Here is a 97,322-nt window from a genome sequence, read left to right as displayed (position 1 = left end):
AAAGGTAGGGCGCTTTTTGGCCCCTGTCAAGCCCTGGCGGAAAAATAGTTGAGGGCCCCGGCCCCACCCATCGGATAAGTGGCCCACCCTCAGCCACTTATCCGACGAAAAAAGTTTAAACTTTTTTCAAGCTTTTTAGATGCCTTCGCAAGACTACAATTTATTCTCCCCTGTGTCCTACGGTTAGCTCTCTTTTCGGGCTCTATATCCGTATCACATGCCGTATATTGCATCTTTCTTTTTACCTGTATAGTGCTTATCCAGCCTTATTCCATGAAAATTTTACATACAGCGGACTGGCATTTGGGGAAGCGGTTGCAGGATTTCAGCCGGCTTACCGAGCAAAAAGGGGTGTTAAATGAACTGGTCGAGCTTGTCGAAGCCGAAGACGTTGATCTGGTGCTGGTGGCTGGCGACCTGTTTGACACCTTTAATCCATCTGCCGAAGCCGAAGATTTATTATATAGTACGCTGAAACGATTGACGGGGGGCGGTCGTCGGCCGGTTGTCGTGATTGCCGGCAACCACGACAACCCGGATCGGATTGAAGCGCAGGATCACTTCGGCCGCGAGTGCGGTATCATATTCGTCGGCTTCCCAAAAACGGAAGTTCGATCACACCTGCTCACCTGTGAGACGAAACTACTTCAGGTTGCGCCCGGCTTCGTTGAACTGAAGCTGCCCCGGCACGATTTCCCGGTTCGTATTATTTTGACTCCCTATGCCAACGAGGCCCGGATGCGTACGTATTATGGGATGACCAACGCTACGGATCAGTTTCGGGAACATATTCAACAGCACTGGAGCGACCTGGCCAGCACCTACATGGATGACCAGGGGGTTAATCTGCTCGTTGCGCATCTGTTTGTCATGAAACGCGGGGGCGAACAACCCGAAGAGTCGGATGATGAACGCAGCATTCTACAGGTAGGGGGCGCTTCGGTAGTGTATACCGATATGATTCCCGCACCGGTACAATACGTGGCGCTGGGGCATTTGCATCGGCAGCAGGAGATTGGGGGCGGCCCGTGTCCGGTAGTGTACAGCAGCAGTCCGCTGGCCTACAGCTTTGCCGAAGCGGATCAGCAAAAATATGCGATGCTCATCGATGCCGAGCCAGGCCGGGCGGTCGACGTTCGGGCGGTTCCACTGAAAACGGGAAAGCGGCTTCTCCGAAAACGATTTACCCGTGTCGATGATGCCATCGAATGGCTGGAGGCTAACCCAGAATGTTATCCCGAGATTACCCTTCAGACCCCTACTTACCTGACAGCCGAAGACCGCCGGCGACTGGCAAAGGCGCACGAAGCCCTGTCATCGGCCAGTATCATTCCGGATATCCGTGATATTGAAACGACCGACGCCCAGCGCAGTCCGGTGATCGACCTGACGCAAAGTATGGATGTGCTTTTTACGGAGTACTTCAAGAACAAGAACAAAGGGCAGGAGCCCAATCAGCGACTCCGGCAGCTGTTCAACGAGATTTTAGCAACCGAGTTAGAATGATACCCATTAAGCTGCGCATTCAGGGGCTGTATTCCTACCAGGACGTTCAGGAAGTAGATTTCAGGCCACTGGCTGGCGCGAGCGTGTTCGGCATTTTCGGTAAAGTGGGAAGCGGCAAGACGTCGCTGCTCGAAGCCATCAGTTTTGCCCTCTACGGCGAGACCGAACGACTGAACGGCCGTGATAATCGCCAGTACAATATGATGAACCTGAAGTCGAAGCAGCTCATGATCGACTTCGAGTTCCAGGCGGGCCCGGATCAGGCGGTATACAAGTTCACGTACGAAGCCCGGCGGCATCCGAAGAAACATCACGAAATCGGGGCGGGTGAACGGCGGATGTTCATCCGAAAAGACGACGAATGGACGCCCATCGGTACAGAAAAAGATGATGTTGCCGTACTGACGCGGAATATTCTGGGGATCGACTACGACAACTTCAAGCGGATCATCATTATTCCGCAGAACCAGTTTCGCGAGTTTCTGGAACTGGGCGCTGCCGAACGGACCAAAATGATGAATCAGCTGTTCAAGCTGGATCAGTACGACCTGGCTGGTCGGGTTACCAAATTGAGCAAAGCAAACGATGAGCAACTGTCCGAACTGCGGGGGTTACTGTCTCCCCTGGAAGCGGTTACGCCCGAAGCTATCGATGGGGCCCGGTCGGTCATTGTGGCCATTACGGAAACCCTGACCCGGAAAGATACCGACATCAACGAACTACTCCCCACCGAGCAGCGCCTGCTCGATCGGCAGAAGCAGCGCAAAACCCTGTCATCACTCCAGCAGGAACTGAGCCTGCTACTGGGGCAGGAAGCGAGCTACCGGGAGCGCGGGCAGACACTGGCTTTGTACGAAAGCTGCCTGCTGCTGTTTCAGGCCGATCTGGCGGGTCTTGAAAAAGCAAGCGCCCGAAAAAGTCGGCTGGCCGAGAGCGAACGGACCGCCCAGCAGCAACTACAGTCTGTTACGAAGCGGCTTGCGGGGCTGGAGCAGCTCTACGAAGCGGCCCGGCAGGCTTATGAAAGCCGGGATGAGCTACAGCAGAAAATTGACGAGCTGGATACGGTGCAGCAGATCAGAACCCTGCAACAGACCATTGGCGAGCAGACGCATTATCAGACGACCTTATCGGGGCAGCTCGACCGGCAGGCTGCTCAGCTCGAAGGTCACAAGGCTGCCCGCGCTCAACAGCAGCGGGTGCTGGATCAGGGGCTCGGACGGGCGTCTGACCTGGAGCGTCTGTACCAGGTCAAGCACTGGTTTGCGGTCTATACGCCCTTGAAAAAGCAAGCCAACGATCTTCAGGCAGCAGTTGAACGATATGACCAGGCCATAAATGATCTCAAGCAGGAAAAGAACCAGGTACTGGCCGGTTTTCCGGCCGAATGGACCGACCTGACGCTTAAGGTCCTGCCCGATTATATCGACAACGCCCTGACCAACCTTAAAACAATTCGGCAGGAGCGCGAGCAGAAACACCGGCAGCTACTGATTCAGGACGAACTGCGAAAATACGCCGATGCACTCAGCGAAGGGCAGCCCTGTCCCCTGTGTGGATCGGCTCACCACCCTGACCGCCACCGGGGCGACGCCAATCCGGCCGATGTGCAACGCAGCGAAGCCGCTCTGGAGAAAGTTATACAGCGTATTGAAGACACCTCAACGCTTCAGTTAACGATTAAAGAACTGGTTACGAAACTGCGGGCCGAGCTGGAAAACGGTAAACGACTTATTCAGGAACGCACGCATATCGTCAAACAGCTGACTGAACATGAAGACCGTTTTGTCTGGCCCGAATTCTCGAAAGAGCGGGAAGGGGAGGTAACCGAGGCCATACGCCGGGAAAGCGATGCGCAACAGCAGATTCAGGACGCCCAGCAGGCTATCCGAAACCTCGACCAACTGATTACCGACGCCGAAAAAGCACACAACGATCTGTCAAAAAAGGTCATCGAGACCGGTCAGGCTATTGCGGGGCTGAGTGGCCAGCTGAAAACGGCTGCCGAATCACTGGCGCATTTCCGACTCGATGAGGTCACCAACTGGCGGCTCGATCAGATTGACGCATTGCGGGCGTCGCTGAGTGAGGTGTACAACCAGGCCCGGCTCAACTTCGATGCTACCTCGAAACAGAAAAGCGAGGCCGAGAAAGAGCTGGCAACCGTTGAAGAACAGATTCAGCAGCTTCACAACCAGTTAAGCGAGGTAACTACCGAACTGGACGCGCTCGACACGACCATTGCCCGGAATCTGGAAGCGCAGCGCCTGACGCGCGATCAGGTAATCCGTATTGTGCGGTCGGAGCTGAACGTTGGGCGGGAGAAGCAGCAGCTCAACGAATACAATGAGAAGCGGAGCGGGCTTCAGCGCCAGGTCGACCTCCTGGAGGCTGAACTAACCCAGCATCCCTTCGACCCGGACGAGTTGGCATCCGTTCAGCAGCAACTGGCGATTTTACAGGCCGAAAAAGACGAGCTGAACAAAGAGCACGGCCGCGCTACGAGCGTACTGGTCGCGCTCGAAACCCAATGGCAACAGAAACTGAGCCACCAGAAGCGGCACGACGAGCTGGAACTCCGGCGCCAGGATCTGAAAAAGATGGACGAGATGTTCCGGGCGCAGGGGTTCGTCAACTACGTATCGTCCGTTTATCTGAAAAGCCTCTGCGAATCGGCTAATGAGCGATTCTTCAAGCTGACTAACAATCAGCTCAAGCTGGAACTGGACGAGAAAAATAACTTCCAGATTCGCGACTACATGAACGGGGGCGAACTGCGAAGCGTGAAAACCCTGTCGGGCGGCCAGACCTTTCAGGCCGCCCTGTCCATGGCACTGGCGCTGTCAGATAACATCCAGCACCTCACCAAAGCGCGGCAGAATCTGTTTTTTCTGGACGAGGGCTTCGGTACGCTCGACAAGGACGCCCTACAAACGGTGTTCAAAACGCTGAAAGCCTTGCGTACGGAAAACCGGGTGGTCGGTATTATTTCGCACGTTGACGACCTGCAGCATGAAGTCGACACTTACATCCGCACGATAGCCACCGAGACCGGTAGCCGGATTGAGACCAGCTGGGGTTAAACAAAAGCGGGCTGTGCATCAGCACGGAATCGTAGATACCGTCTCTGACACACAGCCCGCTTTTTTATACTGTAGTACTATTGCTGCTTGTTGATCATATCCATTACTTCTTCCGAAATACCGGTCATGCTGAAGCCGCCGTCGTGGAAGAGGTTCTGCATGGTAACCATGCGGGTCATGTCCGAGAAAAGCGTAATGCAATAGTCGGCGCACTGATCGGCGGTGGCGTTGCCCAGCGGAGCCGTTTTTTCAGCAAATTCAAAGAACCGGTCAAAACCACCGATACCGCTGCCCGCCGTGGTTGGCGTAGGCGACTGCGACACCGTGTTGATCCGCACTTTGCGGTGCTGGCCGTAGCGGTAGCCGAAGCTCCGGGCAATAGATTCGAGCAGGGCTTTGGCATCGGCCATATCGGTATAGAACGGGAAGGTACGCTGGGCCGCCATATAGGTCAGCGCCACTACCGAACCCCACTCACTGATGGCGTCGAGTTTATAGGCAGACTGGAGCATTTTATGAAACGACACCGCCGAAATATCGAGCGTCTGTTTCAGCCAGTCGTAGTTCAGATCGGTATAGGCGCGACCTTTGCGGATGTTGGGGCTCATGCCGATACTGTGCAGCACGAAATCAACTTTTCCGCCCAGCACTTCCTGCGATTTGGTAAACAGATTGTCAAGATCGTCGGATGAGGTAGCATCGGCCGGAATAATTTCGGCATTCGTTTGCTCAGCCAGGTCGCGGATAGCTCCCATACGCATGGCGATGGGCGCGTTGGTCAATGTAAACGTAGCCCCTTCTTCTTTGGCCTTGAGGGCAATTTTCCAGGCAATTGATTGTTCATTCAGGGCACCCGAAATGATGCCTCGCTTTCCATTCAGTAATCCGTAAGCCATTTTTTCTCTGTTTTGCCGGGTTCGCGGCTCGATGGTCAAATCACAGGTTGCGGTCAAACACCACACGACTGTATTGCTTTTATTCCAGTCGGAACAACAAAAGTAGACTATTTTTTCAGGTTAAGGGCTACCGTTGTGCCCGAAGCGCCCGCAACGGGCATCTTCAGCACGTTCCGCATAAACGCTTCGGTTGTCTTGTACACCCCGTCCAGATCGCCCGACGTGAAGTGCGATGCAATAACGTGCTCCCCCGCTTCGGGAAAAGCCAGCTTCTGTTTTTTATCGGCCGGTGTGCCCAGTTCGTCATACATTGCCAGCATGGCCGCTACCGACACCACCTTATCCTGATTGTCTTCATCCTTGTAATAATAGCCCATGAACACCGGCTGCTTCACCTGCCGAAACTGCTCGGGGGTCATATACTGATCGAGCATGGTTTGCAGCGTAATGAGTCCGTTGGTGTGATACTGCGTAAACCAGTATTGGGCCCGGTCGGGTTTGTAGTGGGTCATGACGGCATGTTCGCCCCCAAAAGCCCGGTCTAGAATCTGTTTGCCCCAGGGCCGCGTAGCCAGCTTCAGCGCCGGATTGGCCACCGCAATACAGGGCGAATACAGCACCAGCCCTTCCAGTTCAGGATGGCGCGCGGCCAGGTACAGCGCCAGCATGCCCCCCGCCGAAGTGCCGATAACCACAACTTTTTCGCCCAGTGCTTTCCCGATGGCCAGCGCCCGCTCGGCCGACGCTGCGTAACTGGCAGGCGTCATCTCTTTGAGCGCATCGGGCGACTTAACGCCGTGGCCGTCGGTGCGGGCCAGATACAGGTTGCAGCCGAACCGCCGGGCCAGCTGCTTATGAACGGGATCGCCCTCGGCCCAGCTCGCCGAGAACCCGTGAATATAGACCAGACTGTAGGGCGTCTTTACCTTGCGCGAGCTATCGGCCCAGATGATCCGGGCTTCGTTGTCGGGCTTCAGCCCCGCTTTGCCTTCTGACTCGGCAATCTGTTGTTCAAGGTTAACCAAATCAGAATCGAGGATAATGGGCTCGTCTTTGATGGGATCGTAATGCGACGATGGCCCGAGTACATAGCCGCCGACCAATACAGCCAGCAGCAAACCCGTGATGGTGAATAGTCGTTTCATGCGTACTCTTTGATTTCCATTCGGATACGCCAGTCTTTTGGCAGGTAGTTGTTGACGCGGTTGCCTACGCCCTTCATCCAGCCCAGATTCAGGCCTTTATACCGGGCTAGCAACCAGCCTTTGACGAGCCGATCGAATACCAGGTTTTCTTTCTTAAAGTACCGAAGTGCCTCTTCTTTACTGAGTTCGATAGCCGGCCGGTCGGCATGAACTACTGTACTCAACGCCAGCGCATGCGACGGAATAAAGTCGGTTCCTTTGAACTGCCCGATCTCCAGGCCAAAGCCTTTGTTGTGGACAGCCACGTCCAGAAATAGAAACTGCTTTTCCAGCGCTTTGGGCAGTATCATCACGTCGCCGTTGGGTTTTTCCCAGAACGAAAAGTCGGCCGGGTGCTGGAGCCATTGCGAAGCCGAAGCCGTTTCGCGCGGACGCAACGCCCGGATGCTCCGGAACGTTCGGGCGTCGAGCCTGACCGTGGGGGAGAACGCTGTTTTCCGGAAAACGCTGATAAAAAACCCCTCGCCCCGGACCCGATGTGGATAACACTGGTACCCAACCGCATCGCCCACGTGTTTTTCAACGATATTCCACTCGGCAGGCAGTACCAGCGGCCGGCTGTCGAAACCGTTATCCACCAGATACTGCATGTTATCCACATTTTCGGCGTCGTTGTAGGTGCAGGTCGAGTAAATCAGGATACCGCCCTGATCGAGCAGGGGTGCAGCAGCGGCCAGAATCCGTTTCTGCCGGGCCGAACAGAGCTGTACGCTATCGACCGACCACTCGCCAACCGCATCAGGATCTTTCCGGAACAACCCTTCCCCCGAACAGGGTGCATCGACCAGAACCACATCAAAAAATCCCGATAGTTTACCAAGGTCTTCGGGATCGTGATTGCTGACCACCACGTTCGGGTAACCCCATTTTTCGATATTCTCGCGCAGCACCGACACCCGACTCCGGATCACTTCATTGCAGATCAGCAGACTATCGGGATGAAGGGCCGACGCAAGCAGTGTACTTTTTCCGCCCGGGGCCGCACACAGGTCCAGCACCCGAAGGGCCCTATCGGACCGGACCGACTGCCGCAGGGCCTCGGCTAAAAGCATAGACGAGGCCTCCTGTACGTAATAAGCGCCCGCCTGAAACAGCGGATCGAGGGTAAAATTAGGGCGCTGGGGCAGGTAAAACCCATCCGCACACCACGGCACCCGCTCCAGTTCCGTCGTGTCGACGGCCGGTTTGCGCGGATTTAGCCGGATGCTCACGGGAGCGGGCATCCCTAACGCAGCTTCGAAAGCCGGAAATTCATCACCCAGCAGCGTCTGCATCTGATGCTGAAACGCCAGCGGAAGCTGGTCCTTCGGGAGCCCTGTTTTTGGAAGAGTATTCATTACTCAAAGGTACGAAACCAGCACGCGGATTGATTCATTACCTTTGCCGGATGCTACTTACGCCTGACTTACTCAACCGTTTCGCTACCATCCGAACCTTTATTTTTGACATTGACGGGGTTCTGACCACCGGCGATGTGCATCTGCTGGCTTCCGGCGAACAATTCAGAACCTTCGACATCAAAGACAGCTACGCCATTGAGCACGCGCTTCGGGCGGGTTTCCGGGTCGGTATCGTTTCGGCCGCCACGGCCGATGGCGTTCGGAACTGGTTCGAGATCCTGGGAGTAACCGATCTGTTCATGGGCAACCCCTCAGATCAGAAGCTCAACACCTTCCTGACCTACGTTTCCCGCGATAGCCTGAACGAATCGGAAATCCTGTACATGGGCGACGACCTGCCCGACTGCCCGATACTTAGCCGGCCTGACGTACTGGGGGCCTGCCCCGCCGATGCCGTTGACGAAGTCAAAGCCCTCTGTTCTTATGTGTCGCAGAAAGCGGGTGGTCAGGGGGCCGTTCGCGATGTGATCGAACGCGTGTTGAAAGCACAGGCGAAGTGGCATTCCTAACTAGTCAACAACCTATGCTCAATTTAGCTACCCGTGATCAGGCTGTCGTCTGGCATCCGTTCACCCAAATGCAGACGGCTCCGCTACCCACTCCCATTGTTCGGGGAGCCGGCTCTGTTCTCTATGGCGCCGATGGCCGCGAATACCTGGACATGATTGCGTCGTGGTGGGTTAACCTGCACGGCCACGCCAACCCATACATTGCGCAACGTGTGTCGGAGCAGCTGAGTACCCTCGAACACGTCATCTTTGCCGACTTCACCCACCAGCCGGCTGTTGAACTGGCAGAGCGGCTACTGGCTATACTACCAGCTGGCCAGGCCAAAGTTTTTTACTCCGACAACGGCTCTACGGCGGTTGAGGTGGCGCTCAAGATGGCTTTCCAGTACTGGTATAACCTGGGCCAACCCCGCCAGAAAGTCATTGCACTGGAAGGCGCCTACCACGGCGATACGTTCGGTGCGATGGCCGTAAGCGGGCGCAGTGCATTTACGGCCCCGTTTACTCCCTTCCTGTTCGATGTGGAGTACCTGCCGGTACCGGTACCGGGTCAGGAGGAAGCCGTATTACAACAGGCCCAAGCGCTGTTTACGACCGATGTGGCCGCTTTCATTGCTGAACCGCTGGTGCAGGGCGCTGGTGGCATGGTCATGTACGAACCCGCCGTACTCGACGAACTGTTTCGGATGGCCCGGCAACAGGGCTCGCTCCTGATTGCCGACGAAGTAATGACGGGGTTTGGCCGTACGGGCCGACTGTTTGCTTCGGACTATCTGACCGAAAAGCCGGACCTGATGTGTCTGTCGAAGGGGATAACCGGCGGCACGATGGCCATGGGCGTCACTACCTGCACGCAACCGATATACGAAGCGTTTCTATCGACCGAAAAAATAAAGACGCTTTTTCACGGACACTCCTATACCGCCAACCCACTGGCCTGCTCAGCGGCACTAGCCAGCATGGACCTGACGCTCTCTGACGATACGCGGGACAATATTGACCGTATCTGTCAGCAGCACGCCGGTTTCGTCAGTCGATTGACAGCCCATTCGGGCGTGGGTAACGTTCGGCAGCGGGGCACGCTGCTGGCCTTCGATCTGCTAAGCGAGGGCGGCACGTCTTATTTCAACGGCATTCGGGATCGGGCGTATGCGTTTCTGCTGGACCGGGGTGTGCTAATGCGGCCGCTGGGGAATGTGCTTTACCTGATGCCGCCCTACTGCACCACCAATGAGCAGCTGCAATACACCTATACTCAGATCGAAGCGCTGCTGACCCACCTGGCTGAAACCCGCACTGACCGATAACCGCTACGATACTGGTCGGGTCGTATACTGATCAACTACCTCGTTGGGATGAATTTCGAGCACGTTGGCCAGCACCAGCAGCACGAGCGTTCGGGAGGCTATTTTGCGCGATATACCCGCAATGGACGCAAACAGATCGACCGTGATGCTGTTGTGCTCGCCAAGGTGCTGCATCAGCTTACGTTCCTTCTCGCCGTAGTTGAACCGGATATCGCGGGCGGCCTGCTCGCCTTTCAGGATCTCGCGCACTTCGCGACTGGCCTGCACGGATTTGTCGGCCACGCGTACGTAAGCCTTCTTGTTGTCGGGCTCCTGGGGGTCGGGAATGATGTAGTGCGGCTTGTTGAGGCTGGGCGGCACCCGGATAACGAGAACTTCGCGCTCGTCGTAGAGCTGAACCCGTTCGATGGTGTAGGAAATGCGCGGAAAACAGTATTTGTGAATAGCCCGAACGAGCAGGTACTCGTCTTCGTCGGCGTATTTCAGTCCCGGAATCGTTTTGTCGTCGCCGACGCCGATGAGCATGGTTCCGCCGTTGGTGTTGGCGAAGGCTACCACGCCCCGAATAATTTTTTCGGGATGGTTTGTTTTCAGCTTGAACTCTAAATGGGAACCCTCTCCCCGTTTAACCAGGTTCTTGAGCGCCTGATGGTCCATAACAGATGGGGTCATCTGGTTGAGCACTGAATCGCGATAAATATACGACTTTTCCACAACCTTGCAACTATTATTCCTGTATCTCTATTTTGCAGAAAAGTGGGTTATCTACGGCCAACTTTTTGGTCGTACACACCGTTACAAATTGGCAGAGATGATTAACTCAATCGTATAAATAACATAAAAATGCTGCTAAACGTTGCGCTCGTTATTGGTACATTCCTGTTTATGGAGGGGGTAGCGTGGTTTACCCATAAGTACGTGATGCACGGTTTTTTATGGAGCTGGCACCGCGATCACCACAATCATCACAAAGGTTTTTTTGAGCGAAACGACCTGTTTGCGGTTGTTTTTGCCGGTACTGCCATCTCGCTGATCGTAGCGGGCGTGGAGCTGCCCGACTATCGGTTCCTCGCCTGGATTGGCGCGGGCGTTACGCTCTACGGGGTATTTTATTTTGTATTCCACGATGTAATCGTACACCGGCGAGCCAGGCTGAACGTCAACACCAACGGGCGTTACATGCAGCGCATCATGCGGGCGCACTATATTCACCATAAGGTACATACTAAAGAGGGCGCCGAAGCATTCGGCTTTCTGTATGCCCCCAAGAAATACGACCGTCCGGTTAAGGAAAGAGCAAAATCAGAAACGGCCTGACCAACGGCCCTATCCGGTTGCTTCCGGGCATAAAAAAGGTGTATCCGCTTCGCGCAGGTACACCTTTTTTGTACTGTCTTTTTAAGCTGGCTCAGTATTCGTCTTCGTTGAAGAAGAAATCATCTTTGGTTGGATAGTCGGGCCAGATTTCTTCAATACTTTCGTAAGGTTGTCCGTCGTCTTCGAGTTCCTGGAGGTTTTCAACCACTTCGAGCGGAGCGCCGGAGCGAATCGAATAATCAATCAGTTCATCTTTGGTAGCGGGCCAGGGGGCATCTTCCAGATAGGAGGCCAGTTCAAGTGTCCAGTACATAGTGTGTTCGTAGTTAATGTCGATTTTTCAATGAGGGTGCAAAAGTAAAAAAAACTTGATTTCCAAGACTAATTCCTCAAAAATGTTGCAGAACGGCCTGTATGGGGATTTAGGCCAATAACGCAATAGCTTTTGTTTTGTTTTGGGTTCCTACTCAATGTCGCTCTTCGGCGGCCGAACCCTTATCCATATAGGTTGATTTTGAAACCAATGATTGTTGAAGTATGTGCTTACTCGCTGGCCTCCTGCCTGACAGCCCAACAGGCCGGCGCCGGTCGTATCGAACTGTGTGGGGGTATGCCCGAAGGCGGCACTACGCCCAGTGCGGGCCTGATCAGGCAGGCCCGGCAACACCTGCATATTCCCCTCTACGTGATGATTCGTCCGCGTGGGGGCGACTTCCTCTATAACGAGTCAGAGCTGGCGGTGATGGAAGACGACATTAAACTGGCTCAGGCCTACGGCGCCGATGGCATCGTACTGGGGCTGCTGAACAGCGACGGTACGGTTGATGAAGCAACGACCCAACGACTGATTCGACTGGCCCACCCCCTGCCGGTCACCTTTCATCGGGCTTTCGATATGACCCGCGACCCTGCCGAAGCCCTGGAGGCCGTCATTCGCACCGGTGCGGTTCGGATTCTTACGTCAGGGCAGCAACCTACAGCCGACCGTGGAGCAACGCTTCTGCAGCAGCTAACCCGGCAGGCTGCGGGCCGGATCGAGATCATGGCCGGATCGGGAGTCAACGCGCAGAATGCTCAGGTACTGATCAACGCCAACGTAGATGCGCTGCACCTCAGTGGTGGTATCCGGCACGACAGTACGATGCACTATCGGCAGCCCGCCCTGTCAATGGCCTCGTCGGTGCCCGGCGAGTATGACCTTGTCGAAGCCAACACCGATAAGATACAGGCAGTGGTGACGATTACAGCACAATTGCGCGGTTCCCGGCAATAAACACCCGGTCGTTGAAGACCAGCTTCAGTGCCTGAGACAGCACAATTTTTTCGACATCGCGCCCTTCGGTAGCCATATCCGCTGCCGAATGGCGGTGATCTACCTCTTTTACATTCTGAGCAATGATGGGCCCTTCGTCGAGGTCGTTGTTGACAAAATGGGCCGTGGCACCGATGATCTTGACGCCCCGCTCGTAAGCCTGCCGGTAGGGATTGGCACCCACGAAGGCGGGCAGAAACGAGTGATGGATGTTGATGATCCGGTTCGGGAACAGGCCAACGAATCCGGCCGTCAGCACGCGCATGTATTTGGCCAGCACCAGGTATTCCGGCTCGTAGATAGACAGCGTTCTTCGAATGGCGTCTTCATGCTCTTCGCGGCTCCGGCCCTCGTGGGAGACGTAATGAAAAGGAATTCCGAACTTACTGACCAGCGGCTGCAGGTGATTGTAGTTGCTGATCACGGCCAGTATATCGGCGTCCAGTTCGTCGAAGGCGTAACGGATGAGCAGATCGCCCAGGCAATGGTGCTCCTTGGTAACGAAGACAACAATGTTCTTTTTTCGCTTCGGGTTGAGCCGGAAGGTAATGCCGTCGGCGTTGGGTAGGGTATTATATAACTCGTTTAGCAGGGCCTCACTATCAAATGTTCCCTCAAACTCGGTGCGCATGAAAAACTGGCCGGCCGGACTTACATACTCGTCGTTATGAATGATGTTGAGGCCGTGACGATACAATACGCCCGTAACGTGGTAGATCAGTCCCTTACTGTCGGGACCATCCATGAGCAGGATGTGTTTGCTGGTGTCGGGAGTCATAGAAACCAAGAAATTGGGCAAAAGTAGTACGGCGTCCCGGTTAATGCTTTATTTTTAGCCAAATCCCAACACTCATGGTAAATCGTCGACGCTTTCTTACGCTCAGCTCCCTCTCCGGCCTGTTTCCTTCCCTGGCCTTCACGACTCAATCGAAACCCCTGTCTTACGCATCCGGTCCGCTGGTTGTATCGACCTGGAACCAGCCCAAGGCCAACGCAGCCGCCGAGGCCGTACTAAGCCGGGGCGGGCGGGCGCTTGATGCCGTAGAAGCCGGAGCCCGCGTTCCCGAAGCCGACCCGAATGATACGAGCGTAGGATACGGTGGCCTGCCCGACCGCGACGGGCGGGTTACGCTGGATGCCTGCATCATGGACGAGCGCGGCAACTGCGGCTCGGTCACCTACCTCGAGCATATTATGCACGCCATTTCTGTAGCGCGGGCCGTCATGGAGAAAACGCCCCACGTCATGATATCGGGCGAGGGCGCGCTGAAGTTCGCGCTGTCTCAGGGTTTCAAAAAAGAAAACCTGCTCACCAAATCATCGGAAGCCGCCTGGCGCGAGTGGATGAAAACGGCCAAATACAAACCCCAGGTTAACATTGAACGCCACGATACTATCGGTATGCTGGCGATGGATACCAAAGGTGACTTCTCGGGCGCCTGCACCACCAGCGGTCTGGCTTATAAAATGAACGGCCGCGTCGGCGATTCGCCCATCATCGGCTCCGGCCTGTTTGTTGACAATACAATCGGGGCAGCCTGCGCTACCGGGCTGGGCGAGCTGGTCATGCGCACCTGCGGTTCCTTTCTGGCGGTTGAGCTAATGCGGCAGGGTAAAACACCGCAGCAGGCCTGCGAGGAAGTCATCAACCGAATCGTGAAAGGGCCTTCTATTAAAGATGGCAAATACGTTGACGGGCAGGGCAATCTGAACGATGTACAGGTGGGCGTACTGGCCGTAAACCGACAGGGCGAAATTGGGGCCTACAGTATCCAGACCGGATTCAACTATACCGTTTCGCAAAATGGACGAACGGAGGTTCGGGAAGCTAAATCATTTCTGAGTAAATAGTTTGGGGTTTGTAGTTTGGCATACGTAGTTTGGGCCGTTTTTGAACCCTTGCTACTTAGTCAGGTTATGGAATCTGTTGACGCTGTCGTTTCCATTGGTCAGGTTTATCACGCAACGAACCGACCCGATAAACAGGCCGCTGCAACACCACTATAGTTCTCAACCCAAAACCACAAATAAGCTCTTGGAATCGGTATTCTCCACGTCGAAGCGCAAACTTCTGCTCGAAATTGCCTGGGAAGTTTGCAATCAGGTCGGCGGCATCTATACAGTAATCCGGTCTAAAGTACCGGCTATGGTCGAGAAGTGGGACGATAACTACGTAGCGCTGGGCCCCTACTTCCCGCAGCGGGCAGCCGCCGAGTTTGAACCCATTACCGAATCTGACGCAACCGAAATTGGTCAGACCGTTCGTAAGATGCGGCAGATGGGGTATAGCGTCGAGTATGGGTACTGGCTCGTAACAGGTCGGCCGCGCGTTGTCCTTTTCGATATTACCTGCATCAGCGTTGACCAGCTCAACGCCATCAAAGGCCAGCTCTGGCAAAACCACCAGCTATCAACGCTGAACGTTGAAGACCTGGTGAACCAGACCATTGCGTTCGGCGAGATGGTTCGGGTCTTTATCACCCTGCTGGCAGAGGATCATGCCCGGCGGGTCGATTTCGTAGCTCATTTCCACGAGTGGATGGCCAGCAGCGGCCTGCCCGACCTGCGCCGGGATAACGTAAAGGTAGCTACTGTTTTCACCACCCACGCTACCATGCTGGGCCGGTATCTGGCCCAGAACGAACCCGGCTTTTACGGCAAGCTACCGTTTTTCGACTGGCTCCGCGAAGCCCGCCACTACGGTATCGAAACCCAGGCAACCATCGAGCGGCTGGCGGCTCAGCAGGCCCACGTGTTCACCACCGTCAGCGATGTGACGTCGCGCGAGTGCGAGGTGTTCCTGGGTCGGCAAACGGATCTCATTTTACCAAACGGACTGAACATCACCCGTTTTGCGGCTGTTCACGAGTTCCAGAACCTTCACGTCAAGTACAAGGATAAGATTCACGAGTTCGTGATGGGCCATTTCTTCCAGAACTACTCATTCGATCTGGAAAAGACCCTGTATTTCTTTACCTCCGGCCGTTTCGAGTTCACCAACAAAGGATACGACATTACGCTGGAGGCTCTGGCCCGGCTTAACTACCGCATGCGCGAGGCCAACATGGACATGACGGTGGTAATGTTTATGGTTACCAAGCAGCCCTTTACGTCCATTAATCCCGACGTGCTTCACTCCCGCGCTTTACTCGACGAGATTCAGGAAACTTGCGAGAGCATCGAAAAACAGGTGGGTGAACGACTCTTTCATGCAGCCGCTTCGGGGCAGAGTGCCAACGCCCTCCCCGACCTCAACACCTTTGTTGATGAGTACTGGCGGCTCCGGCTCCGGCGAACGGTTCAGAGCTGGAAGAATAAGCAGCTGCCGCCTTTCGTGACGCACAACCTCGTGCAGGAAGACGACATGACGCGGTTTATCCAGCAGGCCAACCTTGTCAACAATGAGTACGACCGGGTCAAGATCGTTTACCACCCCGACTTCATTGCCTCTACCAATCCGCTGTTCGGACTGGATTACAGTCAGTTTGTGCGTGGTTGCCACCTGGGGGTGTTCCCGAGCTACTACGAACCCTGGGGCTATACTCCGCTGGAGTGCGTCGTGCGCGGCATTCCGACGGTTACGAGTGACCAATCGGGCTTCGGGGACTTTATCATGCAGATCATGCGGGACTACGAAAACCGTGGTATCTATGTCATCAATCGCCGTACGCAGAACTTCAACGAAGCCGCCGACCAACTGACCAACGTCCTGTTCCGATTCGTAAAAATGGCCCAGCGTGACCGTATTCAGCAGCGGAACCGGGTCGAGAGCATCGCGGAGGTCTTCGACTGGACCAACCTCCGTTCGTATTACGATACGGCCCACGATCTGGCCCTAAAGCGTAAGAAACCTTAATTTTAGTTGATGACGGTCGGTTTACGCGGCCGGTGTTCAGCAGCCCGGTTTCCGGGTAGTCGAACACCAACCGCGTAAACCGACTCACTGTTTTTACCAGTCTATGATACGTATTGGTGTAATAAATATTTCGGACCGGGCCAGCGCGGGCGTGTACGAGGATATTCCGGGCAAGGCCGTTGTGGCGCTACTGACCGACTGGCTTACCTGCGACTGGGAACCGGTATACCGCGTTATTCCCGACGAGCAGGACCAGATCGAAACGACCCTTATCGAGCTAGCCGATAGCGAGGGCTGCTGTCTGGTCGTTACCACGGGCGGCACCGGCCCCTCGCCCCGCGACGTAACCCCCGAAGCGACCGAAGCTGTTTGTCAGAAGATGATGCCCGGCTTCGGCGAACTGATGCGGCAGGAAAGTCTAAACTACGTACCCACGGCCATTCTGTCGCGGCAAACGGCGGGCATCCGCAATCAGACGCTGATACTCAACCTGCCGGGCAAGCCAAAGGCCATCGGCCAGTGCCTGTCGGTCGTTTTTCCGGCTATTCCGTATTGTATCGATCTGATTGGCGGGCCGTTTCTGACCACCAACGAAGAGCAGATGAAGGTGTTTCGCCCGAAGGCGTAGGGGGATGATCAGGCCGGTAAACTAATTTTTCCCATAGTGATACTCGGCACGCCCTGCCGATTTCCGAAGGAGGTCGTACCACCCGCCACGCATTCGTTGGCCAGAACGGCGAACAAAACCGCTTCTTTGGCGTCTCCACTGATACCCAGGTCGTCGGTATATCCGAAGCTACAGCTGGGCAGGCGCTGCCTGATGGCGCTGGTCAGCACCGGGTTATGCATACCGCCCCCACTCATATATACCATGTATGATTCGCCAGCGCGCAGAACGCGGCCGATGGCATCGGTAATGGTATCTGCACTGAACTGAACCAGCGTAGCCATCAGATCGGCGGGTGCCAGGCCGGTGGTACGGCTACGCGCCTGAGCTGCGTCTACATACTGGGTATTGAAGACTTCGGGGCCGGTCGTTTTGGGAAACGGAGCCTCGAAGAACGGGTTATCTTTCAGGGCCGCCAGCAATTCATCGTTTACCAGGCCACTGGCTGCCAGCGCGCCGTCTTTGTCGTACGGCTGGTTCAGCAGTCGGCGGGCGTAGGCATCCAGGAGCGTATTACCGGGTCCGGTATCAGTCGTAAAAACGGCGCTGGCATCTTCAGTAGCTGGCAGGTCGGTGAAGTTAGCGATACCGCCCATGTTCAGTAAGATTCGATTTTCACCGGCTTTGGAGAACATAAAATAATCGCCGTATACGGCCAACGGTGCCCCTTCGCCCCCGTGAGCCACGTGTTTTTGCCGGAAGTCGCTCAGCGTGATAATACCCGTTACAGCCGCTACATGATCGCCGTCGCCAATCTGCAGGGTTGCGTTCGGAAAGCCTGCCCGCCGATGCTGACTTTTGGGCGCGTGGTATACGGTCTGACCATGGCTGGCCACCAGATCAACCGACCCAGGATCGATATTCCAGGTACGCAGCGCATCCAGAATCATCTGGCCGTGTAGCTGCCCTATGTATGGATTTAGTAAACAAAGTTGCTCGAAGTCGATTTGTGTCTTAGCAAAGATAGCACGAATCTCGTCTTTCAGACCTTCGTCGTACGGTACTGTCATAAACTGTTCAAGCTTCACCCGGGTAGCCGGACCGCTCGCAGAAATCAGGCATAAGGCAATATCGAGGCCATCGAGGGAGGTTCCTGACATGAGTCCGATAATCCGGCGATCGGCCTGCTGAGCCGCTGAATAAAGACGTTGTAGTTGTGCGTTCATGCCCTTGGGTTGTCTCTTTTTAGTCTGCCAGCCGCCTGTTCATCCGAAACAGCGTTTGTCGGTCTGGGACGCCCGAAGATACTTTCTTGCAGCCAAAGTGTATGAATTTTTGGGGAGACGAACAATTTTCCTTTTTCGAGAGCATTCTGTTTCAGACGCTGGGCCGCACTGTCGATGTCATCGAGACCCAGTTTTTATCGGGGGGCGACATCAACATGGCGGCTCAGGTCTTCTCGTCGGAAGGCGTTTTTTTTGTAAAATGGAATCATGCCGACAGCCAGAGTACGCTGGGCTCGTTCAATCCGTTCGAAACGGAAGCGCGGGGACTAAACCTGCTCCGGCAAACCGATACGCTGGCGATTCCGGAAATTATGGGGTGCGGGCAGCACCAGGGTAAGTCGTACCTGATCCTGGAGTTTATTTCGTCGGGTAAGCCGAATCAGCTGTATTGGGAGATGCTGGGGCAGTCGCTGGCCGAAATGCACTCGCACACCCAGCCCCGGTTCGGACTTCATTTCGATAATTTCATCGGCTCGCTTCCGCAAACCAACACGCTCACCAGCAGCGGTTTCGACTTTTTCTTCGATCAGCGGCTATTACCCCAGGCCGGTATGGCGCTGTATAAGGGGCTACTGACTAAACCGTATTATGAAGCCCTCTTCCGGCTGCGCGAGCAACTCCCCAACCTGCTTCCCAACGAACGGCCGGCCCTGCTCCACGGCGATTTATGGTCTGGCAACGTGATGGTTACCGAACAAGGCGCCCCCGCCCTGATTGACCCGGCCGTTTATTACGGGTTTCGGGAAGCTGAGCTGGCGTTCAGCAAATTATTTGGCGGATTCGATCAGCGTTTCTACGATGCCTACAACGAAGCGTTTCCCCTCGACCGGGGGTTCGACGAGCGAGTGGGCATTTATAATCTGTATCCTTTACTGGTACATGTGAATCTGTTTGGGTCAGGTTACGTTAGTGGCGTAGAGCGAATTTTAAAGCGCTACCTGTAGGCGTCAGTGCGTTTTGGCTGTTGTACGTATGCAGTCAGTTCAGCGCGTGGCCCACCATTATTGATTTGCATCATGGAGATTACATCGTTCGATCAGTTTGAGATCAACCGGCAGTTGTTGAATGCAGTAGCCGATTTAGGCTATACCGAGCCGACCCCTATTCAGCAAAAGACCATTCCGCTGAGTCTGGGCAATCACGACGTGCTGGGCATTGCGCAGACAGGTACCGGCAAAACGGCCGCTTATCTGCTGCCGCTGCTGATGAAAGTGAAATACGCCCAGGGCACCCATCCACGGGCGCTGATTCTGGCTCCTACCCGCGAGCTGGTGCTGCAAATCAACGAAGCCATTGGCCAGCTGGCCAAATATACCGACCTGCGTCATCTGGCTCTGTATGGCGGCTTGGGCCCTAAAAAACAGATCGAAACGCTGAGCCAGGGTGTAGATATCCTGGTGGCCACTCCTGGTCGCTTCATCGACCTGTACCGACTCGGGCATATCGTTACTAAAGATATCCGGACCATGATCCTGGATGAGGCCGACAAGATGATGGATATGGGATTCATGCCCCAGATCCGGGCTGTTCTGGAGGTTATTCCGTCGAAGCGGCAGAACCTGCTCTTCTCGGCAACGTTCGGCGGGCGCGTTGAGCGTCTGTCGTCAGAGTTTCTCGAAGCGCCGATCAAGGTGGAGGTTACCCCACAGGCTTCAACGGCTGCAATGGTGAACCAGGTTCTTTATCAGGTGCCAAACTTCCGGACTAAAATCAACCTGCTCGACTACCTCGTTACCCGCGATGATTTCACGCGGGGTATCATATTTGCCCGAACCAAAGGCACCGCCGATAATATTTACAAGTTTCTGGCCCGTAAAGTGATTGAGTCCGATCAGATTCGGGTCATTCATGCCAACAAAGGCCAGAATACGCGTATCAACTCGATGGAGGCTTTCAAGGAAGGCAATATCCGGGTGCTGGTATCGACCGATGTGGCAGCCCGTGGTATCGACGTCGTTGAAGTGAGTCACGTCATTAATTTCGATGTCCCGCTCATCTACGAAGACTACGTACACCGCATTGGCCGCACGGGCCGCGCCAATCATACCGGCGAGGCTATCACCTTTATGACCATAGCCGAAGAGTATCACGTTCAGAAAATCGAAAAGATTATCCGGATGACGATACCGCGCGTTCCTATTCCGAGGGTCGTTGAGATTACCGAAACGCCATTTGACGAGCAGCAGGCCCTATTGCGCGAGGTCGACGAACAACGCCGGAAAGAAGATCCAACGTTTCTGGGCGCTTTCCACGAGAAGAAAGCGAAAAACATGGCGCCGACCCGAGCCAGAACCGGCACGAGCCGCCCTGGCAGCAGCGCCAAACCAGCGTCGCGTCCCACCGGCCCGCGCCCCCGAACCGGCGCAGCAGCGGGTTCCAAATCAGGCGGATCGAAACGACCGGGAGGCCGCGGTAATCGGCGTTAATTCCGTAAAAATGTACTAACTTGGTTGCCTTCTTCGTTCTACCGGAACATACTACTCCTCTGGTGTGCTGACCGTTATGCGTGTTCGAATGAATCTGATGCAGCTAAGTCTCGTTGTTCTGCCCCTGATTTCGGCAGCTCAACCCAAACAGCTCATTACATCAGTCCGCAATAACAGTACGTCGGGTGTTTCGCAGTCGTCAGCAACCACGCAGACGGAAACGGGCGCTCATGCCACCGAAGCTACTACAGAGACTTCGGGCGGGGCAACCAATACGCTTCCGCTCTTTGGCGAACGGCCTAAAACAGCCGAGCAGATCGATCAAGAAGTCCATTTTCTGAATGATTGCGACCAGAATTTCGCCAGCCGTCCGGAGGCCAGCGATTTTTTTGCCGCGCGGGGATGGGATTATGTGGCCGATGGCCAACTCGATACCGCGGCTCACCGCTTCAATCTGGCCTGGCTGCTGAACGACAAAAATGCCGATGCGTACTGGGGCCTGGGGGTTGTCTGCTACCAAAAAAATCAGTTGCCTGACGCGATCAGAATGCTGAAACGAGGGCTCAGCGTTGCCGACAGCAATGCCGTACTGATGACGGACCTGGCCACGGTGCAGATTAAATACCACCAGGAACATACCTCTCCCGAGATGCTCGACGAGGCCGAAACCGCCCTGCAGCGGGCCGTAGCACTAACCCCTGCCAATGCCACTTCTTTTCAGAAACTGTCGCTGGTTAGCTACCTGAAATCAGATTATGCCAAAGCCTGGGATTATTTTCACCAGGCCCGCAACCTCGACCTCTCGCAGCTGGATTTGAATTACCTCAACGATCTGCTGGCCAAACATCCTGATCCGAAGGGCATTTTTAAGTAGGTATCAGCTTAGTTTTCGGTTTCGTCTTCCTGAATCGTTTTTTCTTTGGCCCGCTCGAAGGTCACTTTCCCTTTCTCGTCCCACTCCGTCAGTACGATCGGCTCAAAGTCGGCATCCCACTGGCTGCTACCGTGCTGAACGATCTTCCGGCGCATTCGGCGACCGCCCGGCGTACTGGGATAGAATTCTGTCCAGCGGCCTATTTTTACGCCATTGTCGTATTTACCCTCTTCGGCCAGAGCGCCGTTTTCGTGGAAGGCCATGTAGGTGCCGGTAATTTTACCGTACTCGACCGGTACGATTTCTTTGATTTTCTGATGGGTCGAGTCGTAATAGGTCAATTTTGAGTCGGCTGGCACACCTCGATGCCAGTAGGTTTTATCGACCAGCATGAATTTGCTGTCGTATTTTTCCCAGCGGCCGTCTCTCATGCCGGCATAGTAGAATCCTTCCTCGACCAGTTCGCCATTCTGGTATCGTTTATAGGGTCCGTGCAGAAGCAGTCCCGTGCCTTCGTCGCGGATGATGGAACTCGATACCCGGGCGCTTCGCTGATAATAGCGGTAGACATCGCGGACATAGGGTAGTGGCCTGGCTGCGTCGTTACTGCGCAGAATTGAAAACTCTTCTACAATGGTTCGATCGCCACTTCCCATCTTCGTATAGGCCTTCACGATCGAAAGACCCTCGTATTCGGTCTTTAATAGTTTTTTCTTGCTTTTCCGGTCAGCCTTCAATTTCTTGAGCTGTTTCACCTTGAGACCCAGATCGGCCGGGATAATTGTTGACAGGTAAGCATCTTTCTGTTCTTTCAACGAAGAAGTGGTGGGGACGCCCAGCGTTGTCATGGTCGATGATACCGACGAAAATGAGGAAAAAGGCGACGGAGCGGCCCCCGACGGCTCAAGGACTGGCTTAGAAGCAGTTGTCAGCGAGGCTGGCGCGGTTGTTTGTGCCAGCGATTTATTTACAATTATTATATTCAGTAAACTTATTATATAATAATATTTGAAATTTTTGGCGAACATAGGTCTGGCAAACGATTGATAAACGATGTTTGTTAGCTTTGTGTAAAAGCAGGCGCTGGTCTTTACAAAACGCTCTGTTAGGTCTTACTATTTTGTATATACTCAGCCGGATGGTCCGGTATTTCATTCATAATCAACCGTCGTGGAAAAACAGGCTCGCATTTACGTGGCCGGACACCGGGGCATGGTCGGTTCGGCCCTTGTCCGGAAGCTTCAGGCCGAAGGCTACTCCCAAATCATTACCCGTACTTCGTCCGAACTGGACCTGCGAAATCAGGCGGCCGTCGCCGATTTTTTTGCGGATGAACGCCCTGATTACGTATTCCTGGCTGCTGCCAAAGTTGGCGGTATTCTGGCTAACAACACCTATCGTGCCGAATTTCTGTACGATAACCTGATGATCGAGTCGAACATCATTCACAGCGCCTATAAAACGGGGGTAAAGAAGCTGCTGTTCCTGGGCTCATCGTGTATTTATCCGAAGCTGGCCCCACAGCCGCTCAAGGAAGAGTACCTGCTCAGCGGGTATCTTGAACCAACCAACGAGCCGTACGCTATCGCCAAGATTACGGGTATCAAGTTGTGCGAAGCGTATCGGAGTCAGTATGGCTGCAATTTTATCTCAGCCATGCCTACCAACCTCTACGGCCCGAACGACAATTACGACCTGAACGGCTCGCACGTACTGCCGGCGCTGATCCGCAAATTTCACGAAGCCAAGGTAAATAACCTGCCTACCGTAGAAGTATGGGGAACCGGCTCACCCCGGCGCGAATTTCTGCACGCCGACGATCTGGCCGATGCCTGTTTCTTCCTGATGGAGAATTACGACGATGAGTTGTTTGTCAACATCGGAACTGGCGAAGACGTTACGATCCGGGAAGTGGCCGAACTGATCAAAGAGATCGTTGGCTTCGAAGGCGAACTCCGCTGGAACACCGACAAGCCCGATGGTACGCCCCGCAAGCTGATGGACGTTTCCCGGCTGCACTCGTTCGGCTGGAAACACGCCACCGAACTGAAAGACGGCCTCGAGAAAACCTATCAGGATTTCCTGACCAACGAGGTCATGTATGTCGAGTAGAGACGCGACCACTCGCGTCTCATACGCGTCAGCAATAAAGTCACTCGCGTCTCATACACCTCAGCACTTTTAGTGTTTTATACAAGAACGGCCTGCGTATCAACGAATCGTTGACGCGCAGGCCGTTCTTGTGTGGTCATAATTTCGACTACGTTTATTATGGCTGACGCACCGGAGACCCGATGGCCGGGACGCCGGGGCGATCGCGTCTCTACAGTTTGCGGGCTGGGTTGCCGAATACAGTGGCGTTGGCGTCGATGTTTTCGATCACGACCGACCCGGCGCCGATACGGGCGTTTTTACCGATTGTTACCCCGGCAACAATCGTAACTCCGGCACCAATAAAGGCACCTTCTTCTATGATGGCCCCACTGCTGATTATGCTGCCAGTTCCTACCTGCACATAATCGCCGAGCTTCGCCTGGCTTTCGATAACAGCGCCCGACTGAATGATGCAGTGCTGACCCACTTCGGCAAACGCGTTCACAACGGCGCGGGCCGCAATCAGGTTACCGTGGCCTATCGTAGCTAACGCCGACACAACCGCTGTATCGTGAATGGCGTTGACGGGCTGTACTCTCCGCCGTTCGTTCAGCATTTTCACGATTCGCTTCCGCACCCGGCTGTCGCCGATCGCAACGAACGCTTCGCATTTTTGCCCAATCAGCTTCAGATACCCATCGTCGTCCGTTTCGCCCAGCACTGAAACGTCGCCAAACTCTTTTCCGTGCAGGTCTTTATTGTCATCCAGCAGGCCGTATACAACAACGGTATTACGCTGAAACAGGTCTAACACAGTCAGTCCCAGGCTGCCTGCCCCAAAAATCAATACGGGGTTTTCCATTAATTATCTTATTAAGTCAATGTGAATTACCATCTGTTAATGGCTATATATTTACCAATTTGGTAACAATGTGGTAAATACTACTTCATGTATGAACGGTAGCTTCGTCCATGAAATCAAGTACACAGTTCCGAACCATTGTGCTTTCTGATATTCATCTCGGTACCGCCGGGTCGAAAGCCAAAGAAGCGACCGAGTTTCTGCGCAATTACTCCTGCCAGAAATTGATTCTGAACGGCGACATCATTGATGGCTGGCAACTGAAACAGTACAGCACCTGGAAGAAAAAACATACTGCCTTTTTTAAAACGGTTTTAAAGCAAATCGTTCACTACGATACCAAAGTTGTCTATCTACGGGGTAACCACGACGACTTTCTGGACCAGGTCATGCCGCTGAAGGTAGGCAAGAATTTCTCGATCCGTAAAGATTATACGCTCAGCTCGGGCACCCGCAAATTTTACGTTACCCACGGCGACGTCTTTGATTCGATAACCTCGCAGATGAAGTGGCTGGCGTACCTGGGCGACATCGGCTATACATTCCTTCTTTGGGTCAACAAGTTTTATAATCAATACCGTACCTGGCGTGGTCTGCCCTATTATTCGCTCTCGCAGCAGATAAAAGGACGAATCAAGCAGGCCGTCAACTACATATCGGATTATGAGCAGAAGCTGACCGAGCTGGCTCGCGCCCGAAACTGCGACGGCATTATTTGCGGCCATATTCACCAACCCGCCATTCATAATTTCGATGGTATCATCTATATGAACTCGGGCGATTGGGTTGAGTCATTGAGCGCGCTGGTCGAAGACCACGACGGCAACTGGAGTCTGCTCTACTACACATCTGACCTATCTGACGAGGACGACGAAGAAGCCAGAGCAAAAAAAGCCGCCCGTAAAGCGCAGACGGCCTTATCTGAACCGGCTGTCTAGCCATAAACCCGGCCTAACCGGCTTCTTATGTTGGTTAAGCCTCATCTCCCCAACCAGTATGCGAGTTCTTTTTCTAGTCCAGGGTGAAGGTCGTGGGCATCTGACACAGGCATTATCTCTGGCGCAGATACTTAAAACGGCCGGGCATGAGGTAGTGGGTGCCTTAGTTGGCGTGACAGAAAACCGGAGCGTTCCTGATTTTTTCAGCTCGGCTTTCGCGGCTCCCATAACCCCCGTCTTTAGCCCGGGTCTGGTTTACAACGCAGGTACCAACGCGCTGGAGCCAACTAAAACAACCCTGCGGGCCATCCGATCTATCAGGCCCTTCTGGCGCAGTCTGAAACAGGTACGGAAAGCAATCGAGACGCTGCGGCCCGATGTAGTCGTCAATTTTTACGAGATGCTGGGCGGCCTCACCTATGCGTTGATGAAACCATCGGCCCCTATGGTTTGTATAGCCCATCAATACCTGGCGTTCCACCCTAACTTTCAGCGGCCCCGACACCAGTGGTTATACGAACAGGCGTTCAAGCTTAATACCCGACTCACGTGCCTTGGCGCTCAGGAGCTGTTAGCCTTATCGTTCGACAAGCAGGCCGATGCCCCCGAACGGCGCGTGCGTGTTGTTCCTCCTTTGCTCCGGCGCGAAGTTACCGAACTGAAGCCCGTTGCCGGCGATTTCCTGCTGGCCTACGTCACCCAGCCTGGCCTGCGTAGCGAGCTGGAGAAAGCGCACCAGAAAAACCCGACTATTTCGATGCATGGCTTTCATAGCGGTATTCAGGAAGCGGATCAGGCTGTTGATGAGACGCTGACCTATCACGCTATTGATGGCCAGCGCTTCCTGGATTACATGGCCCGTTGTAAAGCCATTGTCACCACGGCTGGCTTCGAGTCTGTTTGCGAAGCCGCCTACCTCGGTAAGCCCGCGCTGATGATTCCTCAGCCCAACCATTTTGAGCAGGCCGGTAACGCCCTCGACGGGCAACGGGCTGGTGTAGGCGTAGCCGCTGACCGCTTTGACCTGGATACTCTGCTCGCCTATCTGCCTCAGCATGATCCGCAGGTTAGCGAGCGGTTCAGAGCCTGGTATGGCCAGGGCTATTTCCTCTTCCTGGCTGCCCTGAACCGAGCCATTGCATCGAGGCCTACGTCTTCAGGTGGGTTCTTCGTGAGCCGGATGCGGCAGCTACTGCGGTCATAACGGGCGACGTTATTCTACGCGCCGTAGGGGAACTGAAGCGGGTCAGGAAACCGGAATGTATACGGTATCTGCTGATGCAGTTTGCTCGTACCGATCAGCTTGTACGGGATGGGCTCTTGAGGGGTAACGAAGGTTGGCAGCGCGTAGCCAAAATCAGCGCAGCTCTTTCGGTAGATAGCCTCACGCGTCGGGTGTTCAGGTGCAACGCCGTTGAAAACGCCTATAATGGTCTGATTTATCACAACCGTAAGTAAACCTACGGCATCGTCGCGGTGCAGGTAATTGACCGGTACAGCCCCGCTATCAACGGTTTTGCCAGCTACGTATTTACCGGGTATTCGATCATAACCCATCAGCCCCCCAAACCGGAGGATGGTTACCTTACAACCAGGTTGCAGGTTCTGCACCAGTTTTTCGGCCCGTACCAGCGCGGGAGCGGCAGACTGGTCTTCGGTTGTTACATCGGCTTCATCTACGGTGCGGCTCAGTTCGGGGTACACGGATGTCGAGCTGACGTAAATGACATGCGCTACATTCGACGACCGGATTGCATCGGTTAGATAAGCCACCTGCTGCGGATGAAAATCGTCGCCGAGTTTGCCTGCCTTGGGTGGTACATTGATAACAACCGTATCAACATTCAGCAGGGCCTCCAGATTACCGACCGGCCCGGGACCCAGTTGCAGTTTATAGGCATCGATGCCTCGCAGACGGAGTATGTCAACTTTCTCATCAGAGGTTGTACTGCCCAGAACCTGGTATCCTTCGGCCAGGAGCTGATCGGCCAAGGGGGCGCCGAGCCAGCCACAACCGATAATTGAAATGACGTTACGCATCAATCAGAAGCTTATTCCAAAGCTGATGGCTCTCAGATCGGGACCAAGGCCTTCTTCAAATAAGGGGCTCAGGTCATATTTTACGAAAAATTCGGTGTTCCGTATGCCCAGTTGCGTCATGACTCCATAGCGGAAGTCTGACAGATTGAAGTTCGAGTGACGCCGATCTCTACTCCCGTCGGCCTCTTTGATCTTGCGGTAGCTGTCGAGCCGGTAATTTCCATACATCCCGATTCCGATATGACCTGCCCGACGATTACGACTGTCGTAGAAGGTGAGCCTCGGAACGACCGGTATACCGATGGTACATACGGTCAGTTTGCTTTTTCGCAGGTCGCGCTGGGCATCGGGAAAGGCAACACCGGTAGTTGTTTTCTCCGCATAGTTGTTACCTTCAAACATGAAGTTATTCCAGGCCAGTTCCAGGCCGTAGTACAGCTTCAGCGACGCCCGCTTGCCCCGGATCAGGGTAGGTGTTGAGCTAACCGACAAAGCAAAATAACGGGATCCGATGGGTCTCAGGTCATAACTATCTTCCGGATAAGCCGGAACATCGCTCTGTACAATGTAATTGTTAAGCCCGATGCTACCACCAAAATTCAGGCGTCCGAAGTCGCCCCGATTGCGCCGGCGGGTCTCCTTGTAATCCCGATCGGTCCGGTCACTCTCTGATTTTTTTTGGGTCGAGTCGGCCTTGGCTCCGTCGGTATCACCCACTACAATTCTGACCCCGTCTTTTGTTTTAGTAACCACCAGCACCGTATCCTTCAGGTACTGATCACCATCACGTTTGATAGCAGCCGGCCCACCGGGAACCGAATCGAGCTGCATGCTCATTTCCCGGACAATCTTGTTTAGATCATAATTTGACAGGGCCTGAATACCGGCTTTATCGGGCGCATAGATAACCATCCGGGTCCGGTTCGCAAATCGGATCACCAGCGAGTCGGCGGGGCTGGCCGGTTTCGCCTGCGCGCTCATGCTGAGCAATAAGACCAGGACAACGAAAGTCCCGTACAAGAGTCGGCTCATTGTTTGGTAGGTTTGTCTTTATCGATAGAGTGCTTGAGGCCATTGTAAGCCCGGCTGAGCAGGCTCCGCTCTTCGGTGCCAGCATCTTGTCTGGCGAAGATTTCGCCCTGCTTCACGCGCCGTACCTGCTGCCAGAAATTACCTCCTTTGGCTTCTTTTGAAGGGGTTTCTTCCCCCTCCGGTTGAATATCGTCAGCCGAATTTTTCACCACCTGCCGTGCCGCCACCAGCCGCTCAGGTTCGGCAATCGTCACGGTCAGCACACGCTCAGCCGGTTTAACCGGGCCTACGGTCGGTTCGAGAGCAGTGGCCAACCGGGATTCAGCCGGAGTCGTTTCCAGCCGGTCGGGCCCGCTGGTAGTAGCCGGTTTGTTCTGCGCCACCATAGGTTCGCTGATCGCTTCAACTGGCTGTTTAGCCTGCGGCATAGCCACTGGCTGTTGTTGGAGTTGCCTGGCCTGGCCAGCGTCGGGCAGGGCATTATTACCCGCCACTTTATTTGCTGTCGGCTCAACCGAATCGGCAGTAGCCGGACCGGTTTCGGGCTGTGTAGTTGTTTCGGTTCTGGCCAGATCGATTCCACTGTCGGGTACGGTAGCCGGTGCGCTGCTTTCGGGTTGGCTCTTCCTGGCGATTTTGGCCGCAGCAACCTGCCCATTGGTTTGGCTAGTTCCGGGCTGGTCCGCTGACAAATACAACCAGCCGAATAAACATACCAGCAGCGTACAGGCCGCAACCGCCATGTAACGCTGTAGGGCCGGGTTGCTCCAGATCGGCACTACCGGTGTTTTCTGGTGTTGAGCGTTCATACGGGCCTGTAACCGCTCAAAGCCGCCTTCAGCAGGTGGCAGGGCTGTATCCCGCAATCGACGCGCAAACAAGTCGTCGATCGGTGATTTATCGGCCAAGTGTTCGTTGTGTTTTTTCATAAGTGTCTTTCCTGGTTTGTGCCTGCTCCGATGCACCCATTTCCGCTTTTTTAACGAGCGTCTGTAACATCATCCGGGCCCGGCTCAACTGTGATTTTGAAGTACCCTCCGAAATGCCGAGCGTATCGGCTATTTCGGCATGAGAATAGCCTTCAATAGCATACAGGTTGAAGACCGTTCGGTAGCCATCGGGCAACTGAGCGATCATCCGCAATAAATCTGTTTCATTCAGCGACGCATCGGCCCATTCATAATCCGGCTCGACTGTTACATCGTCGAGTGGGAGTTCCTGCCGCCATTGCTTCGATTTTCGCAGGAACATCAGTGATTCGGTGACCATGATGCGTCGGATCCAGCCTTCAAAGCTGCCATCTTCCCGGAACTGATCAATTTTTTCGAACACACGCATGAACCCATCGATCATAACCTCTTCGGCATCGGCCCGGTTGGCGCAGTAGCGCGTGCATACCGCCAGCATTTTGCCCGCATACCGTTCATAAACAACCTTATGCGCCCGACCTTCGGCCCGTCTTAGGGCCGCAATCAGTTGCGTTTCAGTCGAGAAAAACGGTATAAGTCGTAGCATACGTGTTCAGGTTCATTGGCAAGATGCATAATAGACACACTTGGGTTGCATGAACCTCAAAAAAAATAAAGCCCGAAACCCATTTTGTTTTCAAAATGGATTTCGGGCTTACTGTTCCCCGGCAAAAATGACTTACAATTCGGGCTGGTACTTAATCCCTGCTACATAATGCAGCCACAGTACCCGCGAAAACCTAAAATTGACAGGCGCAATCAGCACCATGGCTGGTGCAATAACGGCCACGTATACCCAACCGCCGGGATCTCCTGCCAGATAAAACAGGATAAAGCCCAGCACCAGCGCCACACCACCCGATATGGCGTAACTGACGAACATAGCGCCGTAAAAATAACCCGGCTCTACCTCATACTTCAGCCCACAGTGTGGACAAAATTCATACATATCGTCGAAACCGCGCAGTGAATAGAAGGGCCTGCTGAAGATTTTCCCTCTCCTACATCTAGGACAACGCCCTTCTGACACGGCCTGCAATTTCGAGACGTTTTCCATGCTCCAGTCTACTATTCCTATACCATAAATAACCAATGCTGGCAACCAGTAGGTACGGAACAACCAACAGATACAAAATGCCGACGTTCAGTTCTGACGCCACAACGCTTCGTCCATTACTGACGGTACTTTCTACCGTTCCACGACACATAGCACACTGGGCCATCAGGTCAGACCCTACAGCCAGAAGAATAACAAGTACAAACCAGGTTTTCCAGTTTTTCACGGCTTACGGTGATTTAATGGAGATAATACGGCTTGATCAGCAGGTATACGATCACACCCGTTGTGCTCACGTATAACCAAATGGGGTACGCCCACTTTACCGTTTGCTTATGCTTATTGATTTGGTTGGTAACCGCAAAGTAAACAGCCCTTAACACGAACCAGACAACTACAACCGACAAGACAATATGTGACACCAGCAGAAAGTAGTATACTGGCCTAATCCAGCCTTGTCCGCCAAAGGGCGTTGACTCATTGGTCAGATGATATAACACATAGCTCACCAGAAACAACGAACCAAGGGTGAAAGCGGTTAGCATTGTCCGCCTGTGTGCGGCAATATTTTTCTGCCGGATGAAGTACAGCCCCATAATCAGGAGCAACGACGTGGCTGAATTTATGACAGCGTTGATATGGGGCAGGTAGGTTGTCCAGCTTCCCAAATCTACTTTCTGCCGTATCCCCAGCAGCACCGCCACCGCCACCGGAATGGCGATTGACAATATATTGATGATCCGATTAGCCTTCTGCTCCTGCACCGGCGGTTGTAGCGTTTCCATGTGTGTATAGTGGGGAATCAGATGGAATCATCACTTAATTAGCGTTCCTGTCAGCGTCAGGCGTCTTTGCTGTAGATGTCTAGTAGCACCCGGATTTCGAGTACCAGCCGATCTACATCTTCTTTATCTGTTCCGTCATAGAACCCTCTGACAATGCCCTCTTTATCTACTAATACCAACTTTTCGCTGTGAATAAAAGTTTCGTCCGGCTTGCCCTCTTTGACCCCGGCGTCGACTACTGGTAGGTAATAACCGTGCAGCGCCAGATCATAGATATCAGCCTTCGATCCTGTCAGAAAATACCACTTGCCCGGTATAGCTCTGTAGCGCTCTGCGTAGGCCTTCAGCTGGGCTGGCCGGTCATGTTCGGGATCGACCGAATGAGACAGGAAGACCAGATCAGAGCGGTTCACAAATATATCCTGCACCCGGGTCAGCTGCGATGAGATCTTGGGACATATTGTTCCGCAGCGGGTGAAGAAAAAACTGGCAACGTAGATTTTCCCTTTCACGACCGACTGATCGATCGTTTTCCCATCCTGGTCGATGAGTTTGAAAGGCGGAATATGATTGTATATGGTATCGGTTACCTGGCTACCATCTGGCTGAGTAACTTTACCTATCAGGGGTTCGCCCCGGGCCGAGTCAATTTTCGGCAGATATCGTGGTAAAACGTAGTGATTCTGGGTGCCAAACCGCAAAAATAGATACAGCAAAGCCGGGACCAGCAGCGTAGCGAGCAGGATCCCGGCTTTTCGTGTAGTCGTCATGACTTACCTGAGTTCAAAAATGGACCCGCCTTCTGTGAGTAAGGCTGCCAATAACCAGACGATAAAGATTATTGGAACAACAATAGCCCAGATCAGGCTTTTGACTTCATGGCGAAGGTGCATAAATTCACCTACAATATAGAACGCTTTGACCAGCGTCATGATGATGAAAAGCGAAGTACGGAACCCGCCAGCATGCATCAGAAAGGCCAGTGTAAATTCAACAGCCGTAATAGCTGCCAGAATCCAGAATGTGCGCCAGATAACCCCCGTGTTGGCCGGTTGAATCTCGGTACCGCCGTGACCGTGGTCGTCGTGATAGTGTGTATTTTCAGTCATTGCTGTAGTGGTGCTTACACCAGATAGAAGAACGTAAAGACAAATACCCAAACCAGGTCGACAAAGTGCCAGTACAGACCTACCTTTTCAACCATTTCGTAGTGGCCGCGACGATCGTATAAGCCCGTGGCCGCCCGGTAAAAAATCAGGATATTCAGCACAACGCCACTCAATACGTGTGTCCCGTGGAAACCCGTAATGAAGAAGAACAGATCGGCAAAAGCCGGAGGACCATACTGGTTCTCGGTCAGGTTAGCCCCGAAGATTGTCCGTTGTACGGTTTGTCCATTTACCAGTTCACTGATTATAGTACCGGTCTCGGTGCCATGGATAAAGTGAGACCATTCCCATGCCTGACTTCCGAGGAAGGTAATACCACCCAGAATTGTCCAGAGCATGTATTTCTCCACATCCTTACGGTCCATCCGGTGACCAGCCTCAACGGCCAATACCATGGTCACGCTGCTGAAGATCAGGATAAAAGTCATGATACCCACGAAAATCAGTGGCGCATCAATCCCATGCAGGAACGGCACTGCATTGTATACCTTCTCGGGTGTTGGCCAATATAAGTTCGAGAACTTGAATACTTCGCCGTAGATGGCTGGGTCCCAGGCTGGGTAACTGTAACGAATCAGACCGTAGGTTACCAGCAGGGCTGAGAACGTGAACGTATCTGAAATCAGGAAAAACCACATCATCAACTTGCCATAACTGGCATTCATCGGCTCGACACCACCCATCCAGGCTTTTTTGTCGAACGTTTGTGCTGAGTCAGTTGCTACGGTATTTGTCGTCGCAGTAGCCGCCATCGTTTAAGAGATTATCAATGAAAATAGACTAAAAAGAAAAACAAGTACAGCCACAGAATGTCTAAAAAATGCCAGTACGTGGCGGCAATTTCGATCTGGTTTAAGCTTTTTGCATGAATACGAAGCCGAAAAGCGGCTACCAGCGCAAACACCAGCACAATCAGGCCAGAGATGAGGTGGAAACCGTGAAGCCCCGTAAATATATACATGAACGAACCGGCCGGATTACCAACAAAAAACACCTTTTGTTCAACTAGCTCGACCCAGCCCTGGAACTGCATGTACAGAAAAGCCATTCCAAGTGCAAAAGTAATAGTTATCGCTGTCCTCAGGCTGTTGAAGTTATCTTTTTTTGCAGACACGTAGGCCCAATGCATAGTCAGACTGCTTAACACCAATACTACCGAGCTATACGAAAATATAGGCGGAATCGTATACTCCAGCCAGTTACCCTCAGCTCTGCGTACCAGGTAAGCACTTGTCATAGCCGCAAACAACATAATAATACTTACGATGAATAACCACAGAATGAACTTCCGGGGATTCATCGAGAGGGTTTCTTCGGGCTCTTCCAGAACCGCTATATCCTTTACGATCTCACTCATGGGGCCTTATAGTTTGTCTAACAGATAAACAATCTGCACAATGGGCAGGTACAGTAATGATCCAAACATCATCTGTAACGCTGCTTTATCGGTGCAGGTCCTCATTAAATGAAACGTTTGTGCCAGAAACAAGATTCCGCCGATCATGGCTATAAAGGCTGAATTAATTCCGGTCATTCCCAGGGCATATGGCAGCCAGCCAACCGGAATCAGGAACAGCGTATAGATCATGATCCGGAAGGCTGTATTTTCATCTTTAGCTTTACCGGGCATCATTTGAATGCCGGCTTTCTTGTATTCGTCGAAGGCCAGCCAGCCAATGGCCCAGAAATGCGGAAACTGCCAGAAGAACTGTATAGCAAATAGAATTCCGGGCGCCCAGCCGAAATGATTGGTAGCGGCTACCCAGCCAATCATGGGAGGAAAAGCGCCGGGCAAAGCGCCAATGTATACGGCAATCTGGCCTTTCCGTTTAAGGGGTGTGTACACAAACCCATACAGCAGCAAAGACAGAACCGCCAGGGCAGCCGCCCGCAGATTAAATACTTCAACGTACAGCAGGCAGGCAGCCGAAAAAAGGATGAATGCGAATCCAGCGGCTTCGTTCACTGACAATCGACCGGTTGGCAACGGGCGACCAGCCGTACGCTTCATAAGCTTGTCCGAATCTTTCTCTATAATCTGGTTGATGATGTTAGCGGCCCCCGTGATGGCAATAGAAGCAATTACCAACACCGCCACTTTCCACCATACAATTACATCAGCTGCCAAACAATATCCGAACACACCTGAGAATACAACAGCTAGTGTCAGCTTCAATTTTAACAACTCTATATAGGCTTTCGCTTTCTCGTTGATGAGACGAAGAGCAATCACTTTTTCCATGTTAAGTAGTCTGTAAACTGAGCCTACGAATAGCCAGTTTCGATGAACTTAAAGCGGGGTTTATAAGCAGCCAAATCATAAACTGCACCCCAATCATGATAATTGCCAGAAACAGATGAACGGGTTGAGCTGACGCGGGCACTTCAAAGTACCCCATGATAGCGCCGGTACCTATTTCGGCCAGTACGGTAAGGATCAATAATATGGACAACGAGGACAAAACCCCTCCTTTACTGATGGACCTCACCTTTCTAATCACAGCAACGTGTAGTCCAAAAACGATGAGCGAGAAAGACCGGTGTACATAAAATCGCCAGTCAAGGTTGTCGATCCATTCGGCTCGCTGACTATAGCCAAGCTGCTTTACGACTTCATCCAGTGCTTCACGCACCTGAGTTCCTAAAAGCACCTGACCTAGTGACAAGATAATTGTCAGGACCACTAACCCATTCAGTGATTTTCTACCAATGCTTTGAAACGGGATCTGCCAATTAGCAGCACTAGCACGCACGTACACAAACAACAAGGCAAAAACAACAAGCACTGCCAAAAACAGATGCAACGTAATCATGTAGTGTGCTAACTCAGTGGCTACAACGCGGGAACCCAGCCATCCATTGAGGCCAATGAGTACAAAAGCAGCTAAACTACCCCAGAAAACGGGCTTGTCTTTTCGTAAGTAGGGGAAAGAGGCCACCAGCGTGGCAAAAACAAACAGACCGGAGAGTACACCCAGTAAACGGTTTACGTATTCGATCCAGGTCTTGACGGCGTTGAACTCAACCTCTCCCTTTAGCTTAGCGCCGTATAGCTGTTGATAGTTTGAGGGGAGTTGAGAAGCGTCTGTAGGGGGAATCCATTGGCCAAAGCACTTCGGCCAGTCAGGGCAGCCCATTCCGGAGCCGGTCCCTCTGACAATCCCACCCGCTAATACCAGCAGGTATACGATGATGACTGTCAGAAGAGCCAGGCTCCGGAACTGCCGCTCACGATTATTAGTGAGGTTGCTTGAACTGGTCATTCAGGTTTTGTGCCTCAATCTCTTTCTCCAAACCAATCAACTCATTCTCATGCGGAAGATTTGATTCTGGAGTTTGCGAATACGGCACGTTTTGAGGAATGAAGTCGTCCTTCGCGCCAGGCTTGCTGTAATCATATGGCCAGCGGTAAACAGCTGGGATCTCACCGGGCCAGTTGCCGTGTCCAGGATTGATCGGCGTAGTCCATTCGAGCGTGTTCGACTTCCACGGGTTCTGGGGTGCTTTTTTGCCTTTGAACAGGCTATACACAAAGTTCCAGATGAATACCCACTGAGCTGTGAAGGTGAAAATAGCCGCCAGACTGATGAAGCTATTCATATCTGTGAAGATATTCTTCGTGAAATCATAGCTCGTGAAAGCGTAGTAACGGCGTGGGAACCCGGCAATACCGATGTAGTGCATCGGGAAGAACACCAGGTAGATACCAATGAACGTCAGCCAAAAGTGGATATAACCCAGCTTCTCATCCATCATACGACCAAACATCTTCGGGAACCAGTGGTACACACCCGCCAGCAGACCGAATGCCGAAGCGGCACCCATCACCAAGTGGAAGTGAGCTACCACGAAGTAGGTATCGTGCAACTGAATGTCCAGCGCTGAGTTACCCAGAATCAGTCCTGTCAGACCACCTGATATAAAGAACGATACCAGACCGATCGAGAACAGCATGGCCGGGGTGAACCGGATATTACCACGCCACAGCGTTGTTATGTAGTTAAACGCTTTTACCGCCGATGGTACAGCGATGATCAGCGTCAGGAACATAAAGATCGAGCCCAGGAATGGGTTCATCCCCGTTACGAACATATGGTGCGCCCATACGATAAATGCCAGGAAGGCGATACCCATCATGGAGGCAATCATGGCACGGTAACCAAAGATCGGCTTACGGGCGTTCGTGGCAATAATCTCCGACGTCATACCAAGCGCCGGTAGCAGTACAATGTATACCTCAGGGTGACCCAGGAACCAGAACAGGTGCTGGAACAGAATCGGGCTACCACCGACGTTTGGCAATGCCTCACCGGTCTGGCCAATGTAAATTTCAGACAAGTAGAAGCTTGTTCCAAAGCTCCGGTCAAAAATCAGTAACAGAGCAGCCGATAACAGCACTGGAAATGAAATAAGACCCAGAACCGCTGTCAGGAAAAAAGCCCAGATCGTCAGCGGCAGTTTGCTGAATGACATACCCCGTGTGCGCAGGTTGATTACCGTGGTGATGTAGTTAATACCACCCAGCAACTGCGATACAATAAACAGAGCCATACTGACCAGCCAGAGCGTCATACCCAGCTGTGAGCCGGGGTGCGCCTGTGGCAGAGCACTCAAAGGCGGATAAACCACCCAACCACCAGCAGCAGGACCTGTTTCAATGAAAAGCGACACGAGCATAACCGCGCTGGCCAGGAAGAAGAACCAGTACGATAACATATTCAGGAATCCTGATGCCATGTCACGTGCTCCGACCTGTAGAGGGATCAGGAAGTTAGAGAACGTACCGCTCAAACCGGCAGTCAATACAAAGAATACCATGATGGTACCGTGCATCGTCACCAGAGCCAGGTAAAAGTCGGGATCAAGCTTACCGCTTTCATTAATCCAGTTACCCAGAATCGGCCGCAGAAACTCCAGCTTCATGTCAGGGAAGCCTAACTGAAGACGGAACATAACCGATAAGCTAATACCAATAACAGACCAGATAATACCAGAAATCAGGTACTGCTTAGCGATTGTCTTGTGATCTTCTGAAAAAACGTACTTGCGCCAAAAACTTTGCGGCTCGTGGTGCTCATGTTCTGCTACATGCGCCACGGTTGCCGTGTTAGCTGCTACAGTCGCCATAGTATTTTGGTTTGTTGTCTAAAGATTAACGGATTGTGGTCCGGGCTATTGAAACACCACCGCCCTGTTGAGTGGAGGCTGTTGTGCTGTCTGCGGGAGCAGCAGGCGCATCAGCCGGCAAATATTTGGCCGCTTTTGCTTTCAGATTAGCAGGTATACGGGCTGCCAGTTCAGGCGTTGATGACAGCAAAGGCTTCTGCTCTTTACACCATGCCTGCCAGGAAGCTTCATCTTCTACTACTAACCGGATACGCATCGAAAAGTGGCCGCGTCCGCAAACTTCAGTACAGGCAATCTCGTAACCGAAATCCTGATTACCTGTTATATTCCGCATCTCGTCGGTGGTTTTGTCCGCCACAAACCAGAAGCGTGTTGGCATACCTGGCACAGCATCCATTTTTACCCGCAGATGCGGAATAAACACGCTGTGCAATACGTCCCGTGCCCGGATCTTCAGCAATACAGGTTTATTTACAGGGATGTGCAACTCCGTTGTCGATGTAAAGTCGTCAAAAGAGGCCTGGTCTGTATAATCGATACCTGTATCGTTACTATTATCAATCAGTTTATAGTTGTAAGCACCCAGCTTGTTATCATCAACGCCCGGGTAACGAACAATCCAGTTAAACTGCTTTCCTACAATTTCAAACACTTGAGCATCGGCAGGAGCCTCGGACATGATGTCCCGCCATGCACGCCAGCCTGTAAACACCAGAATTGCCATCACAACCGCCGGAATAACGGTCCAGATCAGTTCGAGCTTATGGTTTTCCGGATAATATGCCGCCTTGTATCCTTCGCGGTGCTGATAGCGCCAGGCGAAGAAAAACAACAGAGCATTGGTAACTAAGAACGCGACCGTAATAATGGCCATAGAGAGCCAGAACAGAAAGTCAGTCCGGCGACCATGTGGAGACGAAGCTTCAGGCAGGAAGAAGTCCGATGCATACCAGAACGACCAGACTGCCCCAACTAATCCTACAACGAAGAAGACCATGAACAGAGCAGCGTTGACGCGATTGCTCATTCCTATGCGTCCTTCTTCAACTGGCCCTCTGGTGCTTTTAACAACAGCTGCCATTCTGGATATAACCAATACGGCCAGCCCCAGGAATATAACCGATAACAGAGCGACTATATAAACCATGATCAGAAAGTTTAATCGTTAAATGTCGTGGTGCAGGGTTTCTTCCAGCATCGGGTGATTCTTGGCAATCAGGTTAGCCTTCGTCAGCTGGGTTGAAATGGACCACATAAATCCGCAGGCGAAAATGAGAATCATCCCAAACTCGATCGGACCAAAACCAGCGTGTTCGCCAACTGTTCCTGGCATGATATTCACGTAGAAATCAAAGTAGTGGCCAACGATAATACCCCAGGCGGCCAGCTTCAGGAAGATGTACGTACGCTTGGCGTCCCTTGTCATCAGAACAAGGAATGGAAAGACAAAGTTTAACAGGATGTTTATAAAAAATGGCGCTTTGTAGATACCACCATAACCACTGAAACGCTCCCGGTAATAGATCGTTTCTTCAGGTAAGTTGGCGTAATAAATCAGCATAAACTGCGCAAACCAGACATAGGTCCAGAAGATACTGAACGCAAACATGAACTTACCCAGGTCATGCAGGTGACTATCGTTCACAATTTGCAGATACCCACGTTCCTTCAGCGTAACTACCGTCAGTGTAATGATAGCCAGACCTGTTACGTGCCAGCTAGCCAGTGTATACCAACCGAACATGGTGCTGAACCAGTGAGTATCAATCGACATCACGAAATCCCAGGCTGAGGTCGACGATGTAACGGCAAACACAACCAGAAATGCGGTTCCAAACTTGATACTCTTCTCGTAGTATTCGGTACCGCCATGGAGATCTTCCTGCAGAGAGAAATTACGAAGCATACGCCACAGCACGTACCATAGCACAAAGTACAGAACGACCCGAATCAAATAGAAGGGCGTATTTAGAAAGCCCTGTTTACCGGCAATGATCGGATCATAGTCTGGACTAGCTTTATCGTATAGCCCTTCATGAGTCCAGTGGAACAGATCATGACCAGCAATAAAGAAAACAGCCAGCACCACAACTCCCATAAAAGGAAGGTAAGCAGGTAGCGCTTCGGGAATACGCTTGAAAGCAGATGACCAGCCGGCCTGAGCCAGATAGTTGTACGAGATAAAGAACATCCCGATTACCGATGCACCTGTAAAATAGATAGCGTTTAACCAAACGTTTGCCCACAGGCGGTTAGTCCATTTGTACGCATGGTGGCCGCCATCATGACCTTCGCTGGCGCCCGTACCATGAACGACTTCATGGGTACCGTGTTCACCAACTCCTGAAGCCAGTAAATAAGCGCCGATTGCCACCAACGCAACACCGGCTCCAATGCCGATCAGTAAGCGACGTTTGGACTCTGCTGTAAATTCGAATTGTTCGTCTAGCGACGGTATTGCGTGAGCCGATGCCATTCTTATAGTTATAAGTTTTCGGTTCGCGTTTCAGAAAAGCAGGTATGTACAGTAGATCAAAGCCTGCGTTGAAAGCGGAACAATCAAATTATCCTTGTTGTAGTTTGTGTACGTACTGTACAATCTTCCAGCGTTCTTCAGGCGTCATCTGCGATCCATGGGGCCACATACGCCCTTTACCATGGGTGATGACATGAAAAATATGTCCGTCATTCATGGTCTTGTAAGCGTCGGCTGAGTAGCTGGGAACACCTTTGTATTCCTTACCAACCAGCCCGTCACCTTTACCACCTTCACCATGGCAGTGGATGCAGTAGCGGCCATACAGGACCTTACCTTCCTCAAGCGTTTTCTCCGTTTCGAGTATAGGGTTTGTCAATACGCGTTCTGCCAGCCCAATGCTGTCTTTGGGGATGTTGTAAATCATCAGGTCGGTTGTGGCGCTGTCACCAGTTCCGAACTGAGTATGGTAGTTGGGTCGCGCAACCGTGCCCCGGGCGGGCAGACGCATATTCAGTCCTTCCGGGTTTATCGTGTTGGGACGGATTTGCCGATAGGGCTCATACCCAACAGCATCATACATCTGCGGAGCGAATTCAACATTCGTATCGTCATGCCCACGCTTACAGGCCGAGCCTGCAATGATGAGACCGACCATAGCGATGGCAGCCACGCTTCTATGTTTCGTAATCTTGCTCATTGTTCGAATCAGAACTGCTTAACGTTAACTTCGGCAGCTCCTGAATTTTTCAGAATCTGTTCAATGTCGCCTTCAACAAGGTTGTTTTTGCTAAGATCAATAGCCATCGCAAACTTGTTGTCTGTTGTGCGTAAATCGTACATGAGCGGCTTCACTGTGGGACCGAGACCATTCGAAACCAGGAAAGTACCTACCATGCCCAGGGCGCAGAAAAGTACCGTCAGCTCAAAAATTACCGGTACGTATACCACAGGCGAGTACGAATCTTTACCACCTACAATCATAGGCCAGTCAAAGCTTTCGGTGTAGGCAGTCAGGGTCAGGGCAGTAAGAGTACCGGACAGACCGAACAGGAAAGCGGCAATGCCTAACCGACTGCGTGGGTGACCGAGAGCAACGTCCAGTCCGTGGATCGGGAATGGGCTATATACTTCGTGGATTCGAACACCCGCTTTTTTTACATCTCTAACGGCTTTCAGAACTACATCGTCATCGTCATAGATGCCGACTAGAAACTTACCGCTACCATTTACGTCTGACATACTTTTTATTGGTCTGTTTCTGCTTGAGCCTTCAGGCCTTTCATCACCAGGATGAAAAAGCCTGAAGGCTTAACTATTCAATTAGTCAACATCTTTGTTAAACGTCGGATTGGCAACCCGCTCACCCTTGGCAACACCCGATACCGAAACCGGCAGTTTTTCCGAAGATGATTTGATGATTGTTTTCACTTCAGCCATGTTCACCACTGGCAGGAATTTGGCAAACAGCAGGAACAGGGTGAAGAACAAACCGAACGAGAAGATATAATCGCTGATATCGAACAGAGTCGGGTGGAACATGGCCCAGCTCGATGGCAGGTAATCGCGGTGCAGCGACGTAACGATAATCACAAAGCGCTCGAACCACATACCAATGTTTACAACAACCGATAGGGTGAACGTCCAGACAACGCTCCGGCGGATAGCCCGCGACCAGAACAGCTGGGGAGAAATTACGTTGCAGGTCATCATGGCCCAGTAAGCCCACCAGTATGGTCCCGTAGCGCGGTTGATGAACGCGTAGCTTTCAAACTCAACGCCCGAGTACCAGGCAATGAAGAACTCGGTCAGGTAAGCTACCCCTACGATGGATCCCGTCAGGGTAATGACTTTGTTCATCGACTCGATGTGCTCAACCGTAATGTAGTCTTCCAGCTTAAATACGACCCGGATAATCAGCATCAGGTTCTGCACCATGGCAAAGCCCGAAAAGATAGCACCGGCAACGAAGTAAGGAGGGAAGATGGTTGTGTGCCAACCCGGAATTACCGACGTAGCAAAGTCCATACTTACAATCGTGTGTACAGACAGCACAAGCGGAGTAGAAAGACCAGCCAGAATCAAGCTCATGTACTCGTAGCGAGCCCATGTTTTAGCCGAACCGTTCCAGCCCAGCGAGAAAGCGCCGTAGATATATCGAGACACTTTGCTGCGAGCCCGGTCGCGGATAGTAGCCAGATCAGGCAGCAGACCCATGTACCAGAACACCAGCGAAACGGTAAAGTAGGTACTGATGGCAAATACGTCCCAAACCAGGGGCGATTTAAAGTTTACCCAAAGCGAACCAAAGGTGTTTGGCAGCGGCAGTGCCCAATACGCCAGCCACGGACGGCCCATGTGCATCAGGATGAAGCTGGCCGCACAGATAACGGCGAAGATGGTCATAGCCTCAGCAGCCCGGTTCACCGCCGTCCGCCACTTCTGACGGAATAGCAGCAGAATGGCCGAGATCAGCGTACCGGCGTGACCGATACCCACCCACCAAACGAAGTTGGTGATGTCCCATGCCCAGCCGACTGTTTTGTTCAGCCCCCAGACACCCAAGCCTTCCCACCAGGTCCAGAACACGCAGGCGGTTCCGTAGATTAGCACAATCACCGAAATAGTAAAGGCAATCGTCCACTCTCTGGTGGGACGCCCTTCAACCTGACGGCTGATATCCTCCGTCACATCGGCGTAGGTTTTACCACCGGTGATAAGGGGAGTTCTTACGGCTGATGTTACATGCGACATATACTTACTGTATTTACGAGGTACGATTGACGATGTACGATTTACAATTTGTGGAATTACGTTGTTTTACTCAGCTCGTAATTCGTCAATCGTAAACCATGCTTGTGATTTAGGCTTGTGATTCCTGACGGGTTTCCTGCTTGGGCTCTTCGTCCTTGTTGCGGATTTTTGTCAGGTACGAGATTTGCGGTCTCACGTTGATTTCCTCCAGTACGTGGAAAGCCCGACCCTTCATCTCTACTTCCAGCGTTTTGGAAATGGTGCTTTCGGGGTTGTTCATGTCGCCGAAAATAATGGCGTCGGTTGGGCAGGCCTGCGCACAGGCAGTCTGGATTTCATCCGGCATGGGTCGACGACGCTCTTTCTTGGCCGTCAGTTTGCCTTCCTGAATCCGCTGCACGCAGAACGAACACTTCTCGATTACCCCCCGTGACCGAACTGTAACATCCGGGTTGATGACCATCTTACCAAGGTCATTGTTGAAATGATAATCGAAGTTATCGTTATCGAAGTACTTGAACCAGTTGAAACGGCGTACTTTATAAGGACAGTTGTTAGCGCAGTAACGGGTACCGATACAACGGTTGTAGGTCATCTGGTTGAGACCCTCAGTGCTGTGGGTCGTAGCCAGAACAGGACATACCGTTTCGCAGGGAGCGTTGCTGCAGTGCTGGCAAAGCATAGGCTGGAATGTTACTTCGGGATTGGCCGAAGCTACTTCCAGTGCTTTTACATCTTCAGCGTCAGCGTCGCTGCTGTAGTAACGGTCAATCCGAATCCAGTGCATTTCACGACGCATGATTACTTCGTCGCGGCCTACTACCTGGATGTTGTTCTCCGACTGACAACCGATCACGCAGGCATTACAACCGATACAGGAGTTCAGGTCAATGACCATACCCCATGAATGGTTAGGCTTACCGTAGCCGTGCCAGAGAGTGATGTTGGTCGGATCGGTTGGCCCTTCGGACGTTTCAACCTTAGGTGTATACCGACCGGCCATCGGATTCTTGACGTAGTCGGTCAGCTTGGCTTCCTGCACGACCGCCCGGCGACCCATTACGGTGTCGTGGGTTTGCGTCTGCGCAATCTCACGCTTACCACTTGCTTTTTCAACTTTGGCGCCAACCGCTGAGAAGTTCAGGTATCCGTTGGTCAGGCTGGCGAGCGGGAAGGCGTTCTTACCAACACTGTTGCCCGCTTTACCCGCTTTTTCACGGCCATAACCGATGGCTACCGATACGGTGTTGTCGGCCTGACCGGGTTGTACCAGCACGGGTAATTCAATCGACTTGCCGTTTACAGTAACCGTCACCAAGTCGTTTTGCGCAACGCCCATATCGTTGGCCGTTTTCTGCGACAGGGCTGCGTAGTTATCCCAGCAGGCTTTAGAAACCGGATCAGGCATCTCCTGTAACCAGGGGTTATTAGCCATCGAGCCAGAACCGATGCTTACTTTCTCGTACAGGGCCAGCTCGATACCCGTCGTTGGCCGGTAGCGTTGCGCAATGCCAGCGGCAGCCTGGGCCAGGTTACCTGCAAAGCTAGCACCACCAGCAACGGCCTGACCCTTAGCGGGCTCAAAAACGCCATCGTGCAGACACTTTATCCAGAAAGCGTCAAATGACGAGAATCCTGAAGCCTGCGGATAATAGTTGGTACGCCAGTAGTTTTTCAGGTACGTCTGGAAGTCGTTTGGCCGACCTGCCCAAGTGAGTAGACTCGACTGAAACTGGCGCGTCTTGAAGATGTGCGTGATAGCCGGCTGCATCAGGCTGTAATGACCAGCTTTAGGCTCGGCATCGCCCCAGCACTCGAGGAAGTGCGGAGCCGGTGTGATGTATTTACAAACCGAAGCGGTCTCATCAGCACGGTCAGCGAACGAAATGGAGAGACCTACCCGCGGCAGGGCTTCAGCCAGTTCGGCACCACGTGGGTGATCGTATACCGGGTTAGCACCGAAAAACAGAGCAGCTCCTACCCGACCCGCTTTCGCATCATCGATGAACGCATTCATCTGCTGATCGTTACCCTGCCGGTAGTTCAGTGGTGTATCGAGATCAATGGTGGAGCCGTAGCTGCCAAGCAGACCATTCAGGGCGTTTATCACCACCTGAACGTTTGGATCATTGGATCCAGATACAACCAGCGCCCGGCCGCGTGAGCGGGCCAGATCCGTAGCCGCTTTGTCCAGATATTGCACATCGACAGAAGCAGAGCCAGCAGCCGTACCACCCAGTTTTTGAGCTACTTTATTGTATAGCGCCAGCGCAACCAGACCTTCCTGCGATGGTTTATAGGTACCCCGGTAATCGGCGTTCGCACCCGTCATCGACAATCCGGTCTCAAACTGGTAGTGACGTGACATCGTTTTCTTGCCACCACCAACAGCACCGATCTTACGACCCTGTGCATACGGACGGGCAAAATCCAGCGGAGCAATCCAGGTGCCCAGGAAGTCGGCTCCCAGGCTAACGATCGTCTGCGCTTTGCCGAAATCGTACGATGGAATAACGGCTTTACCAAACGAGGCCTGGTTGGCCTGGACTATACCGAATGCCGAGTTCACATCGTACATGATGTGGCGGGCTGTCGGGTACTTGGCTACGAAGTCAGCAACAACCGCCTTGGTGGCTGGACTTAAAATCGTAGACGTAACGATGCGAATAGCTCCACCGCGCGAAGAAACCGTATTCAGACCATTAATAATCTCGCGGTCGGCGGTTGCCCAGTCGATGACGGCATCACCCCGGCGCGGTCCATTCAGCTTGTCGATGTCATACAGAGACAGAACCGATGCCTGAACGCGGGCGGTGGTCCCCCCTTTCGAGATGCTTGACTGCGGGTTACCTTCAATTTTAATGGGCCGACCTTCGCGGGTTTCTACCAGGATAGCCGCGTAATCACCACCATCAACGAAGGTTGAAGCGTAGTAGTCTGAAATAGATGGGTACGTAAATTCCGGTTTGTTGATGTACGGAATAGCTTTATGAACTGGTGTCTCACAGGCCGCCAGCGAAACGGCAGCCATGCCAAAACCCATTGCTTTAAGGAAATCACGGCGTTGGGTGTTCGAGCCGCCCAGCAGACCATCAAGGTCTGAGGAAGACTCGTCGGGATTAGCAAATTCGCTGTTGGCGTTCTTGACGAACGTAGCGTCATTGCGCAGTTCCTCAACCCCTTTCCAATACCGTTTGGTTGTATTTTCCATGCGTATTTTGTGCGGCAGGTTAAACGATTAATAGTGGCATTTGGAACACTCCAGACCACCAATGTTGGCTACCTTGAGCGGCTCTTTGCTTTCTTTCCGGTGCAACGCAACCAGCTTATCGTAATAAGCATTGTCTTTCGTGTTGACTTCCGTTTTGCGGTGACAGTCAATACACCAGCCCATGGTCAGTGAAGAGCGTTGCTCCACTACTTCCATTTTCTCAATCTCGCCGTGGCAGGTCTGGCATTGTACGTTGCCGACGTTTACGTGCTGAGCATGGTTGAAGTAAGCCAGATCAGGCAGGTTGTGTACCCGAACCCATTCGATAGGCCGGTTCTGCTCGATGGCTGCGTAGATTTTCTGGATTTCGGGCGACTCTTTCTTGATGACGCCGTGGCAGTTCATACAAATGTTGGCAGCCGGAATCGTTGCCGATTTCCCTTTATTCACACCCGTATGGCAGTAGTTGCAGTCGATCTTGTACTGACCGGCGTGTAGCTTGTGGGAGTAAGCAATAGGCTGCTTAGGAGCATAACCCTGCTGGATACCAACACTATACAAACCGTCGATCGACTCTTTTGCGACGACCAGCAAAAACAGCCAGATAACAACGGAGCGGAGTGTTGGGTTGTTAAACGCGCCGGACAGACCTTCTTTCAAACGCTGACCCAGCGGAGCTACGGTTTGTGTACCATCGCCGGCAGCTACCGGCGTTACCGCTTTTGACAGAATCGTCACGATAACCAGTAATACGCCCAGTACGAGCAGCATGACAACCAGCAGCGCAACGAGTACAAACGTAAACAGATTAGACGGGCTCGAGCTGATACCACCGTTCTCGGCTGAGGCACCACCGCCACCACGCGGCTGAGCTTTGCCATCTCCATCAACGGTAGCCGTTGCGGGCGCACTCGCCTGGTCGATGTAGGCCAGAATACCATCGATGTCGGCATCCGTCAGGTTCGGGAAGTTCGACATCTGAATCTTGTTGAACTTGTTGTAAACCTGAACAGCGTATGGATCTCCAGCGGCAATCAGGGCCGATGAGTTACGAATCCATTTATGCAACCAATCTTTACTGGGAGCACGCTGCTGAATTCCTTTCAAACCGGGTCCAACAACTACTTCTTCAGTTACAGCATGGCATTGCGCACAGTTGTTTGTGAACAATGTTTTTCCCTTTTCAGCGTCTCCGCCACCACCCCCACCAGCAGGTGTGGCTGTGGCTGGACCTCCGCCGGCTGCCGCAACTGAGTCCTGCGCCTTGAGCTGACTACCGTTCAGTAACAGCGCCAGCGACAGGGCAAACACCCCGTAAACCTTAGACAAGCGACTCATTTTGAGATGTATAGTTAACGTGTTAATCACCATATTCACCACTAACTTTTCATTGGCCCACAAAAGTACGACACGATTGCTGTATAGGCAAAAATCAAGGTTTAGATATTTTTAAGGCTCAATTTTATTTATATTGGTTCTAAGCAGCGCCAATTCTGATTCGCCGTACCGACTGATAACGATTTGTTTATTTGGGTGTTCTGCAAAAAAAATTGCCATTCGGCTTCTTTTGCAAAGAATAGCCAAATGGCAATCATAATCGGAGAGGTTCCGAGCGGATTCGAACCGCTGTACGAGGTTTTGCAGACCTCTGCCTAGCCACTCGGCCACGGAACCATTTTACCCGAACACATGATAACTCCTCGATTCGGGACTGCAAATATAGGTATTTATCTATCGCAGGCAAAAGTCACGCCAAAAAAACGCCCCGGTATTTGGTAATACCGGGGCGATACTATCTAAGTAGAACAGTAGCAACAGGTCTTAGTTGCGGCCTTCCATCTGCTCTTTCAGGGCAGCCAGGGCATCGAGATCACCCAAGGTTGCGCCACGATCCGATTGATTGGAGGTCGAAGTCGACTGCGCTTTGGGGGCTTTCGGCTTCTGCTCTTTTACCGGCTCGTTTTTCTCCTGCCACGTTTTCGTGTGCGAGAGCATGATGCGTTTCTCTTCTTTCGAAAATTCGGTCACTTTGAAGTCGAGGTTTTCACCCACCTCAGCGAAGGTACCGTCTTCTTTGCCCAGATTCTTGAGCGACGAGAAGCCCTCGATGCCGTAGGGCAGTTCGAGCGTAGCCATCTTGTCGTTTTTGCTCAGGATCGTGCACCGGTGAATGGTACCTACCGCAAATACAGACTCGAACGTATCCCAAGGATTTTCTTCGAGCTGCTTATGACCCAGGGCCAGACGACGGTTATCAACGTCCAGTTCTAGTACTACAACCTCCAGTTCTTCACCTACTTTGATGAAGTCCGATGGGTGTTTTACTTTCTTGGTCCAGGACAGATCCGATACGTGTACCAGACCATCGATACCTTCTTCCAGTTCGAGGAACAGACCGAAGTTGGTCAGGTTGCGCACCAGACCTTTGTGCTTGGTACCGATCGCATACTTGGTCCGCAGTTCGGGGCGGGTCCAGGGATCTTCGGTCAGTTGCTTGATGCCCAGCGACATTTTCCGATCGTTACGATCCAGCGTCAGCACCTGTGCTTCTACTTCATCGCCAACTTTCAGGAACTCCTGCGGGTTGCGCAGGTGCTGCGACCACGACATTTCGGATACGTGGATCAGGCCTTCTACGCCCGGCATCAGTTCGAGGAACGCGCCGTAATCGGCTACGTTTACGATTTTGCCTTTCACTTTCGAACCAACCTGAATATCGTCCGACAGCGCATCCCATGGGTGGGCCTGCAGCTGCTTCATACCCAGCGAAATCCGCTTCTTGTCTTCGTCGAAGTCGAGTACAACCACGTTGACTTTCTGGTCGAGGTGCAGGACTTCTGACGGATGGCTGATACGGCCCCACGAGATATCCGTGATATGCAGCAGACCATCTACGCCACCGAGGTCGATGAACACACCGAAGTTGGTCATGTTCTTGATCACCCCTTCGAGTACCTGCCCTTTTTCGAGGTTGTTCAGGATTTGAGCACGTTGTGCTTCGAGGTCTTTCTCGATCAGTACTTTGTGCGAAACAACGACGTTGTCGTTTGCATAGTTGATCTTGACGACTTTAACCTCCATTTTCTTGCCAACGAAAATATCGAAGTCACGGATCGGCTTCACGTCGATCTGCGAACCAGGCAAGAACGCTTCTACACTGTAAATATCAACGATCAGGCCACCTTTGGTCCGGCGTTTTACGAAGCCATCGATAACGAGGTCTTCGTCCAGCGCCTTCTGGATTTTCTGCCAGGCGGTGATCACTTTCGCTTTTTTGCGCGAGAGCACCAGCTGACCGTTCGGGTCTTCCTGATTTTCTACGTAAACTTCAACTTCATCACCCATCTTCAGGTCCGGCAGATCCCGGAATTCAGAAGCTGGCACCAACCCGTCCGACTTGAATCCGATGTTGAGCAGTACCTCCCGGTCCGTGATCCCAACTACGGTTCCCATCACCACTTCTTTCTCTTTAACCTCCGACAGGGTGTTGTCGTAGAGTTCTAACATCCGGTTGCGCTCGTCATCCGAATAGCCACTTCCAAATCCTTTGTTGTCTGCCCGGTCCCAATCAAATGCCGGCAGTTCGCGTTGCTGCGTTTTGCTCATAAAAAATGGTTTCCTGACCCACTCGGTACATCAGGCGCTGGGTCAATGGCGCGCTGACTTTTGGTTTATAGATTGTTATCCTTGAAAAAGGACTGCAAAGGTAAGCAATCTTTTCGGGCAAAAAGTTCTGACGGGCCGTAAAAAAGGCAGGGAGGTCGACAGAAAAGAAGCGGTTACCCCGTCTTTTCTGTCGGCCTCCCTGCCTGGCTACTGTTTTTTTATAAAAACGCTTTTTCTTTCCTAGCTAGAAACGGCATCCAGCTTTCTTCTATGGAGCCCGAAAATTCGCGTAAAAAAACCAGAAACGTAGGTTTGAACGGTTTCTGGCGCAGTTTCATGTTAGCTTCGTCGGGCGTGTAATCTCCTTTCCTGGAGTTACAGCGTTTGCAGGCGGTAGCCAGGTTATCCCAACTGGTTTTGCCTCCTCTCGATTTTGGCATAACATGGTCAAGCGTGAGGTCTTCCGGCGTGCCGCAATACTGACAACGATGCCCATCGCGCTTGAAAATATTCTGCCTCGTTAGCATGACGCCTTTGTAGGGCAGATTCACGTACCGGTGCAGACGGATAACCGACGGCATCGGAAACTCGGCAGAAACGGTTCGCAGCATAAATTGCTCCGATTCGGCAACGAGTTCGGCTTTGTCTAAGTAAACCAGCAAAAATGCTTTGGGAACGGAGCAGATGCTGAGTGCGCTGTAATCTTGATTTAAGACTAATACTTTCCTGCCCATATCGCGTTTGAATGCCTCTGTACGGTAGCAATTTACAGACTTATCCACAAAACGACAAGATTTGTGGAAAATTAGTATCGCTCGCGCTGGAGATCCCGTTCAACCTCCCGTTCCTTTATGCTATCCCGCTTGTCGTACAGCTTTTTACCTTTTGCCAGAGCAATATCGACCTTCGCAAAACCACGCTCGTTGGTAAACATCCGGATCGGTACAATGGTCAGTCCCTGATCCTTTAGTTTTTCGGTAAGCCGTCTGATTTCGCGTTTGGTGAGCAGGAGTTTACGGTCGCGCAGCGGCTCGTGATTATAATGCGTGCCTTCAGAATACAGCGAGATGTTCATCTGTCGGATAAACAGCTCTTCGCCATTAATGAGGCAGTACGCATCCTGGAGATTTACTTTTCCTTGCCGAACCGATTTGATTTCGGTACCGGTCAGCACAATGCCAGCGGTGTAGGTTTCGAGAAACGAGTACTCGAACGAAGCCCGGCGATTGCGGATATCAACTTGTTTAACAATAGAAGCGGAGGCCATGTATGCAAAGGTTGAACCAGTATACTGGTCAGGAAATGAGATGCTGTTTGCACTCAGTTTCTGTGCCGACCCGCATTGGTCGGGCATGAACGCCAAAATATAAACCGAGAAATGGCCACAAAGGTAGCCAGGTAAGAACACAAACACCGGGAAGCGGAGGGAGGTTTGCGGGAACAGGCGAAAATACTGTCTCGTCGGGGAAAGGTCGCCTGGGTAGGCCGATGTTGACACCCCGAAGAGTGGTAACGAAGTCACAGCCTCAAGACTTGTTACGGCATCGGCCCAACCCAGGCGGTGTTGGCCTTTTCTCCAGTCAGAAGCAATGACTCATCAAAACGGGATTGCTTAATTTTTAAGCAAAAACAATGCCTAACCCACAGGAATACCGGGAAATAAACAAAATTAGGGCTATGCCAAATCTGAAATCCAATTAACGGCTATACAGTGTCACCACAAAAAATAGGTCGTTAACAGGACCAATAATCGTGCCATTTTTCGGAACAGCACCTACCTATCAGATGACTAAAACAGCAAAAGGGAATTTGTCCGCTGTAGACAAATTCCCTTTTGTCGGTTGGCCCTGAGCCGATCGGGCTATTTCTTGGGTTGAGCCTGCTTGTCTTTGTATTCCTTATTAAGCCCGTCCAGAATGGTTTTTGTCTGGTCGGCGTCGGGATTTGCGAACAGAATACCACCGCCTTTGGTGTAACCCAACACGAACTGGTATTTATTCTGTGCGTTGACCTTGTTCAGATAATCGTAGATCTGATCATAAAGCTGCTTGTTCTTCGCCTGTTCTTCAGCGGCCAGATTCTGGGCTGCGCGCTCGCGGAAAGCCAGGATGTCCTGCTGCTCTTTCTGAAGCGAGGCTTCGGTAGCCCGACCCTGCTCCTGCGTCATGGTAGCGGCCCGCTGCTGAAAAAAGGCCACCTTGTTCTGCAGGTTGCGCCCTTTAGAGGCCAGATCGTTTTCCAGCTGGAAGCGTTTGCTCTCGAGTACTTTCTGGGTGTCTTTGAAATACTCGTACTTGGTCAGCAGCGAGTCAACGTTTACGTAAACAATTTCTTTCCCCTTAGCCTGGGCTGGCTTGGTCACGGCAGTCGTCTCGGGCTGGCGGTCTTTAAAATGCAGGTAATACAGTACGGCTACGGCAATCGTCAGGACGACGTTAAGAATCAACGAAGCATTCTTCACGATAAATGAATTAGTTAGTGACTTGTTTATCGTACAAAGGTATAGGGATTTACGATTAGGAAATACGATTTTCGATTTGATTTCCGCTGGCCTGCCGGACAAAGAATCCGGTCGCTCCGGCTAAACCACCCACCAGACCGCTTACCAATGTTGTTACCAGAACCGGCAGCACTCCTCCGTTCGTTCTGAAAAGCAACTCGCTCATTCGACCTACAAAAACACCGTCGGTGCGGAGCTGTATCATCAGGGCGTACAGCAGCCAGACAATACCCACCCCGACAAAGCCATACAAAAAGGCACGCCCCGCCCCCGGGCTACGCCAGCAGCAAACAGCAAAGGACACAACGGCCAGACTCCACCAGGGAAAAACGAGCTGCACCAGCAAACTCAGCACAGCAATAGCAATGATTTGACGCATATTCCAGAAACGACCCGTAGTCGCATTGATTGGTATACTGAACTGATCGAGACTTTATTTTATCGTGACCCGGCGCCTGATCCGGACATGCTTCTCATCGGCCGACAGCAAAAAGAGCAATTCGTTGAGTTGCCCCGTACGCCAGGTCTCCAGCATGTTGAGGTAGTGCGGGCTGCCGGGGTTACCGGACTGCCCACCCGGATACACTCCGTAAGCTCTGGGCTTCGGGCCGAGGGCTACCACCATCCGCCAGGAGGGGCCGGTACGCTCGGTCGTGGCGTTCACGATTCCACCGCCCCCGCCAATCTGCACGTTCAGTGCGCTGAGCGCGTCGAGCCGGGCCAGGTGACTGATGCGGGTGGCTTTGTGCTTCCCCCACTGCCATGACGTACCGAGCGGGCCGTGCTGTCGGGTCAGCGAATCGACAGCCGCGCGGAAACTTTGCGTCAGCACATCGTTGATCGTTTCGCGGGCGGGCGTGTTAACATCATCGAACCAGTTGGCACCGGGGTCTTTCTCGGCCAGCTGGAGCGTACGGTCAAAGCTAGGGTAGCGCAGGGTGGTGGAGTCGTTGCTCGGAAAGTTATCGTTCCAGACTGCTTCCATGCATTGCCGCGTCCATTCGGTAAAGATGGTCGGCGCTATTTCGCTCACATCGTTGTTGTATCGCCAGGCTTTGAGCACCGCCAGCGCGTTGGATTGCTGGCCTGTCAGTTTTTGCGGCTGTACATAATTTAGAAACACGGGCAGAGCATTAGCCGCCCGCACGTTCATATTGTCATTCTGTAGCTGCCGCAGACTGTCGGGGGTAGCCTGTTTCATGCGCGCTAACCGCTGGTTAATACGCACGCCCCGTTCATAGGGGGCAAACTGCCAGTTGATATAGTACGGATAGGTTGGATCGGTAGAGGACTGATTAGCGGAGCTGACAAACCCGCGCGGTGGATTTTTCACGTGCGGATTATGCGCTGCTGGAATCCAGCCCTGCCAGTCGTGAGCGGGGTTGGTACCATCCAGCAAAAACTTACCCTGATCTTTCCACTTTAACGGAAAGCGGCCATTGGGCGAGATGGCAATGTCTCTGGCTACATCGGCAAACACGAAGTTTTGGGCAGGGGCTCCGTAATAACGCAGTGCTTCGCGGTAATCGGCGTGGTTTTTAGCCCGGTCGAGCAGGTAGTACGTCAGAAAATCGTTCGACTCTTCGTGGGCGATCCAGCGGGCGGCATACCCCACCGGAACATTTTTGGCGAACGGTTTCTGGCCAGCCATGTACATAACGGGGCCATGGTGCGTATACAGCACAGTGTCTATCACGTCGGCCTGCCCTTTCACCTTGATCCGTTCGATACGACGGGTAACGGGTTTCCAGCGGTTGTCGTGCCAGTACTCCCGCTGCGAGGCATCCCGGAAACGTATCTGGTAGAAATCGAGTACGTCGGCCCCCACGTTGGTGACGCCCCAGGCCACCTGCTTGTTAAACCCGATAATCACCCCCGGTGCGCCGGGCATGGTGGCCCCGTATACATTCATGGTCGGAGTAACGAGCTGCATCTGGTACCAGATAGACGGCAGACTGAGCGACAGGTGCGGGTCGTTGGCCAGAATAGGATAGCCGGTGGCTGACTTTTGCGGCCCAACGGCCCAGTTGTTACTGCCGATAGCCGGGTCGTGGTCGGGCCATTTCATAGCCAGCGGCTCGCTGCTGGTAAACGCGTTGGGCGGAGTGGCCGGTACAGCAACTGGTTTAAAATCCCAGGACGTGCCGACCGGAATGATCGGATCTTCGCGAAACGGATAATCCGGAAACAGATCGGCGGTAGCCGCCGGGCCAATCCGGCGCAGCACATTGCTCATATTCAGGTCATCGGCCCCGAGTGCCAGCACCCCCGACATGTATTTGAGAAAATAGGCGCACTTGATGGTCTGCCAGGGTTCGGGTTTGTAGCCGAGCAGTTTATACTCCAGCGGATACTGAGCCGGGCTGAGCTGACTGATGTACGCATTGACTCCTGCGGTATATGCTTCTACCGACTCCCGCGAGCGCGGATCGGTCAGCATGGCCTTAACGGACCGCTCGGCACCGAACCCCATGCCCAGCCGCCGGTTGTACCGGTCCAGCTCCAGCGCCCGATCGCCTACAATCTCAGCCACGCGCCCGGCGGCAGCGTGTGTCTGAAATTCCATCTGCCAGAGCCGATCACGGGCCGTCAGGTACCCCTGCGCGAAATAAGCGTCGCGGTCGTTCTCCGCAAATACGTGCGGAATAGCCAGGTCATCGAACACAATGGTGACGGGTGCCCGGGTGCCTTTCAGGATCAGCTCTTCATCGGCGGCTTCGGTGGTCTCGGCATTTTGCCAGAAACCCACAAACGGACTCAATAAAGGCCCGAAAGCCGGCACTACACCCCAGGTGCGGTTCAATGCGTAAACCAATAAAATAGTCAGAAGAATAAAGAACGAAGCTTTAATGTAGCGCATGCGTGAAGTGGGGCGAATTCCCGATTGGAAGTGCAAGTTTACGATTGCACCCAGCAAATAAAAAGTATTCTTATACTAACCAGACTTATTCTTTTTTACATTTGTCTACGATCAATTCTATAAGAGCTAGTGGGTTGGGAATGACTGCCGAATTATCATGGAAGTAACGGATGCCGAACTAACGTATCGTCTGAGTCAACACGACGAAACAGCCTTTGAAACGCTGTTCCGACGGTACTATCGTTATCTGTACAGTATTGCCGTTCAGTACGTGAAAGATCCGGAACTGGCCGAAGACGCGCTGCAGGAGGTGTACCTGAAACTTTGGACCCACCGAACCCAGCTCAACGCATCGCAGTCGATAAAAGCCTATCTGGCTACTGCCATGCGCAATCAGATCATCAACCGGCTTCGCGACGACAGGCGGGCCATTCTGCGGCATATTGAGCGGCAGGCACTTTTGCCCGAAGCAGATACCTCGACAGAAGAGTCAATTACCCTGAATGAATACAGCTCGGTTGTTCGTCAGGGCCTGCAGCTGCTGCCAGCCCAGCGCCGGCTGGTGTTCACCCTCCGCTCCGAAGTCGGGCTGACCAACGAAGAAGTGGCCTCACAACTTCGCATCTCAATCAATACGGTTAAAATTCACTATTACCACGCCTGTCGCTTTCTGCGCGACTACCTGCGGCATCATGCCGACCTGCCTACGCTGGTGATTGCCGTGCTGAGCAGCCTATATCATTAAAATCAGAACTTTTTTTTTGATTCCAATAATACTTTCTACAAGCTGTGGTGTATGGTGAGTAAACGGACTCCTATACCCTATGACAGACGATGTACTCAATCGGTATTTTGCCAACCAGATTACGCCCGAAGAAGCCCAGCGTGTTCTGACCTGGTTCGATACAGATGAGGGCCGTGCGTACCTGGTCAACCGACTCGATAAGCAGTTTGGTCAGCCTAACTGGCAAACCACCTCACCCCTTTCGGCCCCCGCAGCGGATCCGCTCTGGCAACGCCTGAACGAGGCCCGGCAGTCACTATCTGCCCAGCCAACTCCGGTTATCAGACCCTTGACCAGTTGGCGACAGCCTATGCGCTGGGCGGCTGTGTTTGTGGGTGCCCTGCTGATCGCACTCGGCAGCTTCTGGCTGTATACCCAGCGCCAGCCCGCTGAGCTAACCTACCAGACGCCCTTTGGGAAAATTCGTACCCTCACCCTTTCCGATGGCTCCGTCGTAACCCTAAACGGCAACAGTCGGCTGCGGCTTACTGAACAGTGGCGCCCTGGCCAGGCGCGCGAAGTGTGGCTCGATGGCGAAGGCTTCTTCCGGGTTACCCACCAGCAGAACCACGAGCGCTTTGTTGTTCACCTCCCCAACAAGCTCAACATTGAGGTGCTTGGCACGCAGTTCAACGTGCTGGCCCGCGCCAGCCGGGCCAAAGTGGTCCTGACCAATGGTAAAATCCGGCTCGACGTTGGTGAACGCGCTAAAGAGAAGTTGATCATGCGCCCCGGCGATCTGGTCTTTGCCGATATCAACAAGCGGATTTACTACCGGAAACGGGTCGACCCGGCGGTACAGTCGTCGTGGCAGGCCGACAAACTCCGTTTCGAGGGCACCACCCTGCAGGAAGTGGCCGATATGCTGCGGGAAACATACGGTGTTGATGTTGTCATTACCAATCCGGAGCTGGGCCGGCAAACCCTGTCGGGCAGCGTGCCCAACAACTCCGTAGAAACCATTCTAAACGGTCTATCCACCCTGTTCGATCTGCGTATCACGCGGAAGGGCAATCAGATTCTCATTCAATAATCAATCAATTAATCTGTTATGAAGCAAATACTATCTACCCTGTGGCTGCTGTTGCTGATCGGAATTGGATCGGTCAGAGCACAGCTGCTCGCGTCAACGAGTCGGTACACCAGTTTACAGGCCAGAGCGAGCGACACCCGCATGCTTACGCTTCGGAAAGCGCTGACCGAACTGGAGCAACGCTATCGCGTATCCTTTATTTACCCATCCAGCCTGGTCGAAACCAAGGTAATGGTGGGCCGCCAGTCTGGCAACAATCTGGAAACTGAGCTGACGACGCTGCTGGCCGGAAAAGACCTTTCGTTCCGGAAAATACAGCCTAACTTCTACGCCATCGTTTCGAATAAAGACAAACAGCCCCGGCTTTTTCGGAAAATCGAACAGGTACAGACCGGCACCAGCCAGCCTACCGAAGCCCTGGGTATACCGTCGCGAACGCTCGACAAACTGGAACAGATTGGCTGGACCACCACCTCCTCCCAGCCCCTGGCCGACATCAGCGGGCGTGTAGTTGACAAAACCGGTCAGGGTATTCCGGGCGTCAGCGTTCTGGTGAAAGGCACCAACCGGGGTACTACCACCGACCCCAACGGTAACTTTACCATCAACGTACCGGCCCGTGGAGTGCTGGTGTTCAGCTTTGTCGGCTACGTGTCGCAGGAGGTACCAGTTGGCGATCGCAGCCAGATTTCAGTTACCTTACTCGACGACGTGAAAGCCCTGTCGGAGGTAGTTGTTGTTGGTTACGGTACCCAGAAGCGGGCGTCGGTAACGGGCGCTATTTCGTCAATCTCCGCGCAGGAAGTAACGCAGCTGCCCGTACCCAGCATCGAAAGTGCTATTCAGGGCCGGGTTCCGGGGGTAAGCGTTGTGAACAACGGTTCGCCCGGCGAGTCGCCCATCGTGCGTATTCGGGGGATCGGCTCTATTTTGTTTGCCTCTAACCCGCTCTACGTCATTGACGGCTTCCCGACCGGCGACCTCAACAACTTCGATTCACGGGATATTGAGTCGGTCGATGTGCTGAAAGATGCCAGTGCAGCGGCCATCTACGGATCGCGGGCGGCCAACGGGGTTATCGTCATCACGACCAAAAAAGGTAAAGCCGACGGTCGGCTCCACGTGAGCTACGACGGCTACGCGGGTGTTCAGAGCGCCTGGCGGCAGCTCGACCTGCTCAATACCGACCAGTACCTGCAATTTGGTACGGCGCTGCTGCAAAATGCAGAGAATGATGCGGCCCTGGCGGCTAACCGCCCGCCGGTAGATGCGCGGCCGCGTCGCTTCCTGAATATGAACGACCCCATCTACACGGGTGCTACCCAGACCTACGCGCAAACCAACACCAACTGGCAGGACGAGGTATTCCGAAATGCCGCCATTCAGCAGCATAGCATCCAGCTCTCGGGTGGTAACGAGCGGTCTCGGTTCCTGTCGTCGGTTGGTTTCTTCACCCAGGATGGTATCATGATCGGTACGAACTACAAGCGGGGTAACTTCCGGCTCAACTCGGACCACACGATCAGCAAGCGATTCACGTTTGGTCAGGCGCTGACCCTGGCCTACAGCGACCGCTATGGCGAGGTGAGCGCCGGCGGCCGTACGCAGGTGCAGAACATGATCAGGATGACGCCCTACATGCCGGTTACAGATCCGTTCCTGCCCGGCGGCTACCGGGGTCCCGATGGCGCAGACGCGTCTGACCCGCAAAACCCGGTTCGTGCTGCTTTGCAGGATCGGACCAACTCGCAGCAGTTCAAATTGCTGGGTAGCGCGTATCTGGACGTGAAGCTGATTGAAGGACTGACCTACCGCATTCGGGGCGGTGTCGATTACGTGTCGAACCGCGACTTTACCTTCCAGCCCATCTACAGCGAAAGCTTCAACGCCCGCACCCAGGCCACGATCACCGACAACCGCAACGTGTACGTGTCGCCCCTGATTTCTAACCAGCTGACCTACGACCGCACGTTTGGCAAACACAGCCTCAACGCCGTGGCGGTAGCTGAGCGCCAGGCGGCCAACTCCAACTTCCTGAACGGCAGCGGCCAGGCCCCTTCCAACGACATCCGGGAAATATCGGCTCTGTCGCCGACCACTGTAGGGCTGCAGGGTGGCCGTAACCAGAACGTCCTGTTGTCGTATCTGGGCCGGGTCAACTATGAATACGGCGGCAAGTACCTGCTGAGCGCATCGATCCGGCGCGACGGTTCGTCGAAATTCGCTCCGGGCAACAAGTGGGGCAACTTCCCATCGGCTTCGGTAGGCTGGCGGATCAGCGAGGAGTCGTTCATCAAGAACGTACCGGCTATCTCGGAACTGAAACTACGGGCCAGCTACGGCTCGCTGGGCTTCAACGGTATTGGCGACTATGACTGGCAGGTTGCGGTAGCGCAGAACACCAACGCCGTTCTGGGTGGTGTACGTACGCAGGGCGTTTTCTACGACCGCCTGGGCAACACCTCGCTGAAGTGGGAAATCACTAAGATGAGCAACGTGGGCGTCGATCTGGGCCTGTTCAACAATAGCATTACCCTGACGGCCGAGTACTTCATCCGGAACACCGACGGGCTTATTCTGCCCCAGCCCATTGCCCCCTCGATCGGCTACTCCCAGTCGCCCATTGTCAACATCGGCAACATGCGCAACCAGGGTCTGGAACTGCAGCTGGGCTATAACAAACAGAAGGGCGCTTTTCGCTACAACGCATCGGCCAACCTGAGTGCAATCCGCAACAAGGTGCTAAGCCTCGGCCCGAACGTATCCCCCCTGTTTGCTGGTCTGAACGCCGACTTCGGCGGCAATGACATTACCCGCACTGTAGCTGGCGAGCCTATTCAGTCGTTCTACGGCTGGAAAGTGGCCGGTATCTACCAGAACACGGGCGAGGTCACGTCGGGCGCCAGCCAGCCGAATGCGAAACCCGGCGATGTGCGGTTTGTTGACGTCGACGGTAACGGCACGATCGATGCCAACGACCGGGTGAACCTGGGTAGTTTCCTGCCTAAGTTCAACTACGGTTTAAACTTCAATGCCAACTACCGCAATTTCGATCTGGCGCTGTTCTTCCAGGGTGTACAGGGTAACAAAATCTATAACGGAACGAAAGTGCTGACCGAAGGTATGCTGCGGCTGTTCAACGCCGGTACCGGCGTGCTTAACGCCTGGACGCCCGAGAACACCAACACCGACATTCCCCGTGCGGTCAGCGGTGACCCGAACGGCAACACCCGGACATCGGATCGTTTCCTGGAAGACGGTTCGTACCTGCGGCTGAAGAACCTGAGCCTGGGCTACAACCTGCCGGGTGGTATCCTGCAAAGCTGGTCGCGCGGAACGCTCAGCCGGGCCCGGTTGTATGTATCAACCACTAACCTTCTGACGTTTACTAAGTATACAGGCTATGATCCTGAAGTCGGCTCACGGGCCAACGCAACGCTGACCAACGGCGTCGATTATGGTCAGTTCCCGCAGGCTCGCACCATGATGATTGGCCTTCAGCTCGGCTTTTAATGACTAATTACACGCAACAAACAGATTAGCAGCCATTTCCATAAATTTCTTACAGAAATGAATCGTCAATATATAACAACCAGCGTTGTAGCCCTCAGCCTGTTGATGGGCTGTAGCACCAGTAGCCTGGATAAGATCAACCCCAACCAGGTAACTACCGAAATCTACTACAAAACGGGTAGTCAGCTCGTTTCTGGTGTAAACTCGGTCTATGCCATCTGGCAAAGTCTGAACCTGACCGGGCGCGAGTGGTTCTTCACCCATGACCTCCGCAGCGACGACATGGCAACGGGTGGTGGTCAGCTGGAAGCGCCCCGTAACCAGATTCTGATTGGCGCCCAGCTGCCGAACAACGCGGTATCGGCCGCGGTCTGGAACGGGCTGTATCGCTCTATTCACCGCGCCAACGTCGTTATCGACAACGGAGCCACGGTCAACGATAACCCAACCCTGGCCAAACGGGCCGTTGGCGAAGCGCGTTTCCTGCGGGCACTGGCTTATCTTGAGTTGGTTACGTTGTGGGGCGGTGTACCCCTCTACACCAGCGTAGTTACGGCCGTTGACGGCACCAAACCCCGAGCCTCCGTCGATGAAGTATATGCCGCCATTATCGCGGACCTGACAGCCGCCCAGGCTGACCTGCCCGCTTCTTACAGCGGTAACGACCTCGGGCGGGCCACGTCTGGGGCAGCTGCGGCCCTGCTGGGACGGGCATACATGCAGAAAGGTGACTACGCCAATGCCCGTACGCAGTTCCAGAAGGTGATCAGCTCGGGCCAGTACCGGCTGATGGACGAATACACGGACAATTTCACCGAAGAAAGCAAGTTTAACCCCGAAGGTGTTTTCGAGATCGGCTTCTCCAGAATTGGCGACTTCAACTGGGACGGCGACGGAAACGACGGCGGGGCCAACGAAACGACCACCCGCAGTCAGGAATACAGCCCGATTGGCTGGCGTAACCTGATCCCGTCGGCTTCGTTGCTGGCCGACTTCGAGAACACGGCGAAGGGCGATGCCAAAACCGACCCACGGCTCAAGTTCAATTTTTACTTCATTGGCGACTCGTTCAACAACGGTACCCGTGTACTGGCCGACGCCGATGTGCAGGGCAATGCGCAACTGTTCAACGGGGTAAGCCAGAAAGTAAGCTGGCGCAAGTACACGGCGCTGTATAAAAACGCCGAGACGTTCTACACGTCGGGGATCAACATGAAAATCATTCGCTACGCCGACGTACTGCTGGGCATGGCCGAGTGCGAAAACGAAGCCGGCAATACCGCTGCGGCCATTGCGCTGCTCAACCAGGTTCGGAGCCGCAAAAGCGTAGCGATGCCTCCCTACCCGACCACCAATTATCCGGTCAACAGCAAAAACGAAGTATTCCGGGCCATTGTCCACGAACGCCGGGTCGAACTGGCGGGCGAGCAGATTCGTAACCGCGACATCCTGCGCTGGAGAGCCCAGAACAAGCTTACCACCGAGCCTATTGCCTACTTCGTCAGAAACCGGCAGGAGTTGCTGCCCATTCCGCAACAGGAGCTCGACAACAACGCCCGCCTGAGCCAGCAGGATCAGAACCCCGGTTATTAAGTTATCTTTCATTTCGTGCCGCTACAAAAGCCTTCTCCAGACGGGGAAGGCTTTTGTACGCCTATATTGCCATATGCGCTTCCTGCTCTTCATCATTTTTGCGGCCTGCTTAGCCGGGTGCCAGTCCAGAACCGCCCGTTTCGATCGGATGACGGCCAGTCAGACCGGCATTCGATTTGCCAATACCATCACCGAAACCGATTCGCTCAACGTTCTTGAGTTCGAATACATCTACAATGGCGGGGGCGTAGGCGTGGGCGACTTCAACGGCGACGGGCGGCCTGACGTTTTCTTCGCAGGCAATCAGGTGTCGAGCCAGTTGTACCTGAACCGGGGCAATTTTGCGTTTGAAGACGTAACCCGCCCGGCGGGGGTAGAAACGCGCAGCTGGTGTACCGGCGTGTCGGTTGCCGACATCAACCAGGACGGGCGGCAGGATCTGTACATCTCGACCATCCACCCCGATCGTAACCGATCCGTACCAAACCTGCTGTTTATCAACACCGGCAACAACGCCGACGGTATTCCGCAGTTTCGCGAGATGGCTCAGGCCGCCGGACTGGCCGATTCGAGCTATTCGACGCAGGCCACCTGGCTGGACTACGATCAGGATGGTGATCAGGACATGTTCCTGCTGACCAACGCGCTGGAAATTTACAATCGAAATACGGTAAGCGGCCCGCAGAACCAGGGTCGCGCCCGCAGCCGCGACAAGCTGTTCCGCAACGACACCCCGGCCGGTGGCCCGCTTCGGTTCACGGATGTTTCGGAGCAGGCCGGACTGGTTCATGAAGGCTGGGGATTGGGCGTGGTGGTCAATGACATTAACCAGGATGGCTGGCCCGATATCTATGTCGCCAACGATTTTCAATCCAATGACGTCTGGCTCATCAACAACCGGCAGGGCGGGTTTGAGAATCAGATTGCACAGCTGCTCAAACACCAGAGCCACAACAGCATGGGCGCCGACATGGCCGATATCAACAATGACGGGCTAACCGATCTGGCGGTTGTTGATATGATGCCCGACGATAATCTTCGGCAGAAGACCATGTTCTCCAGCATTCCCTACGACCGGTTTCAGCTGGCCCGGCGCCTGGGCTACCAGCCTCAGTATGTCCGCAACATGCTTCAGCTCAACCGCGGGGGTTTGACAGAGTCTTCGCCGGGAAAAGCGGCTCCGAGTCCTTTGCCTCATTTCTCGGATATTGGCTACCTGGCGGGTACGTCGGCTACCGACTGGAGCTGGAGCGCGTTACTGGCCGATCTGGATAACGACGGGCTGCGCGATTTGCTGATCACCAACGGCTACCGCAAAGACATCACCGACCTGGACTTTACGAGCTACAACCGCGATGAAGGTACCTTCGGCTCCGACAACGACCGGCGCGCCGGCCTGCTCAAACGCATTGCCGATCTGGAACCGGTCGACAAACCTAATTTCCTCTTCCATAATCTGGGCAACCTCCATTTTGCCGACGTTACCACCGACTGGGGCCTCTCAGAACGCTCGTTCACCAACGGAACGGCTTATGCCGATTTCGACGGCGACGGCGACCTCGACCTGGTTATGAATAATATCAATGGCGAGGCCTTTCTCTACCGAAACCAAACGACCGAAACCGCTGCCGACTCCACTACGCATCACTTTCTGCGCGTCAGCCTGGTTGGCAGGCCGGGGAATCGCGAAGGACTGGGCGCTAAAGTAGCCGTCTGGGCGGGCGGACAATGCCACTATCTCGAACATACACGCCAGCGCGGCTACCAATCGTCGGTCGAGTCAGGACTGCACATCGGCCTGGGACCGGCCCAACGGATCGACTCGCTACGGATCTGGTGGCCGGGCGGCAGTGGCCAGACGCTGCGGAATCTGCCGGTCAACCAGACGCTGACCCTCAACCAGCAGCAGGCCCGGCCGCAGCCGGCTTCGTTTATGCAGCTACAGCCGCCCACCCGCCCCCTGCTGACCGACGTTACGCAGGCGCTCGGGCTAGCCTACCAGCATCAGGAAGACGACTTTGTCGATTATAAACAGCAGCAGGCCACCCTTCCCCGCAAACACTCACAGATCGGGCCAGGGCTGGCCGTGGGCGATGTAGACGGCAATGGGCTGGACGATATTTACATTGCCGGGGCGGCTAACCGGAGCGGTACTTTCTTCCTGCAGCAGGCCAGCGGCCCCTTCGTCCGGCGCGACCGACCCGCAAAAATTCCCGAAGAAACGGGGGTATTGCTATTCGACGCCGACTCCGACGGCGATCTGGATCTGTATGCCGTACACGGCAGCACCGAGTTTGGCCAGAACAAAACCCTGTACCAGGACAGCCTGTACCTGAACGACGGACGCGGAAACTTTCGGGCTTCGGCCGGTGCCCTGCCCCCAACCACGGCCAGCGGCTCCTGCGTGCTGGCCGCCGATTACGATCACGATGGCGACCTGGACTTGTTCATTGGGGGGCGAGTTGTGCCCCAGCGGTATCCGGAAGCCGCCCGCAGTTATATACTCCGTAACGATACTACCCCTCGGTCAGGCTCCCGGCTTTCCCCATCGGTCCGGTTTACCGACGTTACCGATCAGCTGGCACCGGGTTTGGCCCAGGCTGGCTTGGTCTGTGCCGCTTTGTGGACCGATGTAGACAACGACAACTGGCCCGACCTGCTGCTGGCCGGTGAATTCATGCCCATCACGCTGTACCGGAACAAGCAGGGGCGTTCGCTCGTGAACCAGGCTGATCAGCAACCTGCTCTGCAGGCGGCTACCGGTTTCTGGAACAGCCTCACTCCCGGCGATTTCGATAACGATGGGGATCTGGATTACATAGCTGGCAATCTGGGACTGAACAGCCGGATGCAGGCAACCCCCGGCCACCCCATCTCCGTCTACGCGGCCGACTACGACAAAAACGGCTCGCTCGACCCCATCATCGGCCTGTTCAACGGCAACCGGGAATACCCGCTCCACCCGCGCGACGCCCTGATCGACCAGATTCCTTCGTTCAAGAAGCGGATGACCTCCTACGCAGCCTATGGCAACCTTACCCTGCCCGACCTGCTCACCAGCGACGAACGCAAACAGTCTATGACCCGGCAGGCAACCTACCTGGCGTCGGCCTATGTCGAGAACAGGAACGGTACGCTGTTGCTGCGACCGCTTCCCACCGAAGCGCAGTTCTCGCCGATCTTCGGAACCCTGGCAACCGACCTAAACCACGACAATCAGCTGGATCTGCTGACCATTGGCAACGACTACGCCACCGAAGTCCTATCCGGGTATCAGGATGCCGGACTTGGCCTCTGCCTGCTGGGTGGCCGTCAGGATAGCTGGAAGACACTCCGGCCCGCTCAGTCCGGCCTGCTCGTCGATGGTGATGCTAAAGCAATGGGGGCTGTGCTGCTGGCCAGTGGGCAGCTGCTGTACGTGTCGACCCAGAACAATGGGCCCCTGCGTGCGTATCAACTGGCTGATCGTTCCATCAGATACCGGCGACAGGCCAGTACCGACAACGCAGCAAAGCCGGGCCAGCGGCTACCCGAACCCGGCTGGGGCGGGGGCTATCTGTCGCAGTCGTCGCGGGTGGTCAGAGAGCGATCCAATTAAACGGAAACCGTACATTTGGCAGATCAACCTACTAGTTTATGCGTTTCATCCTGGTTCTGTTTTGCATGGCTGCTACCGCTTTCGTTGACCCCGCCCCCCCGGCTTTCGATCTGCAGGGCCACCGCGGCTGTCGGGGACTGATGCCCGAAAATACCGTTCCTGCTTTCCTGAAAGCTCTCGACCTAGGCGTTACGACGCTGGAGATGGACGTCGTTATCAGTAAAGATCGTCAGGTAGTTGTGTCGCATGAGCCCTATTTCAACGCAGCTTTCAGCATCAAACCCGACGGCACGCCGGTTAGCAAGAGCGAGCAGAAAAGCCTGATCCTGTACCAGATGAACTACGCCGACATAAAGCGATACGACGTTGGATCGAACGGCAATTCGGCCTACCCGGAGCAGCAGAAACTGAACACCTACAAGCCGTTGCTGAGCGAGGTGATCGAACGGGCCGAAGCCTACCGAAAAGTAAATAATGGTCCCGCTTTTTCGTACAACATCGAGCTGAAGAGCGAGTCGTCGGAATACGATACGAGCCAGCCCCGGCCGGCGGCCTTCTGCGACCTGGTGCAGACCATCCTGAAGAAGCAACTACCCGCTGATCGGGTGACCATACAGAGCTTCGATTTCGCTATTCTGAAGCATTGGCAGCAGCAGGCAGCGGTCGGCATTTACCCCCGCGTCAGGCTGGCCGCCCTGGTCGAAAACCTGCGTAGCCCCGAAAAAAACCTCGAAGAACTGGGCTTTAAACCCGATATCTATAGCCCCTATTACCGACTCCTGAGCCAGGACAAAATTGCCCGGCTACACGAACAGAAGATCAAAGTAATTCCTTGGACAGTAAACCAGCGCGACGACATGGAGCGGCTAAAAGCCTGGGGTGTCGATGGGTTGATTACCGATTATCCGGACCGGGCAAAAGGACTCTGACACCCCTCACCAACCCGGGTAGTCCAAACTAACCCCCGTCTTTTCAAGTTTGTATGACTGACCAATAGGTTTAGGTCGGTTTTTTGTATTTTGGCACCATGACCCTTCTGAACACGACGCTCAAATGGCTCCTCGAACGGCGACTGCCGCGCATCGAAGCCATGAAAAAACACCCCGGAGCGGTGCAGCAGAAGGTATTTGACCAGCTGATCCGAGCGGGCCGGCGAACCGAATGGGGACGGGCCCACCAGTACCAGTCGATTCGGACGGTGGCGGATTTTCAACAGCAGGTGCCGATTTCGAGCTACGAAGAGCTGTATCCCTACATTGAGCGGGTGATGCGGGGCGAACAGAAAGTGCTCTGGCCATCGCCGGTACGCTGGTTTTCCAAGTCGTCGGGTACAACCAACGCCCGCAGCAAGTTCATTCCCGTTACGCCCGAATCGCTCGACGAAAGTCACTTCAAAGGGGGCAAGGACATGATGGCGCTGTACGTAGCCAACAACCCAGACACCCGCACGTTTGAAGGCAAAGGCCTCTCCATTGGTGGCAGTCTGCACCCGAACCCAACCGGTACAAATGGCGTGGCGGGCGACGTATCGGCAGTGGTTATGAAGAACCTGCCCAGCTGGGCCCAGGCCATCCGTACCCCCGGCATCGAGGTAGCCCTGATGGACGACTGGGAAGCCAAACTGGAGCGCATGGCCGAAGTCACCTCCCAGGTAAACGTAACCAGTATGCTCGGCGTACCGACCTGGGGACTGGTGCTGATCGATAAGATTCTGGCCCGAACCGGCAAATCGAATATTCTGGAGGTATGGCCCAATTTCGAGCTGTTCGTTCACGGCGCTGTCAATTTCCAACCGTACCGCGATTTGTTCCGTCAGCAGATTTTCCCGTCCGATACGGTTCGGTACCAGGAAGTGTACAATGCATCGGAAGGGTTTTTCGCCATTCAGGACGATATGGCGCGCGTTGGCGAAATGCTGCTGATGCTCGACTACGGCATTTTTTACGAGTTTGTGCCAGCCGCCGAAGCCGACAAACCGTTTCCCAAAGCCCTGACCATTGACGAAGTAGAGCTTGACAAAAATTACGCCCTGGTCGTATCGACTAATGGTGGCCTGTGGCGATACCGCGTTGGCGATACCGTTCGGTTTACGTCGCTCTACCCCCATCGGCTGAAGGTCAGCGGCCGAACCAAACATTTCATCAATGCTTTCGGCGAAGAAGTCATTGTAGAAAATGCTGAAGCCGCCATTACCCGCGCCAGTGAGGCTACCGGAGCCGTCATTGCCGATTATACCGCCGGGCCGGTTTACATGAGCAACGGGAAAAACGGCTGCCACGAGTGGGTCATTGAGTTTGCGCAGCCCCCCCACGATCAGCAGCAGTTCAACCAGATTCTGGACGAAACCCTCCGGCAAATCAACTCCGACTACGATGCCAAGCGCTACAATAACTACGTGCTGAAGCACCCCCGCATCCACGTTGTTCCGCGCGGCACGTTTTACGCCTGGATGAAACAGCGCGGCAAGATTGGCGGTCAGCACAAAGTGCCGCGCCTGGCCAACTCCCGCGAATACCTCGACGATATTCTGGGCCAGTTCTCGGTTGGAAACTGGTCGTAATCAGCCCCGAACCAGCTTCTTTTCTTTGATAAAGTCATTGGTCATCACGGTTTTGTCCGGGTTGAGCACCACCTGCTTCAGCACCGCACAGACAAACAGTTCATGATCACCCGAGTCGGTCGTGTGCAGCACCTGACACTGGGCGTACCCGATGGCTTCTGTCAGGTACGGACAGCCCCGCACATCGACCGCATACGGCAACTTTCGGAATTTGTCCGTTTGTCTCTTTTTTCCTTCCGATCCAGGGCGGCCCTGGATTGGGCGGCCCGATCCAGGGCGGCCCGATTGCTGGCCCAGTTTCCGAATCAGGCTGGTCTGGTCGGTGGCCAGCAGGTTGACGTTCAGCATACCGCTTTCCCGAACCAGCTCAATGGTATAGTCGGTTTTGTAAAGTGCTACCACCAGGTGCGTTCCTCCCATGGCCGTTTGCATCACCCAGGTAGCGATGTTGGCGTTTTTCTGACCGTCTGATGTGATGGTGGTAATACTGTGAACGTCGTAGTTTTTGAATTTCAGCAGGCGCTTGGGCATGAGGTCGTGTAGGATTGGGGGGCCGCTGGCAGAACGAAGCCGCCAGCCTGATTGTTGATTCTATGAGTCTGGTTAATTTTGACGTGAAGTTGGCAACCATACGCTGACCCCTAACGACTGCCGAATGAAATCGTTCGATATTCCCGAGTACTACCGCAGCAGCATTATTACCCCTCTGAAAGAATTCCGGCGGAAACGGGATAAGCTCAAGCGAGATTTTACCCCTACTGTGCTCGACTTCGGTCCGGTCCGGTTTCTGGTGGCCCGCCATTTCGGGTTCTGCTACGGCGTAGAGAACGCGGTGGAGATCGCCTACAAAGCCATTGCCGAAAACCCCGGCAAACGCATTTTTCTGCTAAGCGAGATGATTCACAACCCCGATGTGAACGCCGACCTGCAGAGCCGGGGCGTCCGCTTTCTGATGGACACAAAAGGTAATCAACTCGTGAACTGGGCCGAACTGACGCCCGATGACGTGGTTATCATACCCGCCTTCGGTACTACCCTCGAAATTCAGCAACAGCTGGCGGCCATTGGCCTCGATGTGGCGAAATACGATACAACCTGCCCGTTTGTCGAGAAGGTGTGGAACAAAGCCGGGCAGATCGGTCAGAAGAACTACACCGTTGTAGTGCATGGTAAACCGACCCACGAAGAAACGCGGGCTACCTTTTCGCACAGCAAAGAAGCCGCCCCAACGGTAGTAGTGAAGGATATGGCGCAGGCGCAGCGGCTGGCTCGTTACATCACCGGCGAAGCTTCGGCAGCCGAGTTCTTCAGCGAGTTTGCGGGCCAGTACTCCGACGGCTTCGACCCGACCCGCGACCTTCAGCGCATCGGCGTCGTGAACCAGACAACCATGCTGGCTTCGGACACGCAGGGCATTGCCGACTACCTCAAACAGGTTATGATTCGGCGGTATGCGCTCCAGCCCGACCAGATCGACGCTCACTTTGCCAACACCCGCGACACGCTCTGCTACGCCACGAACGATAACCAGGACGCCACCTACGCGCTGCTGACCTACGAAGCCGATTTTGCCATCGTGGCCGGGGGCTACAACTCGTCCAACACCTCGCATATCGTTGAACTCTGCGCCGAAAAACTGCCGACCTACTTCATTGAGTCAGACCAGAAAATTCTGTCAGAGACCCTGATCCGGCATTTCGACAACCACACCAAACAGGAGATCGTAACCGAAAATTTCCTGACGGCTTCAACGCAGCCCGATCGGCCGGTAACGGTACTGCTCACCTGCGGAGCTTCCTGCCCCGACGCGGTGGTAGAAGGCATACTGCTCCGGCTAGTTGGCTTCTTTCCCGATGCCCGACCCGTTGGCGAGGTGATGAGCGAGTTTATGGTCTAGCGAACCCGGATGGTGACCTCACGGCTTTCGTTATTGAGCCGGTCGAGGGCCGTTACTGCGTACACGTACTTCTTTTTGGGATCGGCGGTCCTGTCTACAAAACGCGTTGTCGATTCGCCCTGGCAACGCGCCACGATATAGCGCGGATCGTCGAGCCGCAGGCGAGGTTTGCGCCCTTCAAACCGGTAAATGATGTAGGCACTGGCTCCGTCGCCATCCTCGGCCTCGGCCGATTGCTGCCAGAACAGTTCAACCCCTTCGGGCGTATCGGCGGCTTTGAGGTCGCGCGGGGGCAGGGGCACGATGCTATCCAGCCACGTCATGGGCGGTACCAGCGCCGGATGCCGGTAAAAATTGGTTTGCAGCGAATCACGGATGGCCAGCGGGTTCAATTTCAGGTTTTTGGCGCTGAAGAACACGCTTCCCTGCACAATGCGCTGGAGCCGGTTGTAGCGCATCTGATCGGGAAACTCGGTAGCGCGCGCCCAGCCCGGATCCCGTTCCGACCCGCGTCCAACGCGGTAAGCACCGTGGCCAATGTACAGATGACATTTGCCCGAGTTGCGCGTCCACCACTCAACCAGCGTTTTGTACGGCACCCGCGTAAACTCCGAACTGAAATAAACCTGCGGCACGATGTAATCGATCAGGCCATCCCGAATCCATTTGCGCGTGTCGGCATACAGATCGTAGTATGACTGCCCACCGTTGGTAGCGGAACCATCGGGGTCGTTGCTCTGATTTTTCCAGATGCCAAACGGGCTGATGCCAAACTTGACCCAGGGTTTGTTGGCCCGGATCGAATCGCGCAGCTCGGCCACGAGTTTGTTCACGTTGTCGCGTCGCCAGTCGGCTTTTTTCATGCCGTTATAATTGGCCTGGTAGGTGCTATCGTCACGCAGGGTTTGGCCGGCAATGGCGTAGGGATAAAAATAATCGTCGAAGTGGATGCCGTCTACATCGTATTCGCGCACCACGTTGGCAACGATACCGGCGATGTAGGTCCGGACTTCGGGAATACCGAGGTTGAACAGTTTGCGCCCGCCGTACTCCAGCATCCAGCGGGGTTTTTGATAAACAATATTGCTGGGCGCCACACTGGCTGTTTTGCCAAACGTAGCCCGGTCCAGGTTGAACCACGCATGAAACTCCAGCCCCCGCTGGTGCGCCTGTTCGATCATAAAATCAAGCGGATCGTAGAACGGCTGGGGAGCCAGCCCCTGCTGCCCCGTCAGCCACTCGGACCAGGGTTCTGAACCGCGCGCGTAGAACGCATCGGCCGCCGACCGAACCTGCACCACCACTGCGTTCAGGTTCGTTTGCTGGTACATGTCGAACATCTCGACAATCTCCCGCTGCTGCTCGGCTACGGGCAGTCCCTTTTTGCTGGGCCAGTCGATATTCTCAACCGTTGCAATCCAGACGGCCCGGAACTCACGCTTGGGCGGCACCGGCCCAATCAGCGGAACATCGTCTTCGAGCGTATCGGCCGGTACGAGAACGGCCGACGGGGCCGGTTTGGGTTTGGGCGGTGCGGGTTTGGGAGCGGGTTTTGCCGCTACGGGAGGGCCGGTCGGTTTTTTGGTGACGACCGGTTCGGGCCGCCGACAGGCATGTACCAGGACCAGACAGGACAGCAGGAAAAGAAAAGCAACAGAACGCATCATGGAGACATAAAAATCAATGCCCCAAAATAACGACACAACAACCAGAAGTCTTACGCTCCGGCCTGAACCTGGCTTCTTTTACTGGCGGCCCGGCAGGCATCGCTGCAGTAGACGACGTTCTCCCAGTCGCGCTCCCACTTCTTTCGCCAGGCGAAAGGCCGGTTGCATACGGGGCAGATCTTGGTGGGCAGGTCGGCTTTCTTACGCATCTTCATACGCCAATAACCCGGGTTGCGCCGGATAGGTTTACGGCTTTGGGGAGCCTTTTGGCGGTTCGTGCAGCCTGAAATCAGGCGGCTCTGGCCAGCTGTTTTTTTAATGGGTTACTAATTCATTACCGCAAACGTTTTCCTCCCTACTTGGTTGTAAGTACATGAAAGACACCGAGCTAATTGCTGCGCTAACCGAAGCCGACATTGACCGAATTGTTGAAATGGCCTGGGAAGACCGTACGCCGTTTGACGCGATCGAAGCCCAGTTTGGTTTGCCCGAGCAGGCCGTCATTGCGCTCATGCGTCGCGAAATGAAGCCGTCGTCGTGGCGTATGTGGCGGGCGCGGGTGCAGGGACGGGCTACCAAACACGCGTTCCGGTCGGCCGTTGACGATGCGCGTTTCAAGTCAACGCAGCAGAGGATAGTGACACACAACAAGATAGCCAAACGCTAAAATGGTAATTTGGCGTCCGGACGAATTAGCGTAGTTTTGTACCGCTAAATCAACGGGTCAGCAATCTTTATTCTGCCTATAGTAGAAAACCAATATCTTTTTAGATTATTTTATCTTTAAAGGTAGTAGCTTTGCGCCGTTCTGCAACCAAGTTCCAAACAGATCACCTTGTTATGTCGAGCCAGAAGTTAGATCAGATAGATCGCAACGTCCTAGAAATTCTTCAAGCCAACGCTAAAATTACCAACGCCCAACTATCTAAAGAAATCGGACTTTCGCCCGCTCCCACTTTGGAGCGCGTCAAAAAACTCGAAACCTCGGGCATTATCCAGAGCTACCACGCCCAGCTCAACCGGGAAAAGGTAGGCCTCGGCGTTACCACCTTCGTTATGGTTACGCTAACGGGCCACAAAAAGGAGACGACTATGTCGTTTGTCGACAAAGCCAACGAAATTCCTGAGATTATCGAATGCCACCACATCACCGGCTCGGGCGATTTTCTGTTGAAGGTTATTGCCAAAGATATTGCCTCGTATCAGGCGCTGATGCTGGATGTGATCAATGAAATAGACGAAGTAGCCAGCACCCAGACGATGGTGATCATGTCGACCTTCAAAGAAAGCAAAGTCCTGCCCATTCCCTGATATAAGTGATGAGTTAGGGGCGATGAGCAAAGTTCTATTAACTCACCGCCCCTAACTCATCACTTCGTTTACCCTCTCCGCTTTCGGCGCTCTTCGCGTCGGGCTTTTTTCTGTTCGTCGAGCAGCTTCTGCGCTTCCTTGTGCTGGCTTGACTTCCGATCCGACTTATCCAGCACCTCCTTGAAGTAGAGTTGGGCCTGGTCGTAATTTTTCTCCTCCGTCGCTATTTTTCCGAGTGCCAGCACCGACGACCAGTAGTAGCCCGCATTCGTAGCATTGGTTTGCCGGGCAAAATCAATCGATTGCTGATAGTATTTCTTGGCCTCGGGCAGGTTCTTGTAGAACAGCTGATTGATGTAGCCCAAAATATAAGCCGCCGTTCGGCCGCTGACGCCCTCGTAGCCCGACTGAGAGCGGGCTATTTTCTCCAGCATGTTTTTGGAAATCCGCTCGGCTTCGGCCAGTCGCCCCTGAACGAAGGCCGACCGCGCATAATACCGCTCAAAGAACGGGTTATCCGGATACTGCTCCGACATATATTTAGCCATCTCGTAGGCCTTGTCGTACTGGTTTTCCATGCTGTAGATCTGAAGCAGGAAATACCGGGCCTCAACGCGGGTGTAGAAAGCCGAATTAGCCGTTTTTTCCAGCTGCCTGATCCCATTCTGCTTATTTCCTTTCGGAAAAAACATCAGAATAGGCTTCAGGATGGGGTAATTCTCCGGAATCCACTGGGAATAATAATTGTACATCCCATCGCCGAAGAGCAGTTCAGGACTGAAGTCAGCATTGCCTTTGCACTTGTCGAAATACTTGAGCGCGTTTTTACCGGCCAGGGTCGCCTTGGCCCATTTTTTTCGTTCTGAATACAGCCGGCCTTTAAACGCATAGGCAGCCGCCAGAAAGAACGAAGGCTCCAGCTTGTTATCACTTTGGTCGTATAACCGCTCGGCCAGGATAATGGTCGAGTCCATGTAGGCATGGCAGAGGTTATCGTAGTCCGTAACGTCGGTGTTGGGCACAATTTTCCACCACTCGGCCAGCCCCATCATGAAGTACGGCATCGGGTGTTTCGGATAGCGCACCCGCAGCCACCGAAACTCCTTGTCGGCTTCGTAGAACTTGAAGTTGTACATCTGGTTGATGGCCTCCGCCGATTCAATCTGCACGCCGGGGTGCTTGAGGAGACCATCGTACTTTTTATCAAACGCCGACGGATCATAGAGTTGCGCCTGCGCCAAATAGGCCAGCGCCGTCAGCCATACCGTCAACAAAGTCTTCTTCATTCGTTAGTGATTCGTTATCAATCTATGAACGTAAACGGGTGCCGGTCCGTTTGCTCAGGCGTATTTTTCACTGAAATTTAGCCCCCTTTCCGGCGCTGGCCGTATCTTTGACCTTCGCCGACGTCATCATGCTAACCATCAAGGACAAAACCTTCGTCCCGTTTATTGCCGCCGATACCATTCAGAACCGCGTACAGGAACTGGCCAGCCAGATCAGCCGCGACTATGCCGACCGTCAACCGCTGATCATCGGTGTACTGAACGGAGCCGTAGTATTTACCGCCGACCTGCTCAAGTGCATTGATATTCCCTGCGAGGTCACGTTTATTCGGGTAGCGTCGTATACGTCTACCACCTCAACCGGCCATTTAAAACAAATTCTGGGCCTGAATGAATCCATTGAGGGGCGTCATGTGCTCATTGTGGAAGACATCGTCGATACGGGTCTGACCATGGCCGACATTTGCGAACAGTTCCAGGCCGCCAATCCGGCGTCCATGGCGCTGGTGACGCTGCTGTACAAACCATCGGCGCTGAAGAAAGACATTCAACTCGATTATGTCGGCTTCGAAATCGAAAACCGATTCGTGCTGGGCTACGGCCTCGACTACGACGGACTCGGCCGCAACACGAAAGATATTCTGGTGCTGGCCGACTAGCGGTCTACCTCGCCCATAACCAGATCGAGCGAGCCCGTTATAGCCACCAGATCGGCCAGCATGGCCCCCCTAGCTATTTCACCAATAACTGACAGGTTATGAAAACAGCACGACCGGGCCTTGCAGCGAACCGGCACATCGGCGCGGCCATCGGTGCGAAAAAAAAAGCCCAATTCCCCTTTGGCGCTCTCGGCACGGGCATAAAAATCCATCGCTTTCGGCCGTATTTTCTTTGGCACCACCGCCTGTGGGTCGTAATCGCGGGTGCGTTTGTGAGGGCCGGTGAGCTGATCGAGGCACTGCTCAATGATCCGGATCGACTCGTGGCACTCCAGCACCCGAACGTTATTGCGGTCCCAGCAATCGCCTACGGTTCCCATCTGGCCCTGCCCGATCGGAATATCGAATGCCAGCTCCGGGTAGACCGAGTACCCATCGACCCGGCGCAGGTCGTACCGCAGCCCCGACCCGCGGAGCATGGGGCCGGTACAGCCGTAGTTGATAGCTACCGCCAATGGTAAGACGCCAACGTTGGCCGTTCGCTTCACGAAGATTTCATTTTCGATAACCAGCTGCTGTAACTCTACCAGTTTGGGTTTCAGGTAGGCTACAAATTCACGGCAACGCTCCTCGAAGCCAACCGGCAGGTCGTAGAACAAGCCCCCGATCCAAATGTAGTTATAGAGCATCCGCGCGCCACTGACCCACTCCAGCAGCCGCTGAATATGCTCGCGGTCACGCATAAGCCATAGAAAGGGGGTGTAGGCACCAATGTCGAGCGCATACGTACCGATGCCGACAAAATGAGCCGCAATGCGGTTCAGTTCAGCGACCAGCACCCGGATATACTCGGTTCGTTTGGGGATGTCGTTTTCGATACCCAGCATCCGTTCAACGCCCATGACAAAAGCGTGTTCGCAGTTCATGGCGGCCAGATAATCGAGTCGGTCGACGAACGGAATTGCCTGGTTGAAGGGCAGCGACTGCGCGTGTTTCTCGAAACAGCGGTGCAGGTACCCTACGTGCGGCACCACATCGACAATAATCTCGCCGTCGGTAACGACCTCCAGCCGCAGTACGCCGTGGGTAGAAGGGTGCTGCGGCCCCATGTTGAGAATCATTTCCCCTTCGGCCAGCATATCGGGGCGATAGACCGCCGGTTCTGACGCCCGAAAATGACCCGGCGCGTAGTCGTATTGGATGGTTTGGGTTGTCATGAGCTCCTCAAAGGTCGGCAGTTGACGGTCTAAAGTCAAAAAACAGCGCCGGCTCTCCCCTAATCAACTACAAATCATTACTTTTTCTTGTCGGGCTATTGGGAGAATAAATCCCATTTCGTACCTTTGCGCTCCTTATCGAGAAAACGAACTGAGCAATGGCAAAGAAAGGCGCCAATAGAATCCAGGTTATTCTGGAATGCACCGAGCAAAAAGACAGCGGTGTACCCGGCATGTCCCGGTACATTACCACCAAGAACCGGAAGAACACGCCGGCTCGTATCGAGCGGAAGAAATACAATCCGTTCCTGAAGAAAGTAACGCTGCACAAAGAAATTAAATAAGGTTTCTGGTTTATAGTTTTCTGGTTACGGTGGAGCCCACAGGCTGCCCATTCCGAAAACTGAAAACCGTAAACCCTAAACTAACCATCTGTCATGGCAAAAAAGGTAGTTGCAACCCTGAAAACGAAGGACAACGGCAAGGCGTTCGCCAAAATTATCAAAGCCGTTAAGTCGCCCAAAACCGGCGCTTATACCTTCAAAGAAGAAATGGTTCCGGTTGATGAAGTACAGGCTGCCCTCAAAAGCTAGGCCCACTCTCAGCTACAACGGCCTGTTGTCTGCGACACAGACCGTTTGCGCAAAATTTTAGGAAGTCCCCCAGCCCACGCGGCCCGGTGGGACTTTTTTTGTTGCAAATCAGTTAACTAGCAGGTAAGAATCCAGTACACCCCTCCAATCAGTAGACTGTTGGGCTGTTTGCACCCCTGAATCGGCTCCCTAACTGACAACTCATTCACTACGAACTATGGCTTTATTCGGCTTTTTCTCGAAGGAAAAGAAAGAAAATCTAGACAAAGGGTTAGAGAAAACCAAAGATAGCTTCTTCGCCAAGCTGGGTCGCGCCGTAGTCGGCAAAGCCACCGTCGACGAAGAAGTACTCGACGAACTCGAGAACGTGCTGGTATCGTCGGACGTGGGCGTCGAAACCACCGTCAAGATCATTCGCCGGATCGAAGAGCGGGTGGCGCGCGACAAATACATGGGTACTGACGAGCTCGACCGCATCCTGCGCGAAGAGATTGCCGGGCTCCTGGCCAGCAACAACACCGTAGACGTGGCCGACGATTTTGCGCTGCCGGCGTCGATCAAGCCCTACGTCATTATGGTTGTCGGCGTCAATGGCGTCGGCAAAACGACCACCATCGGCAAACTGGCCGCTCAGTTTCACAAACGGGGCAAACAGGTGGTGCTGGGCGCGGGCGATACCTTCCGGGCAGCCGCCGTCGACCAGCTTAAACTCTGGGGCGATCGGGTGGGCGTACCGGTCATTTCACACGGCATGAATACCGACCCTTCGGCCGTGGCCTACGATGCCGTGAAAAAAGCAACCGATATGGGTGCCGACGTGGTGATTATCGACACAGCTGGCCGGCTTCATACCAAAGTGAACCTGATGAACGAGCTGACCAAGATCAAACGGGTCATGCAGAAAGTAACTCCCGACGCGCCCCATGAGGTTTTGCTCGTGCTGGACGGGTCGACGGGACAGAACGCGTTTATTCAGGCGACCGAGTTCACCAAAGCCACCGAGGTATCGGCACTAGCCATCACCAAGCTGGACGGAACAGCCAAGGGGGGTGTGGTAATCGGCATTTCGGATCAGTTCAAGATACCGGTCAAGTACATTGGCGTCGGCGAGAAAATCGAGGATCTGCAGACATTCAACAAGATGGAGTTTGTCGATTCGTTCTTTAAGAAATGATAAGAATACGGCAATCGTTATGGATCTGGCTACCGTGAACAATGATGTGATCGACATCATGGAGCGTCATTATGGCCCACGCCTGGACAGTGTCATCTTGTTTGGTTCGTACGCGCGTGGTGATTACAATGAAGAATCTGACGTAGATTACCTAGTCGTTTTAGCTGACGAAAACGTATCGGCATCCAAAGAAGCATATACAACCGTAGCCGCCCGAAACGATTACTACCTGAAGACACTAATTCCTATATCGACCGTCGTTGTCTCCAAAACTCAATTTCTGACATCAAACCGCATATTTTACCGCGAAGTTAAAAAAGACGGGAAATGCATTTACGAGCGACGACCTGAGCAATTGCGTTAGGAAAGCAACCGGCTAACCGGCTACTTGGCAAATGCTAAAATTTTAGTAGCTACGGATTTTCCCAACGGAGCCATCACATCTAGCTACTACTGTTTTTTCTGGTTTGTTCGCGGTTTACTTGCCGATAAGAACATTGTTACGAAGCGGCATTTGTCTGCCCGTTAAATGTTTTCTCTGTACTACATAAATCTGGAGAAATTCCTGAACAGTATAAAGATTACTTTGCAACTCTGTTTGAGCAAAGGCAACTAGCCGATTATGATATCGACGGCGATTTTTCGTTAGATGACATACTATACCTGATCAGTCTGGCCGAAAACTTCCTCGCTTTTGTTAAAGAACGTTATGCATAAATACCTCATTTTCTGGGCTATTCTCTTTAGCATATCTATTCCTGGTACAGCACAACAAGCCTCTCGTCAGCAGGTCGTTAGGCAAGGAATCTGCGGTACGGTGGTCGAGAAGAAAGGGAACATGATGCCTTCTGTAGGCCCCGCACCGGCTAGGACCAACGGAACGGCGGTTGTGCGCGAGGTGCTTATTTTTCCTTTGCTGAACAGCAGCCAGGTCGACGCAGGTGACAACGGATTTATTACATCAGTGCGGGGTGCCAAACCCCTTAAAACAGTAAAATCTGACAAGAACGGCCGGTTCTGTGTCAGTATGCCGGTCGGAAAATATACTGTTATGGTGCGCGAACCCAAAGGCCTCTACGCCAATCTGTCTGACAGTCAGAATAACATCTTTCCTGTCAGCGTACAGAAGAATCGTCAGTCTAGCGTCACTGTAGAGATTTCGCATAGTGCCGTATTTTAGCGGCTATGAAGGTTCTGCTGCTGTTTCTGATCGTTTTCGCGCCCTTCGTGTTCTTCACCGTCCGGATGCTCCGTCATACCCGCGAGAGCCTGGGCGATGGCTCTCCGCTGGTTCGGTCCATTACGATTACGTGGGATCGTAATCGATTCTTCTCCCGGTTCACCGTTCTACTTCTTTTACCACTCCCGCTGATGGGCCTGCTATATAGCGGTATGGGGGTAGCCACATTCATTCGCCAGCCCGATCAGGTTCTGGGGGCGGTAATTCTTATGCTGCTGGGCGTCGCTATGGTGGCGATAGTGGCATTCATTTTCAGCCAGCAATACAGGCTGTGGAAGCAAGTTCGCGACAAGCGCGTAACTTTCGATCCGGCGCTGAAGACCATTACCATTGCGGAGGCCAATGGTTTCGTTGTCGTCAGTTCACAGAACCTTGCGTCTATCGAGTTTCATACCAACCACCGGGGCGACAGAAAAGCGGACTGGGCTTTTTATACGTTTCTACTGACAGACGAGCGCCGGTTTAGCCTGCACGACCTGTTTATAACAGCTGACGACTTACTGGAATTCTATTTTTCCGGTATACCTCAGGTGCTGGTCAGCCACAAGACCATTTGGTACGAGCCCGAAAACGACAGCCCTATCGGCGAACTTTGTCCAACCACCGGGCGTTAGTTTTTCTCTAACCGCCTGCTAATAAGTCCTGTTTTGAAAACCAAAGGAATACGTACCAATAAAATCAATATCGTTACGCTCGGCTGCTCCAAAAACCTGGTCGATTCGGAAGTACTCTTCACGCAACTCCGGGGCAACGGCATGGACGTAACGCACGAGTCCAAAAAAGACGACGCCAATATTGTCGTTATCAATACCTGCGGCTTTATCGACAACGCGAAAGAAGAATCAGTCAATACGATTCTGCGCTACGTAGATGCCAAAGACGCGGGCATGGTGGATAAAGTTTACGTAACCGGCTGCTTGTCGCATCGGTACAAAGACGAGCTGGAGGTCGAAATTCCCGACGTCGATGCCTGGTTTGGTACCAACGAAATGCCCCGGCTGCTGAAAACGCTCCGGGCCGATTACAAACACGAACTTGTTGGCGAACGGCTGCTGACCACCCCCGCCCATTTTGCCTACCTGAAAATTGCCGAAGGCTGCGACCGGCCCTGTTCGTTCTGCGCCATTCCGCTGATGCGCGGTAAGCACGTGTCGCGGTCTATGGATGAGCTGGTTACCGAAGCGCGGTCGCTGGCCCGGCGTGGCACCAAAGAGCTGATTCTAATCGCTCAGGACCTGACCTATTACGGCCTCGACTTATATAAAAAACGCAACCTCGACGAGCTCGTGGCCCGTCTGGCCGACGTGGAAGGCATTGACTGGATTCGCCTTCAGTATGCTTACCCGTCGGGTTTCCCGCTGGAGGTGCTGGACGTCATGCGTAACCGGCCCAATGTCTGCAACTACCTGGACATGCCGCTGCAAACCGGCTCGACCGAACTGCTTCGGCTCATGCGCCGGGGCATCACCCGCGAGAAAACCGAAGCGCTCATCAACACCATCCGGGACAAAGTGCCCGATATCACCCTGCGTACAACACTCATTGTGGGGCATCCCGGCGAAACCGACGCCATGTTCCAGGAAACCTACGATTTCGTGGACCGGATGCGGTTCGACCGGATGGGCGTGTTCACCTACTCGCACGAAGAAAACACCCATTCGTACTCGATGCCCGACGATATTCCGGCCGATATCAAGCAGGAACGCGCCGACGAGCTGATGGATCTGCAACAGGGTATTTCGGCCGAGCTGAACCAGCAGAAAGTAGGCCGGACCTACAAAACCCTGTTCGACCGGAAAGAAGGCGGCTACTTTATCGGCCGCACCGAGGCCGACTCGCCCGAGGTCGACAATGAAGTGCTGGTTCCGGCCAGCCAGTACGTGCGCCTGGGCGATTTTGCCAACGTCCGCATCGACCGCGCCGAAGAGTTCGACCTGTACGGCAACGTAGTTTAAGTACCGTATTCCTTCAACCCGCAAGGCCCTCCCGAACCTTGCGGGTTCTTCATTTGTTGCGTCCGTAAATCCCAACCCTGCATGGACTGTCAGTACCTACCGCTTGTTCAAACCGGCCAGTTTTCTCCGCTCTTTCTCGATTACCTTGCCAAAAAAGAAAGTCTTCGCCCGTTTTACAACCGCTTTCCAGACCCAGCCCAGTTCAGGGAGCAAATTGCGGAAAAAACGGTTGATGAATCTAAACGCCGGGTCCTGGTCGACGCGCTAACCCGCCAGTACGAAGGACTAGTCAGCAAGCCCGACCTGTCGATACTGCTTCAGCCCAACACCTTTACCGTTACAACCGGCCACCAGCTCAACATCTTTACCGGGCCGCTCTACATTGTATACAAGCTGATTACGACCATCAATCTGGCCCGACAGCTGAAACAAGCCTACCCGGACTACAACTTCGTTCCGGTCTACTGGATGGCGACGGAGGACCATGATTTTGCCGAAATCAACCACTTTTCGCTGTTTGGCCGGACGCACACCTGGCAGACCGAACAGCGCGGGGCCGTGGGCCGTATGGACCCGCGGGAACTGAAAACCCTCTTTAGCGAAATACCCGAGAAACTAGCTCTCTTTGAAGAAGCGTATCTTGGGCAGGAAACCCTGGCCAATTCGGTGCGGTACTTCATCAACGAGCTGTTCGGCGCCGAGGGGCTCGTTTGTCTCGATGCCGACGATGCGGCTCTGAAACGCGTATTTGCGCCCGTTATGCGCGATGATCTGCTTCAGCAAACGGCCGGTGGCCTCGTACACACCCGCACCGAGCAGCTGGAGCAACTGGGCTACAAAACCGTTATCACCCCACGCGACATCAACCTGTTTTATCTCGACGATCAGCTGCGCGAACGCATCGAGCGGCTTCCCAACGGCGCTTATAAGGTGGTTCACACCAAAATTCGCTTTACGGAACCGGAACTGCTGGCCCTGCTGGACGAGCATCCCGAACGCTTCAGTCCGAATGTCGTGTTGCGCCCCCTCTACCAGGAAACGATCCTGCCGAACCTGGTCTATATCGGCGGCCCGTCGGAGGTGCCGTACTGGCTGCAGCTCAAAGGCGTATTCGATCATTATCAGACGCCTTTTCCGATGCTGATGCCGCGCAACTTTGCCACTTACGTGCCTAAAGTAACGGCCAAGCGCATTCACAAGCTGGGGCTGACGCCGGAAGAGCTGTTTCAGGATACCCTCACCCTCAAGCATAACTACATCGATACCCACACGCGTCATGCGTTGAAGTTTGACAACGAAAACCGGACCATCAATAAGGCGCTGGATGCTATTCTGCACAAAGCGCAGATCGTTGATCCGACCCTCGAAAAAGCAGTGCTGGCCGAAACCAAACGGTTTGCCAATGCGGTGGCTCGTCTGGAGAAGAAGATGCGCCGGGCCGAAGAACGCAACCAGGATACAGGTATCCGGCAGTTGCTGGCAGTCAAGAACGAGCTGTTCCCAAACGGTGGGTTGCAGGAGCGGACCGAAAACTTCCTGACGTTTCACCTCAACGACCGGGCGTTTCTGCAAAAAATGCTGGCCAGTTTCGATCCGTTCAACTTTCAGATGCAGCTCTGTCTGGAAAGCTAAGTAATTTCGGTTTACAACGGTCGACCGTGGAAAAGGCAGCTCTCAGAACCCACTTCCTGACCCTGCGCCGGGCGCTGTCGGCCGAGGCCGTTCGCGATCGCAGCGCGGCCATTGCCGGTCAGTTTTTCCGGGCGTTTTTCGGTTCCTCGCCTTCTCTTTCCTGCGTGCATGTGTTTCTGCCTATTGCGCGGCAGAATGAAGTAAACACCTGGCCCATCGTTCACCGAATCTGGCAGGATTTCCCTTCGGTTCGGCTGGTCGTTTCCATTACCGAACCGGGCACCGGGCTACTCACCCATACGAAGCTAACCCCCGAAACACCCCTCATCCAGAATCGCTGGGGTATTCCCGAACCCGCTTCGGCCAGCGCTCCGGTTCCCCCGGCCGACCTTGACCTGGTGCTGGTTCCGCTGCTGATTTTTGACCAGAGCGGACACCGGGTCGGTTACGGCGGTGGCTATTACGACCGATTTCTGGCCGAATGTCGTCCCGACTGTGCGCGGGTTGGTCTGTCGCTGTTTGAGCCGGTAACGACCATTGACGACATCGCCGACACTGACATCAGCCTTACCGCCTGTTTATCTCCGCAGAAGCTGTATACCTTTTAATGCGCTTTGCGCATGGCTTTCTGTTTTCTTCTTACGCCAACCGATCCGTAGTATTAACGGTATACCGACTGGTCTTCCGCATACTGAACCGGGCTGATTCGCGGCCCGATCGGTGGGACTTTTTGCGGCTAACGCTGCCTTGACTAACCAACTCGCAGAATCAGTCTGTCTATTTTTTCTGAACAATACACCCTGTCCATCAACGAATTTCCCGTACTTTTGCGGGCGAAAATGGCGCGCAGGTGCGGGCCTTCTGTATAAACCAATTCGTGCGGAGACCAATCCGCATTCTATCAATGAAAATCGCAGTTGTTGGGGCTACCGGCCTTGTCGGTGGCGAAATCTTGAAAGTACTGGAAGAACGCAACTTCCCCGTGTCAGAACTTATTCCCGTTGCCTCCGAGCGGTCGGTTGGTAAACAGGTTGAGTTCAAGGGAAAAGCGTATACGGTTGTCAGCTTTGAGGATGCCATTGCCGCCAAACCTGCCATTGCAATCTTTTCGGCGGGCGGCAGCACCTCGCTGGCCCTGGCTCCTAAGTTTGCCGAAGCCGGCATTACGGTTGTCGACAACTCATCGGCCTGGCGGATGGACCCGACCAAGAAACTGGTTGTGCCCGAAATCAATGCCAACACCCTGACCCCCGAAGACAAAATCATTGCCAACCCGAACTGCTCAACCATCCAGATGGTCGTAGCGCTGAAGCCGCTGCACGATCGGTACCGGGTAAAACGGGTCGTTGTATCGACCTACCAGTCGGTAACCGGCACCGGCAAGGCGGCCGTTGACCAGTTGTTTGCCGAGCGGGAAGGACGCGCGGATATCCCAAAAGTATACCCCCACCCCATCGACCTCAACGTACTGCCCCATATCGACGTTTTCCTCGACAACGGCTATACGAAAGAAGAGATGAAGATGGTGAACGAAACGAAAAAGATCATGGGCGACGACTCGATCCGAGTTACCGCGACCACGGTCCGGATTCCGACCATTGGCGGCCACTCAGAAGCCGTCAACGTTGAGTTCGACGAAGAGTTTGAGCTGAACGACGTGGTCGAACTGCTGCGGAATGCCGAAGGCGTTGTGGTGCAGGACGATCCGGCCAATAAAGTTTACCCGATGCCGCTGACCGCCCACGGTCGCGACGAGGTATTCGTAGGCCGTATCCGGCGCGACGAAACCCAGCCCCGCACGCTCAACTTCTGGTGCGTTGCGGATAACCTGCGCAAAGGAGCCGCTACCAACGCCGTTCAGATTGCCGAATACCTGATGAAGCACAACCTCGTAGAAACGACCGAAGCCAGTCTGGCCTAAGCCGGTCTATTACCTGTTTTGAAAGGCGCGGTCTACGGACGGCGCCTTTTTTGTTGGGCATCGCATCCTGCGGGCCTGACTCCCTGCCAATACGCGATCGAAGCCCGGTAAAGTAGAGTAGGCAACCCGGGGTTTGGTCTTGTTCAGGTATCAACCTACCGTTTTTCGCCCTATGCTCCGACTGGCCATCGTACAAGTTGCCCGTTTTCTGTTCGCCCTGTCAGGTCTGCTGCTCAGTTTATCTGCCGTTAGCCAGCCGGCATCGCCTATCTGGTATAAACAACCCGCCCGCAACTGGAACGAAGCCTTACCCGTTGGCAATGGCCGACTGGGGGTAATGGTATTTGGGCGCGTAGCCGAAGAGCTGTTACAACTCAACGAGTCGAGCTTATGGTCGGGCGGACCGGTTAACCGCAATCCAAACCCGGGTGCCGCGGCTTATCTGCCTCAGGTTCGGGAAGCGCTTTTCCGGGAAGACTATGCCGAAGCGGCCAGGCTGACAACCAAACTACAGGGCCTCTACACCGAAGCCTACCAACCCCTAGGCGACCTGCTGCTCAAACAAACCCTTACGGGCGAGCCAACCGCCTATACGCGCGAGCTGAACATCGACGATGCCACCGCCACGACCCGGTTCACGGTCAATGGGATTACCTATAGTCGCACTGTTTTTGTGTCGGCCCCCGACCAGCTGATCGTTATCCGGCTCCGGTCGTCAAAGAAAGGCGCCCTGAGCCTAACGGCATCTGCCACCAGCCCGCATCCCGTTACCAAACAGATACTATCCCGGAACGAACTGGCCATTCGGGGAAAAGCACCAGCCCATAGCGATCCGAACTACGTTCAGTACAACCCGACTCCGGTGATCTATGGCGACACGGCCGGCTGTCGGGGTATGCGTTTCGACTGGCGGATCAACGTCCAGTCGACCGATGGACGGGTATCGACCGACACCACCGGCCTGCGCATCGACAACGCAACCGAAGCGGTTCTGCTCGTTTCGGCGGCTACCAGTTTTAACGGGTTCGACAAATGTCCCGACCGCGACGGCCTCGACGAGAAAAAGCTGGCATCGGCTTACCTGGCTAAGGCAACCGGTAAATCGGCCGATGCGTTGTACCGCGCCCACGTAGCCGACTACCGGCAACTGGCCAATCGGGTGCGGTTCTCCTTGCAGGCCGATGCAGCGACTCCGCCCCTCAACCTGCCGATGGACGAGCGTTTGCAGCGCTACGCGGGCGGAGCGGCCGACCCGCAGCTGGAGAGTCTGTATTTCCAGTTCGGGCGGTATCTGCTCATATCGAGTTCGCGCCCGAAACGGTCCGGCGACCCGGCCGCGCGTGCCATTCCGGCCAACCTGCAGGGCATCTGGAACCCCATCGTACGCCCTCCCTGGAGCAGCAACTACACGACCAATATCAACACCGAGATGAATTACTGGCCGGCCGAAATGACGAATCTGTCGGAGCTGCATACGCCCCTCCTCGACTGGATTGGGTATATGGCCACGACTGGTCGCGAAACCACCCGTAATTTTTACAACGCGTCGGGCTGGACTGTTCACCATAACTCAGACATCTGGGCCACCTCGAATCCCGTTGGCGATCGGGGCAAAGGCAGCCCTTCCTGGGCCAATTGGGCCATGGGCGGAGCCTGGCTCAGCCAGCACCTCTGGGATCATTACGCCTTCACCGGCAACCGGGCCTACCTGCAGCAGTACGCTTACCCGCTCATGAAAGAAGCCGCCCAGTTCTGTCTCGACTGGCTCGTTACCGACAACCAGGGGCGGCTGGTAACCGCACCCGCCACCACCCCTGAGAATATTTTCGTGACCGAAAAAGGCGAAAAAGGCTCGGTATCGGTGGCCACAACCATGGACATGGCCCTGATCTGGGATCTGTTCAGCAACGTCATTCAGGCCTCCGAGCAACTCAACGTCGATGCTGATTTCCGGCAAACGCTGTTGACCAAAAAGGCGAAGCTGTTTCCCTTACAGATTGGCCGCAAAGGCAACCTGCAGGAGTGGTATAAGGACTGGGCCGACGAAGATCCGCAACACCGCCACGTGTCGCACCTCTACGCCCTGCACCCCGGCCGGGAAGTATCGCCGTTAACGACGCCCGCCCTGGCCAACGCAGCCCGTCAGACACTGGCTATCCGGGGCGACGGTGGCACGGGCTGGAGCAAATCGTGGAAAATTAACTTCTGGGCCCGGCTGCATGACGGCAACCATGCCTATAAACTACTGCGCGAGCTATTACGCCTGACCGGCCTGGAGGGTACTGACTACGCTAACGGTGGAGGTACCTACCCAAACCTGCTCTGCGCCCACCCGCCCTTCCAGATCGACGGTAACTTCGGCGGCACGTCGGGTATCGGCGAGATGCTGCTCCAGAGCCACGACGGTCTGCTCAACCTGCTGCCCGCCCGGCCTGACGCCTGGGCATCGGGCGAGGTGACCGGACTCAAAGCACGCGGTGGTTATGAAGTGGCGATGCGCTGGCAAAACGGAAAACTGACCCGGGTAGCGATTCGCTCGTTGCTGGGCGGTCTCTGTCGGCTACGGGTGCCCAATGCCCTCACCGGCACGGCCAATGCCCAGCTGCGCCCCGCCACAGGCAGCAACCCCAATCCGTTTTTCAAGCTTCCCCAGAATCAGTACCAGACCCGTTCGCCAGAACAGGCAACCAACGGGATCAGCGTATATGATCTGGCTACTGAAGCTGGGAAAGAGTATGTCTTGATTGGTAGACCGTAGTCTGTCAACCAGCCGTCCGGGCTTGCTTTTCTCCGCTCAATCTGCTACTATACAGACTGTAACGCTAACACTAACCGCTGATCGGCTGTGGAATGGTTTGTACTGGCTCAGCAAACGCTGGCGAGCCTGTTCGTTATCCTGATGAGTCTGTTTCTGCTCTTCTGGTGTTTGCCGGAAGGGTATTTCTTTCGGGATCTGCTACACACAAAGCTGGGCCGGTATATCTGCTGGGCCGGGCTCGACAATTACTGGTCCTTGTTTGCGCCCCGCCCCATCTCCAAAAACTTCCTGATCGGGTTCGAGATCGAACTGGCCAACGGTACCGTTGTGGCCTGGAAACTCGCCCCCTACACCCTCCAGGACGACTATCAACTGACGGACCATTTCCGGTTCATCAAGATGCATAATCAGTTGCTGTCGCAGAAAGACCCTATTCCCAAAGAGGCCATTTGCCGGTACGTTCTTCGCCAGTACCGACCGCAGCAGGATGCCGCCAATCCACCTATTCGCATACACATACTCCAGTACTATGAGCCCCCGGTCAACGGCACGTTTCAGCTGGTTCCCTGGATGAGTCAGGTGGTTTATACGCACGACGTAATCGAACAGCATCGCACGCCGGCCGTATGACACTCCTCTTCATCACTTTTGGCGAGCTGGCCGGAGGCTGGAACCAGTTGCTGTTCAGCGAGCAGTCTAGCCTGACGCTCTGCGTATTCAGGGCGCTGACGGGTATGCTGGTGCTTACCGAAACCCGGAACTGGCTCAGCGTCTACAAACTCCTGTTAAGTCCCGACGGCTGGTTTGGCTACGATGAGTACATTACCCTTCAGCAGCCGGCCCGTTTTTCGCTCCTCAACTACATGCCGCCCAGCACCCGGTCGGTAGAGGTTTTGCTGGGAGTTCAGACCATAGCCGGGTTTTGCCTGACCGTCGGTATCCAGCCTCAGCTGGCCGCGCTGATTTGTTTTATAACGCTCGTTTCTATCCACAACCGAAACATGTACGTGCTCAGCTCGGGCGATGCGCTGTACCGCTTTTTCTGCCTGTTTCTGGTCTTTGCACCGACCCAGACTCAGCTCTCGGTAATGGATTATCCGAACCTGCTCCAGCCCGAAGCCAAAGCCCCAGCCTGGCCCCTGCTGATGATTCAGCTTTTTATGGCGAACATCTATCTAAAAAACGTCTTTTTCAAACTACAGGGTAGCAGCTGGCTCAACGGGACCGCTACCCAGCTGGTCTTACGCGTCAGAATCTGGAATCGATTCGTTATTCCGCCGGTCCTGGACCGGTCCTGGTTTTATAAAACAACCACCTACGGCACGCTCGTCATCGAAACCGCTCTTTTCACCCTGATCTGGATCGATGAGTGTCGGCTGGCGGTAGTGGCGCTGGGCGTCCTGTTTCACCTGGGGCTATGGGTTTTCCTGCGCATCGGTTTTTTTCAGATGGCCATGATTGCGGGCCTGGGGGCCTTTGTGAGCCCGCACGAGTACGGCTATTTATTCGGCCAGATTCAGCGATGGCTGGCGTAGCTGATCAGCCCCCCTGCATCGGATGGCCGTACGTATCGGTTTTAGCCTGGAGCGTTTGGATAGCTTTCCGGACAATGTCGGTAAACTCGGCGCAGGTATACAGCTTATCGCGTTCTAAGCCGTAAAAACACGGAGGCAACGGCATAAAGTAATCAGCTTCGCGACTGTCGGCCCGCAACCAGACGGCACAAATCTTGAGCGAGAAGAGTCGCAGGAACGAGTACTCATAATCGCCGGTCCGGATTTCTTTCTTCTTTTTCAGAGCCGGGTACAGCTCCTTCAACGCATCGACCATATGGCCGGAATGGACCTCGTGAACCTGGTATTGGCCCCTTTTGCCAACTCTGGTCTCTACAGCCACGGTGCCATGCTGATCCGTATGCAGGTGTCGCCATGAAACAACATCCGCCTGGCTAAACCCAACCTCGGAAAGAATATCACTCAACTGCGCGTGGTATACTTTATGCGGCAAAGCCTTCTCGTAGGTAAAGGTTTTTTTGAGCTGCAACGACTTCGGCTTTCGCTGGGTGAGCCAGCCCGTATACTTGACAACTGATTTTTCGGGGGCGAGTATCTGTCGGATCGGCATGGCTTAAGGCGTTGATGTTGGCGTCGAAAAAAACGTATATTCTACCAGACTATCTTTAACGGCGTGGCCCAGCACCGTGCCGCCATGGCATTTATAATTAGTCACAAACTCTTTGTAAGACATTTCTGATTTGCCGAAAAAAGAGTCATATATAATTACGTTTTCTTCCGTATCGGTCCACTCATAGCCCGCGATGGCTACAAAATGAGAAAATTCATTCCTGTTATTGATCGTCCCGTCGATATCCATTCGGAGCAGGAACGCAATGATTCTGCCGGCATCCAGCTCGCCGACAAGTTTTTTATAAGGAATAAATCCTTTTTCATAGCCCCGCGCAATACCGGCCGTTACGAACGACCCTATATTTTCATCATTCTGAAGATACCAGACTATATCGCAGGGAGAATTTTCGGGATTAGAGCAGCAATCGCCCGTGTCAGGCCCAATTGACTGGCTGGCCAGTTTGCACTGGGTCCAGTTGCTGGCGGGATCGTAAAAAAGTGCACAGCTTGTACCCACAGCAGCCCAGCACATAGCATGTCCCAGCTGATGCTGCATGGTAAAATTAAGTGACACTTTTTTGTCTTTTTTCCCGGGCATGGTACAGATAAGTTAACGATATAAAAGAGAATTAGCCAGCTATGCAGTTAAACTCCGTAGATCAATAAACGCGTATTCCCCGTCTGCATCTTATGGTATCAGCTGGGAATACGCGTTTGCCTTACCAGGTGCCTCCGCCCATGTGGTCGTCGGACTCGTTATGTTTCAGTTTTTCCATCTTTTCGTATGGAAAAATACTTTTACCGTCCTTCATGCGCATCTTGGCAAATTTCCGTAGTGAACTAATCGTTTCCGGTTTAAAGTCCTGATCCGTTTTGCTGTTCATGAAATCGGTAAGCTGGGCTTTGGTCAGCTGCTGCGCATCGGGGGTTAGATGTTTAACATACTTGGCATCGCCTGTGCGTGTGAGGGCGTCTTTCAGGGTTTCAGAATCTTTCATGGTTTATGGCAAATTAGGTTAGTGAACTACTGATTATAAAAAACAATTAATCGCTTTTAATAAATACAGATGTATGCATTTAGCTCGCATCACCCGTCAATCTAATTCGCTCAAACACTTTAGTAGCCATGGCCCAGGCAAGTACCTGTCAGGAGTCGTATATTATCCCACAAATGAAGCGTATAAAAGTAAGAAGCCGGTAGTAAAATCAAAGAGAACAGCCCGAAAAAAGGAAATATTTGTGTGAGCGGTTGAGTAAGCTGCCCATTCGTTTCGTAAGCGGATGAAATAAGCAGCCAGTACCGATATTAACCCGGCCTAACCGATGGCTTCTTTCAACTATTTGCCAGTATACATTGCTTTGAATACGCCTTTTCCTGATATTAACCTGCCTGCCTCAACCAGCACCCAAACCCTCTTTTATCAGTAACCCTATCCGTAACCGCTACCGTGTGTTCGCTACTCCAGCCCTGTGCGTACCGCCCTGTTGCCAGTAACAGCGAAAAAATGATGGATAGCGGTCTTCAGAAAATAGGAAAGAATGCTGATATTTTCCAAAGACTGATCCTGATAAGCCGAACCGACGGTATAAACCGTAACCCTATGAGATACCTCTATTTATTCTATTACTGTTTGTTTTTTTCAATAGCTTCGGTGGCGCAACCGATTCTATTACAACAGGATCAGCCAATCACGATCTCCTCTGGTTTCTCTTACCTGAAAGATACAACTGGAAAGCTATCCATTGCGGATGTCGTAAACCCTACGTTTATGCGCGAGTTCATAGCGGCAAATAATACGCCATGGAATAAAAATATTCAGGTTTATTGGCTAAAATTTTCAGTAAAAAATGATACAGCGTTTGATAAAGAATGGGTATTTGATTTCGAAAACTGGTCTTTTGTTAGCTTCTTTTACGGATCAGAAAATAAGCTACTGCGTAAAGAGACTGGCTACTTATATCCGTACCAAAAACGGGATTACCCACATGCTAATAAAGTATACATAAAATTACCGCTCAAAGCTGGAGAGACGCAGGAATGTATTGTCCGATTAATATCCAAATTCAATATAGAAAAAGTACCTGTTACCCTTAATTTTGTCGCAGCGCCCCGCGCCAAAATTGACGAAGCGAATGCTTTTTCAGGACAAATCATTTTTATGTTCCTCGGCGTGTTCATCGTCATGTTTATTTACAACGCCTTCATTTATATCTCGACTCGTTTACAGAGTTATGCGTACTATTTATTAGTGTTATTTTTTGCTTTCTTTTTCACAGCGGGTAATTCAGGATATCTTATCTCTATTTTTGGATTCAGCGACAATTTCCCGGTCTGGTTTTCAGATTTCGAATCGATAGCGTCTAATCTATTGGCAATTGTCTATGTCTTGTTTGTCCAGAGTTTTCTTAATGTAAAGCAGCGGTATCCTTTCTGGAATAACATTCTGAATGGTTTGATCGGGTTATATATTCTTTCGGGTCTGCTGATCTTTATTTACTTCGAGCTGGGGTTTGCCATGACCCAGCTACTGGGTCTGGCTTCGTTTCCGCTTATCATCTATCTGGGTATACGTAGTATTCGCGACCGGTACCCGTCGGCTCTTTTCTTCTCCATTGGTTTCTCGTTTTTGTTCGCTGGTATACTGTGCGTCATTCTGATGTTGCTGGGCGTGCTGCCCAAAAATGACTTTACGTTCAAGTACGCCTTACCCACCGGCTCGGCGCTGGAGGTCATTATGCTGGCTTTTGCACTGGCCAATATGATTAATGTGCTCCGGCGCGAAAATGAAGAAAAACAGGCCCGCATCATCCACCAGTTCGAAGAGAATCAACAGCTTCAGATAACCCTGAACCGGGAACTGGAACAAAAAGTAGAGGAGAGAACCCAGGAGCTAAACCAATCACTCAACCAGCTGCGCTCTACGCAGGATCAGCTCATTATGCGCGAAAAAATGGCATCGCTGGGCGAACTGACCGCCGGGGTGGCGCATGAAATTCAGAACCCCCTGAATTTCGTCAATAACTTCTCCGAAATTAATACGGAACTGGTCGAAGAAATACAGCAGGAACTGAACAAAGGTGATCTGACAGAAGCCAGTTTTATTCTGGAGGATTTAAAACAAAATATGAAACGAATTACGGCTCATGGTGGCCGGGCCAATGCGATCGTGAAAGGAATGCTGGAGCACAGCCGTATGGGAACCGCCGAAAAGCGGATGACCAATCTTAACAACCTCGCCGAAGAATACTTAATGATTGTTTTTCAGGGACTTCGGAGCAAAGATGTATTATTCAGCGCCGAACTTTATAGAGATTTCGACCCGACCATACAACCTACCGAACTGGCCCCGCAGGAAATTGGCCAGGTATTACTGAACATCTATGGCAATGCTTTTTACGCCATAAAAGAGAAAGCCAGGCAAGCGCAAACAGGGTATCAACCCCAGCTTTCGGTCCGGACGTTTCTGGAAAAAAACAGGCTGGCGCTTCAGATAAGAGACAATGGTATTGGCATTCCGGCTGATATTCTGAATAAGATATACCAGCCCTTTTTTACCACCAAACCAACGGGACAGGGAACGGGACTCGGGCTGTATCTGGCTTACGATATTATTACCAAAGGCCATGCCGGTGAACTGCGCGTACAAACCGAACAGGGCCTGTATACAGAGTTTACGATTATTCTGCCCTACGCACCCGCTGCCTGACCGGCCAACTCCCTGCTAGTCAGACCGTCTGGCCGAGCGATCGAAGTAAAGGTATCCTTTGGCCAGCAGGGGTTTGCCGGGTTGGTAGGTCAGCTTTACGTATTGCGCCATTCGTCTGACAGCGGTTGGCTGCGGGTTCTGCAGCAGGATGTCCGTTGCCGGGTCGTGCCACGACCACTGGCCCGGGTTTAGCTGAACGTCGAACTGGCCGTTCCAGCTGAGCAGCGCATCCCGCTTCTGAGTTGAGCACAGATCGTCAGCCACCAGCTGCTGCGTAAAGTCAGCCAGTTTCTCCTGCGCCCGATCTTCGGCAAACCAGCACTCAATACCGATTCTGGGCTGTAGTTCGGGCGTTATATCAAGGGAGAGGCCAAAAAAATCGCTACGGTCTGCGTACGGACTCATCACCTGCTTAAACCCAGCCACGTTCCCGGGCCAATGATGGTCGATGAGGAGTTGGAGCAGGTCCGAAAAGGAGTGCATCATCAGATATACCCGCAGCGCCTGTTTATCCCGGCTGGTTGGTGCGCCGATGGAGCAGATCTGCACAGCAGGCCCAATCGACTCGAAAAACGGACGAAACCGCTCCCGGGGGTACTGATCGTTCAGGAGCGCAACGGTCTGAAGAACCAGCTCGGGCCGTACAAGAACATCGTCGCTCAGGCGGTTTCTCCTAAAATGTATGTACAGCCACGGCGCAGGCTCACGGCACACCGGATCCGTAATATCATAAACCAGCCAGAGTACTTTAATATGCGGATGAAGAATAAACTGACTATCGCGCCAAAGACCACAAATAGATCGTATCTTATCCAGAGTAGACTGATACCCGTCGTCATCGGCGTCCGGAGTTGCGGCCAGCCAGTCTATAATCACCAGGTGCTCGTTTACCTTACCCGTAATGGCCAGGTTTAGGTCAACCCGCATCTGATCCTGACCGAGCCAGCACTCGAAGCAACCGAACGATAAAGCCGGTAGCCGTCGGCCAATCTGTCGGATGCGGCTCAGGTAGGCGTCCGAAACCAGGTCTGTCGAGAGCCAGGGGGTCAGTACGTCGATGTAGTCGGCTAAGTCTGCTTGCATGGCAGGTCGTGGATGAGGCCGGAAGCCGGCCGCGGTAAAGCTTTGGCAGGCCCGTGGTGGCAGCCGATAAATATAACCGTAATGCGTGTATTCTTTTGAGTCGATATGAGTCAGTTTGATTTTCCGCGCGTCAACTTCCGGGGCCAGGCTTTCATTAACCCCGGCACGGCCAACAATAACATACTGCTGCCGCTGGTGACCTACGACCCCATTCAGATCAGCGCGTTTCTGCCCCCTCGTGTCTATCTGTCTACCGATCTGCTGGCGCTTCACAAACTGGGCGGTTTGCCTGTTCCACCGGGTCAGGTAGTTCAGGAAGACGGCAATCAGCGGTATATCGACATCGAGCCGATCAATACCCGCCAGACGTTCACCGACTGGGCCACAACGCCCCTGGGCAGCTCCCCGCTCGACACCGCTTACCACGCGTTATACGAACTGGTTACCATCAAACGGACGGGCAAACCCCTCACCGGCCACTTACCGGCTGGCTGGAATTACTACGGCGGCATGGAATTCGGCTTTCGGGATGTACGGGTCAGCAGCGTAGCAACAGCCGATGAGCAGGTATTCACAACCGAGTTAGCCGACTGTCCGGCCGCCATCTCCCAGCTGCTGGATGCGGTCGTTAGCCTCGATAACGACGCCGGCCAGACTACAGCCGTTATGATCGATGTATTGCCCAGTCTGGCCATGTTCAGCCAGGTGTTCTGTGACCTGATTCGGGTTCGCCAGAAAGACAGGGTGTTGCTGTCGGGCAGACCCTACAAAGGCTCCCTTCGGCATTTAAACCTGCATAGAATCGTCAATCAAGCGGGGGTCTTCAGCAGTTCAGGTACTTTTTTTATGGCCCTGCCCCTACACGAACTGGACGGTGGGCTGGCGTCACCACTCTTGCGTCTGTTTCAGGAATTCAATCACCGGCAGGAGCCACTGGCTGGGGTGCTGATTCGGTATAATCTGTTCGAGGTTCAGGAAAATCAACACCCCGATTATTCAGCGCTGGGCACAAAAGCCAATCCGGCCACGGCTACCGTGTCGGGTAGCCTCACGCCCTGGTACGAAGGCGAGCTGAAGTCGATGACGATGGGGCGGATACTGTTGCCCGACAAACCATACTTTTCGGATAAAACGCTTTCATCGGTTGTATGTCAGGTCGATCATGCCAGGGGCAGGGCACGCCTGGACCTGCTGGGCAGTATTCCCGAAACCCAACTCAGCAGTCAGCCGCTCCGGTACGAAACGTATCCATTGGGGGTGCTTTCATTAGACCTCATTCGACCCGGCCAGGGAGCTGTAACCCTCGGTAGTTTCCAGGTCGATGCCAGTCACCTGAGCCGGGAATATCTGCTGCAAACGGGCGGGGTTCTTGACATACCCATTGACCAGTCCCTGGCGCTGACCGAAGCAGACGTTGACAATGGCTTACTGGCTCTTCGTAGTCGATCAGCCGATCCCAGCCAGCGCACGACCTACTTACTCGAAAGCGATTATATGGCTATTGCTGATGAGTCGGGCCTGTATATCGATCAGGGGCAGGATGCCAGCCAGGGATACAGAAGCTATGGCCCCGGGCAGGAGCCCTGTCACCTCAGGGTTTACCGGCGAGGCAAGCCCCTGACCGAAGCCACTCCTATGACCATCATGGCGCTGACAATCACGGAGTCCGGTTCGTCGGCTACTGTTGACCGGTTTCTGGAAACCAGCCATTTTTACGACGGACAGCCGCTATGCTTCCCTACCAACCGGGCAGCTAACAGTATGTATATATTTTATCCGGGACCAACAGCCAGGGTTTCCGACAACCTCCTGACCGACCTGATCAAAACGGGCTTCTTCGTTAGCCTGCGAGTGCTGCCTGCGCCCGACTACGGCCCCTACCTCGACCCAACCCATCCGGACTATCCCCAACCCATCCCGTTCGATTTTCTGCATCAGGAACTCCTGATGGCCTACGATCTGGTGTTTCCCAAAGCGTCACTGATTACTCCGTTCACAGAAGCCTATTTTAGCCAGGGGTGGCCGTTCATCTGGCAACGAATGGACCCCGCCAACTGGTCGTCGGCCACCTACATGCCCTCGAGCCGGGACATGCCGATGGTGAAGTGGCAGTTATTCTGCCAATGGGTATCTCAATTGCAGAGCCGATCGCCGATCCCCGGCAAAGCGTAGCATGTGTAAAGTGAGGCCAGGCCTAAGTTTTAATACCACCTTCACCAAATCGTGCTGTGGAAAGTTGAACAGCGAGCACGGAGAAACAGAGCATCACAATACCTCCTGGTAATGTATCCAGAATAGGACCATACCGAGGGGTGTTTCAAAACTAACGATATGTTAAGAGACTATTTTGTGAGAAAAACTTCGTTAAGCTAATGGACAATGATGGAATCGTTCAATTTAGCGGTTACTTCTTAACCTCTGTTAGTAAATAATCAAGTAGCTCTAAAAAGGACTGCTTAGCAAAGAGGTAATTGAATCGGTGATAGTAAACAACTTGCTCATTAGTAGCTACTACTCGATTTCTTAATTGTTCCAGCTGCTCTAGCAAATCTTTCCTGCCAAGTTCTTCAACAGCTATAGCGATATCTTCAGGCCAAAACGCGAAGGCGTCAATACCACAGCAGCCCGCTACACAATTAGTCTCTAATTTATTCCAGAACTGTCTTAACGAATTTTTAGCATCTATGAACCTTACTATGTCATCACTTGAATTACCTAAAAGTTCATCCAATTCTAATATAGAACTGGTTTTATAGTCAAAGTCAAGCAACTTCATTTCTTTATCAGGGCCGATTGAAACCGTCTGAAACATGGGGTCTGTATTTAGTTGGACCTGCTACATTTGACTGGACATTAAGTTAAGTGTGATCTAACTTAGTGAACCATGAAAACCAGCAGAAGACAGTACGACGAGGAGTTCAAACGGATGGCCGTCGAGCTCTCCCTAGCTAA

The 97,322-nt window shown here is 53.5% G+C and carries 86 protein-coding genes, 1 tRNA gene and 1 pseudogene; 42 read left to right on the top strand and 46 right to left on the bottom strand.

Translation table 11 applies throughout. The annotated features are described in order from the left end of the window. The first annotated feature begins 273 nt into the window (after positions 1-273). On the top strand, positions 274-1,506 hold the full coding sequence (locus FBR45_RS25520; RefSeq protein WP_138507295.1) for a metallophosphoesterase family protein: 1,233 nt from the start codon (positions 274-276) through the stop codon (positions 1,504-1,506). Beyond that, the gene (locus FBR45_RS25515; RefSeq protein ID WP_138507294.1) at positions 1,503-4,589 is read left to right on the top strand and encodes an AAA family ATPase; all 3,087 of its coding nucleotides are present in this window, start codon (positions 1,503-1,505) and stop codon (positions 4,587-4,589) included. Before FBR45_RS25520 ends, FBR45_RS25515 begins: the two co-directional genes overlap by 4 nt. 77 nt (positions 4,590-4,666) lie before the next feature. Here FBR45_RS25515 and FBR45_RS25510 read toward each other — a convergent pair whose 3' ends face one another. From FBR45_RS25510 to FBR45_RS25500, 3 genes are all read right to left on the bottom strand, one after another. Next, positions 4,667-5,485: an enoyl-ACP reductase FabI gene (locus FBR45_RS25510; RefSeq protein WP_138507293.1), complete on the bottom strand. Its 819-nt coding sequence runs from the start codon at positions 5,483-5,485 to the stop codon at positions 4,667-4,669. Between the two features lie 107 nt (positions 5,486-5,592). Next, entirely contained in the window at positions 5,593-6,630 is a 1,038-nt protein-coding gene (locus tag FBR45_RS25505) for an alpha/beta hydrolase (RefSeq protein ID WP_138507292.1), read from the bottom strand. Beyond that, the gene (locus FBR45_RS25500) at positions 6,627-8,027 is read right to left on the bottom strand and encodes a methyltransferase RsmF C-terminal domain-like protein (protein ID WP_138507291.1); all 1,401 of its coding nucleotides are present in this window, start codon (positions 8,025-8,027) and stop codon (positions 6,627-6,629) included. The genes FBR45_RS25505 and FBR45_RS25500 overlap by 4 nt, the downstream gene beginning before the upstream one ends. A 50-nt stretch (positions 8,028-8,077) precedes the next feature. On the opposite strand from FBR45_RS25500, the gene FBR45_RS25495 reads away from it, so the two are divergent. Next, positions 8,078-8,599, top strand: coding sequence for a KdsC family phosphatase (locus FBR45_RS25495; RefSeq protein ID WP_138507290.1), 522 nt, complete (start codon positions 8,078-8,080; stop codon positions 8,597-8,599). Between the two features lie 14 nt (positions 8,600-8,613). Further along, entirely contained in the window at positions 8,614-9,906 is a 1,293-nt protein-coding gene (gene bioA, locus FBR45_RS25490; protein ID WP_138507289.1) for an adenosylmethionine--8-amino-7-oxononanoate transaminase, read from the top strand. Between the two features lie 3 nt (positions 9,907-9,909). On the opposite strand, the gene FBR45_RS25485 is transcribed toward bioA, so the two are convergent. After that, positions 9,910-10,578, bottom strand: a complete 669-nt coding sequence (locus tag FBR45_RS25485) for an AlbA family DNA-binding domain-containing protein (protein WP_077922469.1) — start codon at positions 10,576-10,578, stop codon at positions 9,910-9,912. 171 nt (positions 10,579-10,749) lie between these two features. Here FBR45_RS25485 and FBR45_RS25480 point away from each other — a divergent pair, with 171 nt between their 5' ends. Further along, complete coding sequence (locus FBR45_RS25480) at positions 10,750-11,223, top strand: sterol desaturase family protein (protein WP_138507288.1); 474 nt, start codon at positions 10,750-10,752, stop codon at positions 11,221-11,223. A 91-nt stretch (positions 11,224-11,314) separates the two neighbouring features. Here FBR45_RS25480 and FBR45_RS25475 read toward each other — a convergent pair whose 3' ends face one another. After that, a complete protein-coding gene (locus FBR45_RS25475) occupies positions 11,315-11,536 on the bottom strand; it encodes a DUF2795 domain-containing protein (protein ID WP_009284883.1) in 222 nt (73 codons plus the stop codon). 210 nt (positions 11,537-11,746) lie between these two features. On the opposite strand from FBR45_RS25475, the gene FBR45_RS25470 reads away from it, so the two are divergent. Continuing rightward, the gene (locus FBR45_RS25470) at positions 11,747-12,496 is read left to right on the top strand and encodes a copper homeostasis protein CutC (protein WP_138507287.1); all 750 of its coding nucleotides are present in this window, start codon (positions 11,747-11,749) and stop codon (positions 12,494-12,496) included. On the opposite strand, the gene purU is transcribed toward FBR45_RS25470, so the two are convergent. Continuing rightward, positions 12,465-13,280 (bottom strand): formyltetrahydrofolate deformylase, encoded by an 816-nt coding sequence (gene purU, locus FBR45_RS25465; RefSeq protein WP_394344399.1) that lies wholly within the window; start codon positions 13,278-13,280, stop codon positions 12,465-12,467. The genes FBR45_RS25470 and purU overlap by 32 nt on opposite strands. A gap of 107 nt (positions 13,281-13,387) precedes the next feature. Here purU and FBR45_RS25460 point away from each other — a divergent pair, with 107 nt between their 5' ends. The 3 genes from FBR45_RS25460 (at position 13,388) to mog (ending at position 17,019) form a co-directional block, all read left to right on the top strand. Continuing rightward, the gene (locus FBR45_RS25460; protein WP_138507285.1) at positions 13,388-14,386 is read left to right on the top strand and encodes a N(4)-(beta-N-acetylglucosaminyl)-L-asparaginase; all 999 of its coding nucleotides are present in this window, start codon (positions 13,388-13,390) and stop codon (positions 14,384-14,386) included. Between the two features lie 184 nt (positions 14,387-14,570). Further along, complete coding sequence (locus tag FBR45_RS25455; RefSeq protein ID WP_138507284.1) at positions 14,571-16,391, top strand: glycosyltransferase; 1,821 nt, start codon at positions 14,571-14,573, stop codon at positions 16,389-16,391. A gap of 103 nt (positions 16,392-16,494) precedes the next feature. Next, positions 16,495-17,019, top strand: a complete 525-nt coding sequence (gene mog, locus FBR45_RS25450; RefSeq protein ID WP_138507283.1) for a molybdopterin adenylyltransferase — start codon at positions 16,495-16,497, stop codon at positions 17,017-17,019. An 8-nt stretch (positions 17,020-17,027) separates the two neighbouring features. Here mog and FBR45_RS25445 read toward each other — a convergent pair whose 3' ends face one another. Continuing rightward, a complete protein-coding gene (locus FBR45_RS25445) occupies positions 17,028-18,224 on the bottom strand; it encodes an anhydro-N-acetylmuramic acid kinase (RefSeq protein ID WP_138507282.1) in 1,197 nt (398 codons plus the stop codon). Positions 18,225-18,325: 101 nt separating this feature from the next. On the opposite strand from FBR45_RS25445, the gene FBR45_RS25440 reads away from it, so the two are divergent. The 3 genes from FBR45_RS25440 to FBR45_RS25430 all read left to right on the top strand — a co-directional run bounded on the left by FBR45_RS25440 (position 18,326) and on the right by FBR45_RS25430 (position 21,584). Then, a complete protein-coding gene (locus tag FBR45_RS25440; protein WP_138507281.1) occupies positions 18,326-19,228 on the top strand; it encodes a fructosamine kinase family protein in 903 nt (300 codons plus the stop codon). A gap of 72 nt (positions 19,229-19,300) precedes the next feature. Next, complete coding sequence (locus FBR45_RS25435; RefSeq protein WP_138507280.1) at positions 19,301-20,710, top strand: DEAD/DEAH box helicase; 1,410 nt, start codon at positions 19,301-19,303, stop codon at positions 20,708-20,710. Between the two features lie 76 nt (positions 20,711-20,786). Next, positions 20,787-21,584, top strand: coding sequence for a tetratricopeptide repeat protein (locus FBR45_RS25430; protein ID WP_138507279.1), 798 nt, complete (start codon positions 20,787-20,789; stop codon positions 21,582-21,584). Between the two features lie 8 nt (positions 21,585-21,592). Here FBR45_RS25430 and FBR45_RS25425 read toward each other — a convergent pair whose 3' ends face one another. Further along, positions 21,593-22,432: a toxin-antitoxin system YwqK family antitoxin gene (locus FBR45_RS25425; protein ID WP_138507278.1), complete on the bottom strand. Its 840-nt coding sequence runs from the start codon at positions 22,430-22,432 to the stop codon at positions 21,593-21,595. 322 nt (positions 22,433-22,754) lie between these two features. Here FBR45_RS25425 and fcl point away from each other — a divergent pair, with 322 nt between their 5' ends. Next, positions 22,755-23,696, top strand: coding sequence for a GDP-L-fucose synthase (gene fcl, locus FBR45_RS25420; protein WP_138507277.1), 942 nt, complete (start codon positions 22,755-22,757; stop codon positions 23,694-23,696). A 211-nt stretch (positions 23,697-23,907) separates the two neighbouring features. On the opposite strand, the gene FBR45_RS25415 is transcribed toward fcl, so the two are convergent. After that, positions 23,908-24,540, bottom strand: a complete 633-nt coding sequence (locus FBR45_RS25415; protein WP_138507276.1) for an acetyltransferase — start codon at positions 24,538-24,540, stop codon at positions 23,908-23,910. A 110-nt stretch (positions 24,541-24,650) separates the two neighbouring features. On the opposite strand from FBR45_RS25415, the gene FBR45_RS25410 reads away from it, so the two are divergent. Next, on the top strand, positions 24,651-25,478 hold the full coding sequence (locus FBR45_RS25410; protein ID WP_138507275.1) for a UDP-2,3-diacylglucosamine diphosphatase: 828 nt from the start codon (positions 24,651-24,653) through the stop codon (positions 25,476-25,478). A 58-nt stretch (positions 25,479-25,536) separates the two neighbouring features. Continuing rightward, on the top strand, positions 25,537-26,682 hold the full coding sequence (locus FBR45_RS25405) for a glycosyltransferase family protein (protein WP_138507274.1): 1,146 nt from the start codon (positions 25,537-25,539) through the stop codon (positions 26,680-26,682). Positions 26,683-26,696: 14 nt separating this feature from the next. Here the strand turns inward: FBR45_RS25405 and FBR45_RS25400 are convergent, their stop codons facing one another. From FBR45_RS25400 to FBR45_RS25265, 27 genes are all read right to left on the bottom strand, one after another. Beyond that, on the bottom strand, positions 26,697-27,518 hold the full coding sequence (locus FBR45_RS25400) for an NAD(P)H-binding protein (RefSeq protein ID WP_138507273.1): 822 nt from the start codon (positions 27,516-27,518) through the stop codon (positions 26,697-26,699). A gap of 3 nt (positions 27,519-27,521) precedes the next feature. Continuing rightward, entirely contained in the window at positions 27,522-28,550 is a 1,029-nt protein-coding gene (locus FBR45_RS25395) for an outer membrane beta-barrel protein (protein WP_138507272.1), read from the bottom strand. Beyond that, entirely contained in the window at positions 28,547-29,479 is a 933-nt protein-coding gene (locus FBR45_RS25390) for a hypothetical protein (RefSeq protein WP_138507271.1), read from the bottom strand. The genes FBR45_RS25395 and FBR45_RS25390 overlap by 4 nt, the downstream gene beginning before the upstream one ends. Further along, positions 29,448-30,065 carry an RNA polymerase sigma factor gene (locus FBR45_RS25385; RefSeq protein ID WP_138507270.1) on the bottom strand — a complete coding sequence of 206 codons (618 nt, stop codon included), beginning with the start codon at positions 30,063-30,065 and terminating at the stop codon, positions 29,448-29,450. Before FBR45_RS25385 ends, FBR45_RS25390 begins: the two co-directional genes overlap by 32 nt. Positions 30,066-30,197: 132 nt before the next feature. Then, positions 30,198-30,467, bottom strand: coding sequence for a DUF983 domain-containing protein (locus tag FBR45_RS25380; RefSeq protein WP_246082391.1), 270 nt, complete (start codon positions 30,465-30,467; stop codon positions 30,198-30,200). Positions 30,468-30,814: 347 nt separating this feature from the next. Beyond that, a complete protein-coding gene (locus tag FBR45_RS25370; protein ID WP_138507267.1) occupies positions 30,815-31,360 on the bottom strand; it encodes a DUF420 domain-containing protein in 546 nt (181 codons plus the stop codon). 56 nt (positions 31,361-31,416) lie between these two features. After that, positions 31,417-32,130 carry an SCO family protein gene (locus FBR45_RS25365; protein ID WP_138507266.1) on the bottom strand — a complete coding sequence of 238 codons (714 nt, stop codon included), beginning with the start codon at positions 32,128-32,130 and terminating at the stop codon, positions 31,417-31,419. 3 nt (positions 32,131-32,133) lie between these two features. Next, positions 32,134-32,469, bottom strand: coding sequence for a cytochrome C oxidase subunit IV family protein (locus tag FBR45_RS25360; RefSeq protein ID WP_138507265.1), 336 nt, complete (start codon positions 32,467-32,469; stop codon positions 32,134-32,136). A 14-nt stretch (positions 32,470-32,483) separates the two neighbouring features. Further along, on the bottom strand, positions 32,484-33,281 hold the full coding sequence (locus tag FBR45_RS25355) for a cytochrome c oxidase subunit 3 (RefSeq protein WP_138507264.1): 798 nt from the start codon (positions 33,279-33,281) through the stop codon (positions 32,484-32,486). 14 nt (positions 33,282-33,295) lie between these two features. Further along, positions 33,296-33,886: a cytochrome c oxidase subunit 3 gene (locus tag FBR45_RS25350; protein WP_077922096.1), complete on the bottom strand. Its 591-nt coding sequence runs from the start codon at positions 33,884-33,886 to the stop codon at positions 33,296-33,298. Positions 33,887-33,892: 6 nt separating this feature from the next. After that, a complete protein-coding gene (gene cyoE, locus FBR45_RS25345; RefSeq protein ID WP_138507263.1) occupies positions 33,893-34,771 on the bottom strand; it encodes a heme o synthase in 879 nt (292 codons plus the stop codon). 1 nt (position 34,772) lies between these two features. Next, complete coding sequence (locus tag FBR45_RS25340) at positions 34,773-35,792, bottom strand: COX15/CtaA family protein (protein WP_138507262.1); 1,020 nt, start codon at positions 35,790-35,792, stop codon at positions 34,773-34,775. Next, positions 35,767-37,656: a cytochrome c oxidase subunit I gene (locus tag FBR45_RS25335; RefSeq protein WP_138507261.1), complete on the bottom strand. Its 1,890-nt coding sequence runs from the start codon at positions 37,654-37,656 to the stop codon at positions 35,767-35,769. The genes FBR45_RS25340 and FBR45_RS25335 overlap by 26 nt, the downstream gene beginning before the upstream one ends. Before the next feature lie 25 nt (positions 37,657-37,681). Continuing rightward, positions 37,682-38,803 carry a cytochrome c oxidase subunit II gene (locus FBR45_RS25330; protein WP_138507260.1) on the bottom strand — a complete coding sequence of 374 codons (1,122 nt, stop codon included), beginning with the start codon at positions 38,801-38,803 and terminating at the stop codon, positions 37,682-37,684. Between the two features lie 18 nt (positions 38,804-38,821). Then, complete coding sequence (locus tag FBR45_RS25325) at positions 38,822-40,132, bottom strand: quinol:cytochrome C oxidoreductase (protein ID WP_077922101.1); 1,311 nt, start codon at positions 40,130-40,132, stop codon at positions 38,822-38,824. Between the two features lie 88 nt (positions 40,133-40,220). Beyond that, positions 40,221-40,832, bottom strand: a complete 612-nt coding sequence (locus FBR45_RS25320; protein WP_138507259.1) for a c-type cytochrome — start codon at positions 40,830-40,832, stop codon at positions 40,221-40,223. Between the two features lie 8 nt (positions 40,833-40,840). Continuing rightward, the gene (locus FBR45_RS25315; protein ID WP_077922103.1) at positions 40,841-41,374 is read right to left on the bottom strand and encodes a DUF3341 domain-containing protein; all 534 of its coding nucleotides are present in this window, start codon (positions 41,372-41,374) and stop codon (positions 40,841-40,843) included. 81 nt (positions 41,375-41,455) lie between these two features. Continuing rightward, on the bottom strand, positions 41,456-42,886 hold the full coding sequence (gene nrfD / locus FBR45_RS25310; RefSeq protein ID WP_077922104.1) for an NrfD/PsrC family molybdoenzyme membrane anchor subunit: 1,431 nt from the start codon (positions 42,884-42,886) through the stop codon (positions 41,456-41,458). A gap of 109 nt (positions 42,887-42,995) precedes the next feature. Next, positions 42,996-46,097, bottom strand: coding sequence for a TAT-variant-translocated molybdopterin oxidoreductase (locus FBR45_RS25305; RefSeq protein WP_138507258.1), 3,102 nt, complete (start codon positions 46,095-46,097; stop codon positions 42,996-42,998). Between the two features lie 27 nt (positions 46,098-46,124). Further along, complete coding sequence (locus FBR45_RS25300) at positions 46,125-47,435, bottom strand: c-type cytochrome (RefSeq protein ID WP_246082390.1); 1,311 nt, start codon at positions 47,433-47,435, stop codon at positions 46,125-46,127. Positions 47,436-47,700: 265 nt separating this feature from the next. Next, positions 47,701-47,771: transfer RNA gene (locus FBR45_RS25295), tRNA-Cys, on the bottom strand. Between the two features lie 147 nt (positions 47,772-47,918). After that, positions 47,919-49,703, bottom strand: a complete 1,785-nt coding sequence (gene rpsA, locus FBR45_RS25290; RefSeq protein ID WP_138507256.1) for a 30S ribosomal protein S1 — start codon at positions 49,701-49,703, stop codon at positions 47,919-47,921. 218 nt (positions 49,704-49,921) lie between these two features. Then, positions 49,922-50,437, bottom strand: a complete 516-nt coding sequence (locus FBR45_RS25285; RefSeq protein ID WP_077922107.1) for an HNH endonuclease — start codon at positions 50,435-50,437, stop codon at positions 49,922-49,924. 71 nt (positions 50,438-50,508) lie between these two features. Continuing rightward, entirely contained in the window at positions 50,509-50,970 is a 462-nt protein-coding gene (smpB, locus tag FBR45_RS25280) for an SsrA-binding protein SmpB (RefSeq protein ID WP_138507255.1), read from the bottom strand. A gap of 594 nt (positions 50,971-51,564) precedes the next feature. Beyond that, complete coding sequence (locus FBR45_RS25275) at positions 51,565-52,164, bottom strand: OmpH family outer membrane protein (protein ID WP_077922109.1); 600 nt, start codon at positions 52,162-52,164, stop codon at positions 51,565-51,567. A 55-nt stretch (positions 52,165-52,219) separates the two neighbouring features. Then, a complete protein-coding gene (locus tag FBR45_RS25270) occupies positions 52,220-52,582 on the bottom strand; it encodes a hypothetical protein (protein WP_138507254.1) in 363 nt (120 codons plus the stop codon). Positions 52,583-52,636: 54 nt separating this feature from the next. Further along, positions 52,637-55,063 (bottom strand): penicillin acylase family protein, encoded by a 2,427-nt coding sequence (locus FBR45_RS25265; protein WP_138507253.1) that lies wholly within the window; start codon positions 55,061-55,063, stop codon positions 52,637-52,639. Between the two features lie 157 nt (positions 55,064-55,220). Between FBR45_RS25265 and FBR45_RS25260 the strand changes: the two genes are divergently transcribed. The 7 genes from FBR45_RS25260 to FBR45_RS25230 all read left to right on the top strand — a co-directional run bounded on the left by FBR45_RS25260 (position 55,221) and on the right by FBR45_RS25230 (position 68,144). Further along, positions 55,221-55,808, top strand: a complete 588-nt coding sequence (locus tag FBR45_RS25260) for an RNA polymerase sigma factor (protein ID WP_138507252.1) — start codon at positions 55,221-55,223, stop codon at positions 55,806-55,808. 79 nt (positions 55,809-55,887) lie between these two features. Further along, positions 55,888-56,880 carry a FecR family protein gene (locus FBR45_RS25255; protein WP_138507251.1) on the top strand — a complete coding sequence of 331 codons (993 nt, stop codon included), beginning with the start codon at positions 55,888-55,890 and terminating at the stop codon, positions 56,878-56,880. A gap of 18 nt (positions 56,881-56,898) precedes the next feature. Further along, positions 56,899-60,393, top strand: coding sequence for a SusC/RagA family TonB-linked outer membrane protein (locus tag FBR45_RS25250; protein ID WP_138507250.1), 3,495 nt, complete (start codon positions 56,899-56,901; stop codon positions 60,391-60,393). A gap of 57 nt (positions 60,394-60,450) precedes the next feature. Then, positions 60,451-61,986 carry a RagB/SusD family nutrient uptake outer membrane protein gene (locus FBR45_RS25245; protein ID WP_138507249.1) on the top strand — a complete coding sequence of 512 codons (1,536 nt, stop codon included), beginning with the start codon at positions 60,451-60,453 and terminating at the stop codon, positions 61,984-61,986. Between the two features lie 73 nt (positions 61,987-62,059). Then, entirely contained in the window at positions 62,060-65,584 is a 3,525-nt protein-coding gene (locus FBR45_RS25240; RefSeq protein WP_138507248.1) for a VCBS repeat-containing protein, read from the top strand. Between the two features lie 38 nt (positions 65,585-65,622). Continuing rightward, a complete protein-coding gene (locus FBR45_RS25235) occupies positions 65,623-66,513 on the top strand; it encodes a glycerophosphodiester phosphodiesterase family protein (protein WP_171044963.1) in 891 nt (296 codons plus the stop codon). Positions 66,514-66,611: 98 nt separating this feature from the next. Then, positions 66,612-68,144 carry a GH3 auxin-responsive promoter family protein gene (locus tag FBR45_RS25230; RefSeq protein WP_138507247.1) on the top strand — a complete coding sequence of 511 codons (1,533 nt, stop codon included), beginning with the start codon at positions 66,612-66,614 and terminating at the stop codon, positions 68,142-68,144. On the opposite strand, the gene FBR45_RS25225 is transcribed toward FBR45_RS25230, so the two are convergent. Then, positions 68,145-68,675 carry a flavin reductase family protein gene (locus FBR45_RS25225; protein ID WP_138507246.1) on the bottom strand — a complete coding sequence of 177 codons (531 nt, stop codon included), beginning with the start codon at positions 68,673-68,675 and terminating at the stop codon, positions 68,145-68,147. Between the two features lie 124 nt (positions 68,676-68,799). Here FBR45_RS25225 and FBR45_RS25220 point away from each other — a divergent pair, with 124 nt between their 5' ends. Next, on the top strand, positions 68,800-70,041 hold the full coding sequence (locus tag FBR45_RS25220; RefSeq protein ID WP_138507245.1) for a 4-hydroxy-3-methylbut-2-enyl diphosphate reductase: 1,242 nt from the start codon (positions 68,800-68,802) through the stop codon (positions 70,039-70,041). Here FBR45_RS25220 and FBR45_RS25215 read toward each other — a convergent pair. Further along, positions 70,038-71,705, bottom strand: coding sequence for a glycoside hydrolase family 10 protein (locus FBR45_RS25215; RefSeq protein ID WP_138507297.1), 1,668 nt, complete (start codon positions 71,703-71,705; stop codon positions 70,038-70,040). The genes FBR45_RS25220 and FBR45_RS25215 overlap by 4 nt on opposite strands. 53 nt (positions 71,706-71,758) lie before the next feature. Then, a complete protein-coding gene (locus FBR45_RS25210; protein ID WP_138507244.1) occupies positions 71,759-71,923 on the bottom strand; it encodes a DUF2256 domain-containing protein in 165 nt (54 codons plus the stop codon). Between the two features lie 158 nt (positions 71,924-72,081). Between FBR45_RS25210 and FBR45_RS25205 the strand changes: the two genes are divergently transcribed. Next, the gene (locus FBR45_RS25205; protein WP_138507243.1) at positions 72,082-72,375 is read left to right on the top strand and encodes a TIGR03643 family protein; all 294 of its coding nucleotides are present in this window, start codon (positions 72,082-72,084) and stop codon (positions 72,373-72,375) included. 173 nt (positions 72,376-72,548) lie between these two features. After that, positions 72,549-73,019 carry an Lrp/AsnC family transcriptional regulator gene (locus FBR45_RS25200; protein ID WP_077922123.1) on the top strand — a complete coding sequence of 157 codons (471 nt, stop codon included), beginning with the start codon at positions 72,549-72,551 and terminating at the stop codon, positions 73,017-73,019. Between the two features lie 68 nt (positions 73,020-73,087). Here FBR45_RS25200 and FBR45_RS25195 read toward each other — a convergent pair whose 3' ends face one another. Further along, positions 73,088-74,305, bottom strand: coding sequence for a tetratricopeptide repeat protein (locus FBR45_RS25195; RefSeq protein ID WP_138507242.1), 1,218 nt, complete (start codon positions 74,303-74,305; stop codon positions 73,088-73,090). A gap of 128 nt (positions 74,306-74,433) precedes the next feature. Between FBR45_RS25195 and hpt the strand changes: the two genes are divergently transcribed. Then, entirely contained in the window at positions 74,434-74,964 is a 531-nt protein-coding gene (gene hpt, locus FBR45_RS25190; RefSeq protein ID WP_138507241.1) for a hypoxanthine phosphoribosyltransferase, read from the top strand. Here hpt and FBR45_RS25185 read toward each other — a convergent pair. After that, positions 74,961-76,181 (bottom strand): NADH-quinone oxidoreductase subunit D, encoded by a 1,221-nt coding sequence (locus FBR45_RS25185; RefSeq protein WP_138507240.1) that lies wholly within the window; start codon positions 76,179-76,181, stop codon positions 74,961-74,963. The two genes, hpt and FBR45_RS25185, sit on opposite strands and share 4 nt — an antisense overlap. A 158-nt stretch (positions 76,182-76,339) precedes the next feature. Between FBR45_RS25185 and rpmG the strand changes: the two genes are divergently transcribed. The 14 genes and pseudogenes from rpmG (at position 76,340) to FBR45_RS25115 (ending at position 88,989) form a co-directional block, all read left to right on the top strand. Then, entirely contained in the window at positions 76,340-76,525 is a 186-nt protein-coding gene (gene rpmG, locus FBR45_RS25180; RefSeq protein WP_012929817.1) for a 50S ribosomal protein L33, read from the top strand. Between the two features lie 93 nt (positions 76,526-76,618). Beyond that, positions 76,619-76,774, top strand: coding sequence for a DUF4295 domain-containing protein (locus FBR45_RS25175; RefSeq protein ID WP_012929818.1), 156 nt, complete (start codon positions 76,619-76,621; stop codon positions 76,772-76,774). 217 nt (positions 76,775-76,991) lie between these two features. Continuing rightward, on the top strand, positions 76,992-77,948 hold the full coding sequence (gene ftsY / locus FBR45_RS25170) for a signal recognition particle-docking protein FtsY (RefSeq protein ID WP_138507239.1): 957 nt from the start codon (positions 76,992-76,994) through the stop codon (positions 77,946-77,948). A gap of 19 nt (positions 77,949-77,967) precedes the next feature. Beyond that, a complete protein-coding gene (locus FBR45_RS25165; RefSeq protein ID WP_138507238.1) occupies positions 77,968-78,312 on the top strand; it encodes a nucleotidyltransferase domain-containing protein in 345 nt (114 codons plus the stop codon). Positions 78,313-78,488: 176 nt separating this feature from the next. Beyond that, positions 78,489-78,665 (top strand): annotated as a pseudogene (locus FBR45_RS26905) (hypothetical protein); the annotation flags it as partial. Next, positions 78,658-79,128, top strand: a complete 471-nt coding sequence (locus tag FBR45_RS25155; RefSeq protein ID WP_138507237.1) for a hypothetical protein — start codon at positions 78,658-78,660, stop codon at positions 79,126-79,128. The pseudogene FBR45_RS26905 and the gene FBR45_RS25155, both read left to right, overlap by 8 nt. 5 nt (positions 79,129-79,133) lie before the next feature. Continuing rightward, positions 79,134-79,802, top strand: a complete 669-nt coding sequence (locus tag FBR45_RS25150; RefSeq protein ID WP_138507236.1) for a hypothetical protein — start codon at positions 79,134-79,136, stop codon at positions 79,800-79,802. Positions 79,803-79,835: 33 nt separating this feature from the next. Beyond that, entirely contained in the window at positions 79,836-81,143 is a 1,308-nt protein-coding gene (rimO, locus tag FBR45_RS25145) for a 30S ribosomal protein S12 methylthiotransferase RimO (protein WP_077922130.1), read from the top strand. An 81-nt stretch (positions 81,144-81,224) separates the two neighbouring features. Beyond that, on the top strand, positions 81,225-82,775 hold the full coding sequence (gene bshC / locus FBR45_RS25140; protein ID WP_138507235.1) for a bacillithiol biosynthesis cysteine-adding enzyme BshC: 1,551 nt from the start codon (positions 81,225-81,227) through the stop codon (positions 82,773-82,775). Between the two features lie 26 nt (positions 82,776-82,801). Beyond that, positions 82,802-83,383 (top strand): 5-formyltetrahydrofolate cyclo-ligase, encoded by a 582-nt coding sequence (locus FBR45_RS25135; protein ID WP_138507234.1) that lies wholly within the window; start codon positions 82,802-82,804, stop codon positions 83,381-83,383. A gap of 296 nt (positions 83,384-83,679) precedes the next feature. Further along, complete coding sequence (locus FBR45_RS25130; RefSeq protein ID WP_138507233.1) at positions 83,680-84,696, top strand: aspartate-semialdehyde dehydrogenase; 1,017 nt, start codon at positions 83,680-83,682, stop codon at positions 84,694-84,696. 172 nt (positions 84,697-84,868) lie between these two features. Then, entirely contained in the window at positions 84,869-87,454 is a 2,586-nt protein-coding gene (locus FBR45_RS25125; RefSeq protein ID WP_138507232.1) for a glycoside hydrolase family 95 protein, read from the top strand. Positions 87,455-87,541: 87 nt separating this feature from the next. Beyond that, positions 87,542-88,084 (top strand): hypothetical protein, encoded by a 543-nt coding sequence (locus FBR45_RS25120; protein WP_138507231.1) that lies wholly within the window; start codon positions 87,542-87,544, stop codon positions 88,082-88,084. Then, the gene (locus FBR45_RS25115; protein ID WP_138507230.1) at positions 88,081-88,989 is read left to right on the top strand and encodes an HTTM domain-containing protein; all 909 of its coding nucleotides are present in this window, start codon (positions 88,081-88,083) and stop codon (positions 88,987-88,989) included. The genes FBR45_RS25120 and FBR45_RS25115 overlap by 4 nt, the downstream gene beginning before the upstream one ends. Before the next feature lie 4 nt (positions 88,990-88,993). Here the strand turns inward: FBR45_RS25115 and FBR45_RS25110 are convergent, their stop codons facing one another. The 3 genes from FBR45_RS25110 to FBR45_RS25100 all read right to left on the bottom strand — a co-directional run bounded on the left by FBR45_RS25110 (position 88,994) and on the right by FBR45_RS25100 (position 90,578). Then, on the bottom strand, positions 88,994-89,578 hold the full coding sequence (locus tag FBR45_RS25110; RefSeq protein ID WP_138507229.1) for a hypothetical protein: 585 nt from the start codon (positions 89,576-89,578) through the stop codon (positions 88,994-88,996). Between the two features lie 3 nt (positions 89,579-89,581). Then, a complete protein-coding gene (locus tag FBR45_RS25105) occupies positions 89,582-90,178 on the bottom strand; it encodes a hypothetical protein (RefSeq protein WP_138507228.1) in 597 nt (198 codons plus the stop codon). Between the two features lie 121 nt (positions 90,179-90,299). Further along, entirely contained in the window at positions 90,300-90,578 is a 279-nt protein-coding gene (locus FBR45_RS25100) for a hypothetical protein (RefSeq protein ID WP_138507227.1), read from the bottom strand. Between the two features lie 507 nt (positions 90,579-91,085). Here FBR45_RS25100 and FBR45_RS25095 point away from each other — a divergent pair. Then, positions 91,086-93,287, top strand: coding sequence for a sensor histidine kinase (locus FBR45_RS25095; protein ID WP_138507226.1), 2,202 nt, complete (start codon positions 91,086-91,088; stop codon positions 93,285-93,287). A gap of 15 nt (positions 93,288-93,302) precedes the next feature. Here the strand turns inward: FBR45_RS25095 and FBR45_RS25090 are convergent, their stop codons facing one another. Continuing rightward, complete coding sequence (locus FBR45_RS25090) at positions 93,303-94,370, bottom strand: hypothetical protein (RefSeq protein ID WP_138507225.1); 1,068 nt, start codon at positions 94,368-94,370, stop codon at positions 93,303-93,305. A gap of 105 nt (positions 94,371-94,475) precedes the next feature. Here FBR45_RS25090 and FBR45_RS25085 point away from each other — a divergent pair, with 105 nt between their 5' ends. Beyond that, entirely contained in the window at positions 94,476-96,542 is a 2,067-nt protein-coding gene (locus FBR45_RS25085; RefSeq protein WP_138507224.1) for a hypothetical protein, read from the top strand. A 232-nt stretch (positions 96,543-96,774) separates the two neighbouring features. Here the strand turns inward: FBR45_RS25085 and FBR45_RS25080 are convergent, their stop codons facing one another. Further along, the gene (locus FBR45_RS25080) at positions 96,775-97,182 is read right to left on the bottom strand and encodes a DUF6331 family protein (protein ID WP_138507223.1); all 408 of its coding nucleotides are present in this window, start codon (positions 97,180-97,182) and stop codon (positions 96,775-96,777) included. Positions 97,183-97,322 lie beyond the last annotated feature (140 nt).

It is taken from the genome of Spirosoma lacussanchae (assembly GCF_005870035.1).
GTDB classification, from domain to species: Bacteria; Bacteroidota; Bacteroidia; order Cytophagales; family Spirosomataceae; genus Spirosoma; species Spirosoma lacussanchae.
This window is presented reverse-complemented; position numbering and strand designations above follow the sequence as displayed.

What these genes read in the sequence shown, in the direction of transcription:
- FBR45_RS25200 (WP_077922123.1), top strand. Translation starts at nt 72,549, where the DNA reads ATGTCGAGCCAGAAGTTAGATCAGATAGATCGCAACGTCCTAGAAATT.
- FBR45_RS25475 (WP_009284883.1), bottom strand. Translation starts at nt 11,536, where the DNA reads ATGTACTGGACACTTGAACTGGCCTCCTATCTGGAAGATGCCCCCTGG.
- FBR45_RS25370 (WP_138507267.1), bottom strand. Translation starts at nt 31,360, where the DNA reads ATGGAAACGCTACAACCGCCGGTGCAGGAGCAGAAGGCTAATCGGATC.
- FBR45_RS25415 (WP_138507276.1), bottom strand. Translation starts at nt 24,540, where the DNA reads ATGGAAAACCCCGTATTGATTTTTGGGGCAGGCAGCCTGGGACTGACT.
- FBR45_RS25235 (WP_171044963.1), top strand. Translation starts at nt 65,623, where the DNA reads ATGCGTTTCATCCTGGTTCTGTTTTGCATGGCTGCTACCGCTTTCGTT.
- FBR45_RS25225 (WP_138507246.1), bottom strand. Translation starts at nt 68,675, where the DNA reads ATGCCCAAGCGCCTGCTGAAATTCAAAAACTACGACGTTCACAGTATT.
- FBR45_RS25335 (WP_138507261.1), bottom strand. Translation starts at nt 37,656, where the DNA reads ATGGCGACTGTAGCAGCTAACACGGCAACCGTGGCGCATGTAGCAGAA.
- FBR45_RS25115 (WP_138507230.1), top strand. Translation starts at nt 88,081, where the DNA reads ATGACACTCCTCTTCATCACTTTTGGCGAGCTGGCCGGAGGCTGGAAC.
- purU (WP_394344399.1), bottom strand. Translation starts at nt 13,280, where the DNA reads ATGGATGGTCCCGACAGTAAGGGACTGATCTACCACGTTACGGGCGTA.
- FBR45_RS25085 (WP_138507224.1), top strand. Translation starts at nt 94,476, where the DNA reads ATGAGTCAGTTTGATTTTCCGCGCGTCAACTTCCGGGGCCAGGCTTTC.
- FBR45_RS25405 (WP_138507274.1), top strand. Translation starts at nt 25,537, where the DNA reads ATGCGAGTTCTTTTTCTAGTCCAGGGTGAAGGTCGTGGGCATCTGACA.
- ftsY (WP_138507239.1), top strand. Translation starts at nt 76,992, where the DNA reads ATGGCTTTATTCGGCTTTTTCTCGAAGGAAAAGAAAGAAAATCTAGAC.
- FBR45_RS25305 (WP_138507258.1), bottom strand. Translation starts at nt 46,097, where the DNA reads ATGGAAAATACAACCAAACGGTATTGGAAAGGGGTTGAGGAACTGCGC.
- FBR45_RS25360 (WP_138507265.1), bottom strand. Translation starts at nt 32,469, where the DNA reads ATGACTGAAAATACACACTATCACGACGACCACGGTCACGGCGGTACC.
- bshC (WP_138507235.1), top strand. Translation starts at nt 81,225, where the DNA reads ATGGACTGTCAGTACCTACCGCTTGTTCAAACCGGCCAGTTTTCTCCG.
- FBR45_RS25250 (WP_138507250.1), top strand. Translation starts at nt 56,899, where the DNA reads ATGAAGCAAATACTATCTACCCTGTGGCTGCTGTTGCTGATCGGAATT.
- FBR45_RS25365 (WP_138507266.1), bottom strand. Translation starts at nt 32,130, where the DNA reads ATGACGACTACACGAAAAGCCGGGATCCTGCTCGCTACGCTGCTGGTC.
- FBR45_RS25485 (WP_077922469.1), bottom strand. Translation starts at nt 10,578, where the DNA reads ATGACCCCATCTGTTATGGACCATCAGGCGCTCAAGAACCTGGTTAAA.
- FBR45_RS25210 (WP_138507244.1), bottom strand. Translation starts at nt 71,923, where the DNA reads ATGAAGATGCGTAAGAAAGCCGACCTGCCCACCAAGATCTGCCCCGTA.
- FBR45_RS25395 (WP_138507272.1), bottom strand. Translation starts at nt 28,550, where the DNA reads ATGAGCCGACTCTTGTACGGGACTTTCGTTGTCCTGGTCTTATTGCTC.
- FBR45_RS25510 (WP_138507293.1), bottom strand. Translation starts at nt 5,485, where the DNA reads ATGGCTTACGGATTACTGAATGGAAAGCGAGGCATCATTTCGGGTGCC.
- FBR45_RS25320 (WP_138507259.1), bottom strand. Translation starts at nt 40,832, where the DNA reads ATGAGCAAGATTACGAAACATAGAAGCGTGGCTGCCATCGCTATGGTC.
- FBR45_RS25480 (WP_138507288.1), top strand. Translation starts at nt 10,750, where the DNA reads ATGCTGCTAAACGTTGCGCTCGTTATTGGTACATTCCTGTTTATGGAG.
- rpsA (WP_138507256.1), bottom strand. Translation starts at nt 49,703, where the DNA reads ATGAGCAAAACGCAGCAACGCGAACTGCCGGCATTTGATTGGGACCGG.
- FBR45_RS25155 (WP_138507237.1), top strand. Translation starts at nt 78,658, where the DNA reads ATGCATAAATACCTCATTTTCTGGGCTATTCTCTTTAGCATATCTATT.
- FBR45_RS25175 (WP_012929818.1), top strand. Translation starts at nt 76,619, where the DNA reads ATGGCAAAAAAGGTAGTTGCAACCCTGAAAACGAAGGACAACGGCAAG.
- bioA (WP_138507289.1), top strand. Translation starts at nt 8,614, where the DNA reads ATGCTCAATTTAGCTACCCGTGATCAGGCTGTCGTCTGGCATCCGTTC.
- FBR45_RS25270 (WP_138507254.1), bottom strand. Translation starts at nt 52,582, where the DNA reads ATGCGTCAAATCATTGCTATTGCTGTGCTGAGTTTGCTGGTGCAGCTC.
- FBR45_RS25260 (WP_138507252.1), top strand. Translation starts at nt 55,221, where the DNA reads ATGGAAGTAACGGATGCCGAACTAACGTATCGTCTGAGTCAACACGAC.
- FBR45_RS25215 (WP_138507297.1), bottom strand. Translation starts at nt 71,705, where the DNA reads ATGCGTTCTGTTGCTTTTCTTTTCCTGCTGTCCTGTCTGGTCCTGGTA.
- FBR45_RS25300 (WP_246082390.1), bottom strand. Translation starts at nt 47,435, where the DNA reads ATGAGTCGCTTGTCTAAGGTTTACGGGGTGTTTGCCCTGTCGCTGGCG.
- FBR45_RS25350 (WP_077922096.1), bottom strand. Translation starts at nt 33,886, where the DNA reads ATGAGTGAGATCGTAAAGGATATAGCGGTTCTGGAAGAGCCCGAAGAA.
- FBR45_RS25340 (WP_138507262.1), bottom strand. Translation starts at nt 35,792, where the DNA reads ATGACCAGTTCAAGCAACCTCACTAATAATCGTGAGCGGCAGTTCCGG.
- rpmG (WP_012929817.1), top strand. Translation starts at nt 76,340, where the DNA reads ATGGCAAAGAAAGGCGCCAATAGAATCCAGGTTATTCTGGAATGCACC.
- smpB (WP_138507255.1), bottom strand. Translation starts at nt 50,970, where the DNA reads ATGGCCTCCGCTTCTATTGTTAAACAAGTTGATATCCGCAATCGCCGG.
- FBR45_RS25495 (WP_138507290.1), top strand. Translation starts at nt 8,078, where the DNA reads ATGCTACTTACGCCTGACTTACTCAACCGTTTCGCTACCATCCGAACC.
- FBR45_RS25080 (WP_138507223.1), bottom strand. Translation starts at nt 97,182, where the DNA reads ATGTTTCAGACGGTTTCAATCGGCCCTGATAAAGAAATGAAGTTGCTT.
- FBR45_RS25325 (WP_077922101.1), bottom strand. Translation starts at nt 40,132, where the DNA reads ATGGCATCGGCTCACGCAATACCGTCGCTAGACGAACAATTCGAATTT.
- FBR45_RS25355 (WP_138507264.1), bottom strand. Translation starts at nt 33,281, where the DNA reads ATGGCGGCTACTGCGACGACAAATACCGTAGCAACTGACTCAGCACAA.
- nrfD (WP_077922104.1), bottom strand. Translation starts at nt 42,886, where the DNA reads ATGTCGCATGTAACATCAGCCGTAAGAACTCCCCTTATCACCGGTGGT.
- hpt (WP_138507241.1), top strand. Translation starts at nt 74,434, where the DNA reads ATGCTAACCATCAAGGACAAAACCTTCGTCCCGTTTATTGCCGCCGAT.
- FBR45_RS25460 (WP_138507285.1), top strand. Translation starts at nt 13,388, where the DNA reads ATGGTAAATCGTCGACGCTTTCTTACGCTCAGCTCCCTCTCCGGCCTG.
- FBR45_RS25105 (WP_138507228.1), bottom strand. Translation starts at nt 90,178, where the DNA reads ATGCCCGGGAAAAAAGACAAAAAAGTGTCACTTAATTTTACCATGCAG.
- FBR45_RS25435 (WP_138507280.1), top strand. Translation starts at nt 19,301, where the DNA reads ATGGAGATTACATCGTTCGATCAGTTTGAGATCAACCGGCAGTTGTTG.
- FBR45_RS25220 (WP_138507245.1), top strand. Translation starts at nt 68,800, where the DNA reads ATGAAATCGTTCGATATTCCCGAGTACTACCGCAGCAGCATTATTACC.
- FBR45_RS25245 (WP_138507249.1), top strand. Translation starts at nt 60,451, where the DNA reads ATGAATCGTCAATATATAACAACCAGCGTTGTAGCCCTCAGCCTGTTG.
- FBR45_RS25255 (WP_138507251.1), top strand. Translation starts at nt 55,888, where the DNA reads ATGACAGACGATGTACTCAATCGGTATTTTGCCAACCAGATTACGCCC.
- FBR45_RS25390 (WP_138507271.1), bottom strand. Translation starts at nt 29,479, where the DNA reads ATGAAAAAACACAACGAACACTTGGCCGATAAATCACCGATCGACGAC.
- FBR45_RS25265 (WP_138507253.1), bottom strand. Translation starts at nt 55,063, where the DNA reads ATGCGCTACATTAAAGCTTCGTTCTTTATTCTTCTGACTATTTTATTG.
- FBR45_RS25385 (WP_138507270.1), bottom strand. Translation starts at nt 30,065, where the DNA reads ATGCTACGACTTATACCGTTTTTCTCGACTGAAACGCAACTGATTGCG.
- FBR45_RS25330 (WP_138507260.1), bottom strand. Translation starts at nt 38,803, where the DNA reads ATGGTTTATATAGTCGCTCTGTTATCGGTTATATTCCTGGGGCTGGCC.
- FBR45_RS25130 (WP_138507233.1), top strand. Translation starts at nt 83,680, where the DNA reads ATGAAAATCGCAGTTGTTGGGGCTACCGGCCTTGTCGGTGGCGAAATC.
- FBR45_RS25445 (WP_138507282.1), bottom strand. Translation starts at nt 18,224, where the DNA reads ATGAACGCACAACTACAACGTCTTTATTCAGCGGCTCAGCAGGCCGAT.
- FBR45_RS25520 (WP_138507295.1), top strand. Translation starts at nt 274, where the DNA reads ATGAAAATTTTACATACAGCGGACTGGCATTTGGGGAAGCGGTTGCAG.
- FBR45_RS25165 (WP_138507238.1), top strand. Translation starts at nt 77,968, where the DNA reads ATGGATCTGGCTACCGTGAACAATGATGTGATCGACATCATGGAGCGT.
- FBR45_RS25400 (WP_138507273.1), bottom strand. Translation starts at nt 27,518, where the DNA reads ATGCGTAACGTCATTTCAATTATCGGTTGTGGCTGGCTCGGCGCCCCC.
- FBR45_RS25240 (WP_138507248.1), top strand. Translation starts at nt 62,060, where the DNA reads ATGCGCTTCCTGCTCTTCATCATTTTTGCGGCCTGCTTAGCCGGGTGC.
- cyoE (WP_138507263.1), bottom strand. Translation starts at nt 34,771, where the DNA reads ATGGAAAAAGTGATTGCTCTTCGTCTCATCAACGAGAAAGCGAAAGCC.
- FBR45_RS25285 (WP_077922107.1), bottom strand. Translation starts at nt 50,437, where the DNA reads ATGGGCAGGAAAGTATTAGTCTTAAATCAAGATTACAGCGCACTCAGC.
- FBR45_RS25090 (WP_138507225.1), bottom strand. Translation starts at nt 94,370, where the DNA reads ATGCAAGCAGACTTAGCCGACTACATCGACGTACTGACCCCCTGGCTC.
- FBR45_RS25205 (WP_138507243.1), top strand. Translation starts at nt 72,082, where the DNA reads ATGAAAGACACCGAGCTAATTGCTGCGCTAACCGAAGCCGACATTGAC.
- FBR45_RS25150 (WP_138507236.1), top strand. Translation starts at nt 79,134, where the DNA reads ATGAAGGTTCTGCTGCTGTTTCTGATCGTTTTCGCGCCCTTCGTGTTC.
- FBR45_RS25100 (WP_138507227.1), bottom strand. Translation starts at nt 90,578, where the DNA reads ATGAAAGATTCTGAAACCCTGAAAGACGCCCTCACACGCACAGGCGAT.
- FBR45_RS25440 (WP_138507281.1), top strand. Translation starts at nt 18,326, where the DNA reads ATGAATTTTTGGGGAGACGAACAATTTTCCTTTTTCGAGAGCATTCTG.
- FBR45_RS25505 (WP_138507292.1), bottom strand. Translation starts at nt 6,630, where the DNA reads ATGAAACGACTATTCACCATCACGGGTTTGCTGCTGGCTGTATTGGTC.
- FBR45_RS25110 (WP_138507229.1), bottom strand. Translation starts at nt 89,578, where the DNA reads ATGCCGATCCGACAGATACTCGCCCCCGAAAAATCAGTTGTCAAGTAT.
- FBR45_RS25095 (WP_138507226.1), top strand. Translation starts at nt 91,086, where the DNA reads ATGATGGATAGCGGTCTTCAGAAAATAGGAAAGAATGCTGATATTTTC.
- FBR45_RS25315 (WP_077922103.1), bottom strand. Translation starts at nt 41,374, where the DNA reads ATGTCAGACGTAAATGGTAGCGGTAAGTTTCTAGTCGGCATCTATGAC.
- FBR45_RS25515 (WP_138507294.1), top strand. Translation starts at nt 1,503, where the DNA reads ATGATACCCATTAAGCTGCGCATTCAGGGGCTGTATTCCTACCAGGAC.
- FBR45_RS25425 (WP_138507278.1), bottom strand. Translation starts at nt 22,432, where the DNA reads ATGACAACGCTGGGCGTCCCCACCACTTCTTCGTTGAAAGAACAGAAA.
- mog (WP_138507283.1), top strand. Translation starts at nt 16,495, where the DNA reads ATGATACGTATTGGTGTAATAAATATTTCGGACCGGGCCAGCGCGGGC.
- FBR45_RS25430 (WP_138507279.1), top strand. Translation starts at nt 20,787, where the DNA reads ATGCGTGTTCGAATGAATCTGATGCAGCTAAGTCTCGTTGTTCTGCCC.
- FBR45_RS25380 (WP_246082391.1), bottom strand. Translation starts at nt 30,467, where the DNA reads ATGTATGAATTTTGTCCACACTGTGGGCTGAAGTATGAGGTAGAGCCG.
- FBR45_RS25185 (WP_138507240.1), bottom strand. Translation starts at nt 76,181, where the DNA reads ATGACAACCCAAACCATCCAATACGACTACGCGCCGGGTCATTTTCGG.
- FBR45_RS25125 (WP_138507232.1), top strand. Translation starts at nt 84,869, where the DNA reads ATGCTCCGACTGGCCATCGTACAAGTTGCCCGTTTTCTGTTCGCCCTG.
- FBR45_RS25500 (WP_138507291.1), bottom strand. Translation starts at nt 8,027, where the DNA reads ATGAATACTCTTCCAAAAACAGGGCTCCCGAAGGACCAGCTTCCGCTG.
- FBR45_RS25230 (WP_138507247.1), top strand. Translation starts at nt 66,612, where the DNA reads ATGACCCTTCTGAACACGACGCTCAAATGGCTCCTCGAACGGCGACTG.
- FBR45_RS25410 (WP_138507275.1), top strand. Translation starts at nt 24,651, where the DNA reads ATGAAATCAAGTACACAGTTCCGAACCATTGTGCTTTCTGATATTCAT.
- FBR45_RS25470 (WP_138507287.1), top strand. Translation starts at nt 11,747, where the DNA reads ATGATTGTTGAAGTATGTGCTTACTCGCTGGCCTCCTGCCTGACAGCC.
- FBR45_RS25195 (WP_138507242.1), bottom strand. Translation starts at nt 74,305, where the DNA reads ATGAAGAAGACTTTGTTGACGGTATGGCTGACGGCGCTGGCCTATTTG.